109 protein-coding genes and 1 pseudogene (2 of these 110 running past the window's edge) are annotated in these 113,815 nt (G+C 65.0%); 64 read left to right on the top strand and 46 right to left on the bottom strand.

Features of this window, described 5'->3' with window-relative positions:
* Nucleotides 1-1,829 carry the 3' portion of a putative bifunctional diguanylate cyclase/phosphodiesterase gene (locus ACE103_RS33895; protein ID WP_375776555.1) on the top strand. It extends 553 nt beyond the left edge of the window, so only the last 1,829 of its 2,382 coding nucleotides appear in the window; the start codon falls outside the window, past its left edge; it ends in the stop codon at nt 1,827-1,829.
* 290 nt (nt 1,830-2,119) lie between these two features.
* On the top strand, nt 2,120-3,079 hold the full coding sequence (locus tag ACE103_RS33890; RefSeq protein ID WP_223969517.1) for a DUF2778 domain-containing protein: 960 nt from the start codon (nt 2,120-2,122) through the stop codon (nt 3,077-3,079).
* Between the two features lie 60 nt (nt 3,080-3,139).
* On the opposite strand, the gene ACE103_RS33885 is transcribed toward ACE103_RS33890, so the two are convergent.
* From ACE103_RS33885 to ACE103_RS33850, 8 genes are read right to left on the bottom strand one after another with little or no spacing between them, the layout of a single operon-like run.
* Nucleotides 3,140-4,183 carry a uroporphyrinogen decarboxylase family protein gene (locus tag ACE103_RS33885; RefSeq protein ID WP_375776554.1) on the bottom strand — a complete coding sequence of 348 codons (1,044 nt, stop codon included), beginning with the start codon at nt 4,181-4,183 and terminating at the stop codon, nt 3,140-3,142.
* A gap of 32 nt (nt 4,184-4,215) precedes the next feature.
* Nucleotides 4,216-5,085: a fumarylacetoacetate hydrolase family protein gene (locus tag ACE103_RS33880; protein WP_375776553.1), complete on the bottom strand. Its 870-nt coding sequence runs from the start codon at nt 5,083-5,085 to the stop codon at nt 4,216-4,218.
* Nucleotides 5,082-5,747 carry a polysaccharide deacetylase family protein gene (locus tag ACE103_RS33875; protein ID WP_375776552.1) on the bottom strand — a complete coding sequence of 222 codons (666 nt, stop codon included), beginning with the start codon at nt 5,745-5,747 and terminating at the stop codon, nt 5,082-5,084. Before ACE103_RS33875 ends, ACE103_RS33880 begins: the two co-directional genes overlap by 4 nt.
* A gap of 11 nt (nt 5,748-5,758) precedes the next feature.
* Entirely contained in the window at nt 5,759-6,559 is an 801-nt protein-coding gene (locus tag ACE103_RS33870) for an ABC transporter permease (RefSeq protein ID WP_375776551.1), read from the bottom strand.
* Nucleotides 6,560-6,566: 7 nt separating this feature from the next.
* A complete protein-coding gene (locus ACE103_RS33865) occupies nt 6,567-7,373 on the bottom strand; it encodes an ABC transporter ATP-binding protein (RefSeq protein WP_223969512.1) in 807 nt (268 codons plus the stop codon).
* Nucleotides 7,352-8,107, bottom strand: coding sequence for an ABC transporter permease (locus ACE103_RS33860; RefSeq protein WP_375776550.1), 756 nt, complete (start codon nt 8,105-8,107; stop codon nt 7,352-7,354). The genes ACE103_RS33865 and ACE103_RS33860 overlap by 22 nt, the downstream gene beginning before the upstream one ends.
* Nucleotide 8,108: 1 nt before the next feature.
* Nucleotides 8,109-9,074 carry an ABC transporter substrate-binding protein gene (locus ACE103_RS33855; RefSeq protein ID WP_223969510.1) on the bottom strand — a complete coding sequence of 322 codons (966 nt, stop codon included), beginning with the start codon at nt 9,072-9,074 and terminating at the stop codon, nt 8,109-8,111.
* 59 nt (nt 9,075-9,133) lie between these two features.
* On the bottom strand, nt 9,134-9,847 hold the full coding sequence (locus ACE103_RS33850; protein WP_223969509.1) for a GntR family transcriptional regulator: 714 nt from the start codon (nt 9,845-9,847) through the stop codon (nt 9,134-9,136).
* 191 nt (nt 9,848-10,038) lie between these two features.
* Between ACE103_RS33850 and ACE103_RS33845 the strand changes: the two genes are divergently transcribed.
* Genes ACE103_RS33845 through ACE103_RS33835 form a run of 3 tightly spaced genes read left to right on the top strand, consistent with a single transcriptional unit; the run spans nt 10,039 to nt 12,836 of the window.
* Nucleotides 10,039-11,088, top strand: coding sequence for an aromatic ring-hydroxylating dioxygenase subunit alpha (locus ACE103_RS33845; RefSeq protein ID WP_223969508.1), 1,050 nt, complete (start codon nt 10,039-10,041; stop codon nt 11,086-11,088).
* Nucleotides 11,089-11,096: 8 nt separating this feature from the next.
* Complete coding sequence (locus ACE103_RS33840; RefSeq protein ID WP_375776549.1) at nt 11,097-11,843, top strand: GntR family transcriptional regulator; 747 nt, start codon at nt 11,097-11,099, stop codon at nt 11,841-11,843.
* A gap of 12 nt (nt 11,844-11,855) precedes the next feature.
* Complete coding sequence (locus ACE103_RS33835) at nt 11,856-12,836, top strand: PDR/VanB family oxidoreductase (RefSeq protein ID WP_375776548.1); 981 nt, start codon at nt 11,856-11,858, stop codon at nt 12,834-12,836.
* A 15-nt stretch (nt 12,837-12,851) separates the two neighbouring features.
* On the opposite strand, the gene ACE103_RS33830 is transcribed toward ACE103_RS33835, so the two are convergent.
* The gene (locus ACE103_RS33830; protein WP_375781239.1) at nt 12,852-14,813 is read right to left on the bottom strand and encodes a putative bifunctional diguanylate cyclase/phosphodiesterase; all 1,962 of its coding nucleotides are present in this window, start codon (nt 14,811-14,813) and stop codon (nt 12,852-12,854) included.
* A gap of 286 nt (nt 14,814-15,099) precedes the next feature.
* Here ACE103_RS33830 and ACE103_RS33825 point away from each other — a divergent pair, with 286 nt between their 5' ends.
* The 3 genes from ACE103_RS33825 to ACE103_RS33815 are packed head-to-tail and all read left to right on the top strand — an operon-like array spanning nt 15,100 to nt 19,371.
* The gene (locus ACE103_RS33825; protein ID WP_375776547.1) at nt 15,100-16,095 is read left to right on the top strand and encodes a VOC family protein; all 996 of its coding nucleotides are present in this window, start codon (nt 15,100-15,102) and stop codon (nt 16,093-16,095) included.
* A gap of 37 nt (nt 16,096-16,132) precedes the next feature.
* The gene (locus ACE103_RS33820) at nt 16,133-17,698 is read left to right on the top strand and encodes a bifunctional 3-(3-hydroxy-phenyl)propionate/3-hydroxycinnamic acid hydroxylase (RefSeq protein ID WP_375776546.1); all 1,566 of its coding nucleotides are present in this window, start codon (nt 16,133-16,135) and stop codon (nt 17,696-17,698) included.
* Between the two features lie 59 nt (nt 17,699-17,757).
* Entirely contained in the window at nt 17,758-19,371 is a 1,614-nt protein-coding gene (locus ACE103_RS33815) for a GMC family oxidoreductase (RefSeq protein WP_375776545.1), read from the top strand.
* Between the two features lie 130 nt (nt 19,372-19,501).
* Here the strand turns inward: ACE103_RS33815 and hemE are convergent, their stop codons facing one another.
* From hemE to ACE103_RS33795, 4 genes are all read right to left on the bottom strand, one after another.
* On the bottom strand, nt 19,502-20,548 hold the full coding sequence (gene hemE / locus ACE103_RS33810; RefSeq protein WP_223969501.1) for a uroporphyrinogen decarboxylase: 1,047 nt from the start codon (nt 20,546-20,548) through the stop codon (nt 19,502-19,504).
* Between the two features lie 358 nt (nt 20,549-20,906).
* Nucleotides 20,907-21,197 (bottom strand): PilZ domain-containing protein, encoded by a 291-nt coding sequence (locus tag ACE103_RS33805; protein ID WP_223969500.1) that lies wholly within the window; start codon nt 21,195-21,197, stop codon nt 20,907-20,909.
* A gap of 158 nt (nt 21,198-21,355) precedes the next feature.
* Nucleotides 21,356-23,026, bottom strand: a complete 1,671-nt coding sequence (locus tag ACE103_RS33800; RefSeq protein ID WP_375776544.1) for a pilus assembly protein TadG-related protein — start codon at nt 23,024-23,026, stop codon at nt 21,356-21,358.
* A gap of 1 nt (nt 23,027) precedes the next feature.
* Nucleotides 23,028-23,441: a TadE/TadG family type IV pilus assembly protein gene (locus ACE103_RS33795; RefSeq protein WP_375776543.1), complete on the bottom strand. Its 414-nt coding sequence runs from the start codon at nt 23,439-23,441 to the stop codon at nt 23,028-23,030.
* A 396-nt stretch (nt 23,442-23,837) separates the two neighbouring features.
* Here ACE103_RS33795 and ACE103_RS33790 point away from each other — a divergent pair, with 396 nt between their 5' ends.
* Nucleotides 23,838-24,725: a LysR family transcriptional regulator gene (locus ACE103_RS33790; RefSeq protein ID WP_223969497.1), complete on the top strand. Its 888-nt coding sequence runs from the start codon at nt 23,838-23,840 to the stop codon at nt 24,723-24,725.
* A 30-nt stretch (nt 24,726-24,755) separates the two neighbouring features.
* Here ACE103_RS33790 and ACE103_RS33785 read toward each other — a convergent pair whose 3' ends face one another.
* A complete protein-coding gene (locus ACE103_RS33785; protein WP_050401697.1) occupies nt 24,756-24,971 on the bottom strand; it encodes a SlyX family protein in 216 nt (71 codons plus the stop codon).
* Complete coding sequence (locus ACE103_RS33780) at nt 24,964-25,716, bottom strand: rhodanese-related sulfurtransferase (RefSeq protein ID WP_375776542.1); 753 nt, start codon at nt 25,714-25,716, stop codon at nt 24,964-24,966. The genes ACE103_RS33785 and ACE103_RS33780 overlap by 8 nt, the downstream gene beginning before the upstream one ends.
* A 183-nt stretch (nt 25,717-25,899) precedes the next feature.
* On the opposite strand from ACE103_RS33780, the gene ggt reads away from it, so the two are divergent.
* The 4 genes from ggt (at nt 25,900) to ACE103_RS33760 (ending at nt 30,383) form a co-directional block, all read left to right on the top strand.
* Entirely contained in the window at nt 25,900-27,486 is a 1,587-nt protein-coding gene (gene ggt, locus ACE103_RS33775; protein WP_375776541.1) for a gamma-glutamyltransferase, read from the top strand.
* Between the two features lie 129 nt (nt 27,487-27,615).
* Nucleotides 27,616-28,824 carry an NAD(P)/FAD-dependent oxidoreductase gene (locus tag ACE103_RS33770; RefSeq protein ID WP_375776540.1) on the top strand — a complete coding sequence of 403 codons (1,209 nt, stop codon included), beginning with the start codon at nt 27,616-27,618 and terminating at the stop codon, nt 28,822-28,824.
* Nucleotides 28,825-28,887: 63 nt separating this feature from the next.
* A complete protein-coding gene (locus ACE103_RS33765) occupies nt 28,888-29,346 on the top strand; it encodes an FKBP-type peptidyl-prolyl cis-trans isomerase (RefSeq protein ID WP_173641166.1) in 459 nt (152 codons plus the stop codon).
* A gap of 47 nt (nt 29,347-29,393) precedes the next feature.
* The gene (locus ACE103_RS33760) at nt 29,394-30,383 is read left to right on the top strand and encodes a D-2-hydroxyacid dehydrogenase family protein (RefSeq protein ID WP_375776539.1); all 990 of its coding nucleotides are present in this window, start codon (nt 29,394-29,396) and stop codon (nt 30,381-30,383) included.
* Between the two features lie 66 nt (nt 30,384-30,449).
* Here ACE103_RS33760 and ACE103_RS33755 read toward each other — a convergent pair whose 3' ends face one another.
* Nucleotides 30,450-30,665: a CsbD family protein gene (locus tag ACE103_RS33755; protein WP_223969492.1), complete on the bottom strand. Its 216-nt coding sequence runs from the start codon at nt 30,663-30,665 to the stop codon at nt 30,450-30,452.
* Nucleotides 30,666-30,806: 141 nt separating this feature from the next.
* Here ACE103_RS33755 and ACE103_RS33750 point away from each other — a divergent pair, with 141 nt between their 5' ends.
* Nucleotides 30,807-31,331, top strand: a complete 525-nt coding sequence (locus ACE103_RS33750; RefSeq protein ID WP_076866333.1) for a cupin domain-containing protein — start codon at nt 30,807-30,809, stop codon at nt 31,329-31,331.
* A gap of 132 nt (nt 31,332-31,463) precedes the next feature.
* Nucleotides 31,464-32,201, top strand: coding sequence for an enoyl-CoA hydratase/isomerase family protein (locus ACE103_RS33745; protein WP_375776538.1), 738 nt, complete (start codon nt 31,464-31,466; stop codon nt 32,199-32,201).
* Nucleotides 32,202-32,300: 99 nt separating this feature from the next.
* On the opposite strand, the gene ACE103_RS33740 is transcribed toward ACE103_RS33745, so the two are convergent.
* Nucleotides 32,301-33,827 carry an amidohydrolase family protein gene (locus ACE103_RS33740; RefSeq protein ID WP_375776537.1) on the bottom strand — a complete coding sequence of 509 codons (1,527 nt, stop codon included), beginning with the start codon at nt 33,825-33,827 and terminating at the stop codon, nt 32,301-32,303.
* A gap of 283 nt (nt 33,828-34,110) precedes the next feature.
* Between ACE103_RS33740 and ACE103_RS33735 the strand changes: the two genes are divergently transcribed.
* Both ACE103_RS33735 and ACE103_RS33730 read left to right on the top strand, forming a co-directional pair.
* A complete protein-coding gene (locus ACE103_RS33735; protein WP_375776536.1) occupies nt 34,111-35,127 on the top strand; it encodes an alpha/beta hydrolase in 1,017 nt (338 codons plus the stop codon).
* Nucleotides 35,128-35,245: 118 nt separating this feature from the next.
* Entirely contained in the window at nt 35,246-35,668 is a 423-nt protein-coding gene (locus ACE103_RS33730; protein ID WP_375781238.1) for a VOC family protein, read from the top strand.
* Nucleotides 35,669-35,746: 78 nt separating this feature from the next.
* On the opposite strand, the gene ACE103_RS33725 is transcribed toward ACE103_RS33730, so the two are convergent.
* Together ACE103_RS33725 and ACE103_RS33720 are read right to left on the bottom strand one after the other, a co-directional pair.
* On the bottom strand, nt 35,747-37,192 hold the full coding sequence (locus tag ACE103_RS33725; RefSeq protein ID WP_375781237.1) for a sensor histidine kinase: 1,446 nt from the start codon (nt 37,190-37,192) through the stop codon (nt 35,747-35,749).
* Nucleotides 37,192-37,863, bottom strand: coding sequence for a response regulator transcription factor (locus ACE103_RS33720; protein WP_050401724.1), 672 nt, complete (start codon nt 37,861-37,863; stop codon nt 37,192-37,194). The genes ACE103_RS33725 and ACE103_RS33720 overlap by 1 nt, the downstream gene beginning before the upstream one ends.
* 460 nt (nt 37,864-38,323) lie before the next feature.
* On the opposite strand from ACE103_RS33720, the gene ACE103_RS33715 reads away from it, so the two are divergent.
* From ACE103_RS33715 to ACE103_RS33705, 3 genes are all read left to right on the top strand, one after another.
* Nucleotides 38,324-40,093 (top strand): glycosyltransferase family 39 protein, encoded by a 1,770-nt coding sequence (locus ACE103_RS33715; protein WP_375776535.1) that lies wholly within the window; start codon nt 38,324-38,326, stop codon nt 40,091-40,093.
* A gap of 115 nt (nt 40,094-40,208) precedes the next feature.
* A complete protein-coding gene (locus ACE103_RS33710; RefSeq protein WP_375776534.1) occupies nt 40,209-40,520 on the top strand; it encodes a hypothetical protein in 312 nt (103 codons plus the stop codon).
* A gap of 66 nt (nt 40,521-40,586) precedes the next feature.
* A complete protein-coding gene (locus ACE103_RS33705; RefSeq protein WP_375776533.1) occupies nt 40,587-40,916 on the top strand; it encodes a hypothetical protein in 330 nt (109 codons plus the stop codon).
* Between the two features lie 68 nt (nt 40,917-40,984).
* Here ACE103_RS33705 and ACE103_RS33700 read toward each other — a convergent pair whose 3' ends face one another.
* Nucleotides 40,985-42,145, bottom strand: coding sequence for a hypothetical protein (locus tag ACE103_RS33700; protein WP_375776532.1), 1,161 nt, complete (start codon nt 42,143-42,145; stop codon nt 40,985-40,987).
* A gap of 2 nt (nt 42,146-42,147) precedes the next feature.
* The gene (locus tag ACE103_RS33695; protein ID WP_375776531.1) at nt 42,148-42,855 is read right to left on the bottom strand and encodes a FecR domain-containing protein; all 708 of its coding nucleotides are present in this window, start codon (nt 42,853-42,855) and stop codon (nt 42,148-42,150) included.
* A gap of 237 nt (nt 42,856-43,092) precedes the next feature.
* Here ACE103_RS33695 and ACE103_RS33690 point away from each other — a divergent pair, with 237 nt between their 5' ends.
* Nucleotides 43,093-44,397, top strand: a complete 1,305-nt coding sequence (locus ACE103_RS33690) for a phospholipid carrier-dependent glycosyltransferase (protein ID WP_375776530.1) — start codon at nt 43,093-43,095, stop codon at nt 44,395-44,397.
* 62 nt (nt 44,398-44,459) lie between these two features.
* Here the strand turns inward: ACE103_RS33690 and ACE103_RS33685 are convergent, their stop codons facing one another.
* Nucleotides 44,460-45,092 (bottom strand): OmpA family protein, encoded by a 633-nt coding sequence (locus ACE103_RS33685; protein ID WP_375776529.1) that lies wholly within the window; start codon nt 45,090-45,092, stop codon nt 44,460-44,462.
* 161 nt (nt 45,093-45,253) lie between these two features.
* On the opposite strand from ACE103_RS33685, the gene ACE103_RS33680 reads away from it, so the two are divergent.
* The 3 genes from ACE103_RS33680 (at nt 45,254) to ACE103_RS33670 (ending at nt 48,297) form a co-directional block, all read left to right on the top strand.
* Complete coding sequence (locus tag ACE103_RS33680; RefSeq protein WP_375776528.1) at nt 45,254-45,496, top strand: hypothetical protein; 243 nt, start codon at nt 45,254-45,256, stop codon at nt 45,494-45,496.
* 100 nt (nt 45,497-45,596) lie between these two features.
* Nucleotides 45,597-46,760: a winged helix-turn-helix domain-containing protein gene (locus tag ACE103_RS33675; RefSeq protein ID WP_375776527.1), complete on the top strand. Its 1,164-nt coding sequence runs from the start codon at nt 45,597-45,599 to the stop codon at nt 46,758-46,760.
* 214 nt (nt 46,761-46,974) lie between these two features.
* A complete protein-coding gene (locus ACE103_RS33670; protein WP_375776526.1) occupies nt 46,975-48,297 on the top strand; it encodes an MFS transporter in 1,323 nt (440 codons plus the stop codon).
* A gap of 122 nt (nt 48,298-48,419) precedes the next feature.
* On the opposite strand, the gene ACE103_RS33665 is transcribed toward ACE103_RS33670, so the two are convergent.
* On the bottom strand, nt 48,420-48,701 hold the full coding sequence (locus ACE103_RS33665) for a hypothetical protein (protein WP_375776525.1): 282 nt from the start codon (nt 48,699-48,701) through the stop codon (nt 48,420-48,422).
* 183 nt (nt 48,702-48,884) lie between these two features.
* Here ACE103_RS33665 and ACE103_RS33660 point away from each other — a divergent pair, with 183 nt between their 5' ends.
* The 20 genes from ACE103_RS33660 to ACE103_RS33565 all read left to right on the top strand — a co-directional run bounded on the left by ACE103_RS33660 (nt 48,885) and on the right by ACE103_RS33565 (nt 73,696).
* Nucleotides 48,885-49,991, top strand: a complete 1,107-nt coding sequence (locus tag ACE103_RS33660) for an efflux RND transporter periplasmic adaptor subunit (RefSeq protein WP_375776524.1) — start codon at nt 48,885-48,887, stop codon at nt 49,989-49,991.
* A gap of 57 nt (nt 49,992-50,048) precedes the next feature.
* Nucleotides 50,049-53,186: an efflux RND transporter permease subunit gene (locus ACE103_RS33655; protein WP_375776523.1), complete on the top strand. Its 3,138-nt coding sequence runs from the start codon at nt 50,049-50,051 to the stop codon at nt 53,184-53,186.
* A gap of 21 nt (nt 53,187-53,207) precedes the next feature.
* Nucleotides 53,208-53,816 carry a TetR/AcrR family transcriptional regulator gene (locus ACE103_RS33650; RefSeq protein ID WP_223969475.1) on the top strand — a complete coding sequence of 203 codons (609 nt, stop codon included), beginning with the start codon at nt 53,208-53,210 and terminating at the stop codon, nt 53,814-53,816.
* A gap of 177 nt (nt 53,817-53,993) precedes the next feature.
* Entirely contained in the window at nt 53,994-54,617 is a 624-nt protein-coding gene (locus ACE103_RS33645; RefSeq protein WP_375776522.1) for a flavin reductase family protein, read from the top strand.
* 358 nt (nt 54,618-54,975) lie between these two features.
* Nucleotides 54,976-56,220 carry an SMP-30/gluconolactonase/LRE family protein gene (locus tag ACE103_RS33640; protein WP_375776521.1) on the top strand — a complete coding sequence of 415 codons (1,245 nt, stop codon included), beginning with the start codon at nt 54,976-54,978 and terminating at the stop codon, nt 56,218-56,220.
* Nucleotides 56,221-56,436: 216 nt separating this feature from the next.
* Nucleotides 56,437-58,704: an acyl-CoA dehydrogenase gene (locus ACE103_RS33635; RefSeq protein WP_375776520.1), complete on the top strand. Its 2,268-nt coding sequence runs from the start codon at nt 56,437-56,439 to the stop codon at nt 58,702-58,704.
* Complete coding sequence (locus ACE103_RS33630; protein ID WP_375776519.1) at nt 58,704-59,987, top strand: acetyl-CoA C-acetyltransferase; 1,284 nt, start codon at nt 58,704-58,706, stop codon at nt 59,985-59,987. Before ACE103_RS33635 ends, ACE103_RS33630 begins: the two co-directional genes overlap by 1 nt.
* 2 nt (nt 59,988-59,989) lie before the next feature.
* Entirely contained in the window at nt 59,990-62,086 is a 2,097-nt protein-coding gene (locus ACE103_RS33625; protein WP_375776518.1) for a 3-hydroxyacyl-CoA dehydrogenase NAD-binding domain-containing protein, read from the top strand.
* 89 nt (nt 62,087-62,175) lie between these two features.
* Nucleotides 62,176-62,529 (top strand): acyl-CoA thioesterase, encoded by a 354-nt coding sequence (locus ACE103_RS33620; protein WP_097673013.1) that lies wholly within the window; start codon nt 62,176-62,178, stop codon nt 62,527-62,529.
* Between the two features lie 164 nt (nt 62,530-62,693).
* The gene (locus tag ACE103_RS33615) at nt 62,694-62,888 is read left to right on the top strand and encodes a hypothetical protein (RefSeq protein ID WP_375776517.1); all 195 of its coding nucleotides are present in this window, start codon (nt 62,694-62,696) and stop codon (nt 62,886-62,888) included.
* A gap of 82 nt (nt 62,889-62,970) precedes the next feature.
* Entirely contained in the window at nt 62,971-63,666 is a 696-nt protein-coding gene (locus tag ACE103_RS33610; protein WP_375776516.1) for an HAD family hydrolase, read from the top strand.
* Between the two features lie 127 nt (nt 63,667-63,793).
* Entirely contained in the window at nt 63,794-64,624 is an 831-nt protein-coding gene (locus ACE103_RS33605) for a DeoR/GlpR family DNA-binding transcription regulator (protein WP_163161530.1), read from the top strand.
* A gap of 514 nt (nt 64,625-65,138) precedes the next feature.
* Nucleotides 65,139-66,683 carry a glycerol-3-phosphate dehydrogenase gene (gene glpD, locus ACE103_RS33600; protein WP_375776515.1) on the top strand — a complete coding sequence of 515 codons (1,545 nt, stop codon included), beginning with the start codon at nt 65,139-65,141 and terminating at the stop codon, nt 66,681-66,683.
* Complete coding sequence (locus tag ACE103_RS33595) at nt 66,680-67,819, top strand: ABC transporter ATP-binding protein (RefSeq protein WP_223969464.1); 1,140 nt, start codon at nt 66,680-66,682, stop codon at nt 67,817-67,819. The genes glpD and ACE103_RS33595 overlap by 4 nt, the downstream gene beginning before the upstream one ends.
* 12 nt (nt 67,820-67,831) lie before the next feature.
* The gene (locus ACE103_RS33590) at nt 67,832-68,917 is read left to right on the top strand and encodes an ABC transporter ATP-binding protein (protein WP_375776514.1); all 1,086 of its coding nucleotides are present in this window, start codon (nt 67,832-67,834) and stop codon (nt 68,915-68,917) included.
* Nucleotides 68,917-69,819 (top strand): carbohydrate ABC transporter permease, encoded by a 903-nt coding sequence (locus ACE103_RS33585; protein WP_223969462.1) that lies wholly within the window; start codon nt 68,917-68,919, stop codon nt 69,817-69,819. Before ACE103_RS33590 ends, ACE103_RS33585 begins: the two co-directional genes overlap by 1 nt.
* Entirely contained in the window at nt 69,819-70,625 is an 807-nt protein-coding gene (locus tag ACE103_RS33580; RefSeq protein WP_021075985.1) for a carbohydrate ABC transporter permease, read from the top strand. Before ACE103_RS33585 ends, ACE103_RS33580 begins: the two co-directional genes overlap by 1 nt.
* A 9-nt stretch (nt 70,626-70,634) precedes the next feature.
* Nucleotides 70,635-70,961, top strand: coding sequence for a DUF2160 domain-containing protein (locus ACE103_RS33575; protein WP_097672938.1), 327 nt, complete (start codon nt 70,635-70,637; stop codon nt 70,959-70,961).
* Between the two features lie 108 nt (nt 70,962-71,069).
* Nucleotides 71,070-72,812 (top strand): ABC transporter substrate-binding protein, encoded by a 1,743-nt coding sequence (locus tag ACE103_RS33570; RefSeq protein ID WP_212316430.1) that lies wholly within the window; start codon nt 71,070-71,072, stop codon nt 72,810-72,812.
* Between the two features lie 173 nt (nt 72,813-72,985).
* On the top strand, nt 72,986-73,696 hold the full coding sequence (locus ACE103_RS33565) for a hypothetical protein (RefSeq protein ID WP_375776513.1): 711 nt from the start codon (nt 72,986-72,988) through the stop codon (nt 73,694-73,696).
* Here ACE103_RS33565 and ACE103_RS33560 read toward each other — a convergent pair.
* Entirely contained in the window at nt 73,685-74,497 is an 813-nt protein-coding gene (locus tag ACE103_RS33560; RefSeq protein WP_375776512.1) for a tetratricopeptide repeat protein, read from the bottom strand. The two genes, ACE103_RS33565 and ACE103_RS33560, sit on opposite strands and share 12 nt — an antisense overlap.
* A gap of 73 nt (nt 74,498-74,570) precedes the next feature.
* Nucleotides 74,571-75,740: an FAD-dependent oxidoreductase gene (locus ACE103_RS33555; RefSeq protein ID WP_375776511.1), complete on the bottom strand. Its 1,170-nt coding sequence runs from the start codon at nt 75,738-75,740 to the stop codon at nt 74,571-74,573.
* Between the two features lie 73 nt (nt 75,741-75,813).
* Between ACE103_RS33555 and ACE103_RS33550 the strand changes: the two genes are divergently transcribed.
* Nucleotides 75,814-76,287 carry a MarR family winged helix-turn-helix transcriptional regulator gene (locus ACE103_RS33550; RefSeq protein ID WP_375776510.1) on the top strand — a complete coding sequence of 158 codons (474 nt, stop codon included), beginning with the start codon at nt 75,814-75,816 and terminating at the stop codon, nt 76,285-76,287.
* 173 nt (nt 76,288-76,460) lie between these two features.
* Here ACE103_RS33550 and ACE103_RS33545 read toward each other — a convergent pair whose 3' ends face one another.
* The 4 genes and pseudogenes from ACE103_RS33545 to ACE103_RS33530 all read right to left on the bottom strand — a co-directional run bounded on the left by ACE103_RS33545 (nt 76,461) and on the right by ACE103_RS33530 (nt 80,884).
* Nucleotides 76,461-77,564: an alkene reductase gene (locus ACE103_RS33545; protein ID WP_375781236.1), complete on the bottom strand. Its 1,104-nt coding sequence runs from the start codon at nt 77,562-77,564 to the stop codon at nt 76,461-76,463.
* 175 nt (nt 77,565-77,739) lie between these two features.
* Nucleotides 77,740-78,339 (bottom strand): annotated as a pseudogene (locus tag ACE103_RS33540) (SDR family NAD(P)-dependent oxidoreductase); the annotation flags it as partial.
* 383 nt (nt 78,340-78,722) lie between these two features.
* Entirely contained in the window at nt 78,723-79,226 is a 504-nt protein-coding gene (locus ACE103_RS33535; protein WP_375776509.1) for a DUF1993 family protein, read from the bottom strand.
* A 302-nt stretch (nt 79,227-79,528) separates the two neighbouring features.
* The gene (locus ACE103_RS33530) at nt 79,529-80,884 is read right to left on the bottom strand and encodes a lytic murein transglycosylase (protein WP_375776508.1); all 1,356 of its coding nucleotides are present in this window, start codon (nt 80,882-80,884) and stop codon (nt 79,529-79,531) included.
* A gap of 185 nt (nt 80,885-81,069) precedes the next feature.
* On the opposite strand from ACE103_RS33530, the gene ACE103_RS33525 reads away from it, so the two are divergent.
* Together ACE103_RS33525 and htpX are read left to right on the top strand one after the other, a co-directional pair.
* Entirely contained in the window at nt 81,070-82,722 is a 1,653-nt protein-coding gene (locus tag ACE103_RS33525) for an ATP-binding protein (protein ID WP_375776507.1), read from the top strand.
* Nucleotides 82,723-82,929: 207 nt separating this feature from the next.
* Entirely contained in the window at nt 82,930-83,862 is a 933-nt protein-coding gene (gene htpX, locus ACE103_RS33520; protein ID WP_223969453.1) for a zinc metalloprotease HtpX, read from the top strand.
* Between the two features lie 205 nt (nt 83,863-84,067).
* On the opposite strand, the gene ACE103_RS33515 is transcribed toward htpX, so the two are convergent.
* The gene (locus ACE103_RS33515) at nt 84,068-85,018 is read right to left on the bottom strand and encodes an aldo/keto reductase (RefSeq protein WP_223969452.1); all 951 of its coding nucleotides are present in this window, start codon (nt 85,016-85,018) and stop codon (nt 84,068-84,070) included.
* Between the two features lie 247 nt (nt 85,019-85,265).
* Nucleotides 85,266-85,637: a hypothetical protein gene (locus tag ACE103_RS33510; protein ID WP_375776506.1), complete on the bottom strand. Its 372-nt coding sequence runs from the start codon at nt 85,635-85,637 to the stop codon at nt 85,266-85,268.
* Nucleotides 85,638-86,058: 421 nt separating this feature from the next.
* On the opposite strand from ACE103_RS33510, the gene ACE103_RS33505 reads away from it, so the two are divergent.
* A complete protein-coding gene (locus tag ACE103_RS33505) occupies nt 86,059-86,394 on the top strand; it encodes a GYD domain-containing protein (RefSeq protein WP_223969450.1) in 336 nt (111 codons plus the stop codon).
* 266 nt (nt 86,395-86,660) lie between these two features.
* Here the strand turns inward: ACE103_RS33505 and ACE103_RS33500 are convergent, their stop codons facing one another.
* Nucleotides 86,661-87,074, bottom strand: coding sequence for a nuclear transport factor 2 family protein (locus ACE103_RS33500; RefSeq protein ID WP_223969449.1), 414 nt, complete (start codon nt 87,072-87,074; stop codon nt 86,661-86,663).
* A 290-nt stretch (nt 87,075-87,364) separates the two neighbouring features.
* On the opposite strand from ACE103_RS33500, the gene ACE103_RS33495 reads away from it, so the two are divergent.
* The 3 genes from ACE103_RS33495 (at nt 87,365) to ACE103_RS33485 (ending at nt 89,321) form a co-directional block, all read left to right on the top strand.
* Nucleotides 87,365-88,033, top strand: coding sequence for a serine protease (locus tag ACE103_RS33495; RefSeq protein ID WP_375776505.1), 669 nt, complete (start codon nt 87,365-87,367; stop codon nt 88,031-88,033).
* 127 nt (nt 88,034-88,160) lie between these two features.
* Entirely contained in the window at nt 88,161-88,592 is a 432-nt protein-coding gene (locus ACE103_RS33490) for a hypothetical protein (RefSeq protein WP_375776504.1), read from the top strand.
* Nucleotides 88,593-89,054: 462 nt separating this feature from the next.
* Nucleotides 89,055-89,321, top strand: a complete 267-nt coding sequence (locus ACE103_RS33485) for an iron oxidase (RefSeq protein WP_375776503.1) — start codon at nt 89,055-89,057, stop codon at nt 89,319-89,321.
* 32 nt (nt 89,322-89,353) lie between these two features.
* Here the strand turns inward: ACE103_RS33485 and ACE103_RS33480 are convergent, their stop codons facing one another.
* Complete coding sequence (locus tag ACE103_RS33480; protein WP_375776502.1) at nt 89,354-90,796, bottom strand: short-chain fatty acyl-CoA regulator family protein; 1,443 nt, start codon at nt 90,794-90,796, stop codon at nt 89,354-89,356.
* Between the two features lie 243 nt (nt 90,797-91,039).
* Here ACE103_RS33480 and ACE103_RS33475 point away from each other — a divergent pair, with 243 nt between their 5' ends.
* The 3 genes from ACE103_RS33475 (at nt 91,040) to ACE103_RS33465 (ending at nt 92,879) form a co-directional block, all read left to right on the top strand.
* Nucleotides 91,040-91,249 carry a hypothetical protein gene (locus ACE103_RS33475; protein WP_375776501.1) on the top strand — a complete coding sequence of 70 codons (210 nt, stop codon included), beginning with the start codon at nt 91,040-91,042 and terminating at the stop codon, nt 91,247-91,249.
* 209 nt (nt 91,250-91,458) lie between these two features.
* Entirely contained in the window at nt 91,459-92,034 is a 576-nt protein-coding gene (locus tag ACE103_RS33470; RefSeq protein WP_375776500.1) for a hypothetical protein, read from the top strand.
* A gap of 74 nt (nt 92,035-92,108) precedes the next feature.
* Nucleotides 92,109-92,879 (top strand): glycine-rich domain-containing protein, encoded by a 771-nt coding sequence (locus tag ACE103_RS33465; RefSeq protein ID WP_375776499.1) that lies wholly within the window; start codon nt 92,109-92,111, stop codon nt 92,877-92,879.
* A gap of 61 nt (nt 92,880-92,940) precedes the next feature.
* Here ACE103_RS33465 and ACE103_RS33460 read toward each other — a convergent pair whose 3' ends face one another.
* Complete coding sequence (locus ACE103_RS33460) at nt 92,941-93,828, bottom strand: metallophosphoesterase family protein (RefSeq protein WP_375776498.1); 888 nt, start codon at nt 93,826-93,828, stop codon at nt 92,941-92,943.
* Nucleotides 93,829-93,975: 147 nt separating this feature from the next.
* Here ACE103_RS33460 and ACE103_RS33455 point away from each other — a divergent pair, with 147 nt between their 5' ends.
* The 3 genes from ACE103_RS33455 to ACE103_RS33445 all read left to right on the top strand — a co-directional run bounded on the left by ACE103_RS33455 (nt 93,976) and on the right by ACE103_RS33445 (nt 95,447).
* Nucleotides 93,976-94,464 carry an NUDIX domain-containing protein gene (locus ACE103_RS33455; protein ID WP_375776497.1) on the top strand — a complete coding sequence of 163 codons (489 nt, stop codon included), beginning with the start codon at nt 93,976-93,978 and terminating at the stop codon, nt 94,462-94,464.
* 39 nt (nt 94,465-94,503) lie between these two features.
* On the top strand, nt 94,504-95,016 hold the full coding sequence (locus ACE103_RS33450) for a GNAT family N-acetyltransferase (protein WP_375776496.1): 513 nt from the start codon (nt 94,504-94,506) through the stop codon (nt 95,014-95,016).
* A gap of 113 nt (nt 95,017-95,129) precedes the next feature.
* Entirely contained in the window at nt 95,130-95,447 is a 318-nt protein-coding gene (locus ACE103_RS33445; RefSeq protein WP_223969438.1) for an EthD family reductase, read from the top strand.
* Between the two features lie 59 nt (nt 95,448-95,506).
* On the opposite strand, the gene ACE103_RS33440 is transcribed toward ACE103_RS33445, so the two are convergent.
* The 6 genes from ACE103_RS33440 to ACE103_RS33415 all read right to left on the bottom strand — a co-directional run bounded on the left by ACE103_RS33440 (nt 95,507) and on the right by ACE103_RS33415 (nt 105,513).
* Complete coding sequence (locus tag ACE103_RS33440; protein ID WP_375776495.1) at nt 95,507-97,864, bottom strand: TonB-dependent receptor; 2,358 nt, start codon at nt 97,862-97,864, stop codon at nt 95,507-95,509.
* A gap of 112 nt (nt 97,865-97,976) precedes the next feature.
* Nucleotides 97,977-98,399: a DUF2946 family protein gene (locus ACE103_RS33435; RefSeq protein WP_375776494.1), complete on the bottom strand. Its 423-nt coding sequence runs from the start codon at nt 98,397-98,399 to the stop codon at nt 97,977-97,979.
* A gap of 171 nt (nt 98,400-98,570) precedes the next feature.
* Complete coding sequence (locus ACE103_RS33430) at nt 98,571-100,634, bottom strand: hypothetical protein (protein ID WP_223969435.1); 2,064 nt, start codon at nt 100,632-100,634, stop codon at nt 98,571-98,573.
* Nucleotides 100,635-100,757: 123 nt separating this feature from the next.
* Nucleotides 100,758-103,568 (bottom strand): DUF4159 domain-containing protein, encoded by a 2,811-nt coding sequence (locus ACE103_RS33425; protein ID WP_375781235.1) that lies wholly within the window; start codon nt 103,566-103,568, stop codon nt 100,758-100,760.
* Complete coding sequence (locus ACE103_RS33420; RefSeq protein WP_375776493.1) at nt 103,568-104,509, bottom strand: DUF58 domain-containing protein; 942 nt, start codon at nt 104,507-104,509, stop codon at nt 103,568-103,570. Before ACE103_RS33420 ends, ACE103_RS33425 begins: the two co-directional genes overlap by 1 nt.
* Nucleotides 104,509-105,513, bottom strand: coding sequence for a MoxR family ATPase (locus tag ACE103_RS33415; RefSeq protein ID WP_223969434.1), 1,005 nt, complete (start codon nt 105,511-105,513; stop codon nt 104,509-104,511). Before ACE103_RS33415 ends, ACE103_RS33420 begins: the two co-directional genes overlap by 1 nt.
* A gap of 229 nt (nt 105,514-105,742) precedes the next feature.
* Between ACE103_RS33415 and ACE103_RS33410 the strand changes: the two genes are divergently transcribed.
* Genes ACE103_RS33410 through ACE103_RS33390 form a run of 5 tightly spaced genes read left to right on the top strand, consistent with a single transcriptional unit; the run spans nt 105,743 to nt 109,341 of the window.
* The gene (locus ACE103_RS33410) at nt 105,743-106,399 is read left to right on the top strand and encodes a DUF1285 domain-containing protein (RefSeq protein ID WP_223969433.1); all 657 of its coding nucleotides are present in this window, start codon (nt 105,743-105,745) and stop codon (nt 106,397-106,399) included.
* A gap of 32 nt (nt 106,400-106,431) precedes the next feature.
* Nucleotides 106,432-107,067 (top strand): CoA pyrophosphatase, encoded by a 636-nt coding sequence (locus ACE103_RS33405; RefSeq protein WP_374708003.1) that lies wholly within the window; start codon nt 106,432-106,434, stop codon nt 107,065-107,067.
* Nucleotides 107,064-107,327 (top strand): DUF6111 family protein, encoded by a 264-nt coding sequence (locus ACE103_RS33400; protein ID WP_223969429.1) that lies wholly within the window; start codon nt 107,064-107,066, stop codon nt 107,325-107,327. The genes ACE103_RS33405 and ACE103_RS33400 overlap by 4 nt, the downstream gene beginning before the upstream one ends.
* Entirely contained in the window at nt 107,324-108,580 is a 1,257-nt protein-coding gene (locus ACE103_RS33395) for a CCA tRNA nucleotidyltransferase (RefSeq protein WP_375776492.1), read from the top strand. The genes ACE103_RS33400 and ACE103_RS33395 overlap by 4 nt, the downstream gene beginning before the upstream one ends.
* The gene (locus ACE103_RS33390) at nt 108,577-109,341 is read left to right on the top strand and encodes a TSUP family transporter (RefSeq protein WP_375776491.1); all 765 of its coding nucleotides are present in this window, start codon (nt 108,577-108,579) and stop codon (nt 109,339-109,341) included. Before ACE103_RS33395 ends, ACE103_RS33390 begins: the two co-directional genes overlap by 4 nt.
* Nucleotides 109,342-109,420: 79 nt before the next feature.
* On the opposite strand, the gene ACE103_RS33385 is transcribed toward ACE103_RS33390, so the two are convergent.
* The 6 genes from ACE103_RS33385 to ACE103_RS33360 form a co-directional block, all read right to left on the bottom strand.
* Nucleotides 109,421-109,687: a YodC family protein gene (locus tag ACE103_RS33385; protein ID WP_375776490.1), complete on the bottom strand. Its 267-nt coding sequence runs from the start codon at nt 109,685-109,687 to the stop codon at nt 109,421-109,423.
* Between the two features lie 111 nt (nt 109,688-109,798).
* Nucleotides 109,799-110,539: an HAD family hydrolase gene (locus ACE103_RS33380; RefSeq protein WP_375776489.1), complete on the bottom strand. Its 741-nt coding sequence runs from the start codon at nt 110,537-110,539 to the stop codon at nt 109,799-109,801.
* Nucleotides 110,530-111,426, bottom strand: coding sequence for an oxygen-dependent coproporphyrinogen oxidase (gene hemF / locus ACE103_RS33375; protein WP_375776488.1), 897 nt, complete (start codon nt 111,424-111,426; stop codon nt 110,530-110,532). The genes ACE103_RS33380 and hemF overlap by 10 nt, the downstream gene beginning before the upstream one ends.
* A 2-nt stretch (nt 111,427-111,428) precedes the next feature.
* Complete coding sequence (locus ACE103_RS33370; protein ID WP_092126881.1) at nt 111,429-111,794, bottom strand: 6-carboxytetrahydropterin synthase; 366 nt, start codon at nt 111,792-111,794, stop codon at nt 111,429-111,431.
* 27 nt (nt 111,795-111,821) lie between these two features.
* On the bottom strand, nt 111,822-112,454 hold the full coding sequence (gene queE, locus ACE103_RS33365; protein ID WP_375776487.1) for a 7-carboxy-7-deazaguanine synthase: 633 nt from the start codon (nt 112,452-112,454) through the stop codon (nt 111,822-111,824).
* A 10-nt stretch (nt 112,455-112,464) separates the two neighbouring features.
* On the bottom strand, nt 112,465-112,935 hold the full coding sequence (locus tag ACE103_RS33360; protein ID WP_375776486.1) for a tRNA (cytidine(34)-2'-O)-methyltransferase: 471 nt from the start codon (nt 112,933-112,935) through the stop codon (nt 112,465-112,467).
* A gap of 277 nt (nt 112,936-113,212) precedes the next feature.
* Here ACE103_RS33360 and petA point away from each other — a divergent pair, with 277 nt between their 5' ends.
* Together petA and ACE103_RS33350 are read left to right on the top strand one after the other, a co-directional pair.
* On the top strand, nt 113,213-113,743 hold the full coding sequence (petA, locus tag ACE103_RS33355) for a ubiquinol-cytochrome c reductase iron-sulfur subunit (RefSeq protein WP_097672906.1): 531 nt from the start codon (nt 113,213-113,215) through the stop codon (nt 113,741-113,743).
* Nucleotides 113,744-113,814: 71 nt separating this feature from the next.
* On the top strand, nt 113,815 holds a 1-nt sliver of the coding sequence (locus ACE103_RS33350) for a cytochrome c1 (protein WP_375776485.1). 2,072 nt of this gene lie beyond the right edge of the window; only 1 of the gene's 2,073 nt is visible here; the start codon is cut by the window's right edge — 1 of its three bases falls inside, at nt 113,815; the stop codon falls past the right edge of the window.

Below are 113,815 nucleotides of genomic sequence, written 5' to 3'. Positions count from 1 at the left end.
CGCTCGCCGTCGATTTCTCCGACAATTTGGGGAAGGCGTCGCGCCAGGTCTCCGCACTGCTGCTGCTGGTCAATCTCGTGATCGCGGCCGGCCTTGCCGGCATCGTGCTGTTCCACACAAGGCGGATGCTGTGGCGCCGCTGGCTTGCCGAGACCGCGCTCGCGGTTGAGAAGGAGCGCGCCCAGCTCACGCTGGCCTCGATCGGCGACGCTGTCATCGTGACCACGCAGGACGATCGCGTCGGCTACATGAACGGCGCCGCGCAGCGGCTGATCGCGCCGGGGCGGGACGTGACCGGATGGCAGCTTTCATCGCTGTTCAACATTGCCGAGCAGCCGGTGCGCGGATCGTTCCAGAGCGCCGATGCCGACGACGAGAGCCGGCCGCAGCAGCGGCTCCTGGTGCGGCCGGATCATTCCAGCGTGCCGGTCTCGGTGGTCGAGACCCCGATCGTCCATGCCGGTGAGCCGGCCGGCCGCGTCATGATCATTCACGACATGACCGCCGAGCGGCGGCTGGTCGAGGAACTGGCCTGGGCTGCGTCCCATGACGCGCTCACCGGCCTTGCGAACCGGCGGCAGTTCGAGTTCGAGCTGCACAAGACGATGTCGGGCTCGCCGGTCGTGGGCGCCGATCTGATGCTGATCGACCTCGACCAGTTCAAGATCGTCAACGACACCTGCGGCCACATGGCGGGTGACCGGCTGCTGAAGCAGGTGGCGAAGATGCTGGCCGCCGAGGTCGGCGACAGCGGGCTGGTTGCGCGTCTCGGCGGCGACGAATTCGGCATTCTGCTGCGCGACGATGGCTCCGCCACGCACGACGTTGCGGCCGATGTCGCGGAGCGGATCAGGGCGGTGGTCGAGCAGTCGAGCTTCGTCCACGAGGGCTCGAGCTTCCGGATCAGCGCGAGCATCGGCCTGGTCGCGCTTTGCTACAGCGCCGGCGTGCAGGACGCGCTGCGGCTTGCCGACGTCGCCTGCTTCCTCGCCAAGGACAAGGGACGCAATCGCGTCCAGGAGCACCGTCCGTCCGATACCGGCATGGCGGTGCGCGTCGCCGAGATGAGCTGGGTCAATCGCATCCGCAAGGGATTGGACGAGGGGCGCTTCTGCCTCTACGAGCAGGAGATCCGCCCGATCAACGGTGCGCTGAGGGGCAACGAGCGGCGCGAACTGCTGCTGCGGCTGCGCGACGAGAACGGTGCGCTGGTGCCGCCCGGCAGCTTCCTGCCCGCGGCCGAACGCTACGGGCTGATGCCGCTGATCGACCGCTGGGTGGTTCGCCGCGCCTTCGAGATCATCGCCGAGCGCAGGCACCACCCACGCAGGGTGGCGAGCTACGCCATCAATCTTTCCGGCGCCACGATCGGCGACGGCGACTTCGTCGACTTCGTCGCCGAGCTGTTTGCGCAGCATGATGTTTCGCCGGCATTGGTGTGTTTCGAGATCACCGAGACCAGCGCGATCTCGAATCTCGATGAGGCGCAGACATTCATCGCGCGGCTGCGCGAGATCGGCTGCAGCTTCTCGCTCGACGATTTCGGCACCGGCATGTCCTCGATCGCCTATCTGAAGCACCTGCCGGTCGACATCATCAAGATCGACGGCTCGTTCGTGAAGGAGATCCTGAACAGCAAGGTCGATCGCGCGATGGTCGAGATGATCACCAAGACCGCGAAGATCATGCAGAAGCAGGTGGTCGCCGAATTCGTCGAGAGCCTCGCGATCCTGGACGAGCTGCGCCTGATCGGGGTCGACTACGCCCAGGGGTACGCCATTGGGAAGCCGGTTCCGGTGCTCACCCTCCGGGAAGAAAAGATCGCCTGAGTCGCCGAAATTGTCCCGAAACGGGACTTTTTCGGCCATTTCGCCCCGCCCGGGGCTGATTCGCCGGCACTTTCCATCCGAAAAGCGTTTAAAAATCCTGTCGTTGCCCGCTTCGTCTCGATTATGCCTTACTCTAATTCCCTGATATGATGTGCGAACGGTGAATCCAACGTGGGCCGGGTAACAGGCCCCAGAGCACCGACTTGGGGAAGATGGGTCAACGTACGACGAAAGCAGCCGCGCGTAAGTCGAACCGCGGCGTGTCTCTGGTGGGCAGCACGGCGTTCGCCGTGACCGCGCTCGTCCTGTCGTCTGGCCTTGCCGCCTGGATGGTCGGCATCGACCCGACCGCGTGGCTGCATGGACCGGCACTCGCCAACACCACCGCCTCGCTGAATTTCGACGATCGCTTCGGCTCTCGCTCCACGATCAACACGGCTTCGCTCTATTATCCTTTGCGCCGCGGGTTCCGTTCGAGCCGCGGCGATTTCGATTCCGAGTTCGGGCAGATCGAGGACGCGCTGTCGGGCCAGCTGCGTGACACCCAGACCGAACTGCCGGCCAGCCAGCCGGCGACGGCATCGGTCGCGGCCACGACCTCGACCGCAGCTTCCGCCGTGCCGATGCCGCGATCGCGGCCGGTCGAGGCCAATCTGCTTGCGCGCAACGATCAGCCGCTGCCGCCGCAGGCGCCGGTGCAGCAGGGCGACAACCGGACGTTCCTGCAGAAGATCGCCGACATGATGCCGGGCAAGCTGCAGCTGGCCTCGATCGATCCGAATGATGGCTTGTTGTCCGGCCCGAGCCTCGATCTCGGTGCGCTCGGTTATGACAGCACCACGGCGGTCTACGACATCACCGGCCGCATCGTGTACATGCCCGACGGCACGAAGTTCGAAGCGCATTCGGGGCTCGGCAATCTGCTCGACGATCCGTCGCATGTGACCGCCCGCAACGCCGGTGCGACGCCGCCCGGCGTCTACGAGATGAAGCCGCGCGAGAAGTTGTTCCACGGCGTGCCCGCGCTGCGCATGACCCCGGTCGATGGCAGCGATACGTTCGGGCGTGTCGGCCTGCTCGTGCACAGCTACATGCTCGGGCCGAACGGCGACTCCAACGGCTGCATCTCGGTCAAGCATTACGACAAATTCCTGCAGGCCTATCGCAGCGGCTCGATCAAGCGCATCGCCGTCGTGGTCAGCATCAAGGACGTCAAGTCGGCCTCGACCCGCGCGGCGTCGAACTCGTAGGCCGCGAGCGCCGTCGCCAGCGCCGCTGGCGACAGATCCTGTGCTGGCCGCGGAAGATAGCTAGCCGATCTCTTTCCTGACCGTCGCCGCGGCGTCACACATCGCCTTCAGCTTTCCGAATGCGACGTGCCGCGGCATGTACTTCATGCCGCAGTCCGGCGCGACCACCAGTCGCTCCGCCGGCACATGCTTCAGGCCGTTGCGAATGCGATCGGCGACGACGGCTGCGGATTCGATCTCGGGATTGCCGAGGTCGAGCACGCCGAGCATGATCTTCTTCGAGGACAGGTCCCTGAGTACGCCGAGATCGAGCTTGGGCTGGGCCGCCTCGATCGATATCTGGTCGGCGATGGTCTCATCGAGTTCAGCAAGGAAGGAATAGCCGGCCGGCTTGGTCGAGCCCGGCACGACAGCTGCATAACCGAAGCAGAGATGCACCACGGTCGGGATGGTGATGCCCTCGAGCGCGCGATTGATCGCCTTCACCGCATAGCGCCTGGCGAGATCCGGATTGTTGCGCACCCAGGGCTCGTCGAGCTGGATGACGTCAGCGCCGGCCTTCTCGAGGTCGCGCGCCTCGGCGTTGACGGCGGCGGCGAAAGCCATCGCGAGCTCTTCGTCGTCCTTGTAGAACTCGTTCTTCGCCTGCTGGCTCATCGTGAACGGGCCGGGCAGGGTGATCTTGGCGGCACGGTCGGTGTTCTTGCGCAGGAACTGCATGTCATGCAGCTCGACCGGGCCCTTGCGCTTCACCGGGGCGACGACCCGCGGCACCGGCGTCTGCGTGCTGCCGGTGCGCGCCGTGATGACAGCGGGATTGTCGGCATCGACGCCCTCAAGCGCGGTGGCGAACCGGTTGGAGTAGCTTTCGCGTCGGATCTCGCCATCGGTCACGATGTCGATGCCGGCGCGCTCCATGTCCCTGATCGCCACGATGGTCGCGTCGTCCTGTGCTTCCTCGAGATGCTCGGCCGGCAGGCGCCACATCGCGTGCATGCGGGTCCGTGGCACCGACTTCGAGAGCATGGCGCGATCGACCAGCCATTCCGGCTGCGGGTAGCTGCCGACGACGGTGGTCGGCAGCAGATGCCTGGGCAGGTTCATGATATCCTCCTTCTTGTTGTTGTGCGGCCCAATCAGGCCGCGCGCGTTGCGGTTGCCGCAGCTTCGTCCTTCACCGGGTTGCGCAGTACGCCGATGCCGGAGATTTCGACTTCGACGACGTCGCCATCCTTCATCCACAGCGGTGGCGTGCGATAGGCGCCGACGCCGCCGGTGGTGCCGGTGACGATGACGTCGCCCGGCACCAGCTCGGTGAAGGTCGAGCAATAGGCGATCAGGGTCGCGACGTCGAACACGAGGTCCGAGATCGGCGCGGCCTGCACCTCGACGCCGTTGAGGCGGGTTGCGATGTGCTGCTTGCTGATGTCGGGAAGCTCGTCGGTCGTCACCATCCAAGGTCCGAAGCCGCCGGTGCCGACGAAATTCTTGCCGGGCGCGAATTGCGAGGTGTGGCGCTGCCAGTCGCGGATGCTGCCGTCATTGTAGCAGGCATAGCCGGCGACATGGCCGAGCGCAGCCTCGCGCGAGATGCGGCGGCCGGCCTTGCCGATGATGACGGCCATTTCGCCCTCATAGTCGAACCGCTCCGACTCCAGCGGCCGGATCATCGGCTGCCCGGCGCCGACCTGGCTGTTGGCAAAGCGGGTGAAGATCATCGGATACGGCGGTGTCGGATGGCCGCTCTCGGCAAGATGCGTCGCATAGTTGACGCCGATGCAGAATATCTTGTCGGGATCGGGCACGGTCGGCAGCAGCTCGACATCCTTGAGCGCATAGTCGGGGCGCTCGCCCTGCAGCTTCTTCAGTTCATCCAGCGAACCCGTCGTCAGCAGCGCCCTCAGCGTCGGGTACGCCTTCAGCCGCTTGCTGGCGTCGATCAGCCCCGCGTCGGTCACGATGCCATAGCTCGCGGAATTCGCCGCCTTGAAACTTGCGATCTTCATGGTCTCTCACTCTCTTCGATCGAGGAAACATAGGACTGGATGGGAAGCGCGATCTCGCCGTTGCGCAACGGAACGCATTGCGGCGGAAAATCCTGACGGAAACGAGCGCCGTTCGTTTCCGCGCGTTCGAGGAATCGCTCGAGATGCGCCATCGCGCCGGTCGGCAGATCGTGCAGCACCATCAGCGTCCACGGCTGCGCACGGCATTGGTCGAGCGCGCGGTCTGTCCAGCCGTCGGGATCGTCCCAGTCGCGCGGGATCGCGTTCCAGAGCACGCAGCTGTGCTTGTTGTGGGCGAGATAATCGACCACGGAGGGTTTCAGCAGCCGGTCGTCGAGATTGCCGCCGCCGCCAAACGGCCGGAACCAGCGGTTGGGATGCGCGAGCTCGCCGATCGCGGCTTGCGTTCGGCCGATCTCACGCTGGGCCGTCTCCGCGCCGGGCTGCCGGCCGAGCGGCACGCTGTGCGTATAGGTGTGGTTGCCGATCCAGTGGCCTTCGTCGCGTGCGCGAGTAGCGAGGCGGCGACGTGCGGGGTCGTCGAGCTTCTCGCCGATCACGAAGAACGTGGTCTCGATGCCGCGTTCGCCAAGGATATCGAGTACCCTCGGTGTGACGTCGGGCTCCGGTCCATTGTCGAACGTCAAGGTCAGGTCGAACACGTCGCGATCCCCTATGTCGCCGGCTGCATCGCGCTGGGCCCGACCTCGTCGGCCGTGCGCTGGCCGGCGCGCGTTCCGGTCTGCCAGATCGCGGCCTTGCGCTCGACCCAGCGGATCGCGGCGTTGAAGGCGATCGCCATGAACAACACCAGCAGCACGCCGGCGAAGACGTGCGGACTGTCGAGAATGGTGCGGTAGCGCGAGATCAGATAGCCGATGCCCGCCGACGAAATCAGCATCTCCGAGACCACCACGCCGACGATGACGAGCGCGCCGCCGACCCGCAGGCCCGACAGTACGGTCGGGATCGCTGCGGGGATGATGACGCGGACCAGCCGCTGGCTCAGCGTCGCGCCCATGCTGCGGGCGGCGAGCAGCAGTTGCGGGTCGATGGTCTGAATTCCGGCAGCGGTCGCCAGCATGGTCGGCAGAAATCCGTAGATCGAGGCGAAGGCGATCTTGGACTCCGAGCCGATGCCGAGCCATACCGTGAACAGCGGATAGAGGATCACGAGCGGTACCGCATAGAGGCTCGAGACCATCGGCATGATCAGCAGGCGAGGGCGCGGCAGGCTGCCGACGATGGCGCCGAGCAGGATGCCGCCGCCACAGGCGAACGCCATTGAGACCGCGACCTCGTAGAGCGTCACCGCGAGCGCATGGCCATATTCGGCGGCCTCGTTCCAGCCGGCGAGCAGGGTGGAGGACAGCGACGGCAGGAACAGTTCGGGGATCAGCCCGGTGCGCGGCAGCAGCTCCCACAGCGCGAGCAGGCCGACGACGATCAGATGGCGAAGCGTTTTCGCGCTCATCGTCGGGTCACGCCGATTTGCGGATGTGGCGCCAGATGCGGTCGCGCAGCGCACCGAAGGCGTCGCCGCTCAGCATCTCGTAGGTCCGTGGCCGCGGCAAATTGACCTGCAGCTGATCGACGATGCGGCCGGGCCGCGGCGACATCACGATCACCTCGTCGGCGAGATAGACCGCCTCGGTCAGGCTATGGGTCACGAACACCACCGTCTTGCCGGTCGCGGCCCAGATCCGCAGCAGCTCGTCGCCCATCGTCATGCGGGTCTGCTCGTCGAGCGCGGCGAACGGCTCGTCCATCAACAGCACCGGCGGATCCTGAACCAGCCCGCGCGCGATCGAGACACGCTGCTTCATGCCGCCGGAAAGTTCGTGTGGGTGGCGCTTGCCGAAGCCTTCGAGGCCGACCAGCTTGAGTGCGTCCTGCGCCTTGGCCCGGCGCTCCGCCTTGGCGACGCCGCGCAGCGCCAGCGGAAACTCGACATTGTCTTCCGCCGTCAACCACGGAAACAGGCTCGCCTCCTGGAACACGACGCCGACGCGGTTCGGGTCCGGCTGCGGGATCGGCGCGCCGTTGATGGTGATGGTGCCCGAGGTCTGCGTACGCAGCCCGGCCATCATCATCAGGAGCGTGGACTTGCCGCAGCCGCTCGGGCCGACCAGCACGACGAAGCGCCCCGGCTTGATGTCGAGCGAGACATCCTCCAGCGCGACGACGTCCTGGGACCTGGTCCGGAACACCTGGCCGACATTCCTGACCTCGATCGCGCCGGCGCGCGACGCGGGCTTCAACGGTGTCACGTTCGCCAATGGCTGCATCGTGTTTCCACCCATCTGATCAGTTCATTGAAGGTCATGGCGATCGCGGCGACCATGACGACGCCGGCGAGCAGCTGCTTCATCTGGAAATTCTCGCCCCAGGTCGCGATCTGGTGACCGATGCCGTCGCGCGAGGCGTACATTTCGGCGAGGATCACGCCGGTGAGGTTGAAGATCATCGAAATCCGCAATGCTTCCAGCAGCACCGGCAGCATGCTCGGCAGGTAGACGCGGAATGCGGTCTGCGTGCGTGTGGCGCCATAGGAACGGGCCACCGTCAGGTGCTCGATCTTGACCGATTCCACGGCCGTCGTGGTCGACATGATCACGATGAAGATCGTCGAGAAGAAGCCGAAGCCGACCTTTTGGGCGAAGCCGACCCCGAACACCAGGATGAACATCGGCAGGAAGATCGACTTCGGGATGCTGAAGGCGAAGAACAGCAGCGGCTTTGCGACATCGGCAAAATAGCGGTTCTCCGCGATCAGGAAGCCGATCAGCGCCCCCATCGGTACCGCGAGCGCGAGCGCGGCCAGCACCTCGGTGGCGGTCACCATCAGGTCGGTCCGGACGCTCGATCGCTGCAGGAGGTCGCCGAGCGTCAAAAGCGTGTCCGATGCTGACGGCAGCAGGCGCGGATTGACGAGCCCGGTCCGCGACAGGATCTCCCACAGCGCGAAGCACGCGATCACGATCGCGATCCGGGCGAGCTTGATGGTGAGGGTGGCCGGCATCTTATGGCTTGGTCGGAACCGGCTTGAATCTGGTCGAGATCACATCCTCGACCGGAACGATGTCTTTCAGTCCGCCGAGCTTGGCGAGGTCGAGCGACAGCTGCACCGCCGCCGGCACATTGGCCGCGCCCATGTTGCCGTCGGTCTCGAGCTTCATGATGGTGTTGTCGTACTCCATTGCGGCGATCTCGGCCGGCATCTCATAGAGGTCGGCGATCAGCTTCACCGTGACGTCGCGGTTGGCGCGCATGTATTGCACGGCGCCATAGAGCGCGTTGACGGCCTTCTGTACCACGTCCGGCTTGGCCTCGGCGAACTTGTCGAGCACGATCCAGCCCGCGGTGAGGTTCGGCGGTGCCGCGGTCGCATAGTCGAGGATGGTCTTCGCCTCGCCCGATTTGGCGACCTGGAAGCTAAGCGGCGAATAGACCACGGCGGCATCGACATTGCCGGCGAGCAGGTTCGGCACCAGGCCGCCGCCGCCGACCGGCACGCGGGTGAAGTCGATCTTCCGGTCCTGGATGGTCCAGAGCGCCAGCAGGTCTGAGCCGGAGCCGGCTGCGGTGATCCCGACCTTCTTGCCGTTGAGATCCTTGACCTCGAGCGTCGACTTGGCCGGCACCATCAATTGCCAGCCGAAATTGCCCATCGCAGCATTGGCGACGATCCGCGACATCACGCCCTTCTTGCGGCCGGCAGACACCAGCGACGGCGGATCGAGGATGATGTCGGCTGCGCCCGCGGCCATGCCCTCGAAGGTCTCGGCGCCGCTGCGGTAGACGGTCAGCTCGGCCTTGATGCCTTCCTTCTCGAACAGCTTCTGCCGGACCGCGGTCTCGGCGATCGTCGTCGGCCAATAGGTCTTGGTGGGCAGGCCGACGCGGATCGTGTCAGCAGCATAGGCCGGGCCGGCCAGCAGGGTGGTGGCGATCAGGGTTGCCAGCGCGCGGCGACGCGTGATGTTCATGGTGTTGTTTCTCCCGGAAATCGATTGTTGTTATTTTCGGCGCGTTTCGTGCCGCGGGGTCAGGTCTTGCCGTTGACCTCCGCAATACGCGGAGCGGCGAGCTCGACGAATTCCTTGGTGATGCCAAAGTGCTTTGACAATGCGCGAACTGCTGCATCCGCATCGCGCGCCAGAACGGCGTCTACAATCGCGGCGTGCTCGGCCTCGACATCGCGCGCCCTGCCGACCTCGCGGCGGATCGAAAGCCGCCGATAGCGCTCGCTCTGCTCATGCAGCACGTCGCGGAAGCCGAGCAGCCATTGCGAACCGCAGGCGTTGACCAGCGCGCGATGGAAGATGCGATGACGGACCACCCATTCCTCGTAGTGCACGGTTGGATCGTCAGGGTAGCGATGGGGAACGGCCTTGAGCGATTCCCAGGCGGCCGCGACCGAGGCGAGCCAGGCATTGTCGCCGCGCTCGATCGAGCGCCGGATCGCGAGTCCCTCGATGTCGATCCGGGTTTGCGTGACGTCGGCGAGATCGGCGAGCGAGACCGGGCAGACGCGAAAGCCGCGCTGGTCGGAGGCTTGCACCAGACCGTCAGCCACCAATCGTGACAACGCCTCGCGGACGGCGGCAAGGCTGACCGAAAACTGCTTGGCGAGGCCGGCGATGTGCAGCTTCTGGCCCGGAAGCAGCCGGGTCGAAAGGATGTCGGCCCGCAGCCGCTCCTGAACCGCCGATGTCAGGCTTCGCGGCCCTTCGCCGGACAAGCCCTCGCGAAAACTCAACCCGATATTCATGCGCGATAGACTGGCTGACGGCCGTATTACCGTCAATCGAAAATCGATTTTTTCGGAAATCCAATCAATTTTTTCTGGTATGTATACTAGTATAGGGAATTTATGATCGATTTTCAGTGCGAATTGCCGATATCCTGAAGATAATGTATACATAATGAATTCAAAGGACGGAGGATCGCGTGCCAAAACCCTTCCCAATGAACGCGTGGTACGCGGCCGGTTGGGATGCCGAGATCAAGCACGCACTGTTGCCGCGGACGATCTGCGGCAGGCACGTCGTGATGTACCGGAAGGGCGATGGCGAGGTCGTGGCGCTCGAAGATGCCTGTTGGCATCGCCTCGTGCCGCTCTCCAAGGGCCGGCTCGACGGCGATACCGTGGTCTGCGGCTATCATGGCCTGAAATACAATGCTCAGGGCCGCTGCACCTTCATGCCCTCGCAGGAAACCATCAATCCGTCGGCCTGCGTGCGCGCCTATCCGGTCGTCGAACGCCATCGTTTCATCTGGCTCTGGATGGGCGATCCCGCGCTCGCCGATCCCGCGCTGGTGCCCGACATGCACTGGAATCACGATCCGGCATGGGCCGGCGACGGCAAGACCATTCACGTCAAATGCGATTACCGCCTGGTCGTCGACAATCTGATGGACCTGACCCACGAGACCTTCGTGCACGGCTCGAGCATCGGCAATGATGCGGTCGCCGAAGCGCCGTTCGACGTCACCCATGGCGAGAAGACCGTCACCGTCACGCGCTGGATGAGGGGCATCGAGGCGCCGCCGTTCTGGGCCAAACAACTACAGAAGCCGGGTCCGGTCGACCGCTGGCAGATCATCCGCTTCGAGGCGCCGTGCACCGTCAACATCGACGTCGGCGTCGCCCCGGCCGGATCGGGCGCGCCGGAGGGCGATCGCTCGCAGGGCGTCAACGGCTATGTGCTCAACACCATCACGCCGGAGACCGAGAAGACCTGCCACTATTTCTGGGCCTTCGTCCGCAATCACCGCATCACCGAGCAGCGCCTCACGAGCGAAATCCGCGACGGCGTCGCCGGCATCTTCCACGAGGACGAGATCATCCTGGAGGCGCAGCAGCGCGCGATGGACGAGAATCCGGACCGTGTGTTCTACAATCTCAACATCGATGCCGGCGCGATGTGGGCGCGGCGCGTCGTCGACCGCATGGTGGCGAAGGAAACTCCGCCGCAGCAGTTGCAGGCGGCGGAGTAGGCCGGGCCATGGCGGAACGCGAAGCCGATCGCTCAGTATCGCACACCGTGCGGGCGCAGCTCGCGTTGCGCGACCTGGTTCTCTCGGGCCGGCTGCGGCCGGGCGAGCGCATCTCGGAGCTGCAGGCGGTCGAGATCACCGGGGTGTCGCGCACGCCGGTGCGTATGGCGCTGGTCCGGCTGGAGGAGGAAGGCCTGCTGGAGGCGATCCCGTCCGGCGGCTTCATGGTCAAGGCGTTTTCCGAGCGCGACATTCTCGATTCGATCGAGCTGCGCGGCACGCTGGAAGGGCTTGCCGCGCGCTTTGCCGCCGAGCGCGGCGTGTCGTCCCGCGATCTCGAACCGTTGAAGGAGTGTCTCAACGAGATCGACGGCCTGGTGCGGCAGGATCCCATCTCCGTCGAAGCGTTTTCGTCCTATGTCGCGCTCAATGCGCGCTTCCACGCGCTGCTCACCGAGCTGTCGCGCAGTCCGCCGCTGATCCGGCAGATCGACCGCGCCTCGGCGCTGCCGTTCGCCTCGCCGAGCGGCTTCGTGATGGCGCAATCGGCCTTACCCGAGGCGCGCCAGATCCTGCTGATCGCGCAGGACCACCATCGCGTGGTGGTCGATGCCATCGAGAACCGCGAGGGCGCGCGGGCCGAGGCGATCATGCGCGAGCATGCCCGGCTTGCGGCTCGCAATCTGCGGCTGGCGCTGCGCAACCGCACGCACCTCGATCTGCTGCCGGCGCTGGCGCTGGTCACGGCCGGCTGAACGGAGCGTACCATGCGATTCATTGACACCTGGACGTCAGCCACGCTGCGCGCTGTGCGCGACCTCACGCCCGGCATTCGCGAATTCCTGCTGCGGCCGGACGATTTCACCGGTGCGCCCTATCCCGTCGGCAGCCACATCGATGTCGGCGTCACCATCGACGGCCAGCCGCAGACCCGGTCCTACTCGCTGGTCGGCGAAGTCGATACGCAAGGTTTCCGGATCGCGGTGCGGCACGCAGCGGATTCCCGCGGCGGCTCGCGCTATATGTGGTCGCTTGCGCCGGGGGCGCGGCTCACCATCACGCAGCCCGCCTCGCTGGTGCAGCTCGACTGGACGCGGCGGCAATTCTGCCTGGTCGCAGGCGGCGTCGGCATCACGCCGATCGTCGGTGCGGCCGCGGCGCTGGTCCGCCGCGATGCCGGCGTGACCTTGCACTATGCTGTGCGCACGCGCGGCGATGCGGCCTATCTCGACACGCTCGAGCGTCTGCTCGGCGACCGCCTCATCGTCCATGCCGGTGACGAGGGCAGACGGCTCGACCTCGACAGCGTCTTCGTAAGGCTACCGCAGGATACGATGACGTTGTTCTGCGGCCCGATGCGGATGCTGGATGCGGCGCGGCGCGCGTGGGAAGCGTCCGGCCGGGCGATGACCGATCTGCGTTACGAGACCTTTGGATCGAGCGGGCTGCTGCCGACCGAGGCGTTCCGCGTGCGGCTCAGGGGTGAAGGGACCGAGTTCGTGATCCCGCGCGACCGCTCGATGCTGGACGTGCTCAACGAAGCCGGCCATGAGGTGATGAGCGACTGCCGGCGCGGCGAATGCGGCGTCTGCGCGATTGACGTGGTCGCTGTCGACGGCGAGATCGACCATCGCGACGTCTTCTTCAGCGATCACCAGAAGCAGGCGAGCGGCAAGATCTGCGCGTGCGTCTCGCGTGCCCGCGGCACCATCACGGTCGACACCCTGCATCGCGCCGACGTGCCGTGATGCGCCCGATCGGCGCTACGCCGCGTGCACCGAGTGCTGCGGATTACGATCGAGCAGCGCGGAGATATCGCTGCCCGACATCGGCCGGCCGATCAAATAGCCCTGCACCTCGTCGCAGCTGGTCTGGCGCAGATACTCGAGCTGATCGGCGGTCTCGACGCCTTCGGCCACGACGCCGATCTGCAGGTCCTGCGCGAGGCCGATCACCGATTTGACGATCGCGGCGCAATCCGGCTGGGTCAGCATGTCCCGGATGAAGGATTGATCGATCTTGATGCGGCTGAACGGCAGCTTGCGCAGATAGGTCAGCGACGAGAAGCCGGTGCCGAAATCGTCGAGCGCGACCGTCAGGCCGAGCTCGAGCAGCCCGTTCAGGATCGCGGCTGCCGATCCGTATTTCGAGATCAGCATCGATTCGGTGATCTCGATCTCCAGCCGGTTCGGCGCGACATTGGCCTCGGCAAGCGCCTCGACGATGGTCTGCAGGATGCCGACGTTCTGGAACTGGACCGCGGAGAAATTCACCGCGATCCTGATGTCGTCAGGCCAGCGTGACAGCATCGTGCAGGCGCGACGGATCACCCACTCGCCGAGTTGGTGGATCAGTCCGCTCTCCTCGGCGATCGGAATGAAGACGCTTGGCGGCACCAGACCACGCGTCGGATGCTGCCAGCGCAACAGCGCCTCGAAGCCGGTGACGCGGCCTTTGCGGATGTCGAGGAACGGCTGGTAGACCAGAAACAGCTGGTCCGCCTCGATCGCCTGTTCCAGGTCGCGCTGCAGGGCGCGGCGGTCCCGAGCCGACTGGTCGTCGCTGGCCTCGAAGAAGCAGATCGTGCCGGGACCGGATTTCTTCGCCCGGTAAAGCGCGATGTCGACATGCTTGAGCAGTTCGTGGGACGTGTTGCCGTCCCGCGGCGCGAGCACGATGCCGATGCTGATGGCGCTGGTGATTTCGAACCCGTCGATCGCAAACGGATCGGCGAATGCCGCGACGAACCGCTCGGCGATCGCGAGCGCATCCTCGGCCCGCGTCAAATTGGACATGATCAGCGCGAACTCGTCGCCGCCGATCCGTGCGACATGTTCGGCCGCGCGCGTGCAGCGCTGCAACCGGGCCGCAAGCTGCACCAGGAGCTCGTCGCCTGCCGGATGGCCGAACCTGTCGTTGATCTCCTTGAGGCGATCGAGATCTAGCAGCAGCACCGCGAATTCCTCGCCCGAGCGCTCCAGCCGGCTCAGCGCGCCATTGAGCGCCTCGTTGAAGGCGACGCGGTTCGGCAGATGCGTCAGCGGATCCTGCCGCACCGTCCGTTCGGCCTCGTGCTGGGCGATGATGCGGCGCCTGAACTCGAATGCGTTGAGGAAGACGCCGCGCAGCAGCACGGAGCCGTAGACCAGAACAAGGATGGCCATCAGGAGATAGATGAAGTCGCCGTCCCTGCCGAGGCAGATTGCGGTGCCGACGAAGATCGGCGCGGTAAAGGCGATCGCGGCGATCGGGATGGTGGAGAAAGCGAAGGCGCCGCCGGCCAGCATGCCGGCGCAGAGACAGGTGATCACCAATTGTGCGCCGCTCGATGCGTTCGCAAAGAAGGCGACCGGGACGACACCCCAGGCGGCACCGAGCGCCAGCGCATTACGCACCAGCCGGTACATGGTTCGGCGCGATACGAATTGCGGCTTGGCGATGCGGCGCGATGCACGCGCTTGCAGGCCGAAGAACAGCGCCGCGCTGCTCACGGCGGTGGCCCACACCAGCGCGAAGGCCCAATCCGGCGATTGCCACAGTGCAGCTGCCAGCACCAGCGCGTTGCAGGCGTTGGCCAGCATGATGCCGAAGGAATAGCCGAGCACGAGCGAAACCTGCTCGGCGCGGATGTGGCCGGCAAGCGCTTCGTCGGTCGGTGGTGCGCCGAAGGCCGCGAGGTCACCCGCGAACAAGGCCGCGAAATATGATCTGAGATCGATACGCATCTCACTACATTGCCTGCGCGTCACCACGTCGCCTGCGTGGTTTGACCATGCGCAGGGACCAAGAATTCTCTGCAAACCTTTGACAAACTATGAACTATTGGAACGAACCGTGCCGCGGCGGGCTCACGTTTTGGTTCCCGCCGGCAGGCATTGCTAACAAATCGATAGAAATGCGTGACGGGTGTCACGGACCGGCAGATATTGCCCAGCGCCACGCGGCTTGATCCTCCGCCGGTTTTTCGCAATGACTTGAGTTCCCGCGAACGGCAAGAACCAGAAGGTGCGCATGAGCCTCCCGATCACGAACCATGATCCCGGGTTTCGGATCACGCGGGCCAGCCACGTCGTGCTGACGGTCCGTGACCTCGCAGCGAGCCGGCGGTTCTATGAGGAGGTGATCGGGCTAATCCTGACCGCGGAGGAGGGCGATGCGCTCTATTTCCGCGGCGTCGAGGAGGCCTGTCATCACAGCCTTGTGTTGCGCAAGGGCGGAGACGCCGTCTGCGCGCGGCTCGGCCTGCGGGTGTTCAGGGATGATGACCTCGACCGGCTCAAGGCCTTCTTCGAAGCGCATGGCTGCGCGGCCGCCTGGGCCGAGGTGTCCTACCAGGGCCGCACGCTGCGGGCGACCGATCCGGCCGGCACGCCGCTCGAGTTCTGCGCGACCATGCCGGTCGAGCCGCGCATGATCACCAAATTCACCCGCCATGCCGGCGGCTCGGCGCTGCGGCTCGATCATTACCAGGTGCTGACGCCGGAGGTGCGCAAGGCGTGCGAGTTCTACACTGCGGCCGGCTTTCGGCTCAGTGAGTACATCGCGCCCGCCGGCACGTTCGACCTGCGCGGCGTGTTCCTGCAGCGCAAGGGCAACCCGCACGACATCGTGTTCTTCAACGGTGCGGGACCGCGGCTGCATCATTTCGCGTTCCTCGCGCCCGAGGTCCATCATCTGCTGAACGCCTGCGATCTCGCCGGCGAGCTCGGCTATGGCGCGGCCGTCGAACGCGGACCCGGGCGGCACGGGCCGGGGCATGCGATGTATGTTTACATGCGCGATCCCGACGGGCACCGGGTCGAGCTGTTCAACACGCACTATCAGATCATGGACATCGAGAACGAGCCGATCGGCTGGGACCCGTCTGATCACAAGATCTCGTTCCCGTGGGGCCTGCCCGCGCGGCAGGCCTGGTTCGAGGAGGCGACGCCGTTCGAAGGTGTTGCGATCCGCGAGCCGCAAATGAAGCCGAGGCCGTTGACGCTCGAGAGTTACCTCGCGAAGTAGCATGTCATTGCCAGCAGCGAAACCCGGGCATGATCCCTTGTATGACGCGGCCATCGTCGGCCTCGGGCCGGTAGGCGCCATCTTCGCCAACCTGCTCGCGAAAGCCGGCCTGAGCGTCGCGGTCGTCGAGCGCACTGCCGACATCTACGACAAGCCGCGCGCGATCACGCTCGACCACGAGGCGCTGCGCGTGCTGCAGGCGATCGGGCTCGGCGATTTCATGGAGCAGGCGATCGCCCCGCATAACGGCTCGCATTATCTCGGCGTTGACGGCGAGATCATCAAGATCTTCGACCCGATGCCGCCGCCGTATCCGCTCGGCTGGATTCCGAACGTCACGTTTGTGCAGCCGGATGTCGAGCAAGCGCTGCGCGACAAGCTTGTCCAATATCCGCAGGTCGACGTTTTTCTCGCAACCGCCGGCGTGGCGCTCGAGCAGGACGAGCGCGCGGTGACGTTGTCGGCGCGGCGCGAGCGAGGCGACGAGTTCCCGATCCACGCGCGCTATCTGATCGGCTGCGACGGCGCCAACAGTTTTGTGCGCAAGCAGCTCGGCATCGGCCTCGACGACCTCGCCTTCGATGAATGGTGGATGGTGGTGGATACGCTGACCAGCGACCCCACCAAGCGGCCGGCCAGGAGTTTTCAGTACTGCTGGCCGTCGCGTCCCGGCACCTTCGTGCCGGGGCCGCGTAATCTGCAGCGCTGGGAGATCAAGCTGTTGCCGGGCGAGGATCCCGAGGCGTTCGGCGCACCCGACAACGTCGTGACGCTGCTGAAGGGCTTCACCGATATTTCCGACCTCACGATCTGGCGCTCGGCGGTCTATCGCTTCCACGCGCTGCTTGGGCAGCGCTGGCGCGACCGCCGCGTGCTCCTGATGGGCGATGCCGTGCACCAGACGCCGCCGTTCCTCGGCCAGGGGCTGTGCGCCGGCATCCGCGATGCCGTGAACCTTGCCTGGAAGCTGAGGCTGGTTCTCCGTGGCGACGCCGACGAGACGCTGCTCGACAGTTACGAGATCGAGCGCAAGCCGCATGTCCGCGCCGTCGTCGCCAGCGCCAAGGAGTTCGGCAAGATCATCGGTGAACTCGATCCGGCGGTTGCCGCCGAACGCGACGTCCAGCTGCGCGCCGACCTGAAGGCCGGCAAGGCCGAAACCATCAGGCAGAAATTCATCCCCGATCTCGTCTCCGGCCTGATCGCGCCCGGTGCAGTTCTTGCCGGACGGCTGTTCGTGCAGCCGCATGTGCGGGCACCGGACGGGCGCACGTGCCGGCTCGACGATTTGCTGAAGCCGGAATTTGCGATCGTGACGGCTACCGCGGAGCCGCTGGCGTGGCTGTCGGACGCGTCCCGTGCCGCCTGGCAGCATCTCGCCGGCGAGCGCGTCGTCGTCACCGCGTCAGGTGAAAGCAGCGATACCAACGGCATTCTGAGCGTGGTCGAGCGCGACGGGTTGTTCGCCGACTGGATGCAGCAACATGGCGCCGCGGCGGTCATCGTGCGGCCCGACCGTTACGTCTTCGGAGCCGCCGGCACCGCCGGCGAGCTCAATATGCTCGTCGGGCAACTGCTCCAGAACCTCAGCGCAGGGCACTAGCCTTTTCAAGCCAGCGCTTTGTCTGTACCACCGGAAGAAAGAAATTCCGGGGGAAACCAGTGAACAACAACAATGATGTGGCCGAATTTGATTACGTGATCGTCGGCGCCGGCTCGGCCGGCTGCGTGCTCGCCAACCGCCTGAGCGCCGACGGCAAGCATTCGGTGCTGCTGCTCGAGGCCGGGCCGAAGGACACCAACATCTGGATCCATGTCCCGCTCGGCTACGGCAAGCTGTTCAAGGAAAAATCCGTCAACTGGATGTACCAGACCGAGCCTGAGCCCGGCCTGAACGGACGCCAGGTGTTTCAGCCGCGTGGAAAAGTGCTCGGCGGCTCCAGCTCGATCAACGGCCTGCTCTATGTGCGTGGCCAGCACGAGGACTATGACCGCTGGCGGCAGCGCGGCAATGCCGGCTGGGGTTTCGACGACGTGCTGCCCTACTTCAGGAAGGCGGAGGATCAGCAGCGCGGCGGCGACAAATATCACGGCGCCGGCGGTCCGCTGCCGGTGTCGGACTGGCGGCATCACGATCCGCTGTCGGAAGCCTTCGTGCATGCCGCGGCCGAGGTCGGCATCCCGACCAATCCGGATTTCAACGGCGCGACCCAGGAGGGCGCGGGCTTCTTCCAGACCACGACGCGGCGCGGCCGGCGCGCCTCGACGGCGCGGTCCTATCTGCGGCCGGCGCTGACGCGCGGCAATCTGCATGTCGAGACGTCGGCACTAGCGCAGCGCGTCCTGTTCGACGGCAAACGCGCGAGCGGCGTCGCGTACCGGCAGAACGGGCAGTTGCGCACGGCCAAGGCGCGCAAGGAGGTGCTGGTGTCGAGCGGCGCGTACAACTCGCCGCAATTGCTGCAGCTCTCCGGCATCGGCCCCGCCGATCTGTTGAAGCAGCACGGCATCGAGGTTCTGCTCGATGCGCCCGGCGTCGGCAACGATCTGCAGGATCACATGCAGGTGCGCATCGTCACGCGCTGCGCCCAGAGCGTCACGCTGAACGACGTCATCAACAATCCGGTGCGCCGCGTCATGGCCGGCCTGCGCTACGCGGCGTTGCGCAAGGGGCCGTTGACGATTGCGGCCGGCACGTCGGGTGCATTCTTCAAGACCAGTCCGCGGCTGGCGTCACCGGACATCCAGATCCACTTCCTGCCGTTCTCGACCGACAAGATGGGCGAGAAGCTGCATCCGTTCTCGGGCTTCACGGCGTCGGTCTGCCAGCTGCGCCCGGAGAGCCGCGGCTCGTTGAAGATCCGGAGCGCGGACCCGGGCGTGCCGCCGGAAATCCGCATCAACTACCTGGCGACCGAGACCGATCGCCGCGCCTTCATCGACGGCATCCGCATCCTGCGCAAGATCCTGGCCGCGCCAGCGCTGAAATCATACTCGGTCGGCGAAGTCGATCCCGGCGCCAAGGTGGTCAGCGACGACGACCTGCTCGATTTCTGCCGCCGTACCGGCAGCACGGTCTATCATCCGACCTCGACCTGCCGGATGGGCAACGATGCGCTCGCGGTCGTCGACAACAGGCTCAAGGTGCGCGGTGTCGAGGGCCTGCGCGTGGTCGATGCGTCGGTGATGCCGGACCTGATGTCGGGCAATACCAACGCGCCGACGATCATGATCGCGGAGAAGGCGTCGGATATGATTTTGGAGGATGCAAGGTAAGATGTGATCCGTCATCCTGAGGAGCGCGTAGCGCGTCTCGAAGGATGCACGGCCACAGATGGGCCGTCGACCCTTCGAGGGCCGCTGAAGAAGCGGCCACCTCAGGGTGACGGTGAACGGCTACCGGCCCTCACCCCTTATACGCGCGCACCCGTGCGACCATCTGCTCGACATGGGCGATCGGGGTCTCCTGCAGGATGCCGTGACCGAGGTTGAAGATCAGTCGCCCCTTGCCGAAATTCTCCAGCACATCGTCGACTGCGCGGTCGAGCGCGGCGCCGCCGGCAATCAGGGCCAGCGGATCGAGATTGCCCTGCACCGCGACGCGGCTCTGGACGCGCTCGCGGATCATCGACGGCTCCGCGGCCCAGTCGATCGAGACGGCATCGACGCCGGTTTGCTCGACATAGGCCGGCAGCATGCCTGCCGCGCCGCGCGGAAAGCCGATGATCCGGGCACCGGGGACCTGCTTGCGCACCCCGGCAACGATGCGCCGGGTCGGCTCGATCGACCAGCGGGCGAACTCGCGCGGCGGCAGCACGCCGGCCCAGGTGTCGAAGATCTGCAGGCAGTCGGCGCCGGCCTTGAGCTGGCCGACGAGATAGTGGATCGAGTTCTCGACCAGGACGTCGATGATTTTGGCGAAAGCGTCCGGATGGCGATAGGCAAGCATGCGCGCGGGGGCCTGGTCCGGCGTGCCCTGTCCGGCGACCATATAGGTCGCAACCGTCCATGGCGCGCCGCAGAAGCCGATCAGCGTGATCTCGGGCGCAAGCTCGCGCCGAACGCGGCGCAGGGTTTCAAAGACCGGCTCGAGCTGGTCGAAATTGGCCTCGGTTGCCAGCGTCGCGATCTCGCCGGGGGTTGCCAGCGGATCGAGCCGCGGCCCTTCGCCGGCCTCGAAGCGCACCGAGCGGCCGAGCGCGTAGGGGATCACCAGGATGTCGGAGAAGATGATCGCGGCGTCGAAGTTGAACCTGCGGATCGGCTGCAGCGTGATCTCGGTGGCGAACTCGGGCGTGAAGCAGAGATCGAGGAAGCCGCCGGCCTTGGCGCGCAGCTCGCGATATTCCGGCAGATAGCGGCCGGCCTGCCGCATCATCCAGAGCGGCGGTACGGCCTGCCGGTGGCCCGACAGGAGGTCGATGAGCGGCTTCTTGGTGGGATCCTGGGGCACGCGAAAGTTCCTGATCACGGTCAAATTTGGCCCCTGATACACGCTGCGGCGCAATGGGCCAAGGCGATACTCAAGGCGGTTCTGGAACCCCGGTTTGCGGAGGCGCGTTGCACGGCGGGGCTGGAGGATACCTTCCTGGCCTCCGATCCGGTCAGCGCCATGCAACCGCGTCGTCGAAGCACGACGACAATCCGGACAATTAGCTGGTTTATCCCAGCGAGCGCTAACCACGATGCGAACGGGTTCAGTCATCCGAGGAACGGCTCACCGCGCAGCGGCGGCTCGAAGCGCACGCGTGACATGTTTGCGGACGGCCTCGATCAGCGAACCGCCCGCATATCGCGATGCCCTCGACCGGCTAGACCGGGCCGCCTTCGGGGCGCTGGACCCGCTCGAATTCGAAGGTCACGCCGAGCCGGCGCTCCAGGCGCCAGACCAGAATGCAGTGCCGCGGGATCGGTTCGCTCTCGATCTCGAGATCGAACGCGAACGGAATTGCGACGTCGCCTTCGACAGCGAGCCCCGCGCCGCCGGTCGAGATGTTGAGCACAAGGCATCCGACGCTGGTGTTGCGGAAGAAGATCGTTCCGCGCTTCATCAGGGGCGTTCGCTGGCTGTCGGTCTTGTATCTTCTTATTGTTGCACTCACGGCAGTCTCCTACCCCCGTTGTGATGCCGGCTCGCGATCGTTTCCCCGGAGAACGCTCTCGAGCGGGATGATTTTCTTCGAAATATCATCCCGCTCTATCTCTTTGTTTTGAGCATGATCGTTTCGGAAAACCGCTACACACTTTTCCGGATCATGCTCTAGTTCACCAGCACGGCGCCGTCGCAGCGGATGCCCAGCACCCAGACGTCGACCTGGCCGAGCCCGATGCCGAGCGTCGAGAGCAGGGACGCCAGCACCTGATCGATCGGGCTCGTCACGCCATTCAGGATGCCCATGACGAGCGCGCCCAGTCCCGGGACCGGAAGCCCGAGCGGGCCGACGTTGATGGTGAGCGAGAGGTCGCCGAGCAGGCTTGAGGTGAGCGACGTGAGGAAGTTGGTCGTCGTCACCGTCTTCTTCGTCCCGGACTGGATGTCGCTGTAGCTGAAATTGACGTTAGTCGGCGTGGTGTTGCCCATGCCGACATGGGCGAGGCCGGTGACGGTGATGAGACCAAGATTGACCAGCAGCGCCGGCGGCGGATTGGGCTTGGTCGTGAAGTTGGTCATGTCGGCAACCGTGACGTTGCCGATCCAGGCGTCGACGATCCCCGGCGTCACGCCGATCGTGACCTGCGAGGTGTTGATGTTCGGACGGCCGCACGACACCGCGTTGAGCGTCGCGGTGCCCGAGGCGACCTCGACATAGACCGGGAGGTTGATCGCCGAAACGCTGCCGGAGCCGAGCACATTGACCGTCGCCAGGATCCTGGTCTGCGCAGTATGGACGCTCACGCCCTGGGTGCCCATCGCGATCCAGCTCGAGCCGACCGGACGCTCGCCGACCGTCGCGATCACGGACACGTTGGCGATGCCGGGCAGCCCGAAATTGACCGAGGTTGCGATCTGATTGCTGCCGTTGGCGATCTGCGCCACCGTGTTGATGAGGTCGAAGAGCGAAACGCTGGCGCCGACCTTCGGTTTCTGGCCCACCGTCAGGTTGGCAAACGGGCCGAGGTCGATCAGGGTGCCCGGCGAAACCTTGGTTGAAGAGCCGGTGACGGCCTGGGAGATCGTCGACAGTGCGGTCGTCGCCGCGTTGGCGCCGTTGGTGATCTGCTGTGTGGTCAGCGCCGCCGCGATGAGATCGCCGACCTTGACGTTGCTGCTCAAGACGTCGCTATAGGTGACGCCGGTCAGGTTGATCCGGGTCGCCAGCGCCGACAGGAAGTCGAGTGCGTCGATCTTGGCGCTGATCAGCGAATTGTAGTCCATCACCGAGAGCGACAGTGTGGTGCCGAGCATCGAGCCGAGCAGCGCATTGATCACGCCGCCATTGACCGAGAGCAGCCGCGAGCCGATCTCGAACGTGGCCATTTCGGTCGATGTCGCGGTGGCGGTCGTCGTGATGTTGAAGCTGCTCGCGCCGGTGATATAGCGCGCGAAGTAGAGCGGGGTCTTGGTCGTCAACGTGACGCGCGCGGCGTTCGGAATGCCGACCGCAGGGGTCACGAAGCGGGACTGCGGCGCGACGGCGCTGTTGGCGACGTAGGTCCCGGTCTCGACCTTGACCAGTGCGCTGGCCGGATAGTTGTTCTGCGTCACCGTCGCGGAGGCGGCGTTGACCGGATTGCTCAGATTGGCGGCAGCGACGATCGCGGCGAGGTCGGCGGTGCTCTGGGTCTTGCGCCGGTCGGCGAAGATCGTGCCGAGATCGATGGCAAGCCCGGCGCACCCGATCAGGAGCGTCATCAGGCCGGCCGAGATCATCGCGAAGTTTCCTCGTTCGTCGGCGCCGAAGCGCCGCATCAGCATGAGGATGCCGCTCATGCTAGAAGCCCCCGTACTGGATCGCAGCGGAGCGGACGATGGTGCTCGCCGGTGCCGGGACGAAAGGCAGCTTGTAGATGAAGTTGCCGGCCGCGTTGTAGTTGACCGTCACGACGTAGACGTTGGCGTTCAATGGGGACGGTGCGGCATTGACGGTGAGATTGCCGGCCACGAGCAGCGGGTAGGTCGATGCGTTGGCGGTGACGTAGTTCGTCGCGAGGCTGTTGCGTTCTGTGTCGGTCATTCCCGCGATCGACGACCGCGCCGCTTCGGCGGCGAGCTGCTGGACGCCATGCACCATCGCGAGATACGAACCGAATACAATGATGCCGAAAATGAAGGCGAGAAACAGCGGCAGCATCAGCGCAAATTCGACAGCAGAAGCGCCGCTTCGACACCGAAATAACCTGGTCATGGCACACCTCGAAACGCAATCTAGGGCGCCACGTTGCGAGGCTTTGATTAAGGAAAACTATGAAAACGCTTCCGCGAATCAGGGACGTCAATTCGGATCAATGGGAGCGTTCAAACTTATTGGGTGGGCGACACGTTATGGGGCGATCAGAATCTTTGATGCCGTGTCCGCAGAAATCCGGGGTCCGATGGTGTCGAGGTGCTGCGTGCGGGTGCAGATGCAGTCGTCCGATACCGTAGCACTACGTGGCAATGCACGTAACAATACATAAGACCAGCAATTTCAATTGCATCGCGGCAAATTGAAACTAAACGAAAGTGCAACCAAATGTTAGTATAGCTGAATCACATACTGGAGAACGTATTTGCGTCCCGTGCTGAGATTGGAGGGCTCGCGATGCACAGACCACGTCAGCATTTGAATATTCCTACAGAGATCGTTCGCACCGTCGTTGCGATCGCAGAGACGGGAAGTCTATCGAAGGCCGGCGAGCGTCTCGGCCTCAGCCAGCCGGCGATCAGTTCGCAGGTCAAGCGACTGCAGAGCCTGGTCGGCGGCGCGCTCTTCGTCAGAACGGCGAACGGCACCACGACGACGGAGCTCGGCAAGGTTGCCGTGCAGCAGGCAAGGCGAATCCTCGAAGCGAACGACCAACTGCTTCGGCTCGGCGGCAATCACGAAGGACCGCAGCCGCTGCGGCTCGGAATAAGCACGATGCTCGCCGAGGAATTCCTCAAGCTGCATCCGGCCGACGCACTCGCCGACGTTCTGCTTCACGCAGACATGTCGCCGATCGTCATCCGAGGATTGATCGACGGCTACATCGACATCGCCTTCGTCTACAGCAACCCTTCGCTGGAGAACGAAGACGAGGTGACGATCGCCGCCGAGGCCGACGAGCGTTCGGTGTGGGTACGATCACGCGATTTTGTCCTGCGGCCGGGCGCCCCGATCCCGATCCTGGCGTGGCCGGGTGACGACTGGATGATCCGGACGCTCACCAAGCACAACATCACGTACAAGATCGTGTTTAGGAGCCCGAACCACCAGCTGCGACTGGACGCCGCACGGGCCGGATACGGCCTGACGGCATGCCCCGAGCGGATGATCCCGTCCTCGCTGATTTCGGCGAAGGACTATTATCTCCCGGAGCTTCCGGTGCAGAAGCGCCTGCTGTGTGTTCGCCCGGGTCTCGAGGGAAGCCGCGCGACGGCGATGGTGCAGCGGTTGTCCAGCCTGTTCTTCAGCGGCGCGAAGCCGATGCGTCAGGTGAGCAACATGTAATCCGGCGCCGCCGGGCTCCGGCGGCACAGATCAGTAGTGCGGTGGGCGCTCGTTGGCGGGGCCCGGCGCTTGGCGTTCGGCCTCCTGAAGCCGGTCGCGCAACTCGGCGAGCTGGCGTGTCAGCGCGTCGATCTGCTTCCATTGTGCCGTGATGGTCTGGTTCAGCGTCTCGATGGCTTCGTCCTGGTAGGTCAGGCGGACTTCCAGCGCATCGATCCGTTCGCTCAGCTTTGCCGCATCATTCATGCACGGCATCCTCGTGCCCACGCGCGCGCAGGCCGTGGCCGAGCGCGACCCGTTCGTCGAACACAAAGCAGTCGCCGCGCCAGCGGCTGTCCTGCCGGGGCGTTTCCTCGAGATATTTCAGGATGCCGCCCTTGAGGTGATAGACCTCGCTGAAGCCTTGCGCGAGCAGATAGGCGCTGGCCTTCTCGCAGCGGATGCCGCCGGTGCAGAACATGGCAATCCTGCGGTGCTTCGCGGGATCGAGCTGCCGCGCGGCAAATTCCTTGAACTGTCCGAAGCTCGCGATTTTCGGATCGACCGCGCCTTCGAAACTGCCCATCGCGACCTCGAACGCGTTGCGGGTGTCGAGCACCATGATGTCGGGCGAGGCGATGAGTTCGTTCCAGTCGGCGGCGTCGACATAGGTGCCGACCTGCCGCGTCGGATCGACGGTCGTGTCGCCGAGCGTCACGATCTCCTTCTTCAGCCGCACCTTGAGCCGCTGGAACGGCATCTGCGCGGCTTCGGAGAATTTCAGCTCGAGGTTGTCGAGGCGACCGCCGAACAGCGGCCCGTCCTTGAGCTCCGCGACGAGGCCATCGATGGCTTCGTCGCTGCCGGCGATGGTGCCGTTGATGCCCTCATGCGCGAGCAGCACGCTGCCCTTGAGATTGAGGTCGGTGCACAGCGCGCGCAGCGGCTCGCGCAAGGCGCGGAAGTCGGGCAGCGCGGCGAACTGGTAGAAGGCGGCGACCTTGAGGGGCATGGCCGGGGTTTATCAGGCCGGCCAGATCGGCGAAACCCCGCAAAGCCATGCATTATCGGGATAATTCCTCTGGCATACCATGCATTGCCCTGCCGGGGATGAATGTGCCATGTACTCCGCATCCCCTTGGCATCCACCTGCCGCAGCAGCATCTGACCATCACGATCAAGCGAGCTCTCCGTTATGAGGAATTTCCACTTCGCCGGCCGTTCCACGGTCCACGCCCAGAACGCGATGGTCGCAACGTCGCATCCGGAGGCGGCACTGGTGGCCATCGAGGTGATGCGCGCGGGCGGCACGGCCGCCGACGCCGCGGTTGCGGCCTGCGCGCTGCTCGGCGTCATCGAGCCGCAATCGACCGGCATCGGCGGCGACTGCTTTGCGCTGATCCAGCCGAAGGGCGAGGGCAAGATCACGGCCTATAACGGCAGCGGCCGGGCGCCGATGGCGGCCACCGCCGAGTGGTACCTCGAACGCAAGATCCATTCGGTGCCGCTGACCTCGGCGCATGCCGTCAGCATTCCCGGCGCGATCGACGCCTGGGACGTGATCCTCAGGGATCACGGCAAGTTCGGCTTCGACCGGCTGCTGCAGCCCGCGATCAAAGCCGCCGAGAAGGGCTATGTCGTCGCTCCGCGCATTGCCTTCGACTGGAAGAACGGTTTTGAGAAGCTGAAGAACGGCACCAACACCGAGCGCTATCTGCTGCCGCACGGCAAGCCCGCGGTCGCCGGCGACGTGATCCGCCAGCCCGAGCTCGGCAAGACGTTGCGCGCCATCGCGCAAAAGGGCCGCGATGCCTTCTATAGCGGCGAGATCGCCGCCGACATGGTCGACACGCTGCGCGGTATCGGCGGCTTGCACACGCTGGAGGACTTTGCGGCGCATTCGACCGAGGCGACCGCGCCGATCGGCACGATATACAAGGGCCATGACGTCTGGCAGTGCCCGCCGAATGGCCCCGGCATCACCATGCTGGTCATGCTCAACATCCTGTCGCGCTTCGACCTGACCAAGTTCAAGCCGCTCAGCATCGAGCGCTTCCACCTCGAAGCCGAGGCGGCACGCATCGCCTACATGATGCGTGAGCAGTACATCGGCGACCCCCAGCACGCCCATGTCGATGTCGCCGGCATCCTCTCGAGGGAGTTCGCCGACGAGCACATCAAGAACATCCGGATGGACCGGCTGCTCGAGCTGCCGAACGTGGCGCCGCCGATGAATCCCTCGACCGTCTACATCACGGTGGTCGACAAGGACCGCAACGTCTGCTCCTTCATCAACTCGATCGCGCATTCGTTCGGCTCGGCGATCGTCTCCAACAAGACCGGCGTCCTGCTGCAGAACCGCGCCGGCGGCTTCCGCATCCAGCCCGGCCATCCGAACTGCATCGCGCCGGGCAAGCGTCCGCTGCACACCATCATCCCGGCGCTGGCCACAAAAAACGGCCGCGCGGTGATGCCGTACGGCGTGATGGGCGGGCAGTATCAGCCGGTCGGCCAGACCCACGTTCTGACCAACATGCTCGACTATGGCTGCGACATTCAGGAGGCGATCGACATGCCGCGCGGCCTGCATTACGAGGGCGTCTACCAGCTTGAGGACAGCGTGCCGGCGGAGATCGTCGAAGGCCTGAAGAAGATCGGCCACAAGACCACCAGCGTGGTCGCGCCGCTCGGCGGCGGTCAGGGCATCTGGATCGATTGGGAGAAGGGCACGCTGACCGGCGGCTCCGATCCGCGCAAGGACGGCTGCGCGCTCGGCTACTGATTGTCGCAGGCGGCAGCGCCGGATATACGTTGAGGAACTAGCTGTTCTCGCAGGGATTGGTGCTGGAAGCCCTTTCCCGCGAGGCCCGCCATCAGCTCCCTCGATCCAGATGATACGGACCAGGCCGATTTGCGCGGCGGCATCTCGCCGTGGTTTGTCGCCGCAACGCCACCGCCACATCCCACGCTATCGGAAAGTCTCGCCTGCGATGCGCTCATCGTTGGCGCCGGCATTACCGGCTCGCTGGTCGCCGAACGCCTGACCCGTCAGGGGCTGGACGTCGTCATTGTTGATCGGGAGCGTCCGGGCCGAGGCAGCACTGTAGCCAGCACGGCGATGTTGTTGTGGGAGATCGACCGCCCGCTTGTCGAGCTGACCGCGATGTATGGCTTCGATCGGGCTGCGCGCGCCTATCGGGCTAGCCTCGATGCCGTGACCGGTCTGATCTCGCTGGTTCGTGACCACAACCTGCCCGGAGAGATCAGAAAGAAGCGCTCGCTCTATCTGGCGGCCGGCAGCTCTGCAGCCGAATTGCTTGATGAGCATCGGCTCCGCCGCCGCGCCGGCCTGCCCGGCGAGTTCCTCGATCATGGACAATTGCTCGAGAGCTACCGGATAGCGCGCGCCGGCGCGATCGTCTCGCCCGGCGCGGCGGATGTGGATCCGCTTCAACTTGCCCGCGGGCTGCTCCACCTCGCACTCGCGCGCGGTGCGCGGCAGTTCGATGCGGAGGCCATAGCCTTCGATCCGGCGGGCGAAACGGTGACCGTGGGATTCGAGAATGGTCGCGAAATTGCCGCGAAGGCCGTCGTGCTGGCGACCGGCTATGTGATGCCGGACATCGTTCGGTCTACGATCCAGACCGTGTCCTCGAGCTGGGCGATTGCGACCACACCGCAGCCGCAGAACATCTGGAAGGACGGCGCGCTGATCTGGGAGAACGCCAAGGATTATCTTTACGCCCGGACGACGCCGGCGGGCCGCATCATCATCGGTGGCGAGGATAGCGATGAGGTCATCGCGGCTGATGCCCGCGACCGCTTGATCCAGGAGAAGGCGCTGCGGCTCGTGCAACGTCTCGCCGCGCTCTGGCCGTTCGCCGCAACGGAGATCGAATACCGCTGGGCCGGGACGTTCGACACCACGAGCGATGGCCTGCCGCTGATCGGTCCGGTGCCCGGCGCGAAGCGCGTCTATGCGGCGTATGGCTATGGTGGCAACGGCATTACCTTTTCCTATCTTGCTGCGCAACTGATCGGCGATCTCATCGCAGGCGGCAGCTCGCCGTTGCTCGACGATTTCGCGCTGGACCGCGATGGCGGCATGGCCGGTCACTGAAAAACGGCTAGGGAATTGCCGCGCGCTGCGCTAGAGACGGCGGTCGTTCACGAGAGGTGCAAGATGCGATCTTCACGACGCACGATCATCACGACTGCATTCGCCGGCCTGGCGGCGGCAGTCTCCACGTCCGTTGCCGGCAGGACGGCAATGGCCCAAACCGCAGGAAAGCCCATGACCACAGCTTCAGGCCTCCAGATCATCGACAGCAAGGTCGGCACCGGCGCCTCGCCGAAGACCGGCCAGACCTGCGTCATGCACTATACCGGCTGGCTCTACGAAAACGGCCAGAAGGGCAAGAAGTTCGACTCCTCCGTCGACCGCAACGAGCCGTTCGAGTTTCCGATCGGGCAGGGTCACGTGATCAAGGGCTGGGACGAGGGCGTCGCCACCATGAAGGTCGGCGGCAAGCGCACGCTGATCATCCCGCCGAACCTCGGCTATGGCGCGCGCGGCGCCGGCGGCGTGATCCCGCCGAATGCCACGCTGATGTTCGACGTCGAACTGCTCGGCGTTAAATGACCTGATGGCCGTCAAGTAACCGGCCCATGACAAAAAGGGGCGCAGCGATGAAGATCTCGATCCTCGACGATTATTTCGACACCCTGCGCACCCTCGATTGCTTCCGCAAGCTCGACGGCTACGACGTCACGATCTGGAACGATCATGTCCAGGACGTCGACGCGCTCGCCGAGCGGCTGCGCGACACCGAGGCGCTGGTGCTGATCCGCGAACGCACCCAGATCCGCACCCCGTTGCTCGAACGTCTGCCGAAGTTGAAGCTGATCAGCCAGCGCAGCGTCTTTCCGCATATCGACATCAACACCTGCACGCAGCTCGGCATCATCGTGTCGTCGGGCCAGCATGCCGATACGCCGTCCTATGCCACCGCCGAATTCACCTGGGGCCTGATCCTCGCGGCGATGCGCGCGATCCCGCAACAGATGGCGGCGCTGAAAGCCGGCAAATGGCAGATCGGCGTCGGCCATACGTTGCGCGGCAAGACGCTCGGCATCTACGGCTATGGCCGCATCGGCGCCGTGGTCGCGGGCTACGGCAAAGCGTTCGGCATGAACGTGCTGGTCTGGGCGCGCGAGGCGGCGCTGGCGAAGGCCCGCGCCGACGGCCATGAGACCGCCGCCAGCAAGGCCGATTTCTTTGCCCGCTGCGACGTGCTGTCGCTGCATATGCGACTGGTCGACGCAACGCGCGGCATCGTCAAGGCGGAAGATCTCGCGCGAATGAAAGACACCGCGCTGATCGTCAACACCAGCCGCGCGCCGCTGATCGAGCCCGGCGCACTGGTCAACGCGCTGCGCGCCGGCCGGCCCGGCATGGCCGCGGTCGACGTTTACGAGAAGGAGCCGCTGCGCGACACGTCGGATCCGCTGCTCAACATGGACAATGTGGTCTGCACGCCGCATCTCGGCTACGTCTCGCGCGACGAGTACGAGATTCAGTTCACCGACATCTTCGACCAGATCGTTGCCTATGCCGCAGGTACGCCGACGAATGTGGTCAATCCCGATGTGTTGACACATCCCCGCCCGCGCGGCTGATTGATCGCGGCATGAGAAGGACCGGCCGAATGGACCGGTCCTTCTCAAAACCTGATCGCCTGCAGATCAGAGCTTCTTGTTCGCTGCGGCCGCGGCCTTGTTCACGGCGTCTTTGGCGATCTCCTTGGCGTCGCCGAGCGCCTTCTGGCCCTTGCCCTTGGCTTCCTGGATCGCGCCTTCGCCCTGCATCTGCTCGGATCCGGTGGCTTCGCCGATCTTCTGCTTGGCTTTGCCCATCGCCTCGTTGGCGGTGCCCTTGATCTTGTCGGTGGTGCTGCCCATAAGTCTCTCCCTTCAAATCCATTGAAACTTCGCGTCGGCAACGCGCGGTCGCGCGGGAACGTTCCTATTTTCCGCTCGCCTGCGCGGCTGCTTTTCGGTAGCGTTCCGCGCACGAAAACTTGACCAATGAAAGCAAGAACGATGAGCGGTTCCCACGATCACACCCATTCTCACGACCACGATCATCACCATCACGACGACGAGCGCTGGAAGCACGACGGCGTCCGGGTGATTCCGGGTAACCAGCTCGATCCGAACGTGCCGTCGACTGCCGGCATGGACCGCAAGGCCGCGATCAATTTCGCCCGGGTCGGCGCGCAGAAATTGTGGGCAGGCACCGTCAGCATCAAGCCGGACGCCAAGACCGGCGCGCATCATCACGGCCATCTCGAAAGCATCATCTATGTCGTGAAGGGCAAGGCGCGGATGCGCTGGGGCGAGAAGCTGCAGTTCACCGCCGAAGCCGGTCCCGGCGATTTCATCTTCGTGCCGCCCTACGTGCCGCACCAGGAGATCAACGCCAGTCCCGACGAGGTGCTGGAATGCGTGCTGGTGCGTTCCGACGGCGAGGCGGTCGCGATCAATCTCGACATCGAGCCGGTCGAGAAGCCGGAGAACGTGCTCTGGGTCGATCCGGTGCACCGGCATCCCGACGAGAAGAAATAATGGGGCCTCGTCATTCCGGGGCTCGCGAAGCGAGGGCCCGGAATCCATCGGGCCACAGCGTTGGTGGATGAATGGATTCCGGGCCCGACGCTGCGCGTCGCCCCGGAATGACGGCAGAGCAGGGAGGCCAGCATGACGCTGGTTCGTTACGAGAGCGCCGACCACGTCGCGACCATCACGATGGCGCGCAGTGAAAAACACAATGCGCTCAACAACGCGTTGTGTACCGAGCTGCGTGACGCCTGGCTGCGGTTTCGGGACAGCGGCGATCGTGTCGCGGTGCTGGCTTCGGCGGAGGAAAAGTATTTCTCGGTCGGCGCCGATGTTGGTGATCTCCCCGCCAACATGTGGCACGCCGTGCCTGGCCTCGGCGTCGAGCTGGACAAGCCGGTGATTGCCGCGACATCCGGCTGGGTCGTGGGTGGCGCCTTCGTGCTGGTGCAGATGGCTGATCTGTGTGTGGCGTCGGAGACGACGCGCTTCATCTACCCCGAGGGAAAGATCGGCACCACCGCGGGCGGCGTCTCATCGGTGATGGCGCGGATGCCGCACAAGATCGCGATGGAGTTTCTGCTGGTCGGCGACGAGATGTCGGCGGAACGCGCCTTCCAGATCGGTTTCGTCAACAAGGTCGCGCCGAAGGGGCGGCACCTCGCGCTGGCGCAGCAGATGGCTGCCAAGATCGCCGGCAATGCCCCGCTGGTGGTCCGCGCGCTGAAGAAGCTGGCCCGCGAGGCGATGCCGAAGGGACCGCTGGAAACAGTCGCCGACGCGCGGCGGCTGCTCGATGAGGTCAGGGACAGCGAGGATCTCAAGGAAGGCGTGAAGGCCTTCGCCGAGAAGCGGAAGCCGAGGTTTACGGGGAAGTAGCGCCGTCATTGCGAGGAGCGAAGCGACGAAGCAATCCATCTCTCCGGTGCGCGGCGCGATGGATTGCTTCGCTTCGCTCGCAATGACGGCGTCTGAAGACTACGCAAACACCCGGTGATCGATCGGCCCGTTCGGCACCACATAACCGTAGCGCGTATTCGACGGCTCTACGCCGGCCTTCTCATACTGCGCCTTCATCATCGCAAAGCGGTCGCCCTTGATGTCGAGCATCGCGCGCTTCGGCTGGATGTTGTAGAGCCGGGCATTGTTGTCGCCGAAGATCGCAGTCTTCACCGGTCCGTCGGCGGGTCCAAGCGGCGCGTAGCCGAACTTCTTCTGCATCACCTCGGGGATTTCCAGCCGCCGCAGGCCCTCGATCTGCCATTGCGGCGCGCCGGTCCACAGCGCGTCGGTGCCCCAGCAGACGTGGTCGACGCCGAGGCCCTTGATCAGGGTGCCCATCAGCGCGGCGCAGACATTGGGCTCGGCGACCAGCGTGGTCGCGAACAACTGCCCGACATCGCCGTAGACATTGCTGACGCCATACTGCGCCGGGATGTCGGCGAGGTCGGAGGTCCAGGCGATCCGACCGGTGCGCTCGAATTCGGCCAGCGCGACCTTGGGATCGCCACCGACATGGCGATAAGCAGAGTGGTAGATGACGAAGTTGAGCTGCGGCCAGTCCTTGGCCGCTTGGCCGACATCGGCAACGTCGGCGAAGCCGCGCAGGTTCGGATACTGCTTCTCGATCCCGGGCGGGAACAGTCCCTTGTGCACGCAGACATTCTTGATGCCCGCCTTGACCATCTTCTCATAGCCCTTGTAGGCGACCTTCTCGTCGTCCAGCCGCCAGGGATAGCGGCTGATCTCCTTGTGGGTGTTGTCGCCGATCGTGTAGCCCTTGCAGGATTCCGGCTTTAGCGCCAGCGCAGCATCGAGCTTGTCGAGCCAGCCGGGCTGCCCGGGCGTGAAGATCGCGTGGCAGAACACGCGGCGCGAGCCGGCCTCGTCGTTCATCTTCTTGCGCGCGTCGGCCATTTGCTCGTTGGTCAGGAACCAGTCCTGCTCGATGTCCGACGGCGCCGAGGAGATCAGCGCGATCTTGGTGTCGGAATCAAGAAACATCTCCTTCTTGTAGTTGTTGAACTTCAGATCCTCGATGGTCTGCTCGTGATCGTTGAGCTCCTTGTTCCAGCCGGCCTTGCCGACCGCCTTGCGCATTTCCACAAAGCCCATGATGCGGGTGTCATCGCGCAGGAAATGCGTGTGCATGTCCATGATGAACTGGTCTTTCAAGCCGCTCGCGCGCTCCTGCGCCATCGCCGGCGTTGCGGCCTCGGCCGGCGTCACGTCGAACAGCGGGCCATAGACCTGGTTCATCGCGACAAAGGAAGCGGCCATGCCGGCCGCGGTCTGAAAGAATTTTCTGCGATCGAGGCCCTGCTTGCCGCCGAGATCGTCGGCCATCGCCAGCAGACGCACCTCCACCTCGCGCTGCCGTTCGTTCTGCGGGTCGGGATAGAACTCGTCGCTGGAGACGATCTGGGTCGGGATCGGCGTTTGGTACTGGCACAGTTCGGAGGGCATCAAGGCGGCAAGTTCTTCGTCGGTGAGATTGCTGCTCATTCTTCGCTCCCGCATCTCGCCGGGTTTTTCCGGTCGGACCGCGGCGGAGACTAGGACCAAGTCCGTCCGTCGTCCGCGCCGATTGCCGGAAACTGCGTTCACAAAATCGTGCGCTGTATTCTCTGTCATTGCGAGGAGCGTATGCGACGAAGCAATCCATACTCTTGCTGCAAGTGGCGCCATGGATTGCTTCGCTTGCGCTCGCAATGACGGTTGTGGATGCTAACGTCTTGCAAAACCCGAGAGGCCGAACGAAGCCCCATCGTTCAGAGGGAGGCAAACCATGATGCCAGCAGACCATTCGCGACGCACCATCATCACGGGCATCGGCGTCGCGACGGCAGCCGGCGTGCTCGGCGCGGCGGCGGCGCAGGCCGCGACCGCAGTTCCTGCCGAGGGCGAAATATGGAGCAACGAATACTGGGCGAAGAAGGGTGACATCCCGCTGTGGATGTTCCGCAAGCGGATCGGCGCGCCGAAACCGGGCGAGCCGGCGCGGCCCGTGGTGTTCTTCGTCCACGGCTCGTCGGTGACGTCAAGGGCGTTCGACCTCACGGTGCCGGGCAAGGGCGAGTATTCGCTGCTCAATGTCTTTGCGCGCTACGGCTTCGATTGCTGGACCATGGATCACGAGAACTACGGCAAGTCGGGCCGCACCTCGGGCAATGCGGACATCGCAAGCGGCGTCGAGGACCTGAAGGCGGCGGTCGAGGTGATCGCGCGCGAGACCGGCGAGCGGCGATATCACTTCATCGGCGAATCCTCCGGCGCACTGCGGGCGGGTGCGTTCGCGATGGCCGCGCCCGAGCGCATCGATCGCCTGGTTTTCGCCGCCTTCACCTACAAGGGCGAGGGCTCGCCGACACTGGCGAAGCGCGCCGAGCAGCTTGCCTATTACCGCAGCCACAACATGCGCAAACGCGACCGCGACATGATCCGCTCGATCGCGACCCGCGACAAGCCGGGCACGTCGGACCCCGCCGTGATGGAAGCGCTGGCCGATGTCGAGATGCAGTTCGGCGACCAGATCCCGACCGGCACCTATCTCGACATGACTGCCAATCTGCCGGTGGTGCATCCGGAGAAGGTGCTGGCGCCTGTGCTGCTGGTTCGCGGCGAGCATGACGGGATCGCGGCGGTCCCCGATCTCGAGGAGTTCTTCAACAAGCTGCCGAATGGCGACCGGCAGATCGTCATCCTGCCCGGCACCGCCCATTCGGTTGCACTGGCCACCAATCGCGAACTGTTCTGGCATGTGACGCGGGCATTCCTGACCATGCCGACGCCGATCGTGACCTAGGCGGCCTGCGTCAGGACGCCGCAAGAAAAATCTGCGCAGCGATGTCGGGATCCGGCTATCCGGTTCGTCCTCGGGGCACAACCCCGCCAACAGGAGTTCTCTCGTGGCTAATCCTAAAATGATCTTCGTCAACCTGCCGGTCAGCAATCTCGCCCGTGCCACCGCCTTCTACGAGGCGATCGGCGCGACGAAGAATCCGCAATTCTCCGACGACACCGCCTCCGGCATGGTGATCTCCGAGACCATCCACGTCATGTTGCTGACGCACGACAAGTTTCGGCAGTTCACGCCGAAGGCGATCGCCGACGCGAGGACTACGAGCGAGGTGCTGATCTGCCTGTCCGCCGAGAGCCGCGAGGCGGTCGACGGCTATGTGACCAGGGCAAAGGGCGCGGGCGGCACTGCCGATCCGTCGCCGCAGCAGGACTACGGCTTCATGTACGGCCGCAGCTTCGAGGATCTCGATGGGCACATCTGGGAAGTGATGTGGATGGACGTCGAGGCTGCGATGAAGGCGCAGTCCGCGCCGGCCAACGCCTGAGCCGCCCGCGCAATGCGGGCATTCAAAGCCGGCCATGAGCGGCAGTTGGCAATCCACTTAGCGGATTGAGATCGCACTTCAGGCTGCGGAAATGCCGTCCGGCCGGGCTTCGGTCATGGCTTGGACGGCTCTTCTTCCCTGAGGCAGGTCGGCTTGCCGGCAGCCTGGGACCGGAAAGTTCAGTTCGACCGTGGTGCCGCCGCCTGGCGTCTCGCAAAGGGAAACGGTGCCGCCGTGGGTGGTCATCACCTGGGAGACAATCGAAAGCCCCAGTCCTGTTCCTTCCGTGCGGGTGTTGCCGCGCTTGAAGGGCTCAAGCAGCAGTTCGGGCTGACCGAGTTGGAGCCCCGATCCGTAGTCAATGACGCTGAGCCGCGCCGGTGCTCCGACCTCGATGAGGACGGAGCCACCTGCGCTACCATGAGTCACGGCGTTTCGGATCAGGTTCGAGAGCGCGACGGCGATCGCGGTTTCGGAGCCCCGCACCCAGATCGGGTGACGAGGCTCGGTGAACTCGACATCGCTTCCGTTCTTCAACGCCATCGGCACGTGCTCGGCCGCAACCCTGCGCGCAAGCGCCGCAAGATCCATTTCGATCAGTTCGGCGGGTTCTGCGGAGATGCGCGCCAGCTGCAGCAGCATGGTGACGATCGACGACAGCTTCTGGTTCTCGGCGATCAGCCTCGCACGCAATGGAGCGTCCTCGACCTGCTCGAGTATGGTGCGCGCATTGGTCAAGGGCGTACGCAGCTCGTGTGCCGCATTCGACAGGAAATTTCGCTGCGATTTCGAAGCGACGTCTATTCGCGATAGCGCGCGATTGAAAGCCGCGACCAGAGGCAAGAGCTCGGCCGGCGCATCTTGTTCCGGCAAGCGTCGGCCATCCGAAACCCCATCGATCATCTCGGCGGCCGCAGCTACAGCCCGGACGGGGCGCGCGATGAGCGTCGGCACGAAGACCATCGCGGTAAACGCCGTCGCCGCCAGGACCAGGATTATGGGGAGTGCGACAATCGTCGCATCGGTGAGCATTCCGGTCGTCAGCTGCGCTGCCGTATAGGCCACGCCACCGGTTTCGATCCACACCTCACCCACGGGCGTATTTCTGACGACCGCCATCTTCCTCAGATTGGTGGTTTCGCCGTCAAACGCGTAGGCGATGAAACTCGTCCCGTCACGCGATGTCTGAGTCTTTTGCGGACGCCACTTCGGGATAGGGCCGTAGCTGACCTCTCCACTCTTGTCGGACACGACATACCAGAATGTCGGGAAATTGCGGGTGATCTCGTCGAGCCTCGACGTCCGCTTGAGCGCCAGTTGCCCGGTCTCGTTGCGGATGACGGCTTCCTTCAAGGCATCGGCGACGTCGGCGGCGGCCCAGGTGCCGTCATCGTCACCGCCAAACCGGATCAGCAGCGCTGCTGCGCAGAGCAGCATGATGGTCGTCACGGCGCCGATCAGCGTCGCGGACAGCACCGCGATCGAGCGATGGACGCGCTTGAGCCTTTGCCACTTCAACATCATCATTCACCACTCAAAAGATATCCGAGGCCACGCACCGGTTTGATGACGACCTTGCAGTTGGCCGCGCGGAGGCGCCGGCGCAGCCGCGAAACGTGGGCTTCGATGGCGTTTGATTGAATCTCGTCATCAAAGCTGTAGGCGGCAACTTCAAGGGTCTCGCGCAGGACGACGCGTCCGATGCGCCGGACCATCGCTTCCAGAATCGCCAGTTCACGCCGCGGGACAACAATCGGCGCGTGATCGACGCAGACCTCGCGATTGAGCACGTCGTAGCTCAGATTGCCGATGCGAACGATGGCCCCTCGATCCAGAAACAGACGTCGCAGCACGGCCTTGGCTCGCGCGATCAGCTCGATCGGCTCGAATGGCTTGGCCACGTAGTCGTCCGCCCCGTCATCGAGGGCGCGCGCAATATCGAGGGGGTCATCGAGCGCCGTCAGCACGATCGTCGCGGGGCTCGGCTTCTGCTGCTTCAGGTCGCGCAGTAAAGCCAAACCGTCGCCATCCGGCAGTCCGCGGTCGATCACGACGAGTTCGAAGCTTCGCACGGCGACTGCGGCTCGACCCTCCTCGAGCGTTGTGACCATGTCGGATGCGCCGAAGGCCGTAGCCAGGGTATCCCGCAGCCATGGCCCAAGCTGGGGGTCATCCTCCACGACCAGAACTCGCACCGCATTCTCCCAAGTGTGAACAATTGTTTCTATCATTACGGACGGATTACAATAAGATTACGGCCAGGAAGAAAACTGCGGTGTCCACGCGAATGCATTGATGTAATTGGCCTTTTCAATGTGACTCTAGAGGCACTCTCGAACGGCAGCGGTGATCGGATCGACGCCTGATGAGGGCCGGTCCGACAGACTCGATCAGGGCGCCGCACGCATCAGTGCTCCGGAGCCGATCAGCGTCATGACAGCGCACGAGCTTTCGCATGCGCATCCCTCTCAGCGATTTCCCGGCCAGAGATGTCGATCAACATGACCGGCGAATGACGGCGCGTCGGCGCGCGCAGGAATACGTCGACAGAGGCGGAGTCACGTCAGGCTGTCGTAATGGTCGCTGTGAAAAGCATGGCGGACAACGCGGCTCGCATCGCGCTTTCCGATCTCCGTCCCCAGGCTTCCGAACGATATGCCGGTCGATTTTGCGTTCTCAGCGATGGCCAAGCGGTCAGATCGCAGCCCGGCGTCTTGGCGCCGTCCGTTCAATCGATGGCTGGAGGGAGTAGAGGCAGGATGGTCGGTGCCATTGCTGCTGGTTTGCTTCGTCGGCATCTGGACGGTGTATCTATCGGTCGCCTATCACGGCGCCGGCTTGCATCCGGACGTGCTGGAGACCTGGACGTATGGCCGGCATTTCGCATGGGGTTATCCCAAGCATCCGCCGTTGATGGGGTGGACGACCGGGGCGTGGACCTCGGTCTTTCCGCTCACCGACTGGTCGCTGCAGCTGATGGCGATGACGAATGCGGCGTTGGCCCTGTGGTTCGTCGATCTCATCGCAAGAAGGTTCGTGACCGGCCACAAGCGCCTGATCGTGCTGCTGCTGCTGACGCTGACCCCGGCGTACCAGTTTCACGCGCAGCGCTTCAACGCCAACGCGGTGTTGCTCGCGGTCTGGCCGCTTGCGACCTATTGCTTCGTGCGCGCCTTTGAAACGAGGGCGCCGCTCTGGGCGATTGCTGCGGGTGCCACGGCATCGCTTGCAATGCTGGGCAAGTACTATTCGATCTTTCTGATCGCGAGCTTCGCGTTGGCGGCAATCATCCATCCCTTGCGACGAGCCTATTTCACGTCCAGTTCGCCCTGGATCTCCACTGCCGTCGGACTGATTGCGCTATCTCCGCATCTGCACTGGTTGGCCACGACAGGCGCGGAGCCTGTCCACTATGCCGCGACGCATGTGGGGACCGGATTCCCTTCGTCGCTGCGGGATGCCGTCAATTTCCTGTTGGGCCTGGCCGCGGCGACGAGTGTGTCCGCCGTGACGTGGGCGATGATAACAGGGTATCGAATAAAGCGCCTTCCTCGGGATTTTGCGGCGGCGGATCCCAACCTGAAGCTGCTCGGCCACGTCGCGATCGGCACGATCGCTCTTCCTTTCATCACGTCCATATTGCTCGGCACCGACTTGCCGTCGCTATGGGCGCTTCAAGGATTGTTTCTGTTCGCCGTGCCCCTCGTGTGCAGCACGCGTTACCCGATCGAGCGGTTCTATACGGTCAATGCAGCGCTGCTGGTTGCCGGAATAGCGATCGTCGCTGCCGTGCTGGCAGCCCCGGCCCATGCGATCTACCGCAATAGCTACGGCTATGAGGAAGGGCGAAACGTCTATCACCAGGCGGCAGACAAACTCACCCGGCTGTGGCACGAGCAGATGCGCACGCCGCTGTCGATCGTCGGCGGCAACGACAGCCTTGGGGTTGCGGTGGCTTTCTACAGCTCCGATCACCCGCATTATGGCGATCCTTACGCCTACCAATATTCATTGGCATTGCCTCGCGAGGTGACGCCGGAGCGCGGCTGGGCGGCGCTCTGTTTCGATGACCAGGACGATTGTCTTGAATGGACCGCGCGAATGGCGGTTCACGCCGGACGCTATGTCAAACGCGAGTTTTCCGTTCAATCGAGCCTGTTCGGAATTCCAGGCGTCAAGCGAAACCTCGTTGCATTCCTGGTGGCGCCGCGTCGTGAGCCGGACGATGCACCGCCAAGCCTTGTCAACGATGCCGGTCAGGGCAGAGGCCACGTCTCTCCGCAATCAGATCCGCCGCGCCGCGCGGAGCCGGATGTCGCGCTGCCGGAAAATCAGCCGCCAGGAAATGCGCCGCAGACGAACGATCCAGGAGCCAACATGCTGGTGGATCATGAAGCCGCCAAGCTCCTCGTCGTGCTGCGCTGATCAAGCTCATCCCCGGAACGCCGCCGTGACGATCGCGCGCGTAATCTTGCGGTAATCGGCCCCCGCTTTATCGGCGGCGGGGTCAAGGGCGTCATATCACGAAGGATAGCGGTCCATGCTTATCAGGTTGGTTTGCATCAGCGGCATCATCGGCGCCACCGCGGTCGCGCAGACATCTCCATCGACGACCGGTTCAACTCACCAGGCTCCCGCAGCACGGCCGTCGATCACTCGCGCCGACAAGATCAACCTCAACACCGCTCCCGTCAGCGAGCTGGTGAAGCTTCCGCACCTCAGCGTGCGCGGCGTCACTGCGATTACGGAGGCGAGGGCAAAGTCAAAGTTCAAGGATTGGAATGATTTCGTGGCCCGACGGGTTGTGCCGCGATTCGTCAGGAGCGAGCTCAAGGAGCTCGTGACGTTCTAGAGGGGCTCTGTCGATCGCTGCCGAGGGGCGGCCGCGGTTGTTGAACGCGAACAAGGATATGTTTCAATGAAACGAGTAGCTATTTTTGCGACCATGGCGGTGATCGCTGTGGGATCTCTTGCGTCGACAGAAGCCACGGCAGGTGGCCGGCGGGGAGATGCGGTCGCCGCCGGCATCGTCGGCGGCCTGGCCGTCGGCGCCCTGTTGGGCTCCGCCACGGCTGCCGGTGCGGCTCCGGCCTATGTCTACGAGAGGGACTATTATTCGCCGCCCCCCGTCGTCCACTACCATCGTCACGTGTACGAATACGGCGACGAATATCCGGGCGGATATGATTACGGTTATCGATCCGGATACAGGGAAGGCTACTCGGACGGCCATTGGGACAACGATTGAATGGAGATCAGCGTCGTCGCTGATCCGATCGCTCGACGGTGAGGGTCCGGACGAGCGGCTCCATCGTCCTAATAGCTGATCCGCAAGCCGACGCCGCCGTGTAGCGTGTTGCCGACCGGCTGCGGCCCAGCGGTGCCGTTGAGGAAGATGTCGGCGATCCAGCCCTTGGTGATGCGGAAGCCGACGCGGCCGCCATATTCGAACCAGCCCTGGTTGCCGATCGTCGGCACGATGGTGCCGTCGCCGGTGACGGTGGCGACGATGCCGGAATGCGTGGCGAAGGATTGCACCCAGCCGCCATTGATGTTGGTTTCGATGTTCGATCCGAACAGATGCGTCCACTGGCCGCCGATCTTGACCAGGCTGGTGCGATCGGTGCCGTCGGCGATGGTGGCGTCGAACGGATTGAAGGCAATTGCGGGATCGCTGTAGCCCTTGACCCGCTGCCAGAGCTGCCAGACTTCGACCGAAGCCGCGACCTCGTCGCGCGCCGACAGCCGGCTGATCCAGCCCGCGCGTCCATACACGCCGTAATTCTCGCTCGAGGTCTGACCGGTGACCGACACCGGGCCGAGGCTGGTCGCGTAGCTGCGGGTGTAGCGCACCTTCTCCGACGGCGAGAGGATGGTGCCGATGTCGAAGAACGGACGTGACGAGCCCCAGTCGACGAAGTCATAGCGCAGCGCCAAGGCGCCGATCGGCGCGCTGGTGACGTTGTAGCCGCCCTCGCCATACTGCGTGTAGGCGATGCCGGCGAGCAGCGACAAATTCGGCGTAATGGTCTTGCGGCCATGGATGCCGGCCGAGAACGAGCCCGCCGAGCCGAAGGCACTGATGCAGTCGTCGCAATTGACCTGCTCGTTGACGCCGAGCAGCACCGATCCGAGCACGCGGTTGGTGATCATCTGGTTGAAGCGCTGGTCAGCGAGGTTGTCGATCGAACTGCGGCTCGACGGCGCGCCGGTGATCGGTGTCGGCGACGGGCTGGGCGTAGGTGTCGGCGTGGGCACAGGCGTGGGTGTCGGTGTTGGCGATGGTGTGGCAGTCGGTGTCGGTGTCGGCGTGGGGGTCGATGTACAGTTCGACGTTGCTGAAAACGAATCGGGATTCGTGCAGTTCGGCGTCGGAGACTGCGCCTGAGCCGGCGCAGCCCACGCTTGCAGCATCGCGAGCGACAGCGCCAATGTCAGCGCCGCCGACAGGATCAAATGATGGATGCGCCGTAGCATGCTCACCGTCCGCACAGCATGCCGGTCGGGTCGTCGACCGGCGGCATCACCGGCGAGGCATCCGCGAACTGGGTGACGGTGCAGAGGCCCGCGGCCTGGGTGCAGGTCGCGGCGAAGGTCCACGGCGGATTGTTGGTCTTCTGGATCGTGGTGCGGCCGCCGCTCGAGGTGATGATCGCAGTGTCGCCGGGCTGGGTCAGATCGATGCATTGCCGGTTTGACGTACACACCGTCGATGCGCCTTCCTGCAACACCACGGTGGTCTTGCCGCGCTGCGACAGGATGTCGAGCACCGTGCCGCGAACGCCGATGGTCGCAAGCGGCGTCGTGATCGTATAGGCGGCCTTGTTCGAGTGGCCGGTGACGAAGCGGAACGCTCCCGAGGTCAGGCGGATCGCAACATCGCGATAGTGATGCTCGTCGTCGAACACGGTGCGATCGAGCTTGAGCGAGGCGTTCGGTCCGAGCGACAGGTTGGTGCTGTCGGCCATCACCAGCCGCGCGGCACTCTCGAGGCCGGTGCGCACCGTCTCGTCGCGCAGCAGCGCGTCGCCGACATTGATCGGGCTGGTCGCGGCCGCAACGCGGACGACCTCGTTCTTCACCATGGCCGCTTCGCCGACGCGCGTCTGCGCCTGAACGGGATGAGCCGTCAATGTGACCGCAAGACCGAGTGCAAGTAAGGAGAAAAAGCTGTGGCGCGAATTCATTGCAATACCGATCGACCTAACCCTCTCATCGTACCGGATCGCGGACGCAGCTGATATTGTATAATTGTCACAAGCCGTGTTGAGTTGCGCCGGATGGTGAAAGTCGATGGATTCGAAAATGCTCGCGGTTGCGGACATCAACGTGAGATTTGATCACACTCGTCACATACATCACACTCGCGGCCGTCGTAGCTCACACTTCGCTCACACTGGTTCCCCTCGCAGCGTGCTCGTCCTTTGATCACCGCATCCAAATCTCCTTCTGTTCTGCGGCGTCCCGCCGCGCGCACGGCGATCGTCGCATCCATCATCTTCATCGTCGCCCATGTCGTGCTGCTGCTCGGGATCACCACACCGGACAAGCTCTATTTCGATGAAGTGCATTATGTGCCGGCGGCGCGCCAGATGCTGTTGCCGGTGGTCGAGGGCCCGATCCTCAACCCGATGCATCCGCCGCTCGCCAAGGAGATCATCGCGCTGTCGATCAAGGCGTTCGGCGACGTGCCGCTCGGGTGGCGTTATCCCGCGGCGCTGTTCGGTGCGCTCGCGCTGGTCGCCGTCTATCTTGGCGGGCTCGCGCTGTTCGCGTCGCAGGAGCGCGCCATCGCGGCCGTGCTGCTCGCCTTCTTCAACCAGATGCTGTTCGTGCAGGCGCGGATCGCAATGCTGGATATTTTTGCGCTCGCCTTCTGCCTGTTCGCGATCGCGGCCTTCATTCACGGCTTCAGGCAGAAGCGGCCGCAGTCTGCCTTCGTGCTGACGGGCGTATTCGCAGGGCTTGCCTGTGCCTGCAAGTGGAGCGGGTTGTTCATGCTCGCGACCTGCATCGCGATCGTCGCGGTGATCCGCCTGATGCAGGGCTGGCGCACGCGCTTCGCCGACGCCGATGCGGAGGACTGGTACCGGCCGGACCTGTGGCCGGACTTCCGTCTCTTTCACTTCATCGGCTGTTTCGTGCTGATCCCGGCGGCCGTCTATCTCGCGAGCTTCGTGCCGCTGTACGGGTTCTCGCTCACCGACCTCGTCGAGGCACAGCGCCGCATCTTTGCCGACAACACCACGACCGCGATCGCGGGCCACACCTACATGAGCTCGTGGCCGTCCTGGCCGTTCCTGGTGCGCCCGGTCTGGTATCTGTTCGAGAAGGTCGGCGATGACAGGTTTGCCGCGATCGTGTTTCTCGGCAATCCGCTGATCCTGTGGCCGGCGTTGATCGCGCTGATCGTCGCGCTGCGCGACTGGATCGTGAACCGCAGCCGCGATGCGTTTCTGGTGCTTGCGTTCTATCTCGGCCCGTATCTCGCCTGGGCGCTGCTGCCGCGCACGCTCGGTTTCAACTATTACTACCTGCCGGCCGCGACCACCGCGAGCCTCGTGCTGGTCTACGCCTTGACGCGCAGGGGTGCGCCGCGCTGGCTGTTGTGGGCCTTCGTGGCCGTTGGTTGCGCGGGCTTCATTGCGATGCTGCCGATCACGGTTGCCGCCATCGGGACCTCGATGGCGACCTTCAATCGGCTGATGCTGTTCCAGAGCTGGATTTGAATCTCTCTGAAAACAAGCGATCCGCCTGCCGGGCGTGGCAAGCGGATCGGAAGTTGGGGAGATTACTGCGACGCCGTCTTGGTATCCATGTTGACGACCTGCACGCGACGGTTGGTCGGGTCCATCGGCGCGCTCGGATCCTTCGGCCGGGTTTTGCCGTAGCCGACGGTCACGAGATCGGAGCCGTTCAGGCCGTAATGCTCGACCAGATAGTTCTTGATGGTGTCGGCGCGGCGCTCAGAGAGATCCTGGTTATAGGCCTCGCTGCCGATCGCGTCAGTGTGGCCGGCGACGACGAAGGTCGAGCCCTTCATGCTGGCATCCGACAGCGCCTTGCCGAGCTCCTGCACCGCCTGGGTCGAACCCTTGGCGATCTCAGCCGAGTTGTAGTCGAAGTGAATTTCCAGATCGATCTTCGGCTTGTTGGCAGCGATGTCAGCGATCTCCTGGCGTTCGCCCAATGACAGCGAGCGGGTCTGCCGGTTGCGAACGGTGTTGAGGAAGCTCGTCTCCTTGGCGGAGGCGGCCGGGTCGACCTGCGTGCCGGCGGAGAGGCCGCGGGTGGCCGACTTCGGCTTCAGCGCATTGAGGATCTGGGTGGCCGGAACGGTTTCGCTGCCGGCCAGTGCGACGCCCGCCGTCATCGACAGCGCAGCGCCGATCGTCAAAAGAGACAGGGAAAAGGAGCGGGTCATGGCTTTCGTCCTTAAATGTCAGGCCAGCCAATCCGGCTGTTGTCGTTTTGATGCTGGGAACCTAGGACTGGTTCAAAGCCGGGAATGTGATCTAGATCACGGATGGGTGTCCGGGGCCCGTGCCTTGCCAGGCAGGGGCCGGCGACGGAGAGGAGAGCATCTTGGCCCACGTCAATCGTGTCCTCCGCTCGATCAATGACGAAGGTGCTTCGCGCTGTGTCGATATCTTCGTTCGCCCGGAAGGGACGATCGGCTTCGAGGAATATCGGCGGGACGTGGAGGACGGCTGCGGCTGGTTTCCGGTTGGTGGTCATTCGTCCCGGGTCTTTCATGAGGAGGGCGCGGCGCTCGCGGCGGCGATGGCGGATGTTGCCTGGTTGCGGCGCGCCGTTGGATCTCAGTAGCCGGTCCGAAGCGCTTCCCAAGGCGCCGATGATGATGCAGGGCTGATTTCCCTCGCGCGGCTCTCCACAGCGGCGCGAATCTCACTACATTGCTCGGGCAATGTCCCGCGCCGCCGAACCCTTATCGCTGAACAATGCCGCCGCCCGCCATATCTGGCTGCGCGCGCAACGGCTCGATACAACGGCACCGTTCGGGGAGGGGGCATTAGCCGTCGCGGCTGCCGTCGACCATCTCGGCTATGTGCAGATCGACACCATCAACGTGATCGAGCGCTGCCACCACCACATCCTGTTCACCCGGATTCCGGACTATCGCCGCGCCGACCTCAAGCAGGCGCAGAGCCAGGACAAGAGCGTGTTCGAGTACTGGACGCATGCGCTGTCCTACGTGCCATCCAAGGACATCAACATCTTCCTGCCGGCGATGAAGGCGCACAAGCGCGAGGGTCATAAATGGTTCTCGTCGGTGACGCCGTCGGACACGCGCAAGGTGCTGCGGCTGCTGCGGGCCGGTCCGCTGACCATCCGCGACATCGAAGACGACGTGCTGACCGAGAAGGAGCATCTCTGGCAGAGCCGCAAACCCTCCAAGCGCGCGCTGCAACTCGCCTTCTACGGCGGCGTGGTCACGATCAGCGAGCGCGCCGGCATGCTGAAGACCTATGAGCTGACGGGCAGGCATTTCGGCTGGGACAAGCCGCCGAAGCCCGCACCGGCCTCGGTGCGGATCGCCTATCTGCTCGACCGCGCGCTGCGCTCGCAGGGCATCGTCAGCCTGGATTCGATCTGCCATCTGGACGCGCCGAGCAAGAAGGCGGTGCGCAGCCTGATCGAGGCGAGGGTGCGCCGCAAGGAGCTGGTCCGGATCGCGCTCGATGGCGCCGGCAAGCAGGAGCATTGGGCGCGGCCCGAGATGCTGGAAGCGACCGGCGAGGGTGATCCCGCCTTGGTTCACATCCTCTCGCCGTTCGATCCGCTGATCATCCAGCGCAAGCGGACCGAGCTGTTCTTCGGCTACGGCCACCGCTTCGAGGCTTACGTGCCGAAGGAGAAGCGCCTGTTCGGCTATTTCGCGCTGCCGGTCTTGGTCGGCGACGACATCGTTGCCGCCCTCGACCTGAAGACCGACCGGCAGAACAGGAAGCTGCTGATGCAGAAATGGAGCTGGGTCGGCAACGGCAAGAAGCAGGCGGCGCGCAAGGAGCTGAAGCGCCGCATCGACGAGGAGCTCGACCGCTTCGAGCGTTTTCAGCTCGCGGATTGAGAGCGGTCCTCTCCGCTCGTCATTGCGAGGAGCGAAGCGACGAAGCAATCCATCTCCCCGTTTGCGGCGCTATGGATTGCTTCGCTTCGCTCGCAATGACGCCGTGGAAAACGCCCGGGTTCCCATCTGGCCTGTGTGCTATGAGTTTTTGCCATTGCTCAAGGTCGGGCCACCCAATAATCCTCAAGGCAAGCAATAGCTTTGGGGGAAACAGATGAGCCAGACCGCAACCGCTGCTGATCGCGGCGCCCGCAGCGAGATCGAGACGTCCACGATCCGCGCGATCTCCTGGCGGCTGATCCCGTTCCTGATCCTGGCCTACTTCTTCTCCTACCTCGACCGCGTCAATCTCTCATTCGCCGCGCTGCAAATGAATGCGGAGCTGAAGTTCTCGCCGGTGGTGTTCTCGTTCGGCGCCGGCATCTTCTTCATCGGCTATTTCATCTTCGAGGTGCCGAGCAATCTGGCGCTGGAGCGGTTCGGCGCCAGCAAGTGGATCGCCCGCATCATGGTGAGCTGGGGCATCCTCTCGGCCTTGATGGCGGCGGTGTATGACGAGCACAGCTTCTATGCGTTGCGCTTCTTCCTCGGTGTCGCCGAGGCCGGCTTCTTCCCCGGCATCATCCTCTATCTCACCTACTGGTACCCGGCCGAGTATCGCGCACGCTTCCTCGCCGCCTTCGCGCTCGCGGTGCCGATTTCGACCGTGATCGGCGCCCCGATCTCCGGCCTGTTGCTCGGGCTCGACGGCGTGATGGGGCTGAAGGGCTGGCAGTGGCTGTTCGTCATCGAGGGCATCCCCTCGGTGCTGCTCGGCATCGTCACCTGGTTCTATCTCACCGACCGGCCGGAGAAGGCCGATTGGCTCTCGGCCGAGCAGAGGGCCTGGCTGAAGGCGAAGCTCGATGCCGAGGTCGCGGCCAAGCAGGCGGCGCAGCACTTCACGCTCGGCCAGGCGCTGTCCTCGCCGAAGGTGCTGGCGCTCAGCGCGATCTATTTCGGCTTCGTCGCCTCGCTCTACGGCATGCAGTTCTGGCTGCCGCAGATCGTCAAGGCGTTCGGTCTCACCAACGCGCAGACCGGCTTCGTCACCGCGATCCCCTATGCGTTCGGCACCGTCGCGATGATCCTGTGGGCACGCCGTTCCGACGCCACGCGAGAGCGCGTGTTTCATGTCGGCGCGCCGCTCTTGCTCACGGCGCTGGCGCTCGCCGTCTCCAGCTACATCACCGATCCGACCATGACCATGGTGGTGCTGACGGTGGCCGCGATCGGCGTGTTCTGCACCTTCGCGGTGTTCTGGACGCTGCCGACCGCCTGGCTGTCAGGCACCGCCGCCGCCGGTGCGATCGCGCTGATCAACTCGATCGGCAACCTTGCCGGCTTCGGCGGGCCCTATCTGATCGGCTGGGTGAAGGAGACAACCGGCAGCACGTCGACCGGCCTCCTGGTGCTGTCGCTGCTGCCGCTCGCGGCCGGCCTCCTGGTCTTCCTCGGCAGCCACGAAACCAAGACTGAGTTCGCGAGCGCGAAGTAGCGCGAGCGTCGTGACGGCTGCGTAGGATGGGTAGAGCGAAGCGAAACCCATCATCTCGCAGCGCGGATCGAAGTCGATGGGTTTCGCTGCGCTCTGCCCATCCTACATTTCTTGGCTGCCGCTTAGACCGGGTATCGCCACTTCAGCGCGCGGCGCACGAAGAAGATCGCAATCAGCGTGACGCCGAGCGCCGCAAGCCACGTCCACATCAGGATGCCGCCCTGTGCCAGGGCATGATGCTCGGAGAGCGTGAGCGCGACCAGAACGCCGATGAGCCCGGCACCCGACCAATAGAGCGGCGAGCGCAGCATTCCCGTCGCGGCATGCTCAGCCGCGCGTTCGCGTGCCCGGCCGACGGACCAGATCAGGAAGCCGGCGTAACCAAGGGCCAAAATCCATGACATGACCGCAACCTCGCATGCCGCAGCTTCCGTGACCGTAAAAGGCCGGAGCCAAAGTCGAGGTATCGGGGCGAAGGAGACCGATTTCTGCCTGTTCTCACGAATTGGTTACTGATGACAAATATTGACATTCATCAGTGATAAATCGATACTCTTCATCAGTCGTCAGCCTGATGGAGATTTCAGATGTTCGTTCGTTCCGTTTTGTCGAGCTATTACAGGCTCTTGACCGGAGCAACGCTGGCTTTCGCGGTGTTCGCGCTGACCGGCTGCAATGAAAAGGCGGCCGAAAACGCCGATCCGGGACGCCCCGTTCTGGTGGCGACCGTCCATTACGAGGCCGAAACGCCTGAGCGCAGCTTTGTCGGCACCATCAAGCCCCGTATCGAAGCCGATATGGGCTTTCGGGTTGCCGGCAAGGTGGCCAAGCGGCTGGTCGAGGTCGGACAGACAGTCGACGTCGACCAGTCCTTGGCCACCCTCGACGAGGTCGACCTGAAGCTGCAGGCCGAGCAGGCGGAGGCGGAGTTCCGCGCCGCCACCGGCGTGTTGGCGCAGGCCGCGGCCGCCGAGCAGCGCGCCAAGGACCTGAAGGTCAAGGGCTGGACCACCGACGCGGCGCTCGATTCCGCCAAGGCCGCCGGCGACGAGGCACGCGCGCGGCTGAACCGCGCCGAGCGCTCCGTCGAGCTGACCAAGAATTCCCTCTCTTATGCAACGCTGGTGGCCGACACGAGGGGTGTCGTCACAGCGACCATGATCGAGCCCGGCCAGGTGGTTGCCGCGGGCCAGGCCTCGATCCGTGTCGCCCGACTTGGCGAGAAGGAAGCTGTCGTCGCGATCCCCGAGACGCTTCTTGCTCGTGCCAGGTCGGGCGTTGCCACGGTGACGCTGTGGTCGGATGCCAAGAAGACCTATGCCGCGAAGCTGCGCGAGGTCGCGCCGCAGGCAGATCCCGCCACCCGCACCTATCTCGCAAAATTCTCGCTGCCGGATGCCGATGAGACCGTCTCGCTCGGCATGACCGCAACGCTGACCCTGGCCGACAAGGCGACCGAGCGGGTCGCGAAGCTGCCGCTGTCGGCGCTGTACAGCCAGGGCGGCGATCCCTCGCTCTACATCGTCGACGACAAGGGCGAGGTCGCGCTCAAGCCGGTCAAGGTGAAGGCCTATGAGAGCAACAACGTCGTCATCTCCGGCGGCGTCGACGATGGCGCCAAGGTGGTCGCCCTCGGCGTGCAGAAACTCGATCCGAGCCAGAAGGTTCGGGTCGTCTCGTCGCTGTCGTTCTAACCCTCGCAAAATCAGCAGAAACGGTTCTGGGACCTGGTCTAGAACTTGGAGAGTTCGATGAAGCGCTTCAACCTTTCGGCCTGGGCGGTCAGCCATCCGACGCTGGTGCTGTTCCTGATGATCATCCTCGGCGCCGCCGGCTTCTTCTCCTATCAGAAGCTCGGCCGCGCCGAGGATCCGTTCTTCACCGTCAAGGTGGTGAACGTCTCGGTGATGTGGCCGGGCGCGACCTCGCAGGAAATGCAGATGCAGGTCGCAGATCCCATCGAGAAGAAACTGCAGGAGCTGCCGTTCTTCGACAAGGTGCAGACCTATTCCAAGCCGGGCTTCACCGCGATGCAGGTCTCCTTCAAGGATTCGACCTCGCCGAAGGACGTGCCCTATCTCTTCTATCTCATCCGCAAGAAGCTGGTCGACGTGCAGGGCGAGCTGCCCTCCGGCATTCTCGGGCCCGTCGTCAACGACGAGTTCTCCGACGTCGATTCGATCCTCTATATGATGACCGGCGACGGTGCCGATTACGCGCAGCTCAAGAAGGTCGCGGAAGGCTTCCGCCAGCGTCTGCTGAAGGTGCCCGGGGTCACCAAGATCGACCTTTACGGCACCCAGGACGAGCGCATCTTCGTCGAGTTCTCGCATGCCAAGCTCGCGACGCTCGGCATCACGCCGCAGGCGCTGTTCGATTCGCTCGCCAAGCAGAACAACGTCACGCCGGCCGGCACCGTCGAGACCTCGTCGCAGCGCGTGCCGCTCCGCGTCACCGGCGCGCTTGACGGCGTCAAGGCGGTTGCCGAGACGCCGGTCGAGAGCAACGGTCGCGTGTTCCGGCTCGGCGATATCGCAACCGTCAGCCACGGCTATGTCGATCCGCCGAGCTTCAGGGTACGTCAGGAAGGTAAGCCCGCGCTCGGTATCGGCGTCGTCACGGCCAAGGGCGCCAACATCCTCGAGCTCGGCAAGGAGGTCCAGCAGGCGACCGCCGAGTTCCTGAAGGCGGTGCCGCAGGGGATTGATGTCCAGCAGATCGCCGACCAGCCCAAGGTGGTCGAGCACGCCGTCGGTGAGTTCGTGCACTCCTTCGTCGAGGCGCTCGCGATCGTGCTGTTCGTCTCCTTTGTCGCGCTCGGCTGGCGTACCGGCATCGTGGTGGCGCTCTCGGTGCCGCTGGTGCTCGGCATCGTCTTCATCGTGATGAATGCGATGTCGCTCGACCTGCACCGCATCACGCTCGGCGCGCTGATCATTGCGCTCGGCCTCCTGGTCGACGACGCCATCATCGCGGTCGAGATGATGGTGGTGAAAATGGAACAGGGCTGGGATCGCATGAAGGCGGCGTCCTTTGCCTGGGAATCTACCGCGTTTCCGATGCTCACGGGGACGCTGGTCACAGCCGCTGGCTTCCTCCCCATCGGCTTTGCCAATTCGGCGGTCGGCGAATATGCCGGCGGCATCTTCTGGATCGTGGCGATCGCGCTGGTCGCCTCCTGGTTCGTCGCGGTGATCTTCACGCCCTATATCGGCGTCAAGCTGCTGCCCAACATCAAGGTGCACCAGAACCACGATCCGCATGCGATCTACGAGACGCGGATGTATCGCGGCCTGCGCCGCGTTGTGCAGTGGTGCGTCGATCACCGCATCAAGGTGGTGGTGGCGACCGTCGGCGTGTTCATTGCCGCGATCGTGGGCTTCGGCCACGTCCAGCAGCAGTTCTTCCCGCTGTCGGAGCGGCCCGAGCTGTTCCTGCAGCTCCGTCTGCCGGAAGGTACCGCCTTCAATGTCACCGAGAAGGCGGTGAAGCAGGCCGAAGGGCTGTTGAAGGACGACCAGGACATCCAGACCTACACCGCCTATGTCGGTCAGGGCTCGCCGCGCTTCTGGCTCGGCCTCAACCCGCAGCTGCCGAACGAGGCCTTTGCCGAGATCGTCATCCTCGCGAAGAACGTCGAGGCGCGCGAGCGCGTCAAGGCGAAGATCGAGCAGGCCGCCGCCGACGGCGCGCTGAACGAGGCGCGGGTGCGGGTCGACCGCTTCAATTTCGGTCCGCCGGTCGGCTTCCCGGTCCAGTTCCGCGTGATCGGGCCCGACGCCAACAAGGTGCGCGACATCGCCTACCAGGTGCGCGAGGTGATGCGCCAGAACGAGAACGTCAAGGACGTCCAGCTCGACTGGAACGAGCAGTCGCCTTACCTGAAACTCGCCGTCGACCAGGATCGGGCGCGCGCGCTCGGCCTGACCCCGCAGGATGTCTCGCAGGCGCTGGCGATGCTGATCTCGGGCGCGCCGGTCACCACGATCCGCGACGGCATCGAGAAGGTCGGCGTGGTGGCCCGTGCGGTGCCGTCCGAGCGGTTCGATCTCGGCCGCGTCGGCGATCTCACCATCACCACGCGCAACGGCGTGGCGGTGCCGCTGCAGCAGATCGCCAAGATCGAGTATGCGCATGAGGAGCCGATCCTGTGGCGGCGCAACCGCGACATGGCGATCACCGTGCGCTCCGACGTGGTCGACGGCGTGCAGGCGCCCGACGTCACCAACCAGATCGCGCCGAAGCTGAAGGACATCCAGGCCCATCTCGAGCCGGCCTACCGGATCGAGCCGGGCGGGGCGTTCGAGGAATCCGCCAAGGGCAATGCGTCGATCTTCATCCTCTTCCCGGTGATGGTGATGGTGATGCTGACGCTCTTGATGATCCAGCTGCAGAGCTTCTCGCGCCTGACCCTGGTGTTCCTGACCGCGCCGCTCGGCATCGTCGGCGCCTCGCTCGGGTTGAACGTCGCCAACCAGCCGTTCGGCTTCGTGGCGCTGCTCGGCCTGATCGCGCTCGCCGGCATGATCATGCGCAATGCGGTGATCCTGGTCGACCAGATCGAGAGCGATGTGGCGTCCGGCCTGACCCGGCGCGAGGCGATCGTCGAGGCCACGGTCCGGCGCGCCCGGCCGGTGGTGCTGACCGCGCTTGCGGCGATCCTCGCCATGATCCCGCTGTCGCGCTCGGCGTTCTGGGGCCCGATGGCGATCACCATCATGGGCGGTTTGTTTGTTGCGACTTTCCTGACCTTGCTGTATCTGCCGGGCCTTTACGCCCTCTGGTTCCGCAAGACCCTCGAGGAGAGCGGCCCCGAGCAGACCGATACTGCGCCGCAGCATGCGGGAAAAGGACAACTCGCATTTCCACTTGCTGAGGCGGCCGAATAATTGAAGATTGAGCAGGCCAACATGACACTGATCTCGGAACATAGCGAAACCGACACCCGCGAGCGGATTCTCGTGGTGGCGGAGCGCTTGTTCCGGCAGATCGGCTATCAGAAGACCACGGTCGCCGACATCGCCAAAGAGCTGCGGATGAGCCCCGCCAACGTGTATCGCTTCTTCGATTCGAAGAAGTCTATCCACGAAGGCGTGGCGCGCGGCCTGATGGGCGAGGTCGAGATCGAGGCGCAGCGGATCGCGCGATCCGAGGGGCCGGCCGCGACGCGCTTGCGCGAGATGATGACGACCATCAACCGCATGAACACGGAGCGCTATGTCGGCGATTCCAAGCTGCACGAGATGGTCGAGATCGCGATGCAGGAGGACTGGGAGGTCTGCACTGCTCATATGGAGCTGATCGCCATGACCATCGGCGAGGTGATCGCGCAAGGCGCCGCCTCGGGCGAATTCGAGGTCAAGGACCTGGAGCTTGCCGCGCTGTGCGCCTGCACGGCGATGATGCGGTTCTTCCACCCGCAGATGATCGCCCAATGCGCCGCCAAGCCGGGCCCGACCATCGACCAAATGATCGATTTCGTGATCGCCGGCCTGTCGCCGCGCGCCCGCGCCAATTGAGCACCGGCACTGACATTTTCGTCAGTTGACTCTTCCGTCATTTATCTCATTCGTCATTCCGGGGCGCGCGTAGCGCGAGCCCGGAATCCATAACCACCATCGTGAGTATGGATTCCGGGCCTGCGCCTAACGGCGCATCCCGGAATGACGAGCGTTGAAAACGAGAGAGAAGCCAGCGTGACCGCCAAAGACCTGCATTTCTACGAGCCGAAGAACGGCCACGGCCTGAAGCACGACCCGTTCAACGCCATCGTGGCGCCGCGGCCGATCGGCTGGATCTCCTCGCGCGACAAGGGCGGCAACGTCAACCTCGCGCCCTACAGCTTCTTCAATGCCTTCTGCTACACCCCGCCGATCATCGGCTTCTCCTCCACCAACTGGAAGGACAGCGTCGCCAACATCGAGGACACCGGCGAGTTCGTCTGGAATCTGGCGACGATGGATCTTGCCAAGCACATGAACGCGACCGCGGCGCATGTCGCGCGCGATGTCGACGAGTTCAAGCTCGCAGGGCTGACGCAGGTCGCCGGCAAGCTCGTCAACGTGCCGCGCGTCGCCGAGAGCCCGGTGTCGTTCGAATGCAAGGTGAGCCAGATCATCCAGCTCCAAGGCGCCGACGGCAAGAAGGCCGAGGCCTGGCTGACGCTCGGCGAGGTCGTTGCCGTTCACATCGACAAGGCCTTCATCAAGGACGGCGTCTATCAGACCGGTCTCGCCCACCCGATCGTCCGCGCCGGCCGCCGCGGTGACTACTTCGAGATCAAGCCGGAAAACATGTTCGAGATGATCCGGCCGGATTAGCACTTTCTTCTCCCTCGCCCCGCTCTGGCGGGGAGAGGGCGGGGTGAGGGACTGCTTCCATGAATTGTGATCGTCGTGAGACCTGTACCCCCTCACCCGGAACGCATCTGTCGATGCGTCATAGCCGAAGCTCAGCTTCGGCGTTCTTTGGGACGGCCGCCGAAGGCGGCCTATGCCTCTCCCCGCAGGCAGGGCGAGGTAATGGGTGCCACACGCCGCGACGCCTGCCCACACCACGACAATGTGAAATTTCCGCCGGCAGTGATGAAAAACCGTCACTCGCAACCTCCGAGCGAGCAGTCTAACCTCCCGCGCGCCAGGCCGGATCAACGGCCGGCCAACAGAGTGGGAGGATGCGATGACACGCCAACCGCGGAGCAATCCAACAGAAGAGCGGCGCGATCCGAACGTTTCACGACGAACGCTGGTCCAGGGATTGGCGGTGGGGGCGGCCGCTGCCGCAGCCGGCGTCAGCAGCGCGCTGGCCCAGAACGCGCCCGCGCCGGTCGGACCGCCGACAACCATCACCAGCCCGCCGCGCGATTTCAGTCCGCGCGGTGCGCCGACCACCTATTTCTGGGACCCCGACATCATCGCGGTCGATCCGTCCTTCAACGACCTTGCCCAGCCCAACACCTCGATCAAGCGCCTCCATACCGGTCTGCTGTGGGCGGAAGGCCCGGCCTGGAGCTCGCAAGGCCGCTATCTCTTGTGGAGCGACATCCCGAACAACCGGCAGATGCGCTGGTCGGAGGATGACGGCCATGTCAGCGTGTTCCGCACGCCGTCGAACTATTCGAACGGCAATTCGTTCGACTTCCAGGGCCGCCAGCTCTCCTGCGAACATCTCACCCGCCGGGTGACGCGCTACGAGAATGACGGCACTGCGACCGTGCTCGCCGATAACTATCAGGGCAAGCGGCTGAACTCGCCGAACGACATCGCCGCGCATCCCGACGGCAGCTACTGGTTCACCGATCCGCCCTATGGCGGCCAGCTCTACGAGGGCGAGCCTGACGCGGCCGGTGGCCCGAGCAACGCGGCCGGCAAGCTCAACCCGCGGATCGGGCAGCCCGCGGGCTTCGCACCGGCCAAGCGCGAGCTGCCGACCAATTGCTATCGCATCGATCCCTCGGGCCGCGTCGATCTCGTGGTGAGCGAGGACCAGGTGCCGGATCCGAACGGCATCTGCTTCTCGCCGGATTACAAGAAGCTCTACGTCGTCTCGACCGGCAAGGGACCGGGCGACACCGGCGCCGGCGGCAAGGGTGACGTCTTCGTGTTCGATGTCGGCGCCGACAACAAGCTCTCTAACGGCAAGCGGTTCAGCGACTTCACGATCGACGGCGTGAAGTGCGGACCGGACGGCATCCGCTGCGACGTCAACGGCAATGTCTGGTGCTCGAGCAACGCCGGCCGCGCGGTCGGCTACAACGGCGTGACGGTGTGGTCGCCGGAAGGCAAGCTGCTCGGCCGCATCCGGCTGCCCGAGGTCTGCGGCAACATCACCTTCGGCGGCCCCAAGCGCAACCGCCTGTTCATGGCCGCAAGCCAGTCGCTCTACGCGGTCTACACCGCGACCCAGGGCGCCGGGCCGGCCTAGCCGTGGAAGGGTGGCGCCGGCACGAGCTGCCGGCGCCACCCTCGGCTACCTGATTGTCGCAGCTCAGCTTTCGGAACTGAACGCGTGGCCTGCCGTTAACAAACGGCGGCTCGGCCGCGTCAATTTCGCTTTATTTGCAGGGCGAAGTGTTCACTTGTGACCGGCACTTTCCGCTAGGATCATGCCACCGCTGCGCCGATCCATGAGGGCCCCACCATGAGCTTCCGCCGCGATTACCTTTCCAAGCCGATCTTCTCCTGGGCGCGTGGCGTGCTGCCGACCATGTCGGACACCGAGCGCGAGGCGCTGGAAGCCGGCGACGTCTGGTGGGACGCCGATCTGTTCACCGGCAATCCTGACTGGTCGAAATTGCTGGCGTTCGCGCCGGCCAAATTGACCGACGAGGAAAACGCCTTCCTGCATGGCCCGGTCGACGAGCTCTGCGCGATGCTCGACGAGTGGAAGATCAATTGGGAATGGCGCGATCTGCCGCCTGAGGTGTGGAGCTTCATCAAGGCCAAGAAATTCTTCGGCATGATCATCCCGAAAGAATTCGGCGGCCTCGGCTTCTCGCCCTATGCGCATTCCGAAGTGGTGCGCAAGATTTCCTCGCGCTCGCTGACCGCGGCCGTCACCGTGATGGTGCCGAACTCGCTCGGACCCGGCGAACTCCTGATGCGCTTCGGCACCAAAGAGCAGCAGGACAGATGGCTGCCGCGACTGGCCGCGGGTCAGGACATTCCCTGCTTCGGGCTGACCAGCCCGGAGGCCGGCTCGGACGCCGCCTCGATGATCGACAGCGGCATCATCTGCAAGGGCAATTTCGAAGGCCGCGAGGTGATCGGGCTCAAGCTCAATTGGCACAAGCGCTACATCACGCTGGGGCCAGTGGCGACGTTGCTCGGCCTCGCCTTCAAGGCCTATGATCCGGATCACCTGGTCGGCAGCGAGGAAGAGCTCGGCATCACGGTCGCGCTGATCCCTACCCATCTGCCCGGCGTCTCGATCGGCCATCGCCATCTGCCTGCGATGCAGGTGTTCCAGAACGGCCCGAACTGGGGCAAGGACGTCTTCATCCCGCTCGACTACATCATCGGCGGCCAGGAGCGCCTGGGGCAAGGCTGGAAGATGCTGATGACGGCGCTCGCTGCCGGCCGCGGCATCTCGCTGCCGTCGCTGTCGGCCGCCGGCGCCGCCTATGCCGCGCGCACCACCGGCGCCTATGCCCGTATCCGCGAACAGTTCGGCATTTCCATTTCCAAGTTCGAGGGCATCGAGGAGCCGCTGGCGCGCATCGCCGGCACCGCCTACCTGCTCGACGCCGCGCGGCGGCTGACCTGCGCCGCATTGAACGAGGGGCATCATCCCGCGGTCATCTCCGGGATCATGAAGCTGCACGCCACCGAGCGGATGCGGATCGCAATCGACGACGCCATGGACATCCATGGCGGCAAGGCGGTGATCGACGGGCCGCAGAACTATCTCGGCGGCCTCTACCGTTCGGTGCCGGTCGGCATCACGGTCGAGGGCGCCAATATCCTGACCCGCAATCTGATCGTGTTCGGGCAGGGTGCGATCCGCGCGCATCCCTATCTGTTGCAGGAGATGAACGCGCTCAGCGAGACCGATCGTGACAAGGGCCTGACTGCGTTCGACACCGCATTCTGGAAGCATGTCGGCCACAGCTTTGCGACCATGTTCCGCGCCTGCGGCCGCAGCTGGACGTTTGGCCTGTTCGCACCGGCGCCGGATGCCGGCGATGCAACGGAGTTCTATCGCCAGCTCTCGCGCTATTCGTCGGCGTTCGCGTTGTGCGCCGACTTGGCGCTGCTCACCCTCGGCGGAGCGCTGAAGCGGAAGGAAATGCTCTCGGCGCGGTTCGGCGACATCCTGTCCGAGCTGTATTTGCTCTCTGCCGCGCTGAAACGCTGGCAGGATGAAGGCCGGCAGAAGGAGGATCTTCCCGCGCTCCAATGGTGCATGGCGTCCGGCTACAAGACCATCGAGAACCGCTTTGCGGAGATCCTCGCCAATCTGCCGAACCGCCCGGTGGCGTGGATGCTGAAATTCCTGATCCAGCCGTTCGGCGCGCGCGTCACGGGTCCGTCGGACCGCATCGTGCATCTCTGCGCCCAGCTCGTGCTGTCGCCGTCGGCCGCGCGCGACCGCCTGACGCCGGACCTAGCCTTTGTCGAGGATGACGGCGGCATTGCCCGGCTGGAAAAGGCCTTCCGTCTCGTCACGGAGGCCGAGGATGCGGCCAAGCAGATGCGCGCGGCGCGACTGCATGACTGGAAGGAGGCCGTCAAGAAAGGCGTCATCACCGAGGCCGACGGCGAGAAGCTCGCCGCCGCTCACGAGGCCGTGGCCAAGGTGATCGAGGTCGATGATTTTGCGCCGGAGGCGCTGTCGCCGATTTACAAGAAAACCGCCGACGTGCATCAGTTCTTCCAGGAGCTGGGTGAGCAGAGGGCGGCGAGCTGATGGCGCGACCAGTCTTTATCGTCGACGGCAGCCGGACGCCGTTCCTGAAGGCGCGTTCCGGTCCCGGCCCGTTCACCCCGGTCGACCTCGCCGTGCAATGCGGCCGGCCGCTGCTGGCGCGGCAGCCTTTCGCGCCCACCGCTTTCGACCAGGTCATCCTCGGCTGCGTCAACGTGATCGCCGACGAGATGAACCCGGCGCGGGTCGCGGCACTCCGGCTCGGCATGGGCGAGCAGATGGTCGCCTTCACGGTGCAGATCAATTGCGGCTCCGGGATGCAGTCGATCGACACCGGCTACCGTTACATCCGCGAGGGCATCTCCGATTTGATCCTCGCCGGCGGGGCCGAGGCACTGAGCCACGCGCCACTGGTCTGGCCCAATTCCGGCGTGCGCTGGTTTGCGGGCTTTGCCGGCGCCAAGGGCTTAGGGGCCAAGATCGCCGCGGCGCTGAAGGTGAAGCCGAGCTACTTCAAGCCGATCATCGGGCTGGAGCGCGGGCTGACCGATCCCATCACTGACCTGAACATGGGGCAGACCGCCGAGAAGGTCGGCCATCTCTTCGGCATCACCCGTGCGCAATCCGACGCGTACGCCGCCGAGAGCCATCAGCGGCTGGCTAACGCGCAGAAACAAGGTTTCCTCAAGGGCGAGGTCGAGACCGCGTTCTCCCGCGACGGCCAGTTCTACGACCATGACGACGGCGTCCGCCCGGACTCGACAGCGGAGACGCTGGCAAAGCTGAAGCCGGTGTTCGAGCGCCCGTGGGGTCAGGTCACCGCCGGCAATTCCTCGCAGATCACCGACGGCGCTTCCTGGGTGATCCTGGCATCCGAGACTGCGGTCGCAAAGCACGGGCTGACGCCGAAGGCCGTCATCCTCGACAGCCAGTGGTCGGCGCTGGATCCCTCGATCATGGGTCTTGGTCCGGTGCTGTCGGCGAGCGCACTGCTCAAGCGCAACGAAATGACATTGCAGGACGTCGAGACCTGGGAGCTGAACGAGGCCTTTGCGACCCAAGTGCTGGGTTGCCTTGCAGCCTGGAACGACGACAAATTCTGCCGCGAGATTTTGGGACTTGATGGCGCGGCCGGCGAGATCGACCGCGCGAAGTTGAATGTCGACGGCGGCGCGATCAGCCTCGGCCATCCCGTCGGCACCAGCGGCAACCGCATCGTGCTGCACCTGGTCAATGCGATGAAGCGGCTCGGCACCCGGCGCGGCGTCGCCACCGAATGCATCGGTGGCGGGCAGGGCGGTGCGATGTTGATAGAGACGGTGTGATCATGGATTCACGGATCATGGACGTTCTCGCCGACCGCGTGCTGGAGCTCGGGCCGAAGCCGGCCGCCGACAGTCCCTACAAGAACTTCAAGCTGACACGTGACGAGGACGGCATTGCCTGGCTGCTGTTCGACCGCGCCGGCACCAGCGCCAACACGCTGTCCGCCGATCTGCTCGAGGAGCTCGATGCCGTTGTCGCGGCGCTGGAGAACCAGCGGCCCACCGGCCTTGTGGTGCGCTCGGCCAAGACAAGCGGCTTCATCGCCGGTGCCGACGTCAATGAATTTCGCGGCGCCAGCGACCCCCGCGCGGTCGAGACCGAGATCGGCCGCGCCCATGCGGTGATCGACCGGCTCGAGGCACTGCGCGTGCCATCGGTCGCCGTGATCCACGGCTTCTGTCTCGGCGGCGGCCTCGAGGTCGCGCTGGCCTGCCAGATGCGGATCGCGATCGACGATGCAAGGTTCGGCTTTCCCGAGGTGATGCTCGGCCTGCATCCTGGCCTCGGCGGCACGGTGCGCTTCACCGAGCTAGTCAACCCGATGCAGGCGATGACCTTGATGCTGACCGGCAAGACGATCGACGCGCGGCGCGCGAAGTCGCTCGGTCTGGTCGACGCCGTCACGCAGGAGCGCCACGTCCGCAACGCCGTGAAGGATGCGGTGTTCGGTCGGCTGAAGCGCGCCAAGCCCGGCGTGCTCAATACCATCCTCAATTTTGGTCCGGTCCGAGGCTTCCTTGCCTCACGGATGCGCAGCGAGGCCGAGAAGGCCGCGCCGCGCGCGCACTATCCGGCGCCCTACGCGCTGATCGACCTCTGGGAGAAGCACGCCGGCAACCGCTCGGGAATGCTCAACACGGAGAAGGCGTCCTTTGCCAACCTGATGGTGACGCCGACCGCGCAGAACCTGATTCGGGTGTTCTTCCTGCGCGAGCAGATGAAGAAGGCAGCAGGCCTCGGCAACAAGGTTGCGCACGTCCATGTCATCGGCGCCGGCGCGATGGGCGGCGACATCGCGGCCTGGTGCGCTAACCAGGACATGCGCGTGACGCTGGCCGACATGAAGGCCGAACCGATCGCGGGTGCGATGAAGCGCGCCGCGGATCTGTTCGGCAAGATCATGCGCAGGAAGATCGACCAGCGCGATGCGCTCGACCGGCTGATCCCGGACATGGACGGCGAGGGCGTCCGCAACGCCGATCTGATCATCGAGGCGGTGCCGGAAAAGCTCGAGCTGAAGCAGAAGGTCTATGCCGGCCTCGAGCCGAAGATGAAGCAGGGCGCGATCCTCGCCACCAATACGTCGAGCATCCCGTTGCAGGATCTGCGCACCACGCTGGCACGGCCGGAGCGGCTGCTCGGCCTGCACTTCTTCAATCCGGTGTCGCGGCTGCAACTCGTCGAGGTCGTCAGCCATGACGGCACCGATGCCGCGATGCTCAAGGAAGCGCTCGCCTTTGTCGGCGCCATCGATCGTCTGCCGCTGCCGGTGAAGAGCTCGCCGGGCTTCCTCGTCAACCGCGCGCTGACGCCCTACATGCTGGAAGCGATGATGATGCTGGACGAGAAGACCGATCAACGCCTGATCGACGCGGCCGCCGTCGAGTTCGGCATGCCGATGGGGCCGATCGAGCTCGCCGACCAGGTCGGCCTTGATATCTGCCTCGATGTCGGCGACATGCTGCGCTCGAAGTTCGGCGATACCCTGCCGCCGACGCCGGCATGGCTGCGCGAGAAGGTCGCCAAGGGTGAACTCGGCCGCAAGACCGGCAAGGGCTTCTACATTTGGAAGGACGGCAAGGCGGCGAAAGCGCCATTGCCGGAGACCGGACCGAAAGTGAGCGACGAGATGATCGACCGCCTGGTGCTGCCGATCTCCAATGTCTGCGTCGCCGCCCTGCGCGAAGGCATCGTCGACGACCCCGATATGGTCGACGGCGCGATGATCTTCGGCACCGGCTATGCTCCGTTCCGCGGCGGTCCACTCAACTACGCGCGCACGCGCGGCGTCGACAGCGTCGTATCCGCGCTGCGCGCGCTGGCGCAGAAGTTCGGCGATCGTTTCGCACCCGATGCAGGCTGGGAGACCTTCAAGTGACCGACACCCAAGCGCCCGAAACGCACGTTCACGCGCCGCCGATCAGCGGCAACGAGCCACAGGGCGATCTCTGCATCCGCACGCTGGCGATGCCGGCCGACACCAATGCCAATGGCGACATCTTCGGCGGCTGGCTGCTCAGCCAGATGGACGTCGGCGGCGGCGTGTTCGCCTCCAAGCTCGCGAAGTCCCGCACCGTGACGGTCGCGATCGAGGCGATGAATTTCCGCAAGGCGGTCTATGTCGGCGATCTCGTCTCGGTGCACGCCAATCTCGTGCGCGTTGGCCGCACCTCGATCACGGTGCATCTCGAAGCCTGGGTGCTGCGCCGCCGTGAGCAGCAGTCGATCCTCGTCACCGACGGCAATTTCACCTACGTCTCGATCGACGAGCAAGGCCATCCGCAGCCGATCCAGCGCGATGGTGCGACGATCTCGACCTGAGGTCTTCCGCGCGAAGGCGCTGCTGATTCGGCGCGAGGGAGAACGCGTCGAAACTGAGACAGGAGCGCGGCTCGATTGCAAAAGCGGCGCTTCGCGTCGCAAAAAACCGAGGAACAAACAGACGGCGATGCAGTTGTCGGCTCGGAATCAAACCGAGGCCGACAATGTCTGAGTGCTACGTCATCGAAGTGAGTTCACAGACCGCGGGTATTGTGGTGCGCGATAGCGGTGGTTACGCGTTTTTTGCCGCCTCGCACCGCTTCCACGCCCTCGAAGGCCAGATATTCCGCAACGCACGCGAGGCCGAGCGCGCCGCGCGACGGCTCGTCACTGGGCAAGATCTGCAGCTGGCCTCTTGACATGTGACCTCGGCGGCGCGTCATTTGCGCGCGCCGCGAGAGTCTGTATTGATGCATCTGAACTCACGGAAACGTTTTTCGGATGTCGCAGACACAAGGCCGGGCGTCGCAGACCCAAGACAGAGCACTGCTGTTCGACATCGACGGCACGCTTGCCGACACCGATCCGCTGCATCTGGCAGCGTTCAACCAGGTGCTCGGCCCCCATGGACACTCCTTCGATCACGCGCGCTTCGGCAAGGAGCTGCAAGGCTTCTCCAACGCGTCGATCGGCGAGCGTTTCCTCGCCCACGAAGCGCCTGAACGTCGCGCGAGCATCCTCGGCGAGAAGGAGCGGATCTTCCGCGAATTGGTCTCCGGCCAGATCGTGCCGGTGCCGGGATTGATGGCGCTGCTCGACCGAGCCGATCGCGCCGGCGTGCCGATGGTGGCGGTGACCAACGCGCCGCGCCCCAACGCCGAACTGCTGCTCTCGGGACTGGGCATCGCGCACCGTTTCAAGGCGCTCGTGATCGGCGATGAACTGGCGCATGGCAAGCCGCATCCATTGCCGTATCTCGAGGGGCTGCGCCTTGCAGGCGCGCAGGCTTCGGCTTCGCTCGCGTTCGAGGATTCTCGCTCCGGCATCCAGTCCGCGACGGCGGCGGGCATCGCGACGATCGGGATGCGAACCGGGCTCGGTCATGCCGATCTGCTCGCGGCCGGCGCGGTCGCGAGCGCGCGGGCGTTCGACGATCCGGATTTGACCCGCCTGGTCGCGTCGGCGATGGGGTGGTGAGAAAGGTGCCGGAGCGTGCCGCCTCCGCAATGCTGCAGCGCAGTTCTTAACCCCGGCAATGCTTGCTCGTTGACCTCCATGCCGATCGGTCGCACCATAGGCGACTCGCCGTTTCAAGGGGGCCGCCGTGGCCGGACTCTCCCATCGCCAGACTGAAATCCTCAATATCGCACGCGCATTCGGCCGGGTCATGGTCGAGGACCTTGCCAAGCGGTTCGAGGTGTCGGCGCAGACCATCCGCAAGGACCTCAACGATCTCTGCGACGAGCGGTCGCTGACCCGCATCCATGGCGGCGCGATCATCGCCTCCGGCGTCGAGAACCTCGCCTATGAGGCGCGCCGCTTCGTCGCCGCCGAGGAGAAGAAGGCGATCGGCGCCGCCGCGGCTGCGCGGATTCCGAACGGCTGCTCGCTGTTCATCAACATCGGCACCACGACGGAAGAGGTCGCGAGCGCGCTGACCTCGCATGAGGACCTCTTGGTCATCACCAACAACCTCAACGTCGCGATGCTGCTGTACCGTCATCCGCGCATCGAGGTGGTGGTGGCCGGCGGCACGGTGCGCCGCGCCGATGGTGCCGTGGTCGGCTCCACCGCGACACAGCTGATCGGCCAGTTCAAGGTCGATTACGCGATCATCGGCGCGTCCGCGATCGACGAGGAGGGCGCGCTGCTCGACTTCGACTATCGCGAGGTGCAGGTGGCGCAGGCGATCATCGCCAACGCGCGCAACGTGATGCTGGTGTCGGATGCGACTAAGCTCCGCCGCAGCGCGCCGGTGCGGATTGCCCATATGAGCCAGATCCAGACCTTCGTCACCGATTCGCCTCTGCCCGCAGGCCTCGCCAACATCTGCCACAGCCGCGGCATCGAGGTGGTCGTCGCGATGGACAAGCCGGCGGTCGATATCGACGACAACGGCGCCGACGCCGCACCCGCAACGCTGCGCAGCGCGTAGTTCGCATTCTCTCGCTGTCGTCGCCCGGCTCGCCGCCTCCGCTAAAGCTTCGGCGCGCCTGAGAGCGAAAGCCTCGTCGAAGCCTTGGCGTAGACGGGACCGGGCGATCCAGTATTCCAGAGACGTTCGCGCTTGAGCCGCGACGCCGCGGCGTACTGGATGCCCCGCTTGAAGCGGGGCATGACAGCTGAACGCGACGAAGCCGCACGCACAGCTCTCTCCCCGTCACCCTGAGGTGCCGAGCGGAGCGAGCCTCGAAGGGTCGACGGCCCCGCTGATGGCCGTCGACCCTTCGAGACGCGCTACGCGCTCCTCAGGGTGACGGGTTCAGAAGGAGAGTTCGGCGTGATGGCGATAAATTCGCAAACCCGCTGCCCTCGCCACGATCAATCCGCTCAAAAAATCCCCAGCAAAAGTTCCCTATTTTCACTTTGCTTTCGTTTTCGGTTGTGATCTACTCCAATGCGAAAGTAAAACCGTCAAAGCGAAAACGGTTGCCCGGGGGAAGCGTTCTTTGGACCGAATTTACGACCTCGCCATCATTGGAGGCGGCGTTAATGGCTGCGGCATCGCGCGCGATGCGGCGGGCCGGGGCAATTCTGTTTTCCTCTGTGAAATGAACGATTTGGCCAGCGGAACGTCGTCCTGGTCGACTAAGCTCGTGCATGGCGGTCTCCGCTATCTCGAGTATTACGAGTTTCGTCTGGTGCGCGAGGCGCTGATCGAGCGCGAGATCCTCTGGCAGATCGCGCCGCATATCATTCGTCCGCTGCGTTTCGTTTTGCCGCATCATGCGGGCCTGCGCCCGGCCTGGCTGCTGCGGCTCGGCCTCTTCCTCTACGATCATATTGGCGGCCGGCACCTGTTGCCCGCGACGCGCTCGCTCGATCTGACTCGCGACGTGGTCGGCAAGCCGCTGATCCCCGGGCGCTACACCAAGGGCTTCGAATATTCCGACTGCTTCGTCGACGACGCGCGGCTGGTGGCGCTGACTGCGCGCGATGCCGCCGATCGCGGTGCCGAGATTCGCACCCGCACCCGCGCGGTCGAGATCAGGCAGATCGACGGCGTCTGGCACGTCACGGTCGAGGACGGCGCCACCGGCGCCCGCGACACCATTAAGGCGCGCGTGCTGGTCAATGCCGGCGGTCCCTGGGTCGAGCAGGTGCTGGCCACCGGCGCCGGCGTCAACGCGCGGGCCAAGGTGCGGCTGGTGCAGGGCTCGCATATCGTCGTGCCGAAACTCTACGACCACGATCGCGCCTACATCTTCCAGAATGCCGACGGCCGCATCATCTTCGTCATCCCCTACCAGAACGATTTCTCGCTGATCGGCACCACCGATCGCGACTATGACGGCGATCCGGCCAAGGTGAAGGCGACGCGTGAGGAGATCGAGTATCTATGCGCCTCCGCCAGCGAATACCTTGCCAAGTCGGTGAAGCCCGAGGACGTGGTCTGGAATTACTCCGGCGTGCGTCCGCTGTATGACGACGGTGCGAGCGAAGCCAAGGCCGCGACCCGCGACTACGTGTTCGAGCTCGATACGCCCGGCGGTGCGCCGCTGCTGTCGATCTATGGCGGCAAGATCACCACCTATCGCCGCCTCTCCGAAGAGGCGCTGGAGCGGCTGTCGCCCTATCTGCGCGGTGCGAAAGCGCAGGAAGGCTGGACCGGCAAGGCGCCACTGCCTGGCGGCGACATGGATGTCTCCGCGGTCGCGGCGCTGAGCGCCGAGCTGGTTCGCAACCATCCGTTCCTCTCACAGTCCCACGCCAACCGTCTCGCGCACGCCTATGGCACACGCGCGAGCAAGGTCCTGGGCAATGCAGCAACCGCTGATGATCTCGGCCGCTCCTTCGGCGCCACCTTGACGGAGAGTGAAGTCCGGTACCTGATGGCGAACGAATGGGCGCGGACCGCGGAAGATGTCGTCTGGCGACGATCCAAGCTGGGCTTGCGGATGACGGCGGGTGAAATCGCCGCGCTCGACGAGTGGATGGTCGCCAACCGCGTGTCCGGTGAACGTCCCCTCCGCGAAGCGGGAGGACGGGCATGAGCGTTACACTGCAGAACGTCACGCGAACCGTGGATGGCATCCAGACCATCCGCGATGTTTCGCTGACGCTGGAGCGTGGCACGCTCAGCGTGCTGCTCGGGCCGACGCTGTCGGGCAAGACCTCGATCATGCGGCTGCTCGCCGGCCTCGACAAGCCGACCACTGGCCGCGTGCTGGTCGACGGCAAGGACGTCACCGGCGCCGACGTGCGGCAACGCTCGGTGGCGATGGTGTATCAGCAGTTCATCAACTATCCCTCGCTGACGGTCTACGAGAACATCGCCTCGCCGCTGCGGGTGCAGGGCAAGCCGAAGGCCGAGATCGAGCAGCGGGTGGCCGAGGCGGCCAGCCTGTTGCGGCTCGAGCCCTATCTGAAGCGCACGCCGCTGCAGCTCTCCGGCGGCCAGCAGCAGCGCACCGCGATTGCGCGCGCGCTGGTCAAGGGCGCCGACCTCGTGCTGCTCGACGAGCCGCTCGCCAATCTCGACTACAAGCTGCGCGAGGAGCTGCGTGCCGAGCTGCCGCGGATCTTCGAGGCATCGGGTGCGATCTTCGTCTATGCCACCACCGAACCGTCGGAAGCGCTGCTGCTCGGCGGCGACACGGTGTGCATGTGGGAAGGCCAGGCGCTGCAGACCGGCGCGACGCCGAAGGTCTACCGCCATCCCGACACGCTGCGGGTCGCGCAGGTGTTCTCCGATCCGCCGCTCAATATCATCGGCATCGAGAAGAAGGGCGACCGGGTGATCTATGCCGGCGGCGAGCAGGCGCCCGCGGCCGGGCTGTACGCCAATCTGCCTGACGGCACTTACAAGATCGGCTTCCGTGCGCATCAGCTCGAGGTCGGGAGCGTCGTGCCCGGCCGCCACAAATTCTCCGCCACCGTGACGGTGACCGAGATCACCGGGTCGGAGAGCTTCGTGCACGTTCATGTCCATGGTTCGAACTGGGTCGCAGTGCTGCACGGCGTGCACGAATATGAACCCGGGCAGGTGCTCGAAGCCGCGATCGATCCCGAAAACATCTTTGTGTTTGACGCCGCTGACCGCCTGGTCGCGTCGCCCGCGACCGCGTTCGCAAGCGAGCTGTATGGCAGTTCGCTTGCAGCAAGCGCGTCAGCCCGCAAGAGCAATTGAGGGAGATGCCCGATGGCTCGCATTGACCTCGTCGATCTCGCGCAATCCTACAGCGGCAACGACGCCCCGCTGGAATCCTTTGCGCTGAAGCCGGTGACGATGACCTGGCGGCAGGGCGGCGCCTATGCGCTGCTCGGGCCCTCCGGCTGCGGCAAGACCACGCTGCTCAACCTGATTTCCGGCATCGTGACGCCGTCGCGCGGCAAGATCCTGTTCGACGGCCAGGACATCACGCCGCTGTCGACCCAGAAGCGCAACATCGCGCAGGTGTTCCAGTTTCCTGTCATCTACGACACCATGACGGTCGGCCAGAACCTGGCCTTCCCGCTGAAGAACCGTGGCGTCGCCAAGGCCGAGGTCGATGCACGGGTCAGGCAGATCGCCGATTTGCTTGACCTCACGCCATACCTCAACCGCAAGGCGACGCGGCTCACCGCTGACGCCAAGCAGAAGATCTCGCTCGGGCGCGGCCTCGTTCGCTCCGACGTCGCCGCCGTGCTGTTCGACGAACCGCTGACGGTAATCGATCCCGAGTTGAAATGGCAGCTGCGCTCGAAACTGAAGGCGCTGCATCGCGAGCTCGACCTCACGATGATCTACGTCACCCATGACCAGACCGAGGCGCTGACCTTTGCCGATACCGTCGTCGTCATGCACGACGGCCGCGTGGTCCAGAGCGGCACGCCGGCCGAACTGTTCGACAAGCCGGCGCACACCTTCGTCGGTTATTTCATCGGCTCGCCGGGCATGAACATCGTGCCTGCCGAGGTCTCGGGCCACGAGGCGCGGATCGACGGTCATGTCATCGGCCTGCATCGAAACTATGGTGTGCTGCCGGCCGGCAAGAAGATCGAGATCGGCGTGCGGCCTGAATTTGTCGATGTCGCGGCGCCCGCGTCGGGGCTGCTGTCGGCCACCATCGAGCGGATTGACGATCTCGGCCGCATCCAGTTCGCCCGCGTCCGCGTCGGCAACACCAAACTCGCGGCGCGCGTGCCGCCGGGCTTCTCGATCTCCGGCGATACCGCCGGCCTGATCTTCAATCCCGCCAACGTCCACGTCTATGCCGACAGCCATTTGGTCGAAGGGGTCGTCTGATGGACAAGACCATCAACCAAAAAGCCTGGTTCCTGGTGCTGCCGGTGTTCCTGGTGGTGGCGTTCTCGGCGGTGCTGCCGCTGATGACGGTCGTGAACTATTCGATGCAGGACACCTTCGGCAACAACCAGTTCTTCTGGAACGGCGTCGGCTGGTTCAAGGAACTGCTCGATCCCTCGACCGATCTCGGCGGCCGCTTCCTGGCGTCGCTCGGCCGCAACCTGTTCTTCTCCGCCGTGATCCTTGCGATCGAGGTGCCGCTCGGCATCGTCGTCGCGCTGTCGATGCCGCGCGAGGGCTGGAGCGTCGCGGCCTGCCTCGTCATCCTCGCGCTGCCGCTGTTGATTCCGTGGAACGTGGTCGGCACCATCTGGCAGATCTTCGGCCGCCCGGATATCGGCCTGCTCGGCTATGTGCTGAACCACCTCGGCCTCAACTACAATTACGTCTCCAATGAGGTCGACGCCTGGGTCACGGTCATCGTGATGGACGTCTGGCACTGGACCAGCCTGGTCGCGCTGCTCTGTTACGCCGGCCTGAAGTCGATCCCCGACGCCTATTACCAGGCGGCGCAGATCGATGGCGCCTCGCGCTGGGCGGTGTTCAAGGCGATCCAGCTGCCGAAGATGAACCGCGTGCTGCTGATCGCGGTGCTGCTGCGCTTCATGGACTCGTTCATGATCTATACCGAGCCGTTCGTGGTCACCGGCGGTGGTCCCGGCAACTCGACGACCTTCGTCTCGATCGAGCTCGTCAAGATCGCGCTCGGCCAGTTCGACCTCGGCAAGGCCGCGGCGCTGTCGCTGGTCTACAATCTGATCATCCTGATCGTGTGCTGGGTGTTCTACACCGTGATGACCAATGCCGGCTCCGAGCGCCCGGTCAAGCAAGGAGCGGCGTGATGCATTCGATTCCCGGCCGCCGCCTGATCATGGCGCTGTTCCTGATCTTCCTGCTGTTGCCGATCTACTGGCTCGTCAACATGAGCTTTAAGACCAACGCCGAGATCGTCTCGACGATGACGCTGTGGCCGCATACGCCGACGCTGCAGCACTACCGGCGCATCTTCACCGACGAGAGCTGGTATTCCGGCTACATCAACTCGCTGGAATATGTCGTCATCAACACCGTGATCTCGATCGCGGTGGCGCTGCCGGCCGCCTATGCGTTCTCGCGCTACCGCTTCCTCGGCGACAAGCACCTGTTCTTCTGGCTATTGTCCAACCGTATGGCGCCGGCGGCGGTCTACGCGCTGCCGTTCTTCAACCTGTATTCGGCGATCGGCCTGTTCGATACGCCGTGGGCGGTTGCGCTCGCGCACTGCATCTTCAACGTGCCGCTGGCGGTGTGGATCCTCGAAGGCTTCGTCTCCGGCGTGCCGCGCGAGATCGACGAGACTGCGTTCCTCGACGGCTATTCGTTCCCGCGCTTCTTCATCAAGATCCTGGTGCCGCTGATCGCGAGCGGCATCGGCGTCGCCGCGTTCTTCTGCTTCATGTTCTCTTGGGTCGAACTGCTGCTGGCGCGCACGCTGACCTCGGTGCAGGCCAAGCCGATCGCCGCGATCATGACGCGCACGGTTTCGGCTGCCGGTATGGATTGGGGTCTGCTTGCCGCGGCCGGCGTGCTCACCATCATCCCCGGAGCACTCGTGATCTGGTTCGTCCGCAATTACATCGCGCGCGGCTTCGCGCTCGGCCGGGTCTAGGAGGCGCTCATGGACAGCATCGCATGGATGGCATGGACCTGGCCCACCGCGGTCTTCTTCGTGCTGCTTGCCTCTACACTCGGGATGATGACCTGGCTCGCGATCGCCTATCCGGAAGCCGAGCGGGTCGGCGTGCTGCGCATTCCGACCACGCGCGGCGATCGTCTGTTCGTCTCGCTGGTGCTGGCGGCGGTGATCCATTTGCTGTGGATTGGCCTCGTCGGCACCGATCCGATTTTCACCCTGCCGATCGGGGAGGGCGTCGAGATTTCGAGCCTGTGGCTCGGAACGGTAATTTCGCTTCTTTCAGCCGTGGTGATCTTTCGCACCGTCTGAAGAACGCGAAAAAGAGCAGATCCGGGGTCTACCCGGGCCTGATTTAGTCGCTGCAACCGGAGGAATCTAATGCGACATTTACCAATGACTAGAGATAAGCTTTTGACGATGACCAGCGCGGTCGCGCTCGTCGCAGCATCGGTCACTCTTGTCGCGCCGGCCCGCGCCGACGAGGCGGCCGCCAAGAAGTGGATCGACAGCGAATTCCAGCCGTCGACCCTCTCCAAGGACGACCAGATGAAGGAGATGCAGTGGTTCATCAAGGCCGCTGCCCCCTTCAAGGGCATGGAGATCAACGTCGTCTCCGAGACCCTGACGGTGCACGAATATGAATCCCGCACGCTTGCCAAGGCGTTCGAGGAGATCACCGGCATCAAGGTCAAGCACGACATCATCCAGGAAGGTGACGTCGTCGAGAAGATCCAGACCCAGATGCAGTCCGGCAAGAACGTCTATGACGGCTGGATCAACGACTCCGACTTCATCGGCACCCACTTCCGTTACGGCCAGGCCGTCGACCTGACCGATTGGATGAAGGGCGAAGCCAAGGACGTCACCGATCCGATGCTCGACATCGACGACTTCATCGGCAAGTCGTTCACGACGGCACCGAACGGCCACCTCTACCAGCTGCCCGACCAGCAGTTCGCGAACCTCTATTGGTTCCGCTACGACTGGTTCACCAACCCGGAATACAAGGCCAAGTTCAAGGCCAAGTACGGCTACGATCTCGGCGTGCCGGTGAACTGGTCGGCCTATGAGGATATCGCCGAGTTCTTCACCAACGACGTCAAGGAGATCAACGGCGTCAAGGTCTACGGCCATATGGACTATGGCAAGAAGGACCCCTCGCTCGGCTGGCGTTTCACCGACGCCTGGCTGTCGATGGCCGGCAACGGCGACAAGGGCCTCCCGAACGGCCTGCCGGTCGACGAATGGGGCATCCGCATGGAAGGCTGCCGTCCGGTCGGCTCGTCGGTCGAGCGTGGCGGCGACGTCAACGGCCCGGCGTCGGTCTACTCGATCGTCAAGTATCTCGACTGGATGAAGAAGTATGCTCCGCCGCAAGCGCAGGGCATGACCTTCTCCGAGTCGGGCCCGGTGCCGTCGCAGGGCAACATCGCCCAGCAGATCTTCTGGTACACCGCCTTCACCGCCGACATGGTGAAGCCGGGGATCGCCGTGATGAACGCGGACGGTACGCCGAAGTGGCGTATGGCTCCGTCGCCGCACGGTTCGTACTGGAAGGACGGCATGAAGCTCGGCTACCAGGACGTGGGTTCGGCCACGCTGCTGAAGTCGACCCCGGTTGATCGCCGCAAGGCGGCCTGGCTCTACCTGCAGTTCATCGTCTCCAAGACGACGAGCCTGAAGAAGAGCCAAGTCGGTCTCACCTTCATCCGTGAATCCGACATCTGGGACAAGTCGTTCACCGAGCGTGCGCCGAAGCTCGGCGGCCTGATCGAGTTCTACCGCTCGCCCGCGCGCGTGCAGTGGACCCCGACCGGCAACAACGTGCCCGACTATCCGAAGCTCGCTCAGCTCTGGTGGCAGAACATCGGCGATGCGTCGTCCGGTGCGAAGACGCCGCAAGCTGCGATGGACGCGCTCGCCGCGGCCCAGGATTCGGTGATGGAGCGTCTTGAGAAGTCCGGTGTGCAGGGTGCCTGCGGACCGAAGCTGAACAAGAAGGAAACCGCTGAGTACTGGTACAAGAAGGCCGAGAAGGACGGCACCATCGCCCCGCAGCGCAAGCTCGCGAACGAGAAGCCGAAGGGCGAAACGATCGACTACGACACGCTGATCAAGTCGTGGCCGGCGAGCCCGCCGAAGCGCGCCGAAGCGAAGTAGGGCGGCAAGGCGTACCAGCCCACGCCATCCGCAAACTGCAAAAGGCCGGGAGCAATCCCGGCCTTTTTTGCTGGATCTGTGGCTGTGGAGACCGGTTCAGGATTGTGCTCAAATGTCGCGATGAGGTCATCATGCGTCTTGTTGTCATCGCATCATGATCGGGGAGTTTCGTCATGCGCATGACTTTTCGTTGCGATCCGCGGCTTGCCGATCATCTGCCGCGACCATATCCGGCCCGCACTGCGTTGCCCGATTGGCTGCGCGAGATGCCGGCGAAGGCGCACTCCGACATCCACGACCGCGAGATCCGCACGGTCAAGCAATGCCCGCCCTTTGTCGATGCGATGGCCCACGGGGTCATGATTCCGCTGCCCTGCGATGTCAGGGTCGAGCATGGCGCCTTCGCCTGGGACTGGGACATTCCGGAGCCCGCAACGCAGGGCCATCCGCGTGCACCGCTCAGCTTCCATCCCGTCGCGCAATTCGCCGGCGCGCCGTTTGCCAACGGGCAGGCTGCGCTGAAATTCAACAGCTTCTGGACCATCGAGCTCGAGCCGGGCTGGTCGCTGTTCGCGACGCATCCGGTCAATCGCGACGACCTGCCGTTCCGGGTGATCTCGGGGCTGGTCGACGCCGATCGGTTTCACGATGGCGGCATCAATTTCCCGGCGGTCTGGATCCAACCGGATTTCGAGGGCGTATTGCCGAAGGGGACGCCGGTCGTGCAATGCTTCGCCGTGCCGCGCGCGACGCCCGAACTGGTGTTCGAGGTCTTCGACGATGCGCATCGTGAAGCCTATTCCAAGGTCGTCGGCGAGGTGCTGGCTGCGCCCAACGTCTACCGCAAGCATTTCCGCGCCAAGCGCGGCCGGCTAGTCACCTAAGGCCGCACGCAGCGCGCGCTCATCGAGCCACAGCCGGCCGTGCGGGGCCGAGGTCAGCGCCATCGCGATCGATCCGAACAGCTGCGGACGCAAGGCATAGGCGCGCGCGAAAGCCCGCATCGCGGCATCGGGCTCGCCGCTCTCCTGCAGCGTGATCCCCAGGTTGAGTGCTGCTTCGGCGTAATCCGGCTTGATCTCGATCGCCTTGCGATAGGCGCGTGCGGCGCCGTCATGGTCGCGCAGATCCTGCCTTGCGACGCCGAGATCGAACCACACCGAGGCCGGCGCTGCGCTCGCAGCGGCGCGCTCGAGCAGGCTCACCGCACCGCCAAGGTTACCAGCCTCCCAGGCCAGCCGGCCGAGCCTTGCATTGGCTTCCTGATGCTCGGGGATAGCCTTGAGGATCGCCTCCCAGGCCTCGCGGGCCTGCGCCTTGCGGCCGGCCAGCTCAAGCGTACGTGCCTTCTCGACGAAGGCCTCGCGTTGCGGCTTAAGCGCGATGGCGCGGTCGAGATGCGCCAGCGCCGCATCGAATTCGCCGCCGCTGCGGGCGAGGCGCGCCGCGAGCAGCCGCGCCGCGGCATTGTCGGGGCGCCGCGCCAGGCTGGTCTCGACATGCCGGCGGGCCGGTACGATGTCGCCTTTGGCGAACAGCACGGCAGCGAGCAGATGACTGAGCATCGGTTCGCCGGGCTGGCGCGCAAGGCCGCGCTCGCAGAGCTCGATCGCCTCGCCATGCCGGCCGCCATTGAACGCGACGGTGGCGCGTCGAACGATATCCTCGGCGTTGTCCTTGCTCATTCCCGTGCGCGACCGTGTTCAGGCTTGCTCGATGCGGTCCATGCTATGCGGCGCCGGAGGCCATGACCAGCGCTTACCGCGTCGCGGATTCGTCGGCTGCGGCACGCATCTGCATGAACGCCTGGTGGTGCACCAGCGTCAGCTCCTGGCTGATATGCGACAGCTCGGTCGCGGCGGCTTCGGCAGCCTCGCTCGCGGGCTGGGCGACGCGCACGAACATCCTGGCCTCGTAGGCGCGAACGGCCTCGCGCCAATCCTTTGATCCTACCAGATGCGCCGCCAACTCCACCGCATCCAGCATCGCGGCGTTGACGCCTTCGCCACCGAACGGCGACATCAGATGCGCGGCATCGCCGAGCAGGGTGATGCCTGGGCGGTTGGTCCAATGATGTCCGACGGGCAGCGCGTGGATCGGCCGCAGAGCGAACTGATCATTGCTGGCGCGGAGCAGGTCGAGCAGGGCATCGGCCCATCCGGCGAATTCGCCGAGCAGCGCGTGACGCATCGCGGATGGCGAGGTGACGTCGAACCGCCGCTCGGCCCATTCGACGGGCACGCGGAAGATTGCGTAGCCGCGCAGATGGGCGTTGCCGTTGCGCAGGACCATCAGGCTGCGGCCGGCGCTCTCTGCGCCCATCTTGCCGCGGCCGACCAGCTCCGACAAAGCAGGGTACTTCGTGTCGACATCGTCGATGCCGAACTCGATGAAGGTCAGCCCGCTGTATTGCGGCTGATAGCGCGACACCAGCGGCCGCACCCGGGACCAAGCGCCGTCGGCGCCGACCACGAGATCGAACGGCCCTTCACGCGCACCGTCGAAGACGAGATCGTACTGGCCGTCCTCCCGTGGCACGACCTCGCGCAGGCCGCGGCCCCAGGCTATGGCATCCGGCGGCAGCGATTGCAGGAGCAGGTCGCGCAGCGCCGTGCGGTCGACCTCCGGACGGTCGCCGGTCATGTCGTCGTCCGCGAGCAGCAGCCGGCCGTCGCTGGCGTAGAGCCGGCTGCCCTGATCCTCGTAACGTGCGATACGCAGGAAGCCGTCGGTGAGCCCGGCGCGCGCCAGCGCGAGCTGGCCGCTCTCGGCGTGCAGGTCGAGCGTTCCGCCCTGCGGACGCTCGGTTGCCGAACTTTCGCGTTCGAACAGGCTGGTCTTGATCCCGGCAACATGCAGCAGGCGAGCGAGCGTCAGGCCGCCGGGGCCCGCGCCGACGATAGCAATGCGAATGGGATTTGAACTCATGGACACCACGCTCACAACAGGATACATAGGCACCTATCTAGTATAAATAGGGGCCTATGTAAATGGTGGGATCGTGACCGACTGGGACCTGTTCGATCGTCCGGCGCCGCTGGTCAACATGGCCTCGCGCAGCTTCCTCAGGCTCGGCGAGCGGCGCGTGAAGCCGCACGGCTTCAGCATTGGGCAATTGCCGGTGATCTATCTGCTGCGCGACGGCAAGGCGATGTCACAGCGCGATCTCGCCCGCGCCGCCAAGGTCGAGCAGCCGTCGATGGCGCAGATATTGGCGCGGATGGAGCGCGATGGCCTGGTGCAGCGGACGCCGATGCCGGGCGACGGCCGCAGCCAGCTTGTGTCACTGACCAAGGCGGCCAAGGCCAAACTGCCGGCCGCGCGCAGGGCGTTGCACCGCGATCAGGACCAGGCGCTCGCGGGCTTCAGCACGGCCGAAACCGCAACCCTGCTCGACCTGCTGCGGCGGCTCAATCGAAACCTCGACCGCATGGTCGCGGAGGAGGTGGAGAGCGGCCAGGCTGCCGAGGCGTAGAAATCCCCGAGAGCGCGGAGGCATGACGAATAAAGGCCGGGAGCGATCCCGGCCTTGTTGTCTTCCGTCATTGCGAGGAGCGATAGCGACGAAGCAATCCATGCTTCTACGTATGCGGCTCTATGGATTGCTTCGCTCCGCTCGCAATGACGATGCTGAGAAAGCGGATCGCGTCACTCCGCCGCTTCGGTCGCCTTCAGCGTGGGATAGTCGGTGTAGCCCTTGGCGCCACCGCCGTAGAAGGTCGCCTTGTCCCAGTCGTTGAGCGGAGCGCCGGCCTTGAGCCGCTCGACCAGGTCGGGGTTCGAGATGAACGGCTTTCCGAACGCGATCAGGTCGGCGGCGCCGGCCTCCAGCACCTTCTCCGCCAGCGCGAAGTCGTAGCCGTTGTTGGCGACATAGGCCTGCTTGAAGCGCTTGCGCAGCGAGGCGTAGTCGAACGGCGCGTTGTCGCGCGGGCCGCCGGTTGCGCCCTCGATGACGTGGATATAGGTCAGCTTCAGCGCATTGAGCTGGTCGACGATGTAGTCGAACAGCGGCTGCGGATTGCTGTCGGAGACATCGTTGGCCGGCGTCACCGGCGAGATGCGGATGCCGGTGCGATCGGCGCCGGCCTCCTTGGCGACGACCTTGGAGACCTCCAGCATCAGCTGAGCGCGTTTCTCGATCGAACCGCCATAGGCGTCGGTGCGCTTGTTGGAGCTGTCCCTGGCGAACTGGTCGAGCAGATAGCCGTTGGCGCCATGGATCTCGACGCCGTCGAAACCGGCCGCCAGCGCATTCGCGGTGCCGCGCTTGAAGTCCTCGATGATCCCGGGGATTTCCGACAGTTCGAGCGCGCGCGGTTCGGACACGTCGGCGAAGGTGCCGTTCACGAAGGTCTTGGTCTTGGCGCGGATCGCGCTCGGCGCCACCGGCGCGTCGCCATTCGGCTGCAACGAGGTATGCGAGATACGGCCGACATGCCAGAGCTGGATGAAGATGTGGCCGCCGCGCTCATGCACGCGATCGGTGACCTTGCGCCAGGCCGCGACCTGCTCCTTCGAATAGATGCCGGGCGTGTCCTGATAGCCCTGGCCCTGCTGCGAGACCTGGCTCGCTTCGGTGACCAGAAGGCCGGCGGAGGCGCGCTGGCCGTAATAGTCCACCGCGAGCGGGCTTGGCACCATGCCGGGCGGCACCGCGCGGTTGCGCGTCAGCGGCGCCATGACGAAGCGGTTCGGCAGCGTCAGCGGGCCAAGCTTGTAGGGCTCGAGAAGTTTGGTCGGTTGGCTCATGTGAAACAGTTCCAGACAATGATCGATGAGAAGAGATTTGTGCATTGCCGCGACGAGCGCAATGGCCGGGATATGCCCAGTTTGCAGGCCAGCCGCGCACAATTCCGCCCATGTGGCCGGCATCGAGGAACAGCGTGTGCGCGTTCACATAGGATGATTCATTCGAAATCAGGAACAGCGCAGTATAGGCGACCTCCCAGCCGGTGCCCTGGCGGCCGAAAGGTACCGTCACGGCGCGATCCGATCGCCTGCGGCTGGCATCGCGGCCCATCGGCGTGTCCATGAAGCCGGGCGCGATCACATTGCAGCGAATGCCCTTGTCCTCGCCGGCCCGCGCGATCGCCCGTCCCAGCGCGATCTGCGCCGCCTTGGAGGATTCATAGGCCGGGTTACGGCCGCCGGCGCGCTGGCTCGCCATCGAGGAGATCAGGATGATCGCGCCGCCCGGCGCCATCACCTCGAGCGCCTTCTGCGCGAACAGCATGTGGCTGCGCACATTGACGGCGTAGTCGCGGTCCCAGGCTTCCGCCGTCATCTTGGGCAGCGACAGGCCGGAGGAAATGCCGACATTCAGCGCCAGCCCGTCGAGCCCGCCGAGCTTTTGCGCGCAGCGTTCGACCGCAGGCGCGATTGCAGCGACGTCGGAGACATCGACCACATCGGTGAAGGCCTTGCCGCCTTCGCCTGTGATCTGCGCGACGGTGTTGTCGGCCGCCTCCCGGTTGACGTCGAGGCAGGCGACCGCGGCGCTCTCGCGCGCGAACAGCACGCTCATCGCGCGGCCGTTGCCGATCGGAGGCTCTTCGTCAACGGTTGTGCGCTGTCCCGCACCGACCACGATGATGCGCCGGCCGGCCAGGCGGCCGTGGTTCTTGGCAAGCCCGAGCGATTCCGCATGTAGCGAGGCGGACGGATCGATGGCTTTCGGTGCGTGGGTCGACATGGCGTGCTCCCTGACGTCTTGTTGTTGTCAGGGAGCAGTAGCACGGTTGGGCATGCGAGGCGACGTGTCGCGCCGAAGCGGGAAAATCCCGCGGTAGGGAATTTGTTTCTTAGTCATTCCGGGGCTCGCGAAACGAGAACCCGGAATCCAGACGTTATGCGGCTCGAGATTCCAGGTTCGTCCTTCGGACGCCCCGGAATGACGCGCGACGCGCGTCAGCTCACGCCGAGGAAATCGCGCTTGCCGACCTCGACGCCGTTGTGGCGCAGGATGCCGTGCGCGGTGACGGCGTGGAAGTAGAAGTTCGGGAACGAGAAGGCGCTGACGAATTGCTGGCCCTTCAAGGTCATGGTGCGATCGAGGCCGATCGGGAAGGTGACGTCCTTGGTGTCGCCGCCGTCGAACTGCTCCGGCTTGAAGGATTTCACATAGTCGATCGTCTTCGCCAGCCGCTGTTTCAGTTCACCGAAGCTCTTCTCGGTGTCGGGCGTCGACGGCACCTCGCTATGGGTCAGCCGCGCGCAGCCGCGTGCAGCGTGATCGCAGACCAGCTGCACCTGCTTGGTCAGCGGCAGCATGTCCGGATAGAGCCGCGAGCCCAGCAGCACCTCGGGCGCGATCTTCTTCGCTTCGCAATGCGCTTCGGCCTTGGTCAGCTCGCCGCTGAGGCTGTTGAGGATCTGCAAGTAGGCGGGGACGACGGCGTCATGAAAGGACATGGGGATGCTCTTTGTTCTGATGAAATCCGGATCTGCCGAACGGCGATGCTGCACATGGGGCCGCGAGGGGAAGAATACAACTGCGGGCGGCTGTAACACTTGGTCAAATGTTTCCCGGGGTGCCTTCTCAATCCCGTCATCCCCGCGCAAAGGCTTCGCCTTTGTCGCTGGAGGAGCGCGAAGCGCGTCTCGAAGGATGCACGGCCCGGTCGGTGGCCGTCGACCCTTCGAGACGCGCTACGCGCTCCTCAGGGTGACGGTTCAAAAGCACTGCTTGCTACCCAGAAAGCCCGACGACGTCCCTACCGCGTCCCCGGCACCGTTGCATCCGCGGCCGGCTGCGCACGGCCACCACCGCGCATCCGCGCCAGGAGCTCCGCGGTCGGCCAGGAATCCGCCGGCAGGCCGTATTTCATCTGCATCGCTTTCACCGCGCTGCGGCTCGCCTGGCCCAGCACGCCGTCGATCTTGCCGACGTCGTAGCCGGCACGCGCGAGCAGCGATTGCAGCTCCTTGATCTCGTTGAACGGCAGCTGCGCGACCGGTGCGTGCGGACGCTGCATCGGCGGTGCGCCCGCGATGCGGCCGGCGAGATAGCCGGCGGTGGTCGAATAGATCAGCGAGTTATTCCACTCGGTGTAGGCGGCGAAGTTCGGGTAGGCGAGGAACGCCGGACCCATCCGGCCCATCGGCAGCAGCAGCGAGGCCGGCATCTCGTCATTCGGCAGCGCCTTGCCGTCGGTCAGCGTGATGCCGAGCGCTGCCCATTTCGAACGCGGCAGCTTGATGGTGAGGTCGGCCTGGTCCCAAGGGAAATTCGCGAAATTCGCGGCCTGCGGCACGCGCACTTCCTGCAGCCACGGCTCGCCGCGCCGCCACTTCAATCCGTTGGCGATGTAGTTCGCGGTCGAGCCGATCACGTCGGGGCCGCTGGCGAGCAGATTGCGATGGCCGTCGCCGTCATAGTCGACGGCATAGTTGAAATAGTGCGTCGGCAAGAATTGCGTCTGGCCGAGTTCGCCGGCCCATGAGCCGATCATCTCGTCGGGCGTCAGGTCGCCGCGCTCGATGATCTTCAGCGCCGCGATGGTCTCGCCCTGGAACATCTCCGAGCGGCGGCAATCATAAGCCAGCGACACCAGCGATTTCAGCGTCGGCAGATTGCCCATCTGGACGCCGAAATCGCTCTCCAGTCCCCAGAACGCGGCGATCACCGCCGGCGGCACGCCATACTCCTTCTCGGCGCGCGCGAACGCGGCCGCGTAGGTCCGGATGTATTGCTGGCCCTGCTGCATGCGGTAGTTCGCAGCCATGCGACCGGCGAACTGGGTGAAGATCTGCCCGAACACGCGCTGGCCGCGGTCGCGGTTGACGATGCCCTGGTCGTAAACCAGGTAGGGCGCTGTCTCCGCGATCGTCCGCTGCGAGACGCCGGCGGCGACCGCCTTCTGTTTCAACTCGGCGAGGAAGCGATCGAAGCTCTGCCCGTTGTGGCAGGACGCAGCCCTTGGCGATGCTGTGGTGGCCGGGCGCGCCCTGACCGGGGCGGGCCCTGCGGGATTGGGAAGGGGCTGCTGCGCCAGGGCAAGGGAGGAGAGTGCCAGCGCCCCCGCGATCGCTGCGATCGTGATCGGGGCGCGGAGGGGAGATGCTGGCATCGATGTCACCGACTGGGAAAGGGGATCAAGGCCCATCCTGCATACACCAGGGCGACACCGGGCAACAACGGGGGTGCTGGTGTTAGACCAATTGGGCTTCGGCAGGTTGAAGGGCCGCCGCTATGATCCGGCCAAGTGATTCGCGGGCAGGGGTGTCGGCGGATCGATCACGCCCGGAGGGACCCATGTGGAGTTTTCTCGAGCGGCTGTTGGATTCGTCGACGTTTTCGCCACACGGCATCTGCCTGTTGTGGGAGCCGGAGCTGATCTGGCTGCACGTGATTTCAGACGCGATCATTGCCGCTTCGTATTTCTCGATTCCGTTTGCGCTGGCGATCCTCGTCTCCAAGCGGCGCGACTTCCAGTTCGGCTGGATGGCCTGGCCGTTCGCCGCCTTCATCCTTGCCTGCGGCCTCACGCATGTGTTCTCGATCTACACGCTGTGGGTGCCGATCTACGGTCTCGAAGGCATCGTCAAGGCGCTGACCGCCGTCGCCTCGATCTTCACCGCGGTGCTGCTCTGGCCGCTGATCCCGAGAATCCTGGCGATCCCGACCGAGGCGCAGCTGCGCGAGGCGCATGTCGCGCTCGCCGAGGAGGGCCGGCAGCGCCAGCGCTCGGAAGTCCTGCTCGAGCGTTTCCGCGAGGCCGAAGTCAACGAGAGCAAGATCCGCCAGGCGCAGAAGATGGAAGCGGTCGGCCAGCTCACCGGCGGCATCGCGCACGACTTCAACAATATCCTCACCGTCATCACCGGCACCATCGACATCCTGGCCGAGGCGGTCACCCACAACCGCCAGCTCACTGAGATCACCAGCCTGATCCGCGACGCCGCCGAGCGCGGTGCGTCGCTGACGCGGCATCTGCTGGCCTTCGCGCGCAAGCAGCCGTTGCAGCCGAGCGATGTCGACGTCAATGCGTTGATGGTCGACACCATCGAGCTGCTACGGCCGACCATCGGCGACCATGTCGATATCGATTTTCGGCCGATGCCGGATCTGCCGCGCGCGCTGGTCGATTCCAACGAGCTGGTCACCGCGATCATCAATCTCGCGCTGAACGCGCGCGACGCGATGCCGAAGGGCGGCAGGCTGCGGATCGAGACCCGCACTGCCGAACTCAAGCCATCAGACGTGCACGGCCATGACGGGCTTGCCGCCGGCGACTATGTCGCGATCGCGCTGATCGACAACGGCCAGGGCATCGCGGAAGCAGATCTCGCCAAAGTGTTCGAGCCGTTCTTCACCACCAAGGACGTCGGCAAGGGCACCGGCCTCGGTCTTTCCATGGTCTACGGCTTCGTCAAGCAGTCCAATGGCCATATCGCGCTCGACAGCGAGGTCGGCCGCGGCACCGGGGTGACGCTCTATCTGCCGCGCGCGGCGGTGCTCTCGCCGGCCGCCGCACCCGAGCGGCAGCAGCCGGACGTGCGCGGCGCGCAGGAGATCGTGCTTGTGGTTGAGGACGACAGACTGGTGCGCTCCTACGTGCTGACCCAGATCGAGAGCCTCGGCTACACAACGCGCTCGGCCAACGATGGCGGCGAAGCGCTCGCTGTGCTCGACAGCGGCGTGCCGGTCGATCTGTTGTTCACCGACGTCATCATGCCCGGTGCGATGAACGGACGCGATCTCGCCACCGAGGCGCAGAAACGGCGCCCCAGCCTGCGCGTGCTGTTCACCTCGGGCTACACCGATGACGCCATCGACCAGGACGGCAAGCTCGAGCAGGGCATCCTGTTCCTGGCAAAACCCTACGGCCGCGCCGAGCTCGCCCGCATGCTGCGGGTCGCGCTGCGCGCGGAGGAGGCGGTGATCGCGCGGGAGCCGGCGGAGTAATTCGCAAGTTCGTAGCCCGGATGGAGCGAAGCGCAATCCGGTGCAGTTTCTTCGCTCCATCCGGGCTACCGATCGCGTCACATGACCAATCGTTAACCCGCGCCGCGTCGCTGCGACGCACACCTTCCCCTTGCGACTTCCGCGGCAAAATCCCTACCTCAATGGCGTCAGTTGTGGCAGCATTCCGCTCGCCGTGAGGGAACCACGATGAATTATTTCCGCACCGCGCTCCTGCTTGCCGGCCTCACCGCGCTGTTCATGGGCGTCGGCTATCTGATCGGCGGCGGCACCGGCGCCGTGATCGCGCTGATCGTCGCGGCTGCGACAAATCTGTTCACCTACTGGAATTCCGACCGCATGGTGCTGTCGATGTACGGCGCCCACCAGGTCGATGCACGTTCGGCACCGGAGCTTTACAATCTCGTCGCGGAGCTCGCGCAGCGCGCCGCTCTGCCGATGCCGCGCGTGTTCGTGATGGACGAGGCGCAGCCGAACGCATTCGCGACCGGCCGCAATCCGGAGAATGCGGCGGTCGCCGTCACCACGGGATTGATGCAGCAGCTCAGCCGCGAGGAGCTCGCCGGCGTGATCGCGCACGAGCTTGCGCATATCAAGCATCACGACACGCTGACCATGACGATCACCGCGACGATCGCCGGCGCGATCTCGATGCTGGCGCAGTTCGGCATGTTCTTCGGGGGCAACCGCAACAACAACGGCCCCGGCATCGTCGGCTCGATCGCGATGATGATCCTGGCGCCGCTCGGCGCCATGCTGGTGCAGATGGCGATCAGCCGCACCCGCGAATACGCCGCCGACAATCTCGGCGCGCGCATCGTCGGCCAGCCGATGTGGCTGGCATCAGCGCTCGCGAAGATCGAGAACGCTTCGCATCAGCTGCCGAACATGGAAGCCGAGCGCAATCCGGCCACCGCGCACATGTTCATCATCAACCCGCTGTCGGGCCGCGGCGTTGACAATCTGTTCGCCACCCACCCCTCGACCGCGAACCGCATCGCCGCGCTGCAGCAGCTCGCCGCCGAGCTCGGCACCCAGACCGCGCCGCGCCCGGCCGGCGCCAGCTACCCGCCACGCAGCCCGTGGGGCGGTGCCTCGGGCCAGCGCGGGCCGTGGGGCTAGGGCGGGGTGAAATCATCTTGAACTGCAGCCGCGTATTTTCTTCGCCTCTCCCGCTTGCGGGGGAGGCCGACGCACGCAGCGCGGCGGGTGGGGGCTATCCCCATGATACGACTCGCGGAGAGAGCCCCCACCCCAGCCTCCCCCGCAAGCGGGAGAGGGAGCGCTCCGCCTTTGCGGCCAGAGCCAGCAGGCCTAGCCTGCGCCGTTACGCGCTAGCTGTGTCCAGCCGCTCGACCTGACCCTTGCTCAGCTCCAGCTTCGCCGCCGCGACCAGCGTTGCGACTTGCTCGGGCTTGGTGGCGCTGGCGATCGGTGCGGTGATGCCGGGCTTCGCCATCAGCCAGGCGAGCGCAACCGCGGCCGGCTCGTCGTGGGTCTCTGCGGCGACCTCGTCGAGGCCGGCGAGGATACGCAAGCCGCGTGGGTTCATGTATTTCGGAATGCTGCGCGTGCCGCGCGGGCTCTTGGCGAAGTCGCTCTCCGAGCGATATTTGCCGGTCAGGAATCCCGCAGCGAGCGAGAAGAACGTGATCACGCCGACGTCGTTCTCGACGCAGACGCGTTGCAGCGCGCCTTCGTAGCTCGACCGCTCCGCCAGGCTGTATTCGGGCTGCATGCTCTCATAGCGCGGCAGCCCATTCGTCCTGGAAATATCCAGCGCGCTTTTGAGCCGTTCCGCCGAGAAATTCGAGGCGCCGATCGCCCTGACCTTGCCGGCCTTGATCAGTTTGTCGTAAGCCGCCAGCGTCTCTTCCTGCGGCGTCGCCTCATCGTCCTTGTGGGACTGGTAGAGGTCGATGTGGTCGGTCTGCAGCCGGCGCAGCGAGTCCTCGACGGCGCGCGCGATGTAGTCCGGCTTCAGGCCGACATTGCCGTTACCCATGTCCATGCCGACCTTCGTGGCGAGAATGATGCGGTTGCGGTTGCCGCGCGCCTTCATCCATTTGCCGATGATCGTCTCGGACTCGCCGCCGTGATGGCCCGGCACCCAGCGCGAATAAACGTCGGCCGTATCGAGGAATGTCAGCCCATGCTCCAGCACGGTGTCGAGCAGCCGGAAAGATGCAGCCTCGTCCACCGTCCAGCCGAACACATTGCAGCCGAAGCAGAGGGGAGGGACGGTGAGGCCGGAGCGGCCGAGCGCGCGATGCTTCATGAGTGTTCTTTCTCTTGTTCTTGACGGGAGGCGCGGGAGACTGAGGCAGATCGGCCTTGTTTGCAAGGCACGCCGGGGTCCGCATTGCGCTGTTTCCGAGCGGTTGCGACCAGAGCCGGCCGCAAACGCGCGACGCTGCTGTCCAGTTTGGGAGCAGCGTTGCGGGTCATCTGTCACGGGATCCGTCGGCATTGCCCGGTCGGAATGCCGACGGATGATCACGGAGATGTCGCCGCCGGCGGCTCGGCTATTTGTGCTCAACGAAGACCGCCTTGCAGTCGTCGCTGCTGATGTTCTCGGCGGTGTGAGATACCACGAGTGGCCCGGCAAACGCCGTGCCTGCCTTGCTGGGGGTGTCTCGCGTGGTGCCGTCGGCATTGTGCAGGCGAATGGTGCAGTCGGTCAGTGGATAGACCACGAACGGCACCGGGTGCGAATGCGGCTTGTCTGTCGTCCCCTTCTTCCATGTCGCGGCGATGACGCGGAAATTCTGATCCTCGAAGATGACCTTGTAGGTGTCCGGATCGCTTTGATAGCTCGGTGGAGAATCCGCAGCCGCCGTCGCAGAGACCGCCGCAAGCAATCCGACAATTGAAATGCCATATGCACGGAAATTCATATCTGAAAACTCCCTGTTCAATCGAGCTACGCGCTCGGCAATGAGCGCGGGTGACATCTACCACAGGACGTTTGTCGCCACGAGATTCGTTCTGCCGTGCGCATCGCGGCGTCGCGCTGTGTCCGATGCAGAGACGATCGGCGGTGCTCGCTCGCGCATCAGGTCAGGCGGGCTGCCCTTCATGGTCGTTCGATGACGGGGCGATTATTTCCGGCGTTGCGAAACGCAATTTCATTTGCCGGTCATTTGATGTAGATTGCGCGGCGAGCTGCCACCGGTCACGCCGAATTCCGGAGAATGCGCGGCAGAGCAAATGGCCATCGGCAGGCCTTACGGTCTCATTTTCAGTACGAAAAACCTTCTGCCTGGGTCACGCCCGGGCGACTGATTTTTTCATTCCCAGCCAAGTGGAGGGATTGCCATGCATTTCTGCCTCTCAGGGGAATACACACCGCGTTCCATCAACAACATCATGGAGAACCCGACAACCAATCGGTATGAGGCGGCCAAAAAGTTGATCGAGACGGCCGGCGGCAAGCTGATTTCGATGTACAGCACGGCGGCCGATGGCCCCGGCGTGATGGTGATCTTCGACGTGCCGGATCCGACCGTGGCGCCTGCCATCACCGGCGTGGTCGTGGCGTCGGGCGCCATCCAGAATGCGAAGCTGGTCCGGCTGTTCACGCAGGACGAGATCAAGGTGGTGCGTCAGCACGCGAGCAAGCTCAAGGCTGCTTATTCACCTCCAGGAAGCTAGCAGGCACGGACCACGAAACGCGGCACAGATCGATCTGATGACCGCTGTCACTCGCGCGCGGCGGCGCTTCACAGTGTCCCGCGCGGAGGCGAGGGCCGTTGCGCGCCGCAGATCCGGGGCGCGTTAACGGATGGGCAGTCGCTCAGGCGGATGTCGCGCGCGCATGCTGGCTCGCATAGCCCCGGCCGGTTGTGCCGTCGCATGACGTCCGCCGCCTCGTTCAGCGCGTCTTCGGCGCGGCGATTGCGGCACCGCGCCGCCTCCGCTCATGAGGGCGGAGAGTCCAGATACACGTAAAGCGCCGCGATCTTGCCGTCCCGCGCGATGATGAAATCCACGCCGGTATAGACCGGCGTTTCGCCTTTCGGTCCGGAGCCCCACGCCAGGCGTCCCGAATTGTGCAGCGCCTGCGGCGCGCCGTGCGGCGTATAAACAAAGTGCGGATGCGTCGCGCGGAGATCGCCGGCGAACTTGTCGAGCGCGTCGCGGCCGACAAGAATGCCTGGCGGCGCGTAGAGCACGCAGTCCGCGGTGTAGAGCTCTTCAATTGCGGCCCTGCGGCGTACCGGATCGCCTTCGCCGAAAACCTCCGGGAGGTTGCGGATGAGCAGCGTTTCGATCCGGCTCGCGTCTGCGCCCGCCGAGAGCGCGACGCTGGTCTTGCTGGCATGCTCGTTCATCTGAGACCTCCATGTGACTCCTGAGATCATGTGGTCGCAGCCGCCGTCCTGAAACGGCAATGATGGAAAGTCATCGTTTCACATTTTGATGCATCGACGTGACGGCCGTTCGTTCGAAAGCGTTGCGGCGCGGCGCATCGTCCGCGGGGTCTTCAGCCGCCTTCACGTGCGGTGTATGTACAAGCGTTGCCGGCCAACGATTTGCGCGGCGACGCTGAAGGGCGGGTTGGGTTCTCAAGGTGCATCACTCGGTTTCGATCTTGGGCGCGGCGTCGACGGCGCGCGCGAAATTGCCTGTCCGCGTTGTCCGGCTGGCCGGCGGTATTGCGATCGGCTGCGCGCTCATTGGCTTCACGCCGCCGCGGGTGATGGCGCAAGTGCCATTCTCTCCGTTTCAGCCGGCGCGACAGATGGAGGCTGCAAAGCCGATGGCGCGCGACGTCAGCCAGCGGCTCGACGGCACCGCGTTCTTTGTCGACGATCTCGGACATATGCTGACCGCGCGGCATGCGGTCGCGGACTGCGCCCGCATTGTCGTCAGCAAGGAGGGCCGGGCCGTCGCGGCGCGCGCGGTGGCGCTGGCTGCGAGCGACATTGCATTGATCAAGGTGCCGCGCACGCTCGGTCTCGCGGCGGTCTTCCCGCGCGCGAATACGTCGGTTGCCAACGACATGGTGTTTGCCGAGGCCTATGACCGGCTGAAGCCGATCCTCGCGCATGGCGGATCGCTCGGCAATGCGTTCGTCGATACCACGCTGCGCGATCCCGAGCACCTCGTGCTGCGCTCGAACGTCACCTTCGGCACCAGCGGCGCGCCGGTGCTGGATTCCCGCGGCCTTGTCGAAGGGGTGGTGAGCCGCAGGACCACGGTCGATCGCGTACTGGCGGTCGATGCCGTGCACGCCAAATCCTTCCTTGCCGCGCACGGCGTCCGCTTCCAGGAGGAAGATCGGCCATAGCTGAGCGGCACCGCATCCCGCGCGCATCGCGCTGCCAGCATCTCGGCACGCGTCACATGCCTGCAACAATGAGCGATGCTCGCGCGTCGTCCTGTCAGCTGTCTGCGGTCAACCCTTGTCCAGAACCATGCTCATCTTGCGGGGCACGCTCGTGCTCTCGTTCGGCCTCTTGATCCTGTCCGCGGCGCCGGGCCACGCCCAGGACGCCAACTTTCGCAATCCGGAACGGGCGCCGCCGTCATGGGCGCAGTTTGCCAAGCTGGTCAAATACCGGTTCGAGGAATGGATCGCGGCCGACGAGACGGTCGCCAATCGCTTCCGCAACTGGGTCATCGAGCATTCCGGCAAGGAGAACGGGCCGCCGCCGATGCTCGTGGTGCGCGCCTGGCTCAGCCCGGACGGCACCTTAGAACACGTCGCGTTTCCGGCGCTCAATGATGCCGGCGCGACCGAGGACCTGCGGACCATCCTGAAGCGCGGCAATGTCGGCGAAGCGCCGCCGCCGGAAATGTTGCAGCCGCTGAATCTGCGCTTCTCGCTCAACCTGCGCAAACCCTGAGCGAGTTCGATCGCGCTTCCGCACTCCTGGGGTCATTCCGGGGCGAGCGAAGCGAGAGCCCGGAATCCATTGATCCACGAGTTATGCGGCATGATGGATTCCGGGCTCGCGCCAACAGGCGCGCCCCGGGATGACGTGGGAGAGAGGAGTTGCGCCTCAAGTGCTGATTTACTCGACGGCACAGCCCCGGTGCGTTCCCAATGTACCTGTCATCGCCCGGCTCGACCGGGCGATCCAGTACGCCGCGGCCTCTCGGTTCAAGCAGTGCCGTCTCTGGAATACTGGATCACCCGCTTTCGCGGGTGATGACACCGCGTAATTGTTGACACTTGAATCAGAACAATCCCGCCATCCCCGCACAACCAAAAATGCTGCTTGTTGCGCGATGCTGGAACCACGAGTCGCGGTTACAATGGCCGCCGCGGAGTATGGGTCCCGGCTTTCGCCGGGACGACGCATGGGGTGAACACCATGGCCAAACAACAGTCTGAATGTTCGCGACGGGCGTTCATCGCCGTCGCCATCTCCGGACTTCCCGCGGCACTGCTGCTGCGACCCGCCGCAGCCTCCGACAAAATGACAAAACCGCAAGCCGAATACCAGGACACGCCGAACGGCATCTACTCCTGCGGACTGTGCACGCTGTTCGTTGCGCCCGACGGCTGCAAGGTGGTGGAGGGCGCCATCCGCAAGGACGGCTGGTGCAAGGCCTTTGCCGCCGTCGATTGAGTCTTGCGCCTCTGAGGGAGAGGTACACCGCCTCACAGCTCCCGTGCATTCGAGAACGCGAACGACGACACCCGCCGCGTGGTCTCGTCCAGGATCAGGCTGCGCGTGATCGGCGGTTCGGCGCGCTGGCTGCAATTCTCGCGCTCGCAGAGCCGACAGTTGACGCCGATCGGCGTGCCCTCGACCTTCTCCAGATCCATGCCGGTCGCGTAGACGAGCTTGGCCGCATGACGGATCTCGCAGCCGAGCCCGATCGCAAAGCGTGGCTGCGGCTGCGGATAGGGCGCTACCGGCCGCCGCACCGTCTGCGCGATCGAGAAGTAGCGCGTGCCGTCCGGCAGCTCGATCACCTGGCTCAGCAGGCGGTCGGGCATGTCGAAGGTCGAATGCACATTCCAGAGCGGGCAGGTGCCGCCGAATTTGGAGAACGGGAAGGTGCCCGAGGAAAATCGCTTCGACACGTTGCCGGCATTGTCGACCCGCAACAGGAAGAACGGCACGCCGCGCGCGTTCGGCCGCTGCAGCGTGGTGAGGCGGTGGCAGACCTGCTCGAAGCCGGCGTTGAAGCGCTGTGCCAGCACGTGCACGTCGTAGCTCAGGGCCTCGGCCGCGGAGTGAAATGCCTGATAGGGCATCATCGCGGCTGCCGCGAAATAATTGGCGAGCGTGATGCGGTAGAGCCGGCGCGCGGTGTCGTCGAGCGGGCCGGCGCGACTGACGATCGCATCGATCGCGGCGCCGCATTCGACATAGCCGATCTGCAGCGCGAGCTGGAAGCTGCGGCCGGCACTGTCGACGAGTTCGGAGATCAGGATCTGCCGGCGATGCCGATCGAAGCGGCGCAGCGTCTCGCGCATCACGTCGACCGGCATGACGCGGGTGACGATCGAATGCTTTTCCCGCAGCCGCGTGGCGAGCGCCGTGAACAGGCCTTCGGTGGGCACGTTGAGCTCGTCGCGCAGATTTTCCGCCGCGGTCTCGAGCTCCGGAAAATAGTTGCGGTTGGCCTCGATCAGGTCGCGCACCCGCTCAATCGGGTTGGCGTCGAACTGCGAGCCCTCGCGGTCGGCCATCTGCGCCGCCACCAGCGTCTCGCCGCGACGCGCCTCGGTATAGGCGGCATAGAGCCGTTGCAGCGCATGCGTCACGCCGGGGCAGAGCTCGGCGAGATCGCGGAGTTCCTGCTTCGGCAGGTCGATCTGGCGGAACAGGGGATCGGAGAATATCTCGTTGAGTTCCGCGAAGAAGCGGTCCTCGTCGGCGGTGGCGAGGTCGCGCAGATCAAGGTCGTAGGTCTCGGCCAGCCGCAGCAGGATCTGCGCCGTCACCGGGCGCTGGTTGCGCTCGATCAGGTTGATGTAGGAGGGCGAGATGCCGAGCCCCTCGGCGATCTGGGTCTGCGACAGCCCCAATTGCTGGCGGATCCGCCGGAACCGCGGACCGACGAACAGCTTCTTTCCCGACTCGCCAGGCATGACAGCCTTCCTGACCTGTTTTCGTGACAAGATTTACAAATTGACATTTATTACAAGTTCAGATGTTACATGACATCACCAATAAAAAACAAGGCATCTGTACGAAGTTCGCCTTTTCGCGTTTATCTCCTGACACGCACTTCGCGATGCTCTGTCAAGAATGTCGGTGCGGCGAGCAGGTCGCGGGGATCAGAATTCAGGCCGCTGAGCAGAGGCAGCCGGATTTTTTGGAGGAGACTGACGATGAGCAAGAGCAGCAATTTCTGGGTGATCGGCGGCGAGTTCGGCTCGATGAATTTCCACAAGCTCGTCGAAGGCTCCGCCCAGGTCCGCGGTCCGTTCAAGACCCGCAAGGAAGCCGAAGAGTGCTGGAAGGAAGTCTCGGAAGAGAGCCGCCACAAGGCCGGCGTGCGCTTCTCGATCGTCGAGGAGCCGTCGCGGGTTTTGGCCTGACACCAAAATTTCTGAGCTAAGAAACGTCCAAGGACGGCGGCCCCATCCGGTTCATCCGGGTGGGGTCGACCGCTTTTGGGACAATGTCGAGATCTTTCAGCTGGGGATAAGTGGCCACCTAAGTGCTTGGGAACCAACGTGCTTTGCGGACGTCATGGTTGCTGATAGGTTAATGGGTAAGGCAACCTGTCACCACGAGGCCGTAAGGCATGTCCGATCCGCACAACACCGGCAGCGAGGCGCGCGAGATGCGGCCGACTCTGCGAGAGGCGCTGCGGCGGGCGCGGATCGAGGCGGCCGATCGCACCGGCGTCGTGGTCGAATTGCGCGACGCCGAGGTGGCGCGGCTCGAGATCCTCAACGACGCGCTCGATCCGCTGTTCGCGCAGGTGCCGGAGAAGGTCGATTTGTTCGACCGCGGCATCAGCCAGGGCGAGACGCCGCGACTGTGGATCGACGTGGTCGCGCATGTGCTGATGGGCCGCGACAAGCGCATCTACCGCTTCGTGCAGGACACAAGGTTCGGCCGCATCGTGCTCGCCGAATCGCACGACGTGGCCGTGATCGTCGATGCGGTCACCGATTATGTCGCGCGGCGCATGATCGAGCGCGAGCATGCGATGGTGGCAACGCCGCTTCCGGTTGCCGAGCCGCCGGCACCGCCGCCCGCACCGGTGGCGGCGCCGAAGCGCCGCGGCGGGGTCGGTACGTTCGTGCTCGGCTTCATCCTGGGCGCGCTGGCGCTGTTCGGCTTTGCGCTGCTTGCGAGCTTGCAGAATTTCTAAGGCATGATCCGGAAAAGTGCGAAGCGGTTTTCCGAAAAAGATCATGCTCAAATGAAGGAAGGGGCGGGGGCATCGTGGTCATAACACCCGCCTCGGCATTTTTCGGCGCCCTGGCGGGTGCCGCGGTGGTCGGTAGCGCCGTGCTGTTCGGCAAATGGCAGACGCTGCGGCGCGCCGAATATATCCGCACCTTCAAGTGGCCGGCCGGCCTCTTGGCCCGGCTCGAGAAGCATCACCCCGGCTTCGCCCGCAAGGACAGCGCGCTGGTGTCGCGCGGCCTGCGGCAGTTCTTCCTCGCCTATCTGATGAGCGGCAAGCGCTACGTCTCGATGCCATCGCAGGCGGCCGACGACCTCTGGCACGAATTCATTCTCTACACCCGCGAGTACGACGCGTTCTGCCGCCGCGCCTTCGGCAGCTTCCTGCATCACACGCCAGCGGTCGTGCTGGTGAAGGAGCGGCGCCGGAGCAATGAGGGGCTGCGGCGGGTCTGGTGGTATTGCTGCAAATACGAGAACATCGATCCCGTCAGGCCGACGCGGCTGCCGCTGTTGTTCGCGCTCGACGCCAAGCTGAACATTGCGGGCGGCTTCATCTATCACACCGACTGCGAAGCGCTGCGCCGCAGCGGCATCGGCGGCAGCAGTCCGTATTGCGGCGGCGATTTCTCCGACTCGTCGATCGACGGATCGTCGGCGGGGTTTGGCGATGCCGGCAGTGACGGAAGCCATGGCGGCGATGGTGGCCACGGCGGCAGTGATGGAGGCGGTGGCGACGGTGGGGGTGGCGGCGACAGCGGAGGCGGCTGCGGCGGTGGGTGTGGTGGCGGCGGGGGCGGTGATTAGAGCGTTTTCGAGCGAAGTGGACACCGGTTCGCGTGAAGAAAACGCGTCGATACAAAATGCTCTAGGATAGCCGCACTTGCCTGAGCTCGCGTATGCCGTCGTGAGCGCCGAGGCCGCGCACGGTCTGCTCGCAGCGCCAGCCATTGCCGTCACGCTCGATCGAGAACAAATTGTAGGCCGCCGCCGGATAGTGCTTGCGCGCTAGCGCCGATGCCGACGGCACGCCGATCGCCGGGATCTTCCGCTCGGGGCCGTCGAACCACATCGTCGAATGGATGTGATCATGGCCATGCAGCACCAGCTCGACGCCATGTCGCTTGAGCAGCGCCAGCAGCTGATGCGAATCGGTCAGCCGCTTGGCGCGCCCGTCGGAGTGCAGCGGGTGATGCACCAGCAGCACGCGGAAGGCCTCCTCCCGCGACAGCTGTGCGAGGATCGTATCCAGCGCGCCGAGCTGGGCATGGCCGAGCCAGCCGGTCGCCATCAGCGGCGGCGTCGGCACTGCCGAGGAGACGCCGATCAGCGCCACCGGGCCGCGGCGGCGCACGAACGGAAAGTGCGTCGCCGCGCCATCGGCGTCGCCGCGCAGATAGTCGCCGAAGTGACTGACGAAGCGATGCCGGGTCGCGCGCACATAGGCGTCGTGATTTCCTGGGACGACAGTGACGTCGGCAGCGCCGCCGACACCCTCGAGCCATTGCCGCGCCGGATTGAACTCGGCATCCAGCGCCAGATTGACGAGGTCGCCGGTCACGGCGACATGGTCCGGCTGCTGTGCCTGCATGTCCGACACCAGCGTGTCGAGCACGTCGCGCCGATGATATTTGTGACGGTTGCGCGTCCAGTTCAAATAGCCGAAGGCGCGCTTGCCGGCGAGATCGCGCAGCCGCGCGGCCGGCAGCGGCGGCAGATGCGGGTCCGACAGATGCGCGAGACGGAACACCGCCATCACGCGATTCCCTTCGGATTGTCGGTGAAAAGTGGCCGGCCACCGGTCATGTCGTGCTATCCCGAACGTCCTGCCCTGTATTGGCAAGAGCTGCGCGGCCGCGCAAGGATCAAAGCATGGGTCAAACACCATGGTGTCGAGGGTTCAGTGACGGTCCTTGAGGATTTACGCAAACGCTGCGAGCCGCAGCTCAGGTGGGTGTTTCATTTCTACTGGCGGCTGGCCCGCGGCATGACGCTCGGGGTCCGCGCCGTGGTGCTCGACGCCGACAACAAGGTGTTCCTGGTCAAGCACAGCTATGTCCATGGCTGGTATCTGCCCGGCGGCGGGGTCGAGGTCGGTGAAAGTTTTATCGAAGCGCTGCGGCGCGAGCTCGAGGAGGAAGGGCGGATCGAGTTCGACGGAACGCCGGTGCTGCACGGCATCTTCCACAACAGCCACGTCTCGCCGCGCGATCATGTCGCAGTCTATGTCGTCAGGAACTACCGGCAGGACCGTCTGCCGGAGCCGAATCGCGAGATCGTGGCCTGCGGTTTCTTCGATCCGGCTGACCTGCCTGACGACACCACCCCCGGTACGCGGCTGCGGGTCGCGGAGGTGCTCGAGGGCAAGCCCGCGCCTGCCACATGGCGGTGATGGACCGCGCCCGCGCCAGATGCTATCCCGCGCCCCACAATGACTGAACTGTCCCTGACCATCCTGCCCGAGACCCCGAAAGACGCCCAGGCGATCGAGCGCCTGCTCGAGCGCACCTTCGGGCCCGGCCGCTTCGCGCTCAGCGCCTACCGGTTGCGCGAGCACGTCGATCATCTGCTCGACGTCTCCTTCACGGCGCGGATCGGTACGCTGCTGGTCGGTTCGGTGCGCCAGCTGCCGGTCACGATCGGCGATACGCCGGCCCTGATGCTCGGGCCGTTGACGGTCGAGCCGCCGTTCCGCAGCCGCGGCGTCGGCCGCGCGCTGCTCGAGCGCGCGATCAACGACGCCCGCGCAAAGGGCCATCGGCTGATCGTGCTGGTCGGAGACGCCCCGTACTATTCGCGGGTCGGCTTCAAACCGGTCCCGAAGGGACTGATGACGATGCCCGGCCCGGTCGACTACAGTCGCCTGCTTGTCATGGAACTGGTCGACGGCGCTGCCGAGGGTGTGTCCGGGCCGATCCAGCCGGACTGGAGCAAGGCGATCTGACGTTTCCGCGAGTGTTGCCGGAACGGTTGCGCGCTCTCGGAAACTGAAGCACAGTTGAGGCAAGCGCCGGGACAAGACCGGCGCATGTCATATCAACAGGGAGAGTGCGCGCCATGATCAAGGTCAGTGTGATGTATCCGAACAAGCCCGGCGCGCGGTTTGATCACGAATATTATCGCGACAAGCACATGCCGCTGGTGAAGGCGCGGCTCGGCGACGCCTGCAAATATTACACCGTCGACAAGGGTCTCGCCGGCGGCGCTCCGGGAACGCCCGCCACCTATGTCGGGATGTGCCACATCTTCTCTGACTCGGTTGAGGCCTTCGGGGCCGCCATGGGCAAGCACGCCCCGGAGATCATGGGCGACATTCCGAATTACACCGATCTGCAGCCGGTGATTCAGATCAGCGAAGTCGTGGTCGGCCACTGAACGGCGCGGGCTTCAAGGCACATCCCTCAGCCGCGTGCGGCAGAGGGATCGCGCTTGTCTCAGAACTTCAGATTGGCGAAGGCCCGCACGCCGAGGCCCGGCATCAGCACCTCGTCCTTGGTGTAGGACACCGAGTTGCGGATGTTCTGGTTGAGCAGGTTGTTGCCGGCCAGGCCAAGCGTCATCTCGCGTGCGCCGATCCATGACTGATTGAGCTTGGTATTGTAGGTGATCTCCGCATTCAGCAGATTGTAGCCCGCCGTCGGCGTCTCGCCGATCACAGAGATATCGTTCTGCGCGAAGGCGTGCACCAGGTTGATCCGGGTGAACCAGTTGCTGTCGCGCCAGTAGACGCCGCCGCCGAGCCGCACCGGCGGAATCCGCGGCACGTTGCTGCCGTCGGTGAAGGTGGCGCGCACCACGTCGAACTGGTTCTCGATGCCCCAGATGCCGCCGTTCAGCGGGCCGATGTCGAGCTGGCTCTGGAATTCGGCGCCGCGGAAGGTCGCATCGCGCTGCGAATAGACCGCTTGGCGGCCCTCGTTGCCGGGATCGCCATTGCCGCAGGAGTCGAAATCGCTGCCGCACATCACCCCGGTCAGGCGGCGATAGATGAAATTGCTGAAGCGGGTGTAGTAGGCGGTGGCCTCGAAGCGGAATGGGCCGGTCGCCTTGCGCAGGCCGATTTCGACCGATTTCGCGGTCTCGATGGTCAGGTTCGGATTGCCGATGTCGAAGGTCGCGGTGGCGTCATGCGCGCCGCGCGAGAACAGCTCCGCCGGCTTCGGCGCACGCTCGACATATTGCGCCGTGATGCTGCCGACGAGGTCGCCGGGCAGGTTCTGGATCAAACCGACGCTGCCGCTGACCGGCGTGTAGGACGGATTGCGTGAAACCGAGCTTTGCGGCACGCCGTCCGGCAGGAAGTCCGCCGGGAAATCCGGCGTCGATCCGTGCAGCTCGACATGCTCGATGCGGCCAGCGACCTGCGCCTTGGTCGAGTCCGTGAACTTGAACTCGTTGAACACGTAGCCCGCGATGCGGTTGTTGTTGTTCGGGCTCCACAGTCCGTTGAACAGCGTGCCCGGGTTGTCCGGGCTCGGCGCAGTCAGCTCCTGGTGTCCGCCCTGCAGGCCGAACGCCGTGGTCACCGTGGCGAAGCGCGCATCGAACGGCATCATCTGCACCTCGACACGGGCCTCCTGCTCCTTGCTGGTGAAGGTCTGCCGTACGCCGTCGCTGAACAGGTCGGCCGGATCGGCGAGGCCGAGCTCGTTGTGCCGATAGTCGGTCGCGCCCACCCAGAACCGCACAGCGTCGATCGCAGCCGCATCGGGCCGGTACTCGCCCTTGACCGCGATCTTGGTCTGATGCGCGTCGATCCGGGTCCGGTGATCGGAGCCGTCGATGCCGGGGATGTGGTAGAGCGAGTCGTTCTGGGTGATCGACGCGCCGATAAAGCCGCCCTGGAAGAAGTAGGACGCGCCGACTGATGCGCCATCCGACTGGGTCGCGGAGTTCGGCTGGCGGCCGTTCACCGGCCGGGTCTGGTCGAACAGATACGGATAGCTCGGGATGCTGTAGTCGCTGCTGGTGCGGCCATAGACGTCGGCGTGCACTGCGACATTGTTGCCGCCGGCGTCCAGCAGCATGCCGCCCTCGACGCCGCGATTGACCGAGCTGACGGACGTGCGGCTCTCGACATTGAGGCAACCGGGCGCGCCTGTGTCGGCCAGCGGCGTTTTCACCGGTAATCCGTAGCTCTGGAACGGCGCCGCCGCGCAGGCCGGCATCGCGTCGGGAATGCGGTTGTTGGTGGCACTCACCACGCCGCCGATCGAGGTCGAGCCGTAGCGCAGCGCGGCAGGTCCCCGCACCACCTCGATCTGGTTGGTCGAGAACGGATCGATCGGCACGAAATGATCCTCGCCGAGATCCGAGACGCCGCCGCCGCCGAGGCCATTCTCGACAATGCCGACGCGGTTGACGTCGAGGCCGCGGATGATCGGCCGGCTCGATGCGCCGGGCGCGAAGCTCGAACCGGTGATGCCGGGCTTGGAGAACAGGAGGTCGCCCAGCGTGGCGCCGCCGGCGCGCCGCAGTTCCTCATTGGGCACCACGGTGACCGTTGCGAACTGGTCGGTGACGACGGGCAGTACGCCCTGCTGAGGTGCAGGCGCCGGCGCCGCTTGCGCTGCTGCGGCGCGATCGCGATCGCGGCTCGGCGCAGCCCGGCCGACGTGAACCGGCGTGCGTGTTGGCACAGTCCGATGCCGCTGGATCGGGCTTGGCGCCGTCACCGTGATGTCAGGGAGTTGCGTCGGCGTGTCATCGGCCAGCGCGCTGCTATGCATTGCGCCGAGCAGCAGCCAGCTCGCGCCTCCGATGTGGAGCGCTCGTTTCTTCTGAAATGTCATTGTCCCGATCCAGGTGCCGTCGAAATGACGGATCGATCCCGATTTGCCCTGCTGGAGCAGGCCGCAACTGTGACGCGGCCGTCCGCTCAGGGCGTGCAGCAATCAGTCGATGTCAGGACAGAGGAGGTGCGCGGGAGTGGAAGGCCGCAGGCGCCGATTTCAGGTGGATGAATTCGGCATTGGTGGTGCGGAACAGAAGCTCGATGGCTTCCGGCAACAGCAGCAGCGGCGGCGCTGTGAACAGCATGCTGCTCGCGAGCGAGATCACGGTGCAGATCGCGCAATGATCCGCCGGATGCCGGTCGTTGTCCGGCCTGGTGGGCGGCTCGGTCCCGGTCACCTGGACTGCGAGGTCCGGCGTGGCCGAGGTCCCGATATAGGCGAGATCGAGCAGCGACAGGCCGGTCTGGACCGCGGGCGCCGCTTGCGCGGCTGCGATCGGGTGGAAGTGCCCGAATGACAGCACGAACTGGACAGCGAGCGCGAACAGCGCAAGCCGCGAGCCAGTCTTGATGCGTCTTCGGAACCACTTCATGCCGATTGAGCCCCACCCATCGGGACGGCGCTCATTCCCCAACCGTCCGATGTTACATTATAACATCGGAGGGTGGCCACGATGTCAACGGTGGTTCAGACACACTGTGTCGATCCGTTGCTGGTGTGTGATTGAAGCAACGGGCCGATTGGACATTGAGCGCTACTGGTCTCAGCGTCCCTCACGCAGCCAGGTTGCCGCGAATGCGCCGAGCAACAGCAGCAGGCCGACCAGGCCGGCGAACATCGGCAGCACACCGACGCCCTTGACCACGCTGGCGTCGCGCATCTTGACGCCGAGCCAGCCGTCGCCGCGGAAGATCGTCGACGCGCGCACCGGCACGACGCGCGGCATGTCGAGGCTCGAGCCGTCGACGATGCGCCTTGCGTCGCCGCCGGTCGCCTGCGCCAGCGGCTTCAGCATGTCGGTGGTCGAGGTGACTTCCGAGAATTCCTTCGGGTTGGTCGGGCCGACATTGATCAGCGCCTTCAGCGTGCCGTCGGTGGCCTGCCACAGGCCGAGCTCGCTCGCGGGCAGGGTAGCGCGCCACTCGCCGGGATCGCCGGCGATCAAGGTCAGTTCATGGATGGCGCCGCTTGGCGACGTCACGGTGACCGGCGCGACGGTGTCGGCCATGGTCTGCCGCACCACCGCGAGGTCCTTGCCCTGCACCTGCATGCGCAGCGCCTCTTCGTCGAGGTCGGGCTGCTTCATCAGCCAGTGCGACACCCGCCGCAACAGATCGAGATGCGGTCCGCCGCCTTCATAGCCGCGCGCCCACAGCCAGATCTGGTCGGAGAGCAGCAGCGCGACGCGGCCTTCGCCGAACCGCGACAGCAGCAGTAGCGGCTTGCCGTCGGCGCCGGTCATCACCGGCGGGTTGATCGCGTTGCGGGTGTCGACGGTGCGGAAGAACCGGCTCCAATGCGGCGGCTCGGCATTCGAGCCTTCAAGTCCGCGCGTCACCGGGTGGCGTTTCCCGGCATCGCTCAAATGCGCGTAGAACGGCTTCTCGGTGACGCCGACCGGCTCGGCCGGCAGCACCGAATCCAGCGGCGTGCGCCAGATGCTGGTGGTCGAGGCGTAATCAGGCCCGGCCGAGACCAGCACGGCGCCGCCGGAGCGGACATAGCGCGCGATGTTGTCGAAATAGGCGATCGGCAGCACGCCCTGGCGGGCGTAGCGGTCAAAGATGATCAGCTGGAATTCGTTGATCTTCTGCTGGAACAGCTCGCGGGTCGGAAACGCGATCAGCGACAGCTCGTTGATCGGCGTGCCGTCCTGCTTCTCCGGCGGACGCAGGATGGTGAAGTGCACGAGATCGACGCTGGGGTCGGACTTCAACAGATTGCGCCAGGTGCGCTCGCCGGCATGCGGCTCGCCGGACACCAGCAGCACGCGCAGCTTGTCGCGCACGCCGTCGATCGCGACCACGGCGCGGTTGTTGACCGGCGTCAGCTCGTTCTCGAGCGGTGAGGCCTCGATCTCGACGATGTTGGGACCGGCATGCTTGATGTCGATGTCGACGCTCGAGGTCTGGCCTGAGGTCAGCGTGCGCTCGTTGATCACCTCGCCGTCGCGGCGGATCGTGACCTTGGCGCGCTCGCCGGTGACGCCCTGGTCGTCGAGCCGGTAGGTGATGGTCTGGGTCTGGCCGACGATGCCGAAGCGCGGCGCCGCGGTGATCGCGATGCGGCGGTCGCGCTCGTCCTTGCGGCCGGTGATCAGGGCGTGCAGCGGCGCCTGGAAGCCGAGCGCCTGGGCGTTAGCGGGAATATCGTGCACGCGGCCGTCGGTGATCATGAACGCGCCGGCGACGCGCTCGACCGGAACATCCGACAATGCCGACGTCAGCGCGCCGAACAGCTTGGTGCCGTCGGTTTCGCCGTCGGCCTGGCCGGCCTCGACGACGCGGACCTCGAGGCCTTTGATCTGCTTCAGGCTGTCGACCAGCGCTTGCCGTGCCTTGTCGGTCTCCTGGGTGCGCGTGCCGAAATTCTGGCTCGGGCTCTTGTCGATCACGACGGCGGCGACCGAGGTCAACGGCTCGCGGTCCTCGCGGGTGAAGGAGGGATTGGCCAGCGCAAGCAGGATCAGCGCCAGTGCGGCGACACGCACCGCGGCGCCGCGCGCGCGCGACAGCAGCAGCAACACCGCGATGACGACGATCGCGCCGAGCGCGATCCACAGCACGATCGAGGGAACCAGCGGTGTGAACGCGATACCGTAGTTCATGGCGCTACTCCGTCATTCCGGGGCGATGCGGAAGCATCGAACCCGGAATCTCGAGATTCCGGGTCTGGTCCTTCGGACCATCCCGGAATGACGGGTAGGCAGTTGAACTCATGACTCGCATCTCTATTGTCCCAGCCGCTCGATCAAGGCAGGCGCGTGCACCTGGTCGGCCTTGTAGTTGCCGGTGAGCGTGTACATCACGATGTTGACGCCGGCGCGGAACGCGAATTCGCGCTGGCGCGGCTCGCCAGGTGTCAGCGGCAGCATCGGCTGCCCGTCGGGGCGGATCGCCCAGGCGCCGGCGAGATCGTTCGACGTGATGATGATCGGCGAGACGCCGTCGCCGCCGCGTGCCGGGCGCTGCGCGGCCTCCTCGTCATCCTCACGCGGCAGCGCCTCGACCCAGGTCTGGCCGGTGTTGAAGCGGCCGGGGAAGTCGCGCAGCAGATAGAACGTCTTGGTCAGCACGTGCTCGCGCGGCACCGGCTCGAGCTCGGGCACGTCGAGGGTCGACAGCAATTCGCGCAGCGTCTGCATGCCCGGCGTCTGCGATGCGCCATTGTCGCCCGGTGGCGCCTCGACGGCGTCGCGGGTATCGAAGATCACGGTGCCGCCCTGCTTCATGTAGGCGTCGATCTTGTTGATGGCGTCCTGCGCAGGCTTCGGCGCGCCCGGCACGATCGGCCAGTAGATCAACGGGAAGAATGCGAGCTCGTCGCGCGCGGGATCGATGCCGATGGGATCGCCGGCCTCCAGCGCGGTGCGCTGGCCGAGGAACAGCGTCAGGCCGGACATCCCGGCCTTGACGATGGAATCGACGTCGGCGTTGCCGGTCACGACATAGGCGAGCCGCGTCTGCGACACCGCCTTGATGGCGAAGTCGTCGCTGCTGGCGTTCTGCGCGCGCGTCGACGAAGGCACCATCATGGTCGCAAGGATGAAGGCCAGAACGAGCACAGCCGGCGCGGCGCGGCGCCGGATCAGCGCGGCAAGGCCGCCGCCGAGCATCGCCACCACGATCGCGTCGAGCAGGAACAGCGCAAGCGCCGTCGACAGCATGATGCCGCGCAGGTCACGCGGCTCGGTGTTGGTGTAGGTCGCATGCTTCGCGCGCAGGCCGGAGATGTCGAGCGGCGCGATGCGGTCGGCGGAGGCCAGCGTGTTGACCGCGATCGGGCTCTCGGCGGTGCCGTAGAAGCCGGGCGGATGGTCCGCGGTGCCGCGGTCGCGATAGTCCGCCGACATCGGCTTGGCGGTCGACGGCGGCGGGCCAAACGCGCCGAAGCCGTCGAGCGTGCGCAGCGGCGCTACCGTCTCGGCATTGGGATCGCTGGCGACGCCGGGGCCGGGCTTCGAGGTGTAGCCGGACATGTCGATCAGCCGGCGCAGCATCTCGACGAAGGTGCCGGACATCGGCAGGTCCGACCAGCGCATGTCGGCGCCGACATGGAACAGGCTGACCACGCCCTTGCCGCGATGCTCGCCGGTGACGAGCGGCGTGCCGTCCTCGAGCGAGGCCCAGCTCTTGGTCGCGAGCACGGCGTCGGGCTCGGCGAGCACCTGGCGGCTGACCGTGATGTCCTTCGGCACGGTGAGGCCCGTGAACGGGCCGTCGGCGGCGAACGAGGCCATGTGTTGCGGCTTCTCCCAGGTCAGGCTGCCGCCGAGCGTGCGTCCGCCGCGGCGCAGCCTGACCGGAACGAGGTCGTCATCGGCCTGCGCGAGGCGGGGACCTGCGAAGCGCACCAGCACGCCGCCTTGCTCGATCCAGGTGTTGAGCCGGTCGCGGATCTCCGGCGACAGCGTGCCGACATCGGCCATCACGATCATCGGCAGCCGCTGATCGAGGAATTGCCCGATCACCTGCTGCGGCGCGCCGCGATCGCCGAGCCTGACGTCGGCGAACGGCGACAGCGCGCGGGAGAGATAGAAGGTCGATGCCAGCAGCGGTTGGGCGGTGTCGTTGCTCGCACCCGAGACCACGCCGATGGCGCGGCGGCGCCACCGCCGGTCGAGCAGCTGCACGGCGCCGGCCGAATGCTCGCCCGAGATTTCGAGCCGCGCGATGTCGTTGCGCAATTCGACCGGAAGATCGAAGGCGGCTTCGGTCTCGCGCTCCTGCGGGCCGAATGCGTAGCGGGCCTCGCCGATCGGCGAGCCCTTGGCGTCGACCGCGCGCACCGATCCCGCCGCGATGCCGCTTTCGGTGCGCAGCACCTTCACGGTCATCTTGGCGGCGGCGTTCTCGGCCGCGACCAGCGCCTGCGCGGATTGCGCGCCGCCCGCGTAGATCGTCAGATTGCGGCTCTCGATCACCTTGCCGAGACCTTCGGTGAATTCGCTGCCGCGGCCGGTGTCGACGCCGTCGGACAGCCAGGCGATGTCGCAGTCGCCGGTCGATTTGAGGAAACGTTCCAGCGTCGCCAGGGTTTCGACGCGATCGATCGAGTAGGGTTTTGGCGCAAGCTGGCGCAGCGCGACGCGCGCGGCGCCGGCCGGCATCAGCGTGATGTCGCGCGTCGGCTCGGACAGCGGCACCAGCGCGACGCCGCGGCGGTCGCTGTCGGCATTGGTGACCAGCTCGTCGGCCGCCTTGATCCGCGCGTCCCAGCTCGAGGCCGCGCTCCAGCCGTCGTCGAGCAGGATCACCAGCGGCTGCTTGCCGGCGGCAACGCCGGTCTGCGGATTCCAGATCGGCCCGGCGGCGGCGAAGATCACCAGCGCGGCGGCGGTGAGCCGCAGCAGCGTCAGCCACCACGGCGTGCGCGACGGCGTCTCCTCCTTGGGTGCGATGTCAAACAACAGCCGCGTCGGAGGGAATTCGATCCGGCGCGGTCGCGGCGGCATCACGCGCAACAGCCACCACAGCACCGGCAGGCTGACCAGCCCCAATAGCAGCAATGGTTCGGCGAAGGAGAGCGGGAGGCCTGCGATCATGCGCTGCGTCCCGCCTTGACGGTTGACCGGCCGCCGCCCTTGCTCACCATCATGCCGGCATGCAGGAACAGCAGCAGTTCGGCCGCGGAGCGGCTGGTGGTATGGGTCGAGAGCAGCCAGTCGAGCCGGTTGGTCTCGGCACGGATCTGGTCGCGATGCAGTGCGACGCGCGCGACATAGTCGCTCGCCCAGCTCTCGGCGCGGCCCGCGGTGATGACGCTGCCGGCCTCAGGCTCGACGAATTCGACGCGGCCTGAATAAGGAAAGCTCTCCTCGGCGGGATCGACGACCTGGATCATCGTGCCGTGCGCGCCCGACGAGGCGAGCCCGGCCAGCATGGTCGTGATCTCTGCGATCGGCGACCAGAAATCCGACAGCACGACGACTTCGGCCAGCGACGACGGCACGAAGGACGGCGGCAGGCTCGCGCGCGTCGTCTCGTCGTGCAACATCGCCTCCGCCATCTTGTCGATCACGTTGAGGCTTGCGGTCGGGTTCAGCAGGCCGGGAATGCCGACGCGTTCCCCGCCCGCAACGAGCAGCTCGGCAAGCGCGAAGGCGACGATCAGTCCGCGCTCCAGCTTGCTGTCGCGCGCCTCGCGCGAGGCAAAGGCCATCGAGGGCGAGCGGTCGGGCCAGATCCAAACGGTGTGCGCGGCCTCCCACTCCTGCTCGCGGACATAGAGATGGTCGTCGCGCGCCGAGCGGCGCCAGTCGACGCGCTGCGACGGCTCGCCGGAGACGAAGCGGCGGTATTGCCAGAAATTCTCGCCCGAGCCGGCGCGGCGGCGGCCATGCAGGCCATGGATGACGTTGGCGGCGACACGACGGGCCTCAAGCACAAGACGCGGCAGCGATGCGGCGAGCGTTCGGCTTTCGCCATCGGCACGTCGAACCGCCAGGATCTCCTCGTTCTGGTGCCTGTTGTCTGCCGCCATCAACCGATCCGCGTCTTCAGCTGCTTGATAACGTCAGGAATGGTGCGGCCCTCGGCGCGCGCCGAGAAGGTCAGCGCCATGCGATGCTTGAGCACGGGCTCGGCAAGATCGAGGACGTCGTCGATCGACGGCGCGAGCCTGCCGTCAAGTAGGGCGCGGGCGCGCACCGCCAGCATCAGGGCCTGGCTGGCGCGGGGACCGGGTCCCCAGGCGATCAGCTTGCCGGCTTCTCCGCCTTCGGGGCCGGGACGCGCGGCGCGCACCAGCGTCAGGATCGCCTCGACCACGGAATCGCCGACCGGCAGGCGCCGCACCAGGCGTTGCGCCGTGATCAGCGTCTCGGCGTCCATCGACGCCTTGGCAAGCGTCTCGTCGGCACCGGTGGTTTCGAACAGGATGCGGCGCTCGGCGTCGCGATCGGGATAGTCGACGTCGATTTCCATCAGGAAGCGGTCGAGTTGCGCCTCGGGCAGCGGATAGGTGCCTTCCTGCTCGAGCGGGTTCTGTGTCGCGAGCACGTGGAACGGCTTCGGCAAATCGTGCCGCGCGCCGGCAATGGTGATGTGCTGCTCCTGCATGGCTTGCAGCAGCGCCGACTGGGTGCGCGGGCTGGCGCGGTTGATCTCGTCGGCCATCAGGAGCTGCGCGAACACCGGACCCGAGATGAAGCGGAACGAACGCTTGCCGGCCGAGCTCTCGTCGAGCACTTCGGCGCCGAGAATATCCGACGGCATCAGGTCGGGCGTGAACTGGATGCGCTTGGCGTCGAGCCCGAGCGTAATGCCGAGCGTCTCGACCAATTTCGTCTTCGCAAGACCGGGGACGCCGATCAGCAGCGCATGGCCGCCGGACAGAATCGTCACCAGGGTGTTTTCAATCACCTGGTCCTGGCCGAAGATGACGGTGGCGACCGCTTCCTTGGCAGCCTTGATCTGGCCGGCGACCTGTTCGGCCGAGCGGACGATCACATCTTCCAGTTTCTCGACGCTGTCTGCACCGGCCATTCGATCCGCTCCTTCTTGACGATGCGCTCGATTCTCGCGTCGTCACCACATGGGCTGCATGCTAAACCTATGCGAAGGCCATGTATTCGTTGAATTAAACTATCCCCACCTTATCGGTATTTCAGGGTATGAACGGCATCACGATGTGGCGAGAATGACATCCCGACCACATCTCAGGATACGTGCACCAAATGTGCCAGATTGAGGGTTGGAAACTTCAGGGCAAACAATGGCGAAGCAAGGGCAGAGCGATTCCGGCAGTGAAACTACGGGGCTCGGAGCGAAGGCGCTCGGAGGCAAGGGCCTCGAAGGGCTGACCACCGCCGCCAATCAAGCCGCGACATCGGGTCCGGCCGGACGCAAGGGCCTCCCTCCGGTTCATCTATGGAATCCGCCGTTCTGCGGCGATCTCGACATGCGAATCGCGCCCGACGGCACCTGGTTCTACATGGGAACGCCGATCGGACGCCCGGCGCTGGTGCGGCTGTTCTCCACGATCCTGAAGCGCGAGGACGGCAAGCACTTTCTCGTGACACCGGTGGAGAAGGTCGGCATCCGCGTCGATGACGCGCCGTTCCTTGCCGTGGAAATGCAGACGGAAGCAGACGCGCGCGGCCGTTTGCTCCGGTTCCGCACCAATGTCGACGATTGGGTCGATTGCGAGAAGGGCCACGGGCTCAGATTCGAGGCCGCCGAAGACGGCGGATTGACGCCCTATCTGCACGTTCGCGCCGACTTGTGGGCCAAGGTCACCCGCGCGCTCTACTACGATCTGGTTGACATGGGCGAGGAGCGGATGGTCGATGGTCAGGAGATGTTCGGCATCGAGTCCGGCGGCGAGTTTTTCGCGATGGCCGATGCCAGCCAAGTGAGGGGCGCACTTTGAACGAGCCGTTGCTGAAGGTGAAGCCGGCGACGATCAGCTCGACGGAATTCTTCGCGCGAGCCCGCACGCGGCTCGATTTCGAAGTGCCGCCGGGCCTGGTCGATCCGCATATCATTCCGCGCACCGGTGATTCCGGCAACGATCGCATGCTCGAGATCGTGGCCCAGGAGCAGCCGGTGCGGCCGGCCGCGGTGCTGATCCCGGTGGTCGATCATCCCGAGCCGACCGTGCTGTTGACGCAGCGGTCGCCCAATCTGTCGAGCCATGCCGGCCAGATCTCGTTTCCCGGCGGCAAGATCGACGCCACCGACGCCTCGCCGCTCGACGCGGCGCTGCGCGAAGCCTGTGAAGAAGTCGGGCTGAAGCGGGAATTCATCGACCCTGTCGGCTATCTCGACCTCTATGGCACCGCGTTCGGCTTCCGCATCCTGCCGACGGTCGCCAAGGTGAAGCCGGGATTTACCTTGGAGATCAACGAGGCCGAGGTCGTCGATGCGTTCGAGGTGCCGCTCGCTTTCCTGATGAACCCCGAGAACCATCAGATCCACACCAAGGAATTCCGCGGCATGGACCGGTCCTACTACGCGATGCCGTTCGCCGAGCGCTACATCTGGGGCGCGACCGCCGGCATCCTGCGGGTGCTGTATGAGCGGATCTATCTGTCATGATCCGCACGGTGTTGACCGAGATCGGCATCTTTCTGATCCCTTTCGCGGTCTATGCCATCTTCCTCTTCGCGACGCGGTCCGGTGTGACGTTGCCGGCATCCTGGCCGCTCGACATGATCGCGAAGCTGACGCTGGCGGCGCTGGTGCTGGTCATCGTGAGCTTCGTGCTGCTCGCCGAATTGACCGGCGCGCCGCCGAACTCGACCTACGTTCCAGCCCATATCGAGAACGGCAGGCTGGTGCCGGGAGCTGAGAAATGAGCGAGGTGCGCCTGTTGTCCGACGCGCCGTGGCTCGCTTCGGGGCCCGCGGCGCGCGTGCTCGGCCTGCTCAATGCCGACGGCGAGGAAGCGCGGGTGATCGGCGGCGCCGTGCGCAACGCGCTGATGCAAATTCCGCTCGCCGACATCGACATCGCCACCACGGCATTGCCGGAGGAGGTGATCCGCCGCGCCAAGCGGGCAACCATCAAGAGCGTGCCGACCGGCATCGAGCACGGCACGGTGACCCTGGTCGTCGACGGTCAGCCCTTCGAGGTGACGACGCTGCGCGAGGACACCGAGACCTATGGCCGCAAGGCCAAGGTGGCGTTTGGCCGCGACTGGGTGCGCGATGCCGAGCGGCGCGACTTCACCATCAACGGCCTGTCGGTCGACGCTTCGGGCGTCGTGCATGATCACGTCGGCGGTCTCGCCGATATCGAAGCGAGGCGCGTGCGCTTCATCGGCGATCCCGCGCAGCGGATTGCCGAGGATTATCTGCGCATCCTGCGCTTCTTCCGTTTCCACGCCGCCTATGGCGCCGGCGAGGTCGATCGCGCCGGCTATCTCGCCTGCATCAGCGGGCGCGCCGGACTTGCCGGCCTCTCGGCCGAGCGCATCCGCATGGAGATGCTCAAGCTCGTGGTCGCGAACGGCGCCGCAAGCGCGGTGGTCGCGATGGGCGACGGCGGATTGCTGCTGCCGCTGTTCGGCGGCGTCGCCTATACCGGGCCGTTCGCGGCGATGATCGAGATCGAAAGGCTGATGGGGCTCGCGCCGAGCGCGACGCGCCGGCTGGCCGCGCTGACGGTCGCCGTGACCGAGGACGCGCGGCGCATCGCGGGTCGGCTGCGGCTCTCCAATGCCGAGGCCAAGGCGCTCGATTCGATGGGCCACCGCTGGTGGCGCCTGCCCGGCATGGACGAGGCGCGTGCCAAGCGCAGGCTCTACCGGCTCGACGAAGAGCCCTATCGCGACCGGCTGCTGCTCGCCTGGGCGCGAACCGGCGCTCAGGGCGACGTCGATCAATGGCGCGCGCTCGCCACGTTGCCGCAGCGCTGGCGTGCCCCTCACTTTCCGTTGAGGGCGTCGGATTTCATCGCGCGCGGGATTGCCGAGGGACCGGCGCTGGGGCATGTACTGACCCTGGCCGAGGATGCTTGGCTAGCCGCGGATTTCCCGCTGGATCCGCAGGTGTTGTCTGGCATCGCCGACCAGACCGTTTCCCGTTTCACCCGCGATCATCGGCTTTGAATTTTCTCTCCGGCTTCGCAGACATCTCGCTCGTTCAAATTCTGCTGGTCGCAGCCGTTGCGCTGTTTGCTTCCGTGATCGGAGGCCTCGCCGGCTACGGCACCGGCGCCTTGATGCCGCTGGTGCTGGTGCCGATGGTCGGCGCCGAGCCGGTCGTGCCGATCATCGCGATCTCGTCGATCTTCACCAACACCAGCCGCTTCGTCGCCTTCGTCAGATTTGCCGACCGCCGCAAGGCGATCATCGTGATCGCGGCGGCGCTGCTCTCCACGGCGCTCGGCGCCTACGGCTACACACGGCTGACCAGCGCCGGCGCTTCGCTGGTGATCGGAAGCATGCTGATCCTCAGTGTCCCGCTGAGGCGGCTGCTGCGCAGGCACAGCGTCAGGATCGGTGAGCGGGGCCTTGCAGCCGGCGCTGCCGGCTATGGCGTCGTGGTCGGCGGCACTGCGGGCTCCGGCGTCATCCTGCTGTCGCTGTTGATGGCGGCGGGCCTCGAGGGCGCCGCTGTGATCGCAACCGATGCGGTGATCTCGCTCACAAGCGCCGCGGTCAAGATTTCGGTGTTCGGTTTGACCGGTGTCATCACCGCGCAGGTGCTGGCGCTTGCGCTTCTTATCGGCCTGGTCGCTATTCCCGGCGCGTTCCTGGCCAAGGCCTTCGTCGAGCGGATGCCGGTGCATGTCCACACCGCGATCCTCGATGCCGCCGTGATCACCGGCGGCGTGGTGATGATCTCGAGCGCGCTGCGCGCGTTGTGACGAGAAGAAGAGGCGACGCTGCCGGCGGCGCGCCGGGCAGCATCGCCTGAATCTCGCGCAGCCTTGTCAAGCTGCCTCGTTAAGCGGCCTTGCGCTTCTTCTTGCGGTCGCCGTCCTCGTCGTCGTCCTCTTCTTCCTCGTCATCCTCTTCTTCGTCGTCGTCCTGCTCGTCATCTTCCGGATCGATTTCGGCCGACTCGAGTGCGACGAGCGGCAGGGTTTCGCGAAACAGGTCGCCGTCCGTGCCCATCCACAGGCACTCCACCTTGTCCTCGTCGACTTCGACCACCGTGATCGGATGACCGCCGGATTTCAGCATGACGACATCGCCTGGTTTCAGTTCCATGATTTTCCCTCCGCGCTGGATGACGCGGACGGCAAGCTAGCGACCGGTGATGACAGTGCGATCACGGCCGGCGCCTGGCGCGATGGATTTGCTGTGAAAGCAGAAGCTGCGTTATTTCCGCGCGGCCGGAACCAGTTCGGTCAGCGAGCGGATGATGCGGTCGGGCTTGATCGTCGATCCCGGGGGCAACCCGACGCCGTGCACGTCCATCCAGATCGCATAGATGCCAAGCCGCTGCGGCGCCACGACTTCCCACTCCAGATTGTCGCCGATCATCCAGGTATCAGGCGCGGTGACGCCGAGTGCCTGCATCGCGTGCAGATAGGCGCGCTCCTCGGGCTTGCCGAAGCCGTGCTCGCCCTCGATCTGGATGTGATCGAAGCGATGGCCGAGCGCGAAGCGCTCGACCTTGGCGCGCTGCATGTCGGCGGCGCCGTTGGTGACCAGCGCGAGCTTGATGCCGAGCGCCTTGAATGTATCGATCGCTTCATGCGCGCCGGGGAAGATGAACATCTCCTCCTCGCGATAGGCGGTGAAGCGATCGGCGATGCGGTCCGCGAGATCGTCCGGCAGCGCACGGTGGCCGGCCGCCGCAAGCTGAGCGAAGCCGCCCTTCACGGTCAGCCGGCGTGCCTCGCCGAGCTTAATCCGCCAGATCGGCTCGGCCGTCGACCAGAATTGCCGTGCATAGGCGAGCAGCGCGGTCGCGACCGTCTCCGGGGGCAGCGGCGCGAGCTCTGCGGCGAACTCGGTGGTGATCGTGTTCCAGGCGATCTCGGGACGTCCATAGGCCGACAGGATGGTGTCATCCATGTCGATCAGCATCGCGCGCGGCAGCTTGGTCACGGCCATTTCACCTCCGGCGGCAGCGACGACAGGATCGAATCGACATTGCCGCCGGTCTTCAGGCCGAAGATGGTGCCGCGATCATAGAGCAGGTTGAACTCGACATAGCGCCCGCGGCGGATCAGCTGCTCGTCGCGATCCTCCGCGCTCCAGTCGCTCTCGAAATTGCGCCGCACCAGGTCGGGATAGATCTTCAGGAAGCTGCGCCCGACGTCCTGGGTGAAGGCGAGATCGGCCTCCCAGTCGCCGCTGTCGTGCCAGTCATAGAAGATGCCGCCGACGCCGCGGGCTTCCTTGCGGTGTGGCAGATAGAAATAGTCGTCGCACCATTTCTTGTACTTGTCGTAGTCGGCGACGCCGTTCGGCCCGCTGCAGGCCTCTTTCATCGCGGCATGGAAGGCGACCGTGTCGGGGTCTTCCTGGGTGCGCCGCCGGTTCAGCACCGGCGTCAAATCGGCGCCGCCGCCGAACCAGGCCTTGGTGGTGACGACGAAGCGGGTGTTCATGTGCACGGCGGGCACGTTCGGATTGCGCAAATGCGCGATCAGCGAAATGCCCGAGGCCCAGAACCTCGGATCGTCGGCCGCGCCGGGAATCTGCGCACGGAATTCGGGAGCGAACTCGCCATGCACCGTCGAGCAGTGCACGCCGACCTTCTCGAACAGCCGGCCCTTCATGATCGACATCACGCCGCCACCGCCGGGCTTGCCGGTGTGGTCGGTGCGATCCCAGGGGGTGCGCACGAACCGGCCGGCATTGCCGGGATAGAGTGCGGAGGGGGCGTCGTCCTCGAGCTTCTCGAAGGCCGCGCATATGTCGTTGCGCAGCGCCTCGAACCAGCCGCGCGCGCGCGTCTTGCGGTGTTCGATGATGGTGGGGTCTGTTGGCAGCATGGCTAACCCTGTGGGCCGAAATAGGTGCAGCTCTCGTTGCAGCTGTCGCGATGGACGCTGACGCGGGTCAGCTTGCCCGCGTGCTGCAATCGCTCCCAGATGAAGCGTGAGAGATTCTCCAGTGTGGGGACACCGATCGCCTCGATCTTGTTGAGGAACTTGTGGTCGAGCGTCTTCTGCACCTCGGCCATGGCGCGTTCGAGCAGGCCGAGGTCGACCACCATCCCGGTTTTCGGATCGGGGGTGCCGCGGACGGTAACCTCGGCTCGAAACGAGTGACCGTGGATCTCCTCGCTGGCAGTGCCAAAGGTCGTTCCGGATAGCGCATGCGCAGCTTCGAACCGAAACGCTTTCGTCAATTCCCACATCTCTCTCAACAATCCAGTTCTGTTAGTTCATCTAATGCCGAGCGTCTTGTGCGTCTGCACGCTGAGGCGCCATTGCGGGTGCTTCAGGCAGTATGCGATCGCCCGCTCGGTATTTTCGATCACGTGGGGGCCGTCCATCGGCTGCAGCGAGAAGCGCTCGAAGGCGAGGCCAGCAAAGTCCTCCGGCGCGTTTTCCGGCTGCGGATAGACCAGCTTGAGTTCGTGGCCCGTGCGCACCACGAGCTCGGATGCCGCCTTGGGGCTGACGCAGACCCAGTCGAGCCCGTCGGGCGGCGCGATGGTGCCGTTGGTTTCGATCGCAATCGCAAAGCCGTGGCCGTGCAGGGCCTCGATCAGGGCGGTATCGACCTGCAGCAGCGGCTCGCCGCCGGTCAGCACCACGTAGCGGTCGGTTTCGCCCCCGGTCCATTGCGCGGCAATGGTGCCGGCAAGCTCGGCCGCATCGGCATAGCGGCCGCCGAGCGTGCCGTCGGTGCCGACGAAATCGGTGTCGCAGAAGCGGCAGACGGCCCCGGCGCGGTCCTGCTCGCGGCCGCTCCAGAGATTGCAGCCGGCGAAGCGGCAGAACACGGAGGCCCGGCCCGCATGGGCGCCTTCGCCCTGCAGGGTGAGAAAGATCTCCTTGACCGCGTAGCTCACCAAAAATCCCTTAAGTTACCGAACCGGCAATTCCTGAACCCGTTTGCCGCAGCGCCTCTCCGACTGCCATGGCCGCGGTGACCGCCACATTGAGCGAGCGCAAGGACGGCTTGATCGGAATCAGCAGCCGCGCATCCGCGGCGGCTACCACCGCCTCGGTCACCCCCGCCGTTTCGCGCCCGAAGAGCAGGACATCGGAGGCCCCATACGCGAAATCAAGGTAGGATTTCGCCGCCTTGGTCGTGAACAGGACCAGCCGGCATCCGGCCTCGGCCCGCCATTCCTCGAATTTCGACCATGAGTCGTGACGCTTCAACCGCACATGGTCGAGATAGTCCATACCCGCCCGGCGGAAATTCCGGTCCGAGGTGTCGAACCCTGCCGGTTCGATGATATGGGCTGACACGTCCAGGCAGGCGCAGAGGCGCAGAATCGTCCCTGTATTCTGGGGGATGTCGGGCTGGAACAGCGCGATCTGCATGGTGCGGGCGACCTGTGAAATCCGGATGAAATTGTCTCAATAAAACATCGCTCGGCGCGGATTTCGTGCATTGCACGTGTGCGAGCCGATAGCGGGCTTGCGCTCGTCCGGCAAGGGTGCCAATAGAACGATTCTGGACTGCTGTTCCGCCATTTGGGGTGGGGAATAGCGGTTTTCTGCCGCCGCGGGGGCCGCGGGCGCCGGCAGCCTTTCTTGGGGCGCGTTCTGCGTCTCCGGGGCGGTTCCACCGGCTGCAGAAAAGAAAGGGCTAGGAATCGTGACGACAGCGTCTTCGGCGGACCATCCGACACGCCGTGATTTTCTCTTTGTTGCAACCGGAGCTGCCGCCGTGGTCGGCGCAGCCGCCACTGTTTGGCCGCTGGTTGCCCAGATGAACCCGGATGCCGCGACGATCGCGGCCGGCGCGCCGATCCAGGTCGACCTGACGCCGATCGCCGAGGGCCAGGACATCAAGGTGTTCTGGCGCGGCAAGCCGATCTACATCAGCCACCGCACCAAGAAGCAGATCCAGGAGGCCCAGGGCGTGGCGCTCTCGAGCCTGCCCGATCCGCAGCCCGACTCGGCCCGCGTCAAGGCAGGCCACGACCAGTGGCTGGTCGTGATCGGCATCTGCACCCATCTCGGCTGCATCCCGATCGCCCATGAGGGCAATTACGACGGCTTCTTCTGCCCCTGCCACGGCTCGCAGTACGACTCCTCCGGTCGTATCCGCCAGGGGCCGGCGCCCGCCAACCTGGCGGTGCCGCCCTACGCCTTCCTTACCGACACCAAAATCCAGATCGGCTAAGTCCCGGACCTCCGGGATTTAGACTTCCCCTTGGACCCATCGCGTCGTTTTTCTTCTTCAGGATCGCATCAA

This window comes from Bradyrhizobium sp. ma5 (genome assembly GCF_042258955.1).
GTDB lineage: Bacteria > Pseudomonadota > Alphaproteobacteria > Rhizobiales > Xanthobacteraceae > Bradyrhizobium.
Note: the sequence above shows the minus strand (reverse complement) of the source record. Positions and strands in the feature narration are given on the sequence as shown.

Bases quoted from the DNA above. Each gene is read 5' to 3' on its own strand.
- ACE103_RS33885 (WP_375776554.1), bottom strand. From the start codon at position 4,183: ATGAACCTGCCCAGGCATCTGCTGCCGACCACCGTCGTCGGCAGCTAC.
- ACE103_RS33880 (WP_375776553.1), bottom strand. From the start codon at position 5,085: ATGAAGATCGCAAGTTTCAAGGCGGCGAATTCCGCGAGCTATGGCATC.
- ACE103_RS33870 (WP_375776551.1), bottom strand. From the start codon at position 6,559: ATGAGCGCGAAAACGCTTCGCCATCTGATCGTCGTCGGCCTGCTCGCG.
- ACE103_RS33865 (WP_223969512.1), bottom strand. From the start codon at position 7,373: ATGCAGCCATTGGCGAACGTGACACCGTTGAAGCCCGCGTCGCGCGCC.
- ACE103_RS33860 (WP_375776550.1), bottom strand. From the start codon at position 8,107: ATGCCGGCCACCCTCACCATCAAGCTCGCCCGGATCGCGATCGTGATC.
- ACE103_RS33855 (WP_223969510.1), bottom strand. From the start codon at position 9,074: ATGAACATCACGCGTCGCCGCGCGCTGGCAACCCTGATCGCCACCACC.
- ACE103_RS33840 (WP_375776549.1), top strand. From the start codon at position 11,097: ATGGCGGAACGCGAAGCCGATCGCTCAGTATCGCACACCGTGCGGGCG.
- ACE103_RS33835 (WP_375776548.1), top strand. From the start codon at position 11,856: ATGCGATTCATTGACACCTGGACGTCAGCCACGCTGCGCGCTGTGCGC.
- ACE103_RS33830 (WP_375781239.1), bottom strand. From the start codon at position 14,813: ATGCGTATCGATCTCAGATCATATTTCGCGGCCTTGTTCGCGGGTGAC.
- ACE103_RS33825 (WP_375776547.1), top strand. From the start codon at position 15,100: ATGAGCCTCCCGATCACGAACCATGATCCCGGGTTTCGGATCACGCGG.
- ACE103_RS33800 (WP_375776544.1), bottom strand. From the start codon at position 23,026: ATGAGCGGCATCCTCATGCTGATGCGGCGCTTCGGCGCCGACGAACGA.
- ACE103_RS33795 (WP_375776543.1), bottom strand. From the start codon at position 23,441: ATGACCAGGTTATTTCGGTGTCGAAGCGGCGCTTCTGCTGTCGAATTT.
- ACE103_RS33790 (WP_223969497.1), top strand. From the start codon at position 23,838: ATGCACAGACCACGTCAGCATTTGAATATTCCTACAGAGATCGTTCGC.
- ACE103_RS33785 (WP_050401697.1), bottom strand. From the start codon at position 24,971: ATGAATGATGCGGCAAAGCTGAGCGAACGGATCGATGCGCTGGAAGTC.
- ACE103_RS33780 (WP_375776542.1), bottom strand. From the start codon at position 25,716: ATGCCCCTCAAGGTCGCCGCCTTCTACCAGTTCGCCGCGCTGCCCGAC.
- ggt (WP_375776541.1), top strand. From the start codon at position 25,900: ATGAGGAATTTCCACTTCGCCGGCCGTTCCACGGTCCACGCCCAGAAC.
- ACE103_RS33765 (WP_173641166.1), top strand. From the start codon at position 28,888: ATGCGATCTTCACGACGCACGATCATCACGACTGCATTCGCCGGCCTG.
- ACE103_RS33760 (WP_375776539.1), top strand. From the start codon at position 29,394: ATGAAGATCTCGATCCTCGACGATTATTTCGACACCCTGCGCACCCTC.
- ACE103_RS33755 (WP_223969492.1), bottom strand. From the start codon at position 30,665: ATGGGCAGCACCACCGACAAGATCAAGGGCACCGCCAACGAGGCGATG.
- ACE103_RS33750 (WP_076866333.1), top strand. From the start codon at position 30,807: ATGAGCGGTTCCCACGATCACACCCATTCTCACGACCACGATCATCAC.
- ACE103_RS33745 (WP_375776538.1), top strand. From the start codon at position 31,464: ATGACGCTGGTTCGTTACGAGAGCGCCGACCACGTCGCGACCATCACG.
- ACE103_RS33740 (WP_375776537.1), bottom strand. From the start codon at position 33,827: ATGAGCAGCAATCTCACCGACGAAGAACTTGCCGCCTTGATGCCCTCC.
- ACE103_RS33735 (WP_375776536.1), top strand. From the start codon at position 34,111: ATGATGCCAGCAGACCATTCGCGACGCACCATCATCACGGGCATCGGC.
- ACE103_RS33730 (WP_375781238.1), top strand. From the start codon at position 35,246: ATGATCTTCGTCAACCTGCCGGTCAGCAATCTCGCCCGTGCCACCGCC.
- ACE103_RS33725 (WP_375781237.1), bottom strand. From the start codon at position 37,192: ATGATGTTGAAGTGGCAAAGGCTCAAGCGCGTCCATCGCTCGATCGCG.
- ACE103_RS33715 (WP_375776535.1), top strand. From the start codon at position 38,324: ATGCCGGTCGATTTTGCGTTCTCAGCGATGGCCAAGCGGTCAGATCGC.
- ACE103_RS33710 (WP_375776534.1), top strand. From the start codon at position 40,209: ATGCTTATCAGGTTGGTTTGCATCAGCGGCATCATCGGCGCCACCGCG.
- ACE103_RS33705 (WP_375776533.1), top strand. From the start codon at position 40,587: ATGAAACGAGTAGCTATTTTTGCGACCATGGCGGTGATCGCTGTGGGA.
- ACE103_RS33700 (WP_375776532.1), bottom strand. From the start codon at position 42,145: ATGCTACGGCGCATCCATCATTTGATCCTGTCGGCGGCGCTGACATTG.
- ACE103_RS33695 (WP_375776531.1), bottom strand. From the start codon at position 42,855: ATGAATTCGCGCCACAGCTTTTTCTCCTTACTTGCACTCGGTCTTGCG.
- ACE103_RS33685 (WP_375776529.1), bottom strand. From the start codon at position 45,092: ATGACCCGCTCCTTTTCCCTGTCTCTTTTGACGATCGGCGCTGCGCTG.
- ACE103_RS33675 (WP_375776527.1), top strand. From the start codon at position 45,597: ATGTCCCGCGCCGCCGAACCCTTATCGCTGAACAATGCCGCCGCCCGC.
- ACE103_RS33670 (WP_375776526.1), top strand. From the start codon at position 46,975: ATGAGCCAGACCGCAACCGCTGCTGATCGCGGCGCCCGCAGCGAGATC.
- ACE103_RS33665 (WP_375776525.1), bottom strand. From the start codon at position 48,701: ATGTCATGGATTTTGGCCCTTGGTTACGCCGGCTTCCTGATCTGGTCC.
- ACE103_RS33660 (WP_375776524.1), top strand. From the start codon at position 48,885: ATGTTCGTTCGTTCCGTTTTGTCGAGCTATTACAGGCTCTTGACCGGA.
- ACE103_RS33655 (WP_375776523.1), top strand. From the start codon at position 50,049: ATGAAGCGCTTCAACCTTTCGGCCTGGGCGGTCAGCCATCCGACGCTG.
- ACE103_RS33650 (WP_223969475.1), top strand. From the start codon at position 53,208: ATGACACTGATCTCGGAACATAGCGAAACCGACACCCGCGAGCGGATT.
- ACE103_RS33640 (WP_375776521.1), top strand. From the start codon at position 54,976: ATGACACGCCAACCGCGGAGCAATCCAACAGAAGAGCGGCGCGATCCG.
- ACE103_RS33635 (WP_375776520.1), top strand. From the start codon at position 56,437: ATGAGCTTCCGCCGCGATTACCTTTCCAAGCCGATCTTCTCCTGGGCG.
- ACE103_RS33630 (WP_375776519.1), top strand. From the start codon at position 58,704: ATGGCGCGACCAGTCTTTATCGTCGACGGCAGCCGGACGCCGTTCCTG.
- ACE103_RS33625 (WP_375776518.1), top strand. From the start codon at position 59,990: ATGGATTCACGGATCATGGACGTTCTCGCCGACCGCGTGCTGGAGCTC.
- ACE103_RS33620 (WP_097673013.1), top strand. From the start codon at position 62,176: ATGCCGGCCGACACCAATGCCAATGGCGACATCTTCGGCGGCTGGCTG.
- ACE103_RS33615 (WP_375776517.1), top strand. From the start codon at position 62,694: ATGTCTGAGTGCTACGTCATCGAAGTGAGTTCACAGACCGCGGGTATT.
- ACE103_RS33610 (WP_375776516.1), top strand. From the start codon at position 62,971: ATGTCGCAGACACAAGGCCGGGCGTCGCAGACCCAAGACAGAGCACTG.
- ACE103_RS33595 (WP_223969464.1), top strand. From the start codon at position 66,680: ATGAGCGTTACACTGCAGAACGTCACGCGAACCGTGGATGGCATCCAG.
- ACE103_RS33590 (WP_375776514.1), top strand. From the start codon at position 67,832: ATGGCTCGCATTGACCTCGTCGATCTCGCGCAATCCTACAGCGGCAAC.
- ACE103_RS33585 (WP_223969462.1), top strand. From the start codon at position 68,917: ATGGACAAGACCATCAACCAAAAAGCCTGGTTCCTGGTGCTGCCGGTG.
- ACE103_RS33580 (WP_021075985.1), top strand. From the start codon at position 69,819: ATGCATTCGATTCCCGGCCGCCGCCTGATCATGGCGCTGTTCCTGATC.
- ACE103_RS33575 (WP_097672938.1), top strand. From the start codon at position 70,635: ATGGACAGCATCGCATGGATGGCATGGACCTGGCCCACCGCGGTCTTC.
- ACE103_RS33570 (WP_212316430.1), top strand. From the start codon at position 71,070: ATGACCAGCGCGGTCGCGCTCGTCGCAGCATCGGTCACTCTTGTCGCG.
- ACE103_RS33565 (WP_375776513.1), top strand. From the start codon at position 72,986: ATGCGCATGACTTTTCGTTGCGATCCGCGGCTTGCCGATCATCTGCCG.
- ACE103_RS33560 (WP_375776512.1), bottom strand. From the start codon at position 74,497: ATGAGCAAGGACAACGCCGAGGATATCGTTCGACGCGCCACCGTCGCG.
- ACE103_RS33555 (WP_375776511.1), bottom strand. From the start codon at position 75,740: ATGAGTTCAAATCCCATTCGCATTGCTATCGTCGGCGCGGGCCCCGGC.
- ACE103_RS33545 (WP_375781236.1), bottom strand. From the start codon at position 77,564: ATGAGCCAACCGACCAAACTTCTCGAGCCCTACAAGCTTGGCCCGCTG.
- ACE103_RS33535 (WP_375776509.1), bottom strand. From the start codon at position 79,226: ATGTCCTTTCATGACGCCGTCGTCCCCGCCTACTTGCAGATCCTCAAC.
- ACE103_RS33530 (WP_375776508.1), bottom strand. From the start codon at position 80,884: ATGCCAGCATCTCCCCTCCGCGCCCCGATCACGATCGCAGCGATCGCG.
- ACE103_RS33525 (WP_375776507.1), top strand. From the start codon at position 81,070: ATGTGGAGTTTTCTCGAGCGGCTGTTGGATTCGTCGACGTTTTCGCCA.
- htpX (WP_223969453.1), top strand. From the start codon at position 82,930: ATGAATTATTTCCGCACCGCGCTCCTGCTTGCCGGCCTCACCGCGCTG.
- ACE103_RS33515 (WP_223969452.1), bottom strand. From the start codon at position 85,018: ATGAAGCATCGCGCGCTCGGCCGCTCCGGCCTCACCGTCCCTCCCCTC.
- ACE103_RS33510 (WP_375776506.1), bottom strand. From the start codon at position 85,637: ATGAATTTCCGTGCATATGGCATTTCAATTGTCGGATTGCTTGCGGCG.
- ACE103_RS33505 (WP_223969450.1), top strand. From the start codon at position 86,059: ATGCATTTCTGCCTCTCAGGGGAATACACACCGCGTTCCATCAACAAC.
- ACE103_RS33500 (WP_223969449.1), bottom strand. From the start codon at position 87,074: ATGAACGAGCATGCCAGCAAGACCAGCGTCGCGCTCTCGGCGGGCGCA.
- ACE103_RS33490 (WP_375776504.1), top strand. From the start codon at position 88,161: ATGCTCATCTTGCGGGGCACGCTCGTGCTCTCGTTCGGCCTCTTGATC.
- ACE103_RS33480 (WP_375776502.1), bottom strand. From the start codon at position 90,796: ATGCCTGGCGAGTCGGGAAAGAAGCTGTTCGTCGGTCCGCGGTTCCGG.
- ACE103_RS33475 (WP_375776501.1), top strand. From the start codon at position 91,040: ATGAGCAAGAGCAGCAATTTCTGGGTGATCGGCGGCGAGTTCGGCTCG.
- ACE103_RS33470 (WP_375776500.1), top strand. From the start codon at position 91,459: ATGTCCGATCCGCACAACACCGGCAGCGAGGCGCGCGAGATGCGGCCG.
- ACE103_RS33460 (WP_375776498.1), bottom strand. From the start codon at position 93,828: ATGGCGGTGTTCCGTCTCGCGCATCTGTCGGACCCGCATCTGCCGCCG.
- ACE103_RS33450 (WP_375776496.1), top strand. From the start codon at position 94,504: ATGACTGAACTGTCCCTGACCATCCTGCCCGAGACCCCGAAAGACGCC.
- ACE103_RS33445 (WP_223969438.1), top strand. From the start codon at position 95,130: ATGATCAAGGTCAGTGTGATGTATCCGAACAAGCCCGGCGCGCGGTTT.
- ACE103_RS33440 (WP_375776495.1), bottom strand. From the start codon at position 97,864: ATGACATTTCAGAAGAAACGAGCGCTCCACATCGGAGGCGCGAGCTGG.
- ACE103_RS33435 (WP_375776494.1), bottom strand. From the start codon at position 98,399: ATGAAGTGGTTCCGAAGACGCATCAAGACTGGCTCGCGGCTTGCGCTG.
- ACE103_RS33430 (WP_223969435.1), bottom strand. From the start codon at position 100,634: ATGAACTACGGTATCGCGTTCACACCGCTGGTTCCCTCGATCGTGCTG.
- ACE103_RS33420 (WP_375776493.1), bottom strand. From the start codon at position 104,509: ATGGCGGCAGACAACAGGCACCAGAACGAGGAGATCCTGGCGGTTCGA.
- ACE103_RS33415 (WP_223969434.1), bottom strand. From the start codon at position 105,513: ATGGCCGGTGCAGACAGCGTCGAGAAACTGGAAGATGTGATCGTCCGC.
- ACE103_RS33410 (WP_223969433.1), top strand. From the start codon at position 105,743: ATGGCGAAGCAAGGGCAGAGCGATTCCGGCAGTGAAACTACGGGGCTC.
- ACE103_RS33400 (WP_223969429.1), top strand. From the start codon at position 107,064: ATGATCCGCACGGTGTTGACCGAGATCGGCATCTTTCTGATCCCTTTC.
- ACE103_RS33395 (WP_375776492.1), top strand. From the start codon at position 107,324: ATGAGCGAGGTGCGCCTGTTGTCCGACGCGCCGTGGCTCGCTTCGGGG.
- ACE103_RS33385 (WP_375776490.1), bottom strand. From the start codon at position 109,687: ATGGAACTGAAACCAGGCGATGTCGTCATGCTGAAATCCGGCGGTCAT.
- ACE103_RS33380 (WP_375776489.1), bottom strand. From the start codon at position 110,539: ATGGCCGTGACCAAGCTGCCGCGCGCGATGCTGATCGACATGGATGAC.
- hemF (WP_375776488.1), bottom strand. From the start codon at position 111,426: ATGCTGCCAACAGACCCCACCATCATCGAACACCGCAAGACGCGCGCG.
- ACE103_RS33370 (WP_092126881.1), bottom strand. From the start codon at position 111,794: ATGTGGGAATTGACGAAAGCGTTTCGGTTCGAAGCTGCGCATGCGCTA.
- ACE103_RS33360 (WP_375776486.1), bottom strand. From the start codon at position 112,935: ATGCAGATCGCGCTGTTCCAGCCCGACATCCCCCAGAATACAGGGACG.